The sequence below is a fragment of the Uliginosibacterium gangwonense DSM 18521 genome (assembly GCF_000373965.1).
Taxonomy (GTDB): domain Bacteria; phylum Pseudomonadota; class Gammaproteobacteria; order Burkholderiales; family Rhodocyclaceae; genus Uliginosibacterium; species Uliginosibacterium gangwonense.
In genome coordinates this window covers 230,687-344,469 of record NZ_KB892835.1, presented here as the reverse complement: position 1 = coordinate 344,469, position 113,783 = coordinate 230,687, and the positions used below count along the sequence as shown (strand labels likewise).

The window sequence follows — 113,783 nt, the reverse complement described above, 5'->3', positions numbered from 1 at the left end:
TGGCTGCAAGACCCCGTCACTTCGTTTACCTGAAAATCATGACCGATACTACCGACACCGCCAAAAAAGTCTGTTCATCGCGTCAGGATCAGATCCTGGATGCAGCCACCGGGTGCTTCTGCCAGCAGGGCTTCCACGGCGCCAGCATAGCCTCCATCTCAAAGAGCGCGGGCATGAGCCCTGGACACATCTATCACTATTTTGAAAACAAGGAAGCCATCATCGCGGCCATCGTGGAGCGCGACATGGCCGACATCCTAGACAATATCGCGCGCATCCAGCGCCAGGACGACATCCTGCAAGGTCTGCTGGACTCGATGCTACTGCACCTGACCTGTAAAAACGAACAAAAAAAAGCGGCCCTCAAGATAGAAGTGCTGGCCGAGGCGGCACGAAACCCGAAGGTATCGGAAATGATGCGGCGGGTAGATCAGATCGTATCCGGTACATGCCGCCAATTTTTTGTGGCTGCGCGTGGCGACCGTCCCCCTCTGGATGAAGAAGAGATGACCGCACGGGCCGAAATCATGGGCGCCCTGTTCAGCGGGCTCACGATTCGCAGCCTGTACGGCCGCACGCTCGACCAGGAGGCATTGGTCAAGGTGCTGCGCCATACCATCAAATCACTCATCGTCGATTAGCGCCAGCCTGTGTTCTTGGGCGATTTTGGGGCCACTAAAGGATAGAGCAGTTTTATACTCCCCAAAACCGTGCCAAAAACTACGCCTTTTTGCACTATTTTAGTGCATATTACACAAACGGCCTCCGCCTGATTGCTCGCGCCAGTAGACGGCTGGAGAAAATCCCTATAAAAATGGCGCGCTGAACAAGAAAGCTGCAACTTGTTCGGGCTTAAGACCAAGCGGTCATCAAAAAGTGGTACGGTTTTCGCGTGTAGTGAGGCTTGCGCCCACTCACTCAACAGCCAGACGGGCCAACTTTCTTCGAGGAGCATCTATCCATGTACAAATACCGCGTCCTTTTTGCACTGATCCTGGGCTGTGCCGCGCATGCGGCGGCTGCCGAAACGCTTGATGGCACGCTCAAGAAGGTCAAGGAAACAGGGGCCATCACCCTGGGGATTCGTGAAGCATCTTTCCCGCTGTCTTACCTGGATGCCCAACAGCAACCGATTGGCTACCACATCGATATCTGCAAGCACATCGCTGACGCTGTCAAGGCCAAGCTCGCGCTGCCCAAGTTGGAAGTCAAGACCCAGGCTGTTACCTCACAAAACCGCATCCCCCTGGTCGTCAACGGCACGGTTGATCTGGAGTGCGGCTCCACCACCAACAACCTGGACCGCCAAAAGCAGGTCGCCTTTGCCCCCACCACGTTTGTGACCAACGTGCGCATGGCCGTCAAGAAATCCTCTGGCATCAAGGATCTGGACCAACTCGGCGGCAAGCCTGTGGCCACGACCACCGGTACGACCAGCGTGCAATTGATGCGCAGCCATGAAAAAGGCAAGAACATCGACTTCAAGGAAGTCTACGGCAAGGATCACGCCGACTCCTTCCTGATGCTGGAAACCGACCGCGCTGTGGCTTTTGTGATGGACGACAACCTGATTGCGGGCCTGATCGCCAACTCCAAGACCCCGAATGACTACGCCATCGTCGGCCCGGCCCTGTCGGTCGAACCGATTGCCATCATGCTGCGTCGGGACGATCCACAGTTCAAGGCTGTGGTTGACGAAACCGTCAAGCAGATGGCCAAGAGTGGTGAGCTGACCAAGCTCTACGCCAAGTGGTTCATGGCCCCGATCCCCCCCAAGGGCATCAACATGAACTTCCCGATGAGCGAACCGCTCAAGGCCCTGATTGCCAACCCGAACGACAATCCGGCCGAAAGCTTCAAGAAGTAATTCACCCCATCGCCGTGCGCCTGCCTCGGCAGGCGCACGTATTTCACCCGCTTCGCAAAGCCCCCGCTACGCGAACACGTTTCTCTGCGCGAAATGCATAACTATCACTGGAACTGGGGCATCTTCTTCCAGACCATCCCCTCTGGAGACGTCACCTACCTCACCTGGGTGATACATGGCCTGGGTTGGACTGTGGCCATCGCCCTGAGCGCCTGGGTCATCGCTTTGAGCCTGGGCAGCATCATTGGCACGCTGCGCACGGTTCCACACCGTGGCTTGGCCTTTATCGGACACGCCTGGGTGGAGTTCTTCCGCAATGTGCCCATCCTCATGCAGTTGCTGCTCTGGTACTTCGTGGTACCGGAAATGCTGCCAGCCGAACTTTCCCGCTGGGTCAAGCAGGATATGCCCGCCAAGGAATTCATTACCGCCATCGTGGCGCTGGGCCTATTTACCTCTGCGCGGGTTGCCGAACAGGTGCGCGCCGGGATTCAAAGCCTGTCCCGTGGGCAACGTTTTGCCGGGCTGGCCTTAGGCTTAACCACTTGGCAGACCTATCGCTATGTGCTGCTGCCGATGGCGTTCCGCATCATCATCCCGCCGCTGACTTCCGAATTCATGAATGCGTTTAAGAATTCCGGCGTAGCCTATGCCATAGGCATATGGGAGCTGATTTTCGTCTCCCGCCAGATGGTGGAAGAAACCGGGGGCCAGGTCTTCGAAAGCCTGCTCGTGCCCACCGTGCTCTACATCATCTGCTCATATGCGGCCAACCGGGCCATGGCTTATTTCGAGCGCCGCGCCCATGTGCCTGGCTTCATTGTGGCAAAGTGAGGAGGCATCGCCAAAATGTTCAGCAATTTTGATTATTCGGTCATTCCGGTCAGCCTCCCCTTCATCTGGAAAGGCCTGCTTTTCAGCCTTGAACTGACTGTNATAGCCATGATCGGTGGCGTGGTCATCGGTACGCTGCTCGCCTTGGCGCGCCTGTCTGGCGGCAAATTTCTGGCGCTCGGCGCCAAGATCTATGTTGACCTGATGCGTTCCATTCCGCTGCTGCTGATGATCCTGTGGTTCTTCTTCCTGATCCCGCTCATCATTGGTGAGCCCATCGGGCAGGAGAAATCCGCGCTCATCACCTTCACGCTATTCCAGGCCGCGTTCTACAGCGAAATCATGCGTGCAGGCATCCAGAGTGTGTCGCGTGGCCAGATCAACGCGGGCTACGCCATTGGCATGACCTATTGGCAGACGATGGGCCACGTGGTGCTGCCACAGGCTTTCCGCAACATGGTGCCGGTGCTGCTCACCCAGACCTTCATCCTGTTCCAGGATACTTCCCTGGTGTACGCCATTGGCGCCAAGGATCTGCTCAAGGCGGCTGAAATCACAGGGCAAAACTACGGTCGTTCGGTCGAAATGTATATCTTTGTATCTATTATATATTTCGTGATCTGCTTCTCACTGTCTATGCTTGTGAAGTATTTCAACAAGCGCATCGCAATTATTCGTTGAGCCAACAAGCCATGATCAATATACAAAACGTTTCCAAGTGGTACGGTCAGTTCCAGGTACTCACCGATTGCACCACCCACGTCAACAAGGGCGAAGTAGTGGTCGTCTGTGGCCCCTCGGGTTCGGGCAAATCCACACTCATCAAGTGCGTCAATGGTCTGGAACCGATCCAGAAGGGCGAGATCATCGTCAATGACATCAAGGTCAATGACCCCTCCACCAACCTGCCCAAACTGCGCTCGCATGTCGGCATGGTGTTCCAGCACTTTGAATTGTTCCCGCACATGAGCATTACCGAGAACCTGTGCATCGGCCAGACCAAGGTGCTGGGCCGCAGCCAGGATGAAGCACGCGAGCGCGGCCTCAAGCTGCTCGACCGTGTGGGGTTGAAGGAACAGGCCAACAAGTTTCCTGGCGAACTCTCCGGTGGTCAGCAACAACGTGTGGCCATTGCCCGCGCACTGTCGATGGACCCGATCTGCATGCTCTTCGACGAACCCACCTCGGCGCTTGACCCCGAGATGATCAACGAAGTGTTGGACGTAATGGTGGAACTGGCGCAGGAAGGCATGACCATGATGGTCGTCACCCACGAAATGGGCTTTGCCCGCAAGGTGGCGCACCGCGTAGTGTTCATGGATCACGGCCAGATCGTGGAAGACGCAACGAAGGATGACTTCTTCAACACCCCACGTTCGGATCGTGCCCAGCAGTTCCTCTCCAAGATTCTGAATCACTAATCGAGCCTCGCCCGCCATGCCATTCGGATGGCGGGCATACCTTCAGCCATGCCCCGCCTCGCCCTGATCGCCACTGGTGGCACCATTGCCGGAACCGGTGCGCAAAGCCACTACACCGCAGCCACCTTGCCGGTGGATGCCTTGCTGGATGCAGTGCCGGACCTGCGCAGTCTGGCCCAATGGCATACCGAGCAGCCCTTCGCGCTCGATAGCCGGGACATGCACCCCACACATTGGCTACAGTTGGCAGAGCGCATCCAGACGCTGATCGACACGCCCGACATTGATGGCATCGTCATCACACATGGCACCGATACGTTGGAGGAAACCGCCTTTGCGCTACACCTGTTACTTCCTACCGGGAAACCCGTTGTCATCACTGCCGCCATGCGCCCAGCGGACAGTCTCTCTGCCGATGGGCCGCTGAATCTGCTGCAGGCCGCCCGGGTCGCCCTGGCACCACACAGCTACGGTCGTGGGGTGCTAGTGGTGGTCAATGACCACATATTGCCTGCCCGCCACGTGGTCAAAACCCACACTCACGCCCCTGATGCACTGAGCGCAGGGGCTGCAGGCGAGGAAGGTATCGTTTTCGATCAGGCCGTACGCTATCACCGCCCGGCGCCGATCCCCCGCCCCGCCATCCTGACGCTGAAGCCCACGACGAATTTGCCGCGTGTCGACATCCTAATGGCATACGCAGGACTTTCCGCAGATCACTTCCATGCGCTACAGAATCTGGGTTGCCGGGGCATTGTGCTGGCGCTGGCAGGTCATGGCAGCATCCCCGAAGCATTGCGCCCCGCGATCAGCGAGGCCATCGCTCAGGGCATTGTTATTGTTCGTGCTTCACGAATTGGCGCATCTGTCCTCCCCAACCACAATGAGGATGACAGCAGCCTGGGCACGCTCGCTGCCGAACAACTCAGCCCTTTGCAAGCCCGCATTGCCCTAATGGTGGGATTGGCGGCAGGCGTGGCGCCATCCGGCCTGCAGGCTTGGCTGGCAAGCGTTTAGGTGGCTTTGCTCACTCATGAATGAGACGCCTGTTGTATTTTCGTCTCAAACACACCGCTTAACATAAAAACACATTTCCATACACTCAACCTTTCTGTAGGCTCGTTCGTTATGTAATCAAGAGTGCTTGCAACGCAGCTTCAAACGGAGCCGCATGCACTCCGAGCAGCCGGTTGATGCCCACAAGGCAAGCTTCACAGATGGTGAGAATCATGGATACAACAACGATCAGCAGCACTCAAACAGAGACCGAGCGCTACGGTGACGAAGTGCTCAACGCCAACTGGCTCCCGCAAGATGCGCTGATGTGTGCCGCCGAGGCAGCCCACGCCAGCGAACACCCCCACACCTGTACCGTGGATAACCCGGATGAATTTCTGCGCACACTCTACAGTGCACAGGAATGAGGCAGGCGAGCGGGCCAAAGGGGCGTAGCTGCCCATGCATCACAATGCGTGGGTGCGATCCCCTGTTGCCAGCCCGATCAGGCGGGAGTCCATCTCCCGCCCGATAATCAGCACCTTGAAGAGTTCGCCCATCTCATGCGGGGCGATCAGGCGAAGCGCTGCGCGTGAAGCCCGCACGTAGGGCGCCTCGTCGCTCGCGCCAATTGTCTCCAGCAAGGCCAGCAGACCACAGTTATTGAGGAAACTGGCTTGCGTGGTATAGCCGTACACAGCCAAACCTGCTTCATCGGCGGCTTCGGCCACTGCGGTGAAATCCACGAACGAGGTAATGTCGTTGAGCCCCGGCCAGAGCAGCAAGTCGGTATGCGCCCGATGGCGGTAATAGCACTGCACCGTCCCGGATGTGCGGCTGGGCAGGTAATACTCGGCCTGCGGGTAGCCGTAATCAATCAGGATCAGCGCGCCCTGACTCAGACGGGCGCCCCACTCGGCCACCCAGGCACGGGCAGGCAGACAGACCTCACTCAGATACTCACCTTCCTCCGGGCTTTCGACCCCCAGAGACTCGGCAACACCCAGCAGGCGGCCTGCGGCGGGGCGATCCTGCCAGTCAAACTTCTCCTGCGCAGCATCCCAGATCACGCCACGCTCAAAAATCCCCCCTTGGCGCCACGCTACAAGCTGCACCGGCAGCACATCCAGCAGCTCGTTGGCCACCAAACACCCGGAGAATTGCTCCGGCAGCGCATCCAACCACCGGACCCGATCCGCCAGATGCGGCACCTTGGTCTGCAGGTTTTCAGCCTGCCGCGCACGCAGCTCACCCGAGAGTTCAATGATGTCGTAATGCACTGGCGTACAGCCCAGCGCTTCCAGCTCGGCCAGTAGATCACAAGCCAGAAGCCCCGTTCCCGCGCCAACCTCGATCACGTGGGGCATTGAGGCTGCCAGCACCTGGGCCACCTGCCGAGCCAGGGAGCGCCCGAACAGGGGCGAGATTTCCGGCGAAGTGATGAAATCCCCCTCCGGCCCGAATTTGCGTGCCCCGCCGCTGTAGTAGCCCAACCCTGGCGTGTACAGCGCCATCTCCATAAAACGGGCGAAACTGATCCAGCCCCCGGCAGCGGTTATTTCGGCTGTAATGCGTTGCGACAACAGGGCTGAGTGGGCCAGCGCATCGGCCCCTGGCGGGGGGAGTTCATTTTTCATGCCGTGGATTGTAACCGCAGCGCTGCTTCAATAAATGGCTCGGAAGGTGAATCGATAACAGAATGGGGCGAGTACAATGGCCGCCTATTCAAGGAGCTTTTCCCATGCACCAAGAACCGGAACGCCTGCCCCTCTTCCCGCTCAATGCGGTGCTCTTCCCGCAAAGCCGCATGAACCTCAAGGTGTTCGAAGTCCGGTATCTGGACATGATTGCCCAGTGCATGAAGAACGAGCGCAACTTCGGCATCTGCCTGATTGAGCATGGCAACGAGGTGGGCGCCCCCGCAACCCCCTATACGGTAGGGGTGGAAGCACGCATTGTGGACTGGGACATGAATACCCCAAATCTGCTGGGGCTCACGGTACGCGGGGTGCGGCGCTTTCGCGTGCTGGAACAGGTGACGGATGAAAGCGGGCTGATCACAGGGATTGTGCAGTGGTTTGACGAAGCCCCTGACGAAGCCGTCTCGGAAGCCCATCAAGACCTGCTGCCACTGCTGAGCATAATCATCAAGGATGCCGGGCAACAGATCATCCCCCAGCCTTATCTGCTCGACAATGCTGCCTGGGTAGGCTACCGCTACGCCGAAATTCTGCCGATTCCGCCGCTGGCGCGCCAGCGCCTGCTGGAACTGGAAGACGCCGACCTGCGTCTGGCGATCATCCATGAGTATCTGGTCGAGCATAAACTGCTCGCCGCCAGCGAAGAAGAGTAGTCCCTTACATGCTACATGCCAGCCGGGCTGGCATGTAGGCAACACAATCGGCAATACACAAGCAATCAAGCCAGATCGGCGTGGCTTTCGATCACGCGCGAGACGATGCCGTAGGCAATCGCCTCTTCGGCACTCATCCAGTAATCCCGATCCATGTCCGCCGCCACGGTTTCGTAGGGCTTGCCGGTCTGGCGCGCAACCACGCGGGCGATGCGCTCACGCGTGCGCAGGATTTCCTTGGCCTGGATGGCGATATCGCTGGCCTGCCCACCCATGCCGCCCGCAGGCTGGTGGATCATGAAACGGGTGTTGGGCAGACACAGGCGGCGCTCGGCAGGCGGTGCGAGGAAGATATGCGCCCCGGCACTGGCAACCCAGCCAGTGCCCACGGTTGTGACCGGTGCGGCGATGAAGCGGATCATGTCGTGAATGGCGTCGCCGGACTCCACATGCCCGCCCGGTGAGGAGATCAGCATGGTGATCGGCGCATCAGATTCGGCAGACAGCGCCAGCAGACGCTTGCAGGTGGCCTGCGCCATCTTGTCATCAATCTCGCCAAAGACCAGCACGTAGCGGGACTTGAACAGCAGCTTGTCTTCGCTGGGATTGTCTTTTTCAGCTTGTTGTGGCGCGTCCTGGCCACAACCGGAGAGCGTGAAGGTCATTGTGTTTGTCCTGTTGAAGGGAGTAGGGCGATATTGTGCCTGATAACAGGCCAAAGCAGCTAAGAACCCGCGCCATTGAGCATGACGCATTTTTCCTATCTCCGCATCCCTGTTTGCGCTGCAATGGTGGCATCTTCAGCTTTGCAGAAAAACTCATGGAACGCCGCCTGTTCATCGCCTATGGTCTGTCCTCATGCATGGTGGCCGCATTGGCAGCCTGCCAGAGCCAACCCTTGCCGCCACCGAGCCCTGTTATGCCGGGCAGACAGCTGCCTGCGGCTTGGCGGGCCATGCTGGCCGATGCCGCGCGTGCCCCGTCCAGTCACAACATCCAGCCCTGGCAGTTGCACCTGGACACCCCGACGCATGGGCAACTCTGCTTGTCTCCCTCCCGCAGACAGATGGCAACAGACCCAGCAGGCAGAGAGACCTGGATCAGCCTGGGCGCCTTCACGCTTGCGCTGGAAGTTGCCGCGCTGGCGCTGGGGCGCGCAGCAGAATTCGAATGGATGGAGAAGCCCCCAAACGCAGTACAGATCACGCTTCGCCCCTGTCAGGCAACAGATCAGTGGCTGGCATGCCTGCGCCAGCGCCGCACCTTGCGGCGGAATCTCGCTCCGGCCCGGGTCGATGACAAGCTATGGCCCCTGGTGGACCAGCAGCGTACCAGCGCCTTTTACCTGCCACACGGCACAGCGGGGGCAGCCCGAATCTCTCAGACCACCCTTGAAGCGAGCCTCATCCAAGCTGGCGATGATGCCGTCTGGCAAGAGTTGGCCGACTGGATACGCTGGCGCGAGGAGGATGCCCGACGCAACCCCACCGGCATCACACCTGCCAGCATGGAACTGCCCTGGCTGGCACAACGCTGGGTCGCTGCTTTCTACGGGCGCGAAGACGTGCTGGCTCCGGCCTTTCGCCAGCGCAGTCTGGATCTGACCCGCAGCCAAGTCCAGGAAGGCGCGGGCTGGCTTGTGATTGCAGCCCCTGACGACAGCGTGCAAAGCTATTACGTAGCCGGGCGCCACCTGATGCGCTGCTGGCTTGCCGCCACCGCGCAGGGGCTGGCCCTGCATCCCATGTCACAAGCCCTTGAAGTCGAATCTCTACGCCACAGCCTGGGTAAAGACCTAGGCACCGCGCACCTGCAGATGCTGCTGCGCGTGGGCCGCCCGCCCAGCTACCCTGCCCCGGTGTGCCCAAGGCTGGCCCCGGAAGATTTTGTCACCTGCTCTTTTGCATAACTTTCTTGGATAACACGCCTCATGTCATCTCGCTCCATCCCCCATCGTCTGCTGATACTGGCCAGCGCACTCTGGCTTGCGGCCTGCTCCACCCTCCCCCCGAATCCATCCACCAGTTTGAAAACGGGCTGGCAAGTAATCAGGCAGGATGCCCGGCTCGACGTCCAGGTACGCGCCCATCAGCCGGTTTCCTCACTCAGCCAACCCAAGCTGGGACGTGTTTCAGCGGACGCTTCAGGGCTATCTGACGATGACCAGACCGAGCTGGAAAAAATCAGGGCCTCGCTGGAGCAGTCCTTGCGTCAGAATCTGGCCGCCCAGGCCACGCAGCAGCCCAGCCTGAACATCCGCCTGCGAGACGCAGCCCCCGCCTCCACCGCACTGAACATTGCCAGTGCGCTGCTGGTCATTCTTCCGCTGGATACAGGTGCCATCACGGTAGAAGCGGAACTGCTCGCCCCTGACGGTCAGCGCATTACCCTGTGGCGTGAGCGCGTCAACGGCGGCATGCTGGATCTGGGGGAGAGCTTCTCGCGCTGGGGGCGTATCCGCAATGCATTGGAGGCATGGGCACAGCGCTGTGTTCAGCGCCCGGAATGGCGCCCCACCGCCACCGCATTGGCACCATAAAGCCGGAGCAGATCAGCGTCGTTTGCCGCCATCTGCAGCAATCTGGCCGGGGTTTGCCCGGCCAGCTCATTGAATTCGGCAATCATGTGGGATTGATCGTAGTATCCGGCCTCCACCGCCAGCGCCGCCGCATCCAAACGGTTCAAGGCGGCCAGGGCACGATAGAAGCGCTGGATGCGTGAGAGCTGCTTGGGTGTGAGCCCAAAGTTACGGCGGATCTGGCGCTCAAGCGTGGCGCGGCTCACCCCCAGGCTGTCTGCCACCCCCTCCACCGGCAGCACATCAAAACTTGCCATGGCCTGAGCGCACAACCGAGGTGACCAAGCGGCCGCTGCACGACAGGAAATCGCCTGCCTCAGCTGGCTCCACACATGTTCAAGCTGTCCGGAAAAGTCCTGCACAGGCGCAGGCCGCCAATGTGGCCAGAATGCCTGCAAGGCCAGCACCTGCCCCGCACAGGCTTCTGCCGAGCAGCCCAGCACGGCAGGCGCAACACCCCCGGCGAGCTTGAGCAAGGCACCGCGCGCACCTTGCGGCCCGGCTTCTACTGCAGAGCCCCCGGCAACAGCCCCCCAGCACACGGCCTCTTCAGCCTGCCAGAACTGCTGTGGTACGCCAAACGAAACACTCCCGCTCAATACAAAGCCCAGATGCACACGGGCTCCGGCAAAAACGGGCATCACCTCCCCCGCCCCCAGCTCAAGCAGGCTGATACGCTCAATCCAGGCTTGCAGGTCTTGCGGGATCGGAAAATCAATCAGGCGCATGGGAATGAAACCGACGCAATGGCTGCACCAATTATAGCTGCGGGCCATTGTTTGCCCGGCCCGCCGATCAGCAGCCTTCAAGCCTTCTCAGGTTCAAAACTGCGCTCCACCAGCTTGCGGATGGGCGCGGGCAAACCGATCCCTTCCAACTCCTGCTGCGCAACCCAGCGCAGGTTGGGTGCATTAACCTGAAGCGGGAGTTTGCGCAACTCGGCTTGCCAGGGTGTGAGCGTCAGGCCGAAATGGGTGAAGCTGTGATGCAGGTCTTCGCCCGCCACAAACTTCAGCTTGCTCAGACCAAAACGGCGCAAGGCGCATTCTGCGGCGCTTTCTTCCTCAAGCATTTCCGGCAGGCTGTAGAGCCCGCCCCAGATCCCGGCAGCAGGCCGTTGTTCCAGCAAGATCGTCCCTTGGCAGCGCAAAAGCAGCACGCCACAACTGCGCTCCGGTACCGTTTTACGTGGGCGGGCGGTGGGCAGTTCGTTCTCGCGCCCTTCGGCACGGGCCTGGCAAGTGGCATTGACGGGGCAATGCAGGCAACGTGGTTTGCTGCGGGTGCAGATCATCGCCCCCAGATCCATCTGCGCCTGCGGGTAGATGGAAATATCCTTGGCGGGCAATAACGATTCAGCCAGCGCCCACAGTTTCTGCTCCACGGCACGCTCGCCGGGGTAGCCCTCAATGGCGAAATGGCGGCACAGCACGCGCTTGACGTTGCCATCCAGAATCGCCACCCGCTCACCAAAGCAGAAGGAGGCGACCGCTGCGGCAGTGGATCGCCCAATACCCGGCAACTCTGCCAAGCCAGCGGCAGTGCGGGGGAATTGCCCACCATGCTTTTCCATCACGCTGCGAGCGGCACTGTGCAGGTTGCGGGCGCGGGCGTAGTAGCCCAGGCCACTCCACAAGGCGAGCACATCATCCAGGGGTGCCGCAGCAAGGCTGGCCACATCGGGGCAGCGCGCCAGAAAACGCTGGTAATACGGGATCACCGTATCCACCTGGGTCTGCTGCAGCATGATTTCGGACAGCCATACGCAGTACGGATCCTGTGTTTGCCAGGGCAAGTCGTGGCGGCCATTGCGGCGCTGCCAGGCGATCAGTTTCTTTGCAAATTCACTCATCCGAGCAGTGTAGAGCCTTGTTAGGCAAGATTCATCCATGTTGCCAGCAGGTTTTATTCGCAGCCAAGCCCACGTATACTTATACTCATCAAATTCAACGCCTCCCCCAGGCTGACGCATCAAACATGTCCCAATCCGCCGCACTGTACCCCATCGATCTGCACAGCCATACCATCGCCAGCAGCCACGCCTACAGCACCATTCACGATTACATTGCCGAAGCACAGCGCAAGGGCCTGAAGCTCTTTGCCAATACCGACCACGGCCCCGGCCTGGAAGACGGCGCCCACTACTGGCACTTTGTGAACCTCAAGGTCATCCCCCGCGTGGTGGGTGGCGTAGGCATTCTGCGTGGTATTGAGGCCAATATCCTCAATGTACAAGGGGAAACCGACTGCTACGGCATCACGCGGGACTGGTTGGATGTAGTGCTGGCAGGCTTCCATCGCCCGCTGATCCAGCCCACCACGGTAGCTGAGCACACCCAGGCGATGGTCAACGCCATTAGAAGTGGGAAGGTGGACATCATCACCCACCCCGGCAATCCAGCCTTCCCGATTGACGTGGAAGCGGTGGTCAAGGCTGCAGTGGCGCATAACGTGGCTCTGGAAGTGAATAACTCCTCCTTCACCGTCTCCCGCGTCGGCTGTGAAGCCAACTGCAAGGCGATTGTGGAGGCTGCGCGTGATCTGGGGGCATTTGTCTCTGTCGGGTCGGACGCGCACATTGCCTTCAACCTGGGCGACTTTGCCAAAGCGCACGAGTTGATTGCAGCGGCAGGCTTCCCGCAGGAACGCATCATCAACAGCTCGATACCGTGCCTGCTGGCCTTCCTGAAATTGCGGGGCTACCCGCCGATCCCGGAATTTGCGAATCTGTAAAACCTTGAATAAACACAATAATTTTATCGACGGCGCCGCGTGTGGCATGGATAATCGCGCTGCAGCCTCCCTCTTGGCATATCCAGACGCCCCATTATGAGCACCGAATCCTTGAGTTTTGACGCCACCACCTTCCGCCGCACCCTGGGCATGTTCGCCACCGGCATAGCGGTCATCACCGCACGTGCCCGTGACGGCAAACCCATCGGGCTGACGATCAGTTCCTTCAATTCCGTATCGTTGGAGCCGCCGCTGATCGTCTGGAGCCTGGCCAACAACAGCACGCTGCGCGAAGAGCTGGAAAACTGCTCGCACTATGCCATCAACGTATTAGCGAAAAACCAGCAGGATATTTCCAATCTCTTTGCCAGCAAGGCCGAAGACCGCTTTGCCAAGCTCACCTGGGAAGACGGCCTGGGCGGTGCCCCTGTGCTGGAAGGTTGCTGCGCGGTCTTCGAGGTCCGCAACACTCAGCGTTACCCGGGGGGTGACCATGTCATCTTCATTGGCGAGGTGGAACGCTGCGACAAGGCCGAGCACGAACCACTAGTTTTCTTTGGCGGCAAATACCGGCAGCTCTCAGAGTTGTAAAAACACTTTGATCATACGCCCCTGGCAACACTGCCAAGGGCATATTGATCACGCTGCATTAAGGCTGCTTTGCCTCAAGCAGTACAGTGCCCTGTGCGACCAGTTTGACTTTGCCGTCATGCACTTGTCCTGATTGCCCGCTATAGGCATCCACCACCTTCGCGCCTTCTGCAAACACCTGCCCCACGGGCACATCAACCTCCCCTTTCAGTGCAGGGGCAACCACCACACGGTCCCCGCCTTGTGCCATCACGCGGGAGAACACGTAAGGCTCACCTTGCAGCCGGACATGCGTGCCACGAGCCAGTGCCACATGATGCGCACGAAATTGGCCAAGTTTGCGCCAATGCGCCAGCAAATCCTGGTCAATGCTTGCCCAGTTCATGTCCGAGCGCGTGGCCTGCTGCGCGTCACTTGCAGGCGCTTGGCCGGGCTCACGTCCGCTCTCGTCACCATAGAAAATCTGCACGCCACCGGGCGCAAGCATCAAGGCCGAAGCCGCTTCATGCATCCGTTTGCGGGCGAAGAGCCGGGTGTCGTGCGATGAGAGATAAGAGAGCACGTTATACGCAGTGTTACCAGATAGCGCTTTAGCATAATCCGAGTACACCGATTCCAGCGATGGATTGGCCGTCATGCGCTCCTGGAAATCAAAATTGATCATGGCATCGAAGCCATTTTCATACAGATCGGTATGCTCAACGCCCTGCCCCCAGTACTCACCCACCATCCAGAAAGGCTGATCGTCAATCTTGTCCTGCGGATGCTCGCTCTTCCAGGCTGCCAACGCAGTGGTGGCAGATTGCTTGAGCTGCGCCCAGGCGGCAGGCTCGACGTGTTTGACGGTATCACAACGGAAACCATCCACACCATATTCGCGCACCCATGAGCTAAGCCAACTCACCAGATAATCACGCACGGTCGACTGAGGCAGTTCCACCGCGCGGGTATCCTTTTTGTCATGCAGGAAGGGAGGGAGATGGACGTACTCTGTACTCTCCGTGCGGAAATCCGGCAGATAGGCCAATTGCTTGGTATATTCGCTGCTGCCGCCCGAAGGATAACCGGGCAGGCCACTGCGCACCCAGGCGCCTCCCCACCAATGAGCCCACTTCTTCTTGTCCCGGTTGTAGTCGATGTAGCCGTGATAATCGCGCAGCGTGGCAGCCTCATACCCCTTCCACAGCACATCCATGCCAATGTCTTTGGCAGTCTGGATATCCAGATAGCCGGGGTGATTCATCACCACATCAAACAGAACACGGATGCCCTGCCGGTGCGCGGTGTCGATCATCTCGCGCAACTCGTCGGGCGTACCCATGTTCTTGTCAAGCACAGTGTAGTCCAGCGCGTAGTAGCCATGATAGGCGTAGTGCTTGAATTCCTGGTTGCCGCCCACCACCCAGCCATGGATCTGCTCATAGGGTGCCGTGATCCATATGGCATTGACGCCGAGCGATGAAAACCAGCCTTCGCGCAACTTCTGGGTAATACCCGCCAGATCGCCACCGTGAAAAGTGCCAATCTCCCCGGCCCCGTCACCGCTACGGCCATAGGAATGGTCGTTTTGCGGGTTGCCATTGGCAAAACGGTCGGTGATCACGAAATATACAATCGGATTATCGGCAAAACTGGCCGCCTGTACACCGGCTTGGGCGCCCAAGAGGACAAGCGCTGCCAGGCATGAAGTCAGAAATCTCATTCCGTCTCCCGGAAGACGCGAAAAAACGCCCGTGCACTGCACGGGCCATTCGCAGGATCAATCACAAACAGGATAAAACACAACAGTCCAAAATCAGTACGAGCGCGTCCGTGCAAGGTGAGGAGCAACGCATACTCCACGATCTGCCACTCGCACAAGATTATGCACAGTGTTACTTGGGACGCGCCTTGAGGGCGTCATCCTTGCTGGTGTAGAGCGCGGGGTCTCCCTGATTGACCCAGACCTGGCGGATCTTGGTGCCATCAAAGTTCTGATCCTTGCCGCCCTGCTCCTTGGAGTCGCCCTTGTGGATAATGTAGAAGACTTGGGCCCTCTTGCCAAAATCAGCCAACTTCAAGTGCCAAAATACGCTGCCGTCTTCCTCCTTGCCCATCGGCTTCAGAGGGGTCAGCCAGCCGATGCCATCCAGTGGCGTATCTTGCCCACCCGGAATCCGGGACCAGGCATGCAGCCCCCATCCGGCATAATTGGCGTCCGCCCGGTAGTAGTGGATGGCCACATACCCATCGGCGGGCTCACTGGCGTCTACCGCCAAAGCGGGCAGGCCCCAGGCACAACATGCCACCACCGCCAGGGCTTTCAGAAAGTCACGTTTGCCCATGCAAGCATTCCTCCCATAACAGTTTGGTTGCTCCGCAGAGCCTGGAATACTTCACGTCCAGGCTCCTTGGCACATCATGAACGGTGCTTCCGAAGCCAATCGCCCGCAAAGGCAATCAGCCCCTGGACGCATTCTTACCACCATGCCTCGAATTGCAGGCCGTAGGTGGAGCCGTTGGTAGCGTTGGCAAAACCGTCTGCCAGGGTCTTGCAATCGCGGCCGGTGCAGGTCACGTTCGAACCCTTGAGCGCGTCATTCCACTTGGCATAGGTGTAGTACAGGCGCAGCACCGGGCGGGACCAGTAATCCATCCCTGCGGACAATTGGCCTGCCACTGTAACCTTGTTCAGAATCTGCGTCTTGCCATTGTTTTCTGGCTTGACATTGATATGGCCGACTTCGCCGCCAATCGAGTACAGATCATCAATGTGGTACCAGGGGCGGAACCCAACAGTCATTTCCTTGCGTGTGGTTCCGTTATACCAGGGCACATCCTTCTCGCTCTGGAAACCGACCACGGCAGAGCCATTGAACTTGCCGGAGCTGAATACCAAATGATCCATCACCTGCATGCCGGTGTATTTGTAGGTGTTGTCTGCCCACCACTTGGCACCGTGCGAAAGGGAAGCCCCATCCTTGGCAAAGCTGAAGTGAACACGGTTGAAACCACCCAATACGCCAAGAGTATATTGAGCCGTCAACGCGTAGCCACCCTTGCCCTGTACGCCAGAGCGATTACTGGGCCGCACCAGGTTGGCCATCACATCCACAGAACCTGCGTCCCCACCGGCAATCTGGATGCCTTCCAGGCGGAAATCATGGTTGGTGGAAGACTTGTTGCCGCCATTGGCATAGTCGGGCGAAAAGCCATAGGGCGCAGGAATGGTCACCGTGTCGCCGGTGCTGCTGCCGGAGCTATCCTTGACGACATACTTGGTGCCATCCCAGTTCAGGTCGCCGCCCTGGCGCATGTAGGCGTAGGAGAACTTGGCGAAACCGGCGTCGATATTTTCGATCCCAGCACCCGGCCCAGTCACTTCGTTGTAGAAGTAGTCGAGCATGTGGATGTCCTGACGCTTGTAGTAGCGCTTGCCGACCCAGGCATTGGCGGTGGCAAACGGGCCACGACCGATGTTGGTGGCCTCCACCCAGGCTTGGCGCCAGGCCGGGCTGGTCTGCTCCCAGTCGTTGAGCTGCTGCGTGCCTGCCGCAATCATGGTATGCAGCTTGAATTCCGTGCCGCGCTTCTCAGCCAGATTGGAGTCCAGCGCCAGCTCCAGATAGGTGTCGCACTCATTGCCCAAGCGGTAGTGGCCCATCGAGCCCACATTGCCGTAACACACCATCGAACCGCCCTTGCTGGCAGAGCCAACTCCGCTGCGTGCGTAGCCATGGAAATCAATCGCAGCAGCCGAAGCACCACCCGCCAGGGTTGCAGCCGCCACAGCCACGGTAACCATCTTGATCTGAAACTTCATTGTCGCCTCTCCTTATAGTCATAGACAGCGCAGAGCACCATCAAATCAAACACTTAAGTGGAACAAAAACAATTCAAACCAGCTGTAACCGCTTACAGTTACAGCTCAAAAAAACAGGCGCAAACAACACACCCTGCATCTTCCGATCTACCCGTTTCTCGTTCTATCTCGCTCAATATTGCTCTTCTTCAGACAACTTCACGCAAAATCACGCAACAAGCCCTCATGATCTACAACAGGTGCCCCGGAGGAGACGGTTTCCCTGTTGCACGACCAACAAGATGACGCACAAAGCCTTGGCACAAGCCCGTACTGCAGCTTCGACCTTTGCGCACACGTTGAATCAGATAGATATCTATCTTCTATTCAATCACTTGCCCTTTGCACTGACATGGTTTTGGTGGATTTCATCCGCAGGCCACTCCTCATGTACAAGCTCGTCTCACAAGCATTCCACATGAGGAAGATCGTTAGCAAATGTAACCGGTTACAGACTAGGCAAGCAGACATCCGTAGTCAACACCAGGGCATACCCTGATTCCAATTGACGTGAAGGTAAGTTAATGGCGGTTAATCTTCTATTGGGAATTATTCGGCATCTGCACGGCGGGCGCCCTTGCATCCAAATACGCTTGCAGGTTCTATTTGCAGAAGAAAAAATTCAACTGAACGCTCAGTTAAATACCCAGCTAAACACCTAGTTTTATGTCATGCATCTCACACAATAAACCTACAAAACAAGATACCAATTAATATGCATGCATTTTATTTACACGGCAATTTTATGCATTACGTTTTTTCCATCATGCCATGACGGGTGAAAATCACCGATCCGCGCAAAGATAGGTGTGAGCGGTTGTCGTTATACGCGCCCCAAGGCATCGCCGCCATTGTCTGCGCTTGACCACCGCTCACGCAGCCGGGTTACGGCCAGATTGTTCCAGACTTGAGCCGATACAGGCGAAAAGGCAGGTTCAGCCCTGTTCAAGCAGTTGCTGGAGGCGTTCAGGTGTCACGATCAGGAGCTGATCTCGCAACTCACGCCGTCGCGCCAATTTCAGCACCAGTTTGTCTCGGCTGACCAGAAGCTTGGCCTGCGCACGCACAGCCAGTTCAATGAATTTCTGGTCATCCCGATCCCCGCAGCGTGGCAACTTGGTCAAGGCATCTGCCTGATCGGCCTCTACCTGGGGCTGCAACTGTATGCGTTTTTGGTAATCGGCAAGATGTTCTTCCTGGCGCTCCGGTGGGATGGCGAACTGGCGATAAGCCAAAACCCGCCCTAACTCACCAAGACAGGCGGTGTCAGAAAGGAGACAAACGGCATCACTCTCGGCCCACTGCTTCAACACCAGCAGTTTCGTGTCGCAAAAATGCCACAACGCCATCACAACATTGGTGTCGAGCACTACCCGTATGGGCCGTTCAGGCGGCAATGCGAGCACCTTGGGAACACCGGTCATCATTCAAACCTTTTCTGTTGGCCGCCATCCAGCGCGAGAGCGAGATTGTGACGGAAAACGGCGGCCTCCTCCCGCAGCGCCTGAGCAAAATGCTCAACCAGGGGCGTGGAGGGGCGATACTCGGGACACACCAGGCTGACACGAAAAGGGATCGACACGGCAAAGCGACGCAATTGCACGCCATACCGGGTGTAATCCAAAGCGGTCAGCGGATTGACGATTGCCAGCCCCAGACCTTCGCGTACCAGGCTGCACACCGAGGCTGCACTCTGAGTTTCCAACACCATGCGCCGTATGACGCCATGAGCGCGAAACACATCATCAAGCTGGATACGATACGGATCACTCACCGACAGGCTCACAAAAGCTTGGTCAGCAAAATCAGCAGGCAGCAACTCCTTCTTACTCAACAAAGGATGACTAGCGGGCAGCACGCAGACTTCATCGGCTTCCAGTATCAACTCAAGTTGCGTCCCTACTGGCGGATGGTCGTGCTCAGTCAGGCCGATGTCATGGCGTTGGGCACTGAGCCATTCCTCAAGCAAGGGGGACTCCTGCGGGGTGATGGAGATACTGACCGAAGGGTGCTGCGCCATGAAGCGGCGACAGACCGCAGGCAACAAGGACTGCGAGAACGCAGGGACACAGACAATCGAGATCTGCCCTGCGGCAAATTCACGCAGGCTGCTGGCCGTAGCAAGAATCTGCTCCAGCCCGAGGTAGGAGCGCTGTACTTCTTCATACAGCGCCAAGGCGCGGGCATTGGGCTGCAGGCGGCCCCGGATGCGATCAAACAGCGCAAACCCCAGCAGCTGTTCCAGGCGGGCCAGATCGCGGCTCACCGTGGGCTGCGAGGTATACAGCAGGTTGGCGGCCCCGGTGACGCTGCCGCTGCGCATCACGGCGCGAAAAACCTCAATGTGCCGATGTTCGATACCCATATCAGAATTGAATCAACCTTGCACAAACAAGCATTGTACTGAATTATCTATAAAAGGCATCCTCTCTACCAAGCACTGCCGCCTGATTGGACAGAAACCATGCAAAAGCCCCTCGACCACGCCCGCCTGAACCTGCTTGCCAACGAGTTTGGCACCCCGCTCTGGATCTACGACGCCGCCCTCATCCGCGAACGCATCGCCGCGCTGAAGTCCTTCGATACGATCCGCTTCGCCCAAAAGGCCTGCTCGAACACCCACATCCTGCGCCTGATGCGCGCCCAGGGCGTCGCGGTAGATGCGGTTTCGCATGGCGAGATCGAGCGTGCCCTGCATGCCGGATTCAGCTCACGCAATGGCAAATCGGAAATCGTATTCACGGCAGATCTGATCACCGAAACCACGCTGATGCGGGTGATCGAGGAAGAAATCCCGATGAATGCCGGCTCCATCGACATGCTCCATCAGCTTGGTGCCAAAGCACGCGGGCATCGCGTATGGCTGCGCATCAACCCCGGCTTTGGCCACGGCCACAGCAACAAGACCAATACCGGTGGCGAGCATAGCAAGCATGGCATCTGGCATACCGATCTGCCCGAAGCGCTGGCGGCAATAGCCCAACATGGGCTCAAGCTCGTCGGCCTGCATATGCATATTGGTTCTGGCGTGGATTATCACCATCTGCAGCAGGTCTGCGGGGCCATGGTCAATCTGGTCAAACAGGCGGGGCAGGATATCGAAGCCATCTCTGCGGGCGGGGGGCTCTCCATTCCATACCAAGATGATGACCCGGTCATTGACACGGCTCACTACTTTGGCCTGTGGGATGCTGCCCGACGCGAAATTGCCGCCCACCTGGGCCACCCCGTAAAGCTAGAGATTGAACCAGGGCGCTATTTGGTTGCGGAATCCGGCCTGCTGCTGGCAGAAGTACGCGCCACCAAGCATGCAGGCAGCAATCATTTTGTGCTGGTCGACGCGGGCTTCAGCGATCTGGTGCGGCCTTCCATGTACGGCAGCTTCCACGCCATCAGCATATTTCCGCGCAATGGGGATTCACTTGGCAGCCGCAGCCTTCAGCCCAGTGTGATCGCGGGGCCGCTATGCGAATCGGGTGATGTGTTCACGCTCGGCGAAGGTGGTGTGGTGCTTCCGCGCAATCTGCCCCAGGCCAAGGTGGGCGACCTGCTGGTACTGCATGACACCGGTGCTTACGGCGCGGCCATGTCGTCCAACTACAACAGCCGCCCGCTGATTGCGGAAGTATTGATCGACGGCGCTCACACCCGCCTGATCCGGCGCCGCCAATCGATCACCGATCTGCTGGCACTGGAAGAAGTCTGATCAACCCCGCAGCGTTTCTGTGAGCCTGTTCGCAATCCATCCATAAGATTGAGGGCGGGTTCTCACAAAATCTTGCGCATACCGTCACCTGTTACCGTTATCATCAGCGCTTTACATCTTCACTCGCCTGGAGCGTCCATGTCGATCAAAGCGTTGTGCATTGCTACCCTTGCAGCAGCCTCCATTTCTGCTGCCCATGCCCTACCCGCTTTCCCCGGTGCGGAAGGCTTTGGTGCCAACGCCTCGGGCGGGCGTGGCGGCAAGGTCATTGCCGTCACCAATCTCAATGATTCCGGCCCTGGCAGCCTGCGCTGGGCCTTGATCGGCTGGGGCGCACGCACCATCGTCTTCAAGGTGGGAGGGCAGATCAAGCTAGACTTTCCCTTGAAGATCAGCGGCAGCAACATCACCATCGCGGGGCAAACGGCCCCTGGCGATGGCATCACCCTGAGTGGTGCCCCGCTGCTGATTTCCGGCAACAACATCATCGTGCGCTTCATCCGTTCCCGCCTTGGCTCAAATAGCCATGGCGAAGAGGACGCCATCTCGATTACCGATGGACATGACATTATCCTGGACCACGTTTCGGCAAGCTGGTCGATTGATGAAAGCCTGTCCCCCTCAGGCAATATCAAGGATATCACCATCCAGTGGTGCATGATTGCCGAAAGCCTGAACGCTAGCCACCACCACAAAGGGGCACATGGCTACGGCTCACTGCTCCGTGCGGTGGGTGGGGTAAGCCTGCACCACAACCTGTGGGCGCACCACCGGGGGCGCAATCCACGCTTTGGGGATAATTACGGCAAACTCTTTGCTCCCACGCCAACTTTCGACTTTCGCAACAATGTCATCTACTCGTGGGGAGACTATGCCAGCGGTCTGGTCGATGGTGACATTCGTGTCAATTATATAGCCAATTATCTCAAGCCCGGCCCGGATACCAAGAACATCCAGCCTGTCACCTTCACCCGATTCGCCCAGGAAAAAACCCGCTTCTATACCGCAGGCAATATCGTGGAAAGCCACCCCGAGCTTACGCCGGAAAACGGCCACTTCTTCGGTTATGAAGATGGCACGCCGATCACCGTCATCACGCTCTCAAAAGAAGCCTTCACGGCGCCCCCTGTAACGACCCAGACAGCCGAGCAAGCCTATGCCGAAGTGCTCAAGCATGTCGGGGCCAGCGTGCCGACGCGCGACGCAGTGGATCTGCGGATCATTGAGCAGGTGAAAACCGGCACTGGGCACCTGATCAACTCAGAGACGGAAGTGGGCGGATATCCAGCCCTTGCCTCGGGCGCAGCCGCCGTCGACAGCGATGAAGATGGCATCCCCGATGACTGGGAGATTGCCCACGGCCTAGACCCGAACAATGCCAAAGATGCCGGCACCGAAGCAGCCAGCGGCTACACTTATCTGGAAATCTACCTGAACGAAGTCGCAGAGCAGAAGATCGCCGCGTTACGCGACGGGCAATAGAGCAGCCATGCAGGGGGCATGATCAGCATGTCCCCTTGCCAGACACCATTGCGGACTACAGATCAAACCGCGCCACAATCGCCTCATGGTGGGCCACGTTGCGCTGTGCCGCCTGCGCCAGCACCAGCCAGGAAATCGGTTGTGCCCAATCACGGGTCAGGCGTTCCAGGGTCGCGCAAAGCTTGGCGGGGTCTTCAGTTTTGGGCATGGCTACAAAACAGTAAAAGCCCTGCAATTCTTCATTGGTATGGGTATCCGTCACGCTGTAGTCAGAGCCGGAAGCCACCCATACGCCATAGCCCTCGGCCTGAATGGCTTCGCGGAAAGCATTCCACTCCTCCATGCTCGGCCCGACACCATCCATTGGCCAGGATTGGAAACCACCTTCTCGCAAGGTATGCACATGGCGATAACGTGCCACCCATTCCTTGCGCTCTTCCTCGTCGTCCGGGTAGGGGATCAGGGGTGAGGCGTCAAACACCATCACGTCCTTGTAGCGCTGCTGGGCGGCGGGGTGTTCGACTTCATACACTTCTGCGGCAACCGGACCGATGCGGTAGGCATACTCCGGCACGTCCCGTCCCTGGCTGTCACGATAGACCACCACACACATTCCTGCGCCACCATCTGCCCAGGTGGGGGGCATGCTGCCGGGCACGACGGGCAGTTTCAGATACTCACAGCAGGCGTGTGCCAACTCCACATCCCCCAACACCACAGCCGAGGTCAACAGATCCCAGCGATCATTGGCTTCATCATGATGCAGGATTTCCTTCAGCCGCCCCGCAGCCAAGGCATGATCCCCCAGCCGCTGTGCTGCGGTAGCAAGCAGCCTGCGGGTGTTGACCACCGTATCATCACGGGCAATCACTGCCTCGCAATGGCGGATGCAGTCAGCATAATCCTCGTTCCGGAAAGCATAGCGGGCGCGTGTGAACAGTACAAATTCGGGCGCATGGGGTTCGGCAAACACCAGCAGTTCCTCAACAGCCGCTGCATCTGTACGCCGCGAGCGGATCTGATAGAGAAAGTCCAGCAGTGACTCATCCGCCGGATTGAGCTTCAAGCATGCCATCAGCACTGCATCAGCCTCCAGTTCGGCGCCCTGTTGATAAAGCATGTGTGCCAGGATGCGGTTCAGTTCGACATCCACCGGGCGCTGCGCACAGGCAGCCTGCAGCCAAGGGATGAAGAATTCGTGATTGATGGCCCCGGCATCCAGCGCATCAATATGCTCTTTCAACTGCGCGGCCTCAACCGGAGCAGCAGGCACCGGATTGGCGGCAAGCTGTGCATGCAGTCGAGCGGAGACCTCAGCCAATCGGGCCGGACTTCGCAAGTGCGCACGCATACGCTCGTAGGCAGCCAGGATGCGCCCTGCACTCCACAAAGCCTTACGTTGCAGGGCCAGCTCAAAAGCAATGGCCGCGATGGAGGTGCCATCGTCATAACAACCGCCTTGTTCGAGGCGATCCAGCATCTGGGCGAACTGCGCCCCCAGGTCTGCATCGTTGGCATACAGGCCAGCGTTGACCAGAATCTGCACGGTCTGCGGCCAACGCAGATTGGTGCCACGTGCGCGAAGGAAGTCATCAAAATTGGGCAGCTCTTCACGCGCCGCTTCCAACTGCCCGCCACGCGCCAGTATCCAGGCCTTGTAGAGCGCACGCTCGACCTTGCCTGCGGGGTCGTCTGCATCAACATCCTCGGCCTGCGCCAAGGTACTCAAGGCTTCGGCATGCTGGCCGGACAATGACAAAGCCATTGCCATGTACTCATACCAGTCATCAATCACGTCTTCGCCTGCGCGCTCACGCTTTTCACGCAGATTGCGCAGGCAGGCAATGGCCTCATCGATTTTGCCTTCATCCAGCAATGCTTCGTAGCGCTCGAAATTCAGGCAGTTGAAGCAATGCCAGCTGGGGTCGATACGGGCCAGCGTCTCGTCAATCACCTGCTTGCGTTCCGGCACATAGCCGGGGCCATCCATGCGGCCATAAACGCGCACAAGGTCTTGCGTAGTGCATACCGATTGCGGGCATTCGCGGGTTTCTTCACGGTTGGCAAATTCAAAGAGGGAGATCACTTCCGGTAACGCCTTCTCCCCCTCATCACGCCAGAAATGCACGGCCATGTAGCAATGGCGTGCATAGACTTCCAGCCACGGCAGCTTCATGGCCTTGGCAGCGGCGATGACTTCTGGGTAAGCGGACTCCATCCACTCCACGTCCCCCACATGCATGCGGTATGACAAGCCATAAATCTTCGAGGCCAGCGCAGGGTTGCCCTGCTCGGAGATCTGGTCAGCCAGATCAGAAATCCATTGAAAAACGTCCATGCTGTCTTATCCCAGATTGATTAATGTTCGGAGCCCGTTTGCAGCAGCGCCTCAATGGCCGCAGCCATGCTGCGGAATGCCGCGCCCGCATCGCGCTTGGATGTCTCGAGGTCTGGCGCCATCACCGTTTTGAATGCCGACAGGATCGCCAGTACCGATTCAGCCCGCCGCGCCAGATCAGAACCGGGTGCAGCGGCGTGCGCCGCCGCCAGCGCCTTGACGGCAGGGCAGTTGGCATTCAGATACAGGCGGGCGACAATGCTTCCATCATGCTTGTTGGTGTGCAGACGCGCCAAGCGCAGCGCGGCCTCGGCAAAACGCTTGTTCGCCTCGTCACTTTCCAAGCGGCGTTTGAGTTCGGCCTCGCGGTCCGTCACCAGCACAAAAGGCATGGATTCCGGGGCAAAATTCACCACGACAAGTTCCTCCCCTTCGTCGAGCAGGTGTTCGCCCAGCCAGGCCTGAACCGGCTCGGGCAAGGTGGCGGCTTTGAACAGACTGCTATCGCCCCTTGCCGTGCCAACCTGGATCAGGCGTTGACCACGCTCTTCGCACCAGCGCTTGAGGAAGGGCAGCACGGCATAGCGATCCCCCCGCGCCACTGCGATCTGCTGGGCCCGGAAGAGCATTTCCTCAAAACCACCGGAGCCGAGCGAGACGTAGATGCGTCCAGTGCTGACCAGATCCCCCGCGTAGCGATCCCCCATCGAGCTTGCCACATGCACAGCATCGGCCAGCAGATCAAACAGCCTACGATTGCACAGGGCAGCGCCCATCAGCGCCTCGTTATGACGCCTCAGGATGCGCTGCCAAGCTTCCGGCTGCTGGCGACGCACATGCTGCAAGCCGACGATGACGGCTTCTTCCAGCGCGGCCTGCACGCGCGCATATTGCTCATCCCGTTGCAAATCTTCGCGACTGGCAGTCGGCGTCAGCAGATCGGCCTCTATCACCCCGCCGATAAAACCCGCCCACACCGGGAGCAGATCACGGGCGTCATCGTCAAGCAGCATGCCGCGCACGAAAACCGAGAGATTGCGGTTGTCGGATGTAGCGTAGCTGCCACCATCCTGCACCCACAACATCCCATGTACACCGGCCTGGGCATCGGCCAGTACATCCATTGTGCAGATCGGCTCAAAGGATGGCTCAAAACGACTGGCAAAATCGAGCTTGCGCCGCCGCATGCGTACCACCGGCTCCTCGCCGTGTGGCAGGCGCCAGGGCGGCGGTTCGTGGTTGATCGACTGAGCCTGCCCACCAACATGGATCGGATGCGAAAGCAGCACGCAGTAGCGCGACAAAATGAATTCGAGGTGGGCGTTCTGCGCAAGTTCGCTGAACTGATCGCGCAGGCTCAGGATCACGCGGGTGCCGATGGGGCGTGATTCAGCCGCCTCCACCGTGTAACGCTGCCCGCCGTTGCTGCGGTAGTGCCATGTCTCATGCGGAGTTTGGAACGAGGTGGTGATCACGCTCACCGTATCGGCCAAAACAAAAGCCGAAATGAAGCCCAGGCCAAACATCCCGATCAGCTTGTCGCTGTTGGATTTTTCCCGCAGCAAGCGGGTATAGCCCGCCCCCAGGGTGGCAAGGTAGGCGTGGATTTCCGGCTCGGTCAGCCCGGCACCCTCATCCTCAATGATCACTGTATCGCCGTTTTCCGCCCACACACGGATTGCGCCCCCTGCAAAAGCGGGGTCTTCCATGCGCCGCCGGGTAATCGAATCATGCCCATTCTGGGCCAACTCGCGCAGCGCTACAGCAGGCGTGGAATATAAGTGCTGCCCCAGCACAGTCAGAAGGCCGGAGAGGTCGACTTTGGTAACGTTCAGCGAGGGAGTGCTCATGAATCATGAATATGCAGGCGATGAGAGGCGAATTCTAGCGTGTGGAACGAGAAAAATCTCATGCCAAGCGCTACCACCTGTCCAGACAGCGTGATAGGCCCCATCCTCTGGCTCAGACCCGGCCTACACAATCATCAGAATCCGCCAAATCGTGGGGATTTCCAAATTCGTCAAAAGCACGCCCCAGGCGGCCAAAAGCATGGGCAAGTCCACTCCATACAAGAAGAGCGACGATGCCAGATGCATTTCGTCGCTCCACTTTCCCATCCAAGCTGCAAGCCTGATTGTTTAGTCCCAACTGCTACCACTATCACTACTGAAGCTGTCACTACTCCCGCTATCCCATGAGGATGAGTCGCTGACGCCAAAATCCGTCCCGCCCATATCGTAGGAAGACGTGTCATTGGAGGACGAGCTTGAGCCAGAATCCCAACCCCCTGTTTGTGAGCCCGTGTGATGACTATCCAAGGCCCGATCCACCAACGCCTCTCCCAGTGCCACCCCAGCCCCCACGGCTACGCCGGTCGCCAGGCCACCGAGGACTCCCGAAGCCATGCCACCCCCTGGGGCCTGCGGATAGCCGGATTGTGGATAACCTGGATTCCAGCCCCCGACTGGGCCCGGCATGGCTGGCCGGGCACGTGGCTGCAAGACCAAGGCACGAATAAACATGATCAGCAAAACCACAGCCCCAACCGCCACGACCAGCACAAACATATAACTCAGGATTGAGGCCATCATATTGCTTGGCGGGGGCTCGTTCTGTACAACGGGCGGAGTGAAAGGCGGCGGAGAAAGCTCCACCGCTGCGGGATGCGCCGCAAGCAGGCTGCGCAGCTCGCTCACCGCCCTCGGCTTGGCAAACGACAAGCCTGGGGCAAGATTTTCCGCCGTACCAAGTTCCTGTCGCGCAGCATCAAAATCCTGCTGTTTAGCCAACAACTCAGCTTCCACAAAATGTGCCTTCGCGCTATTGGGGTGGGCGCTGAGCACGGACTTCATCATCTCCTGCGCCTTATCCAACTTTCCAGCTTTGGCGGCTTTATAGACATCATTGATGCCGGGTTCTGCCGCCACAGCAGGCAATACCAGCACCCCCATCCAGAGCAAGCCAAATGCCAGCAGGTACTTTTTGAAGGCCATGTAGACTCCCCTTATGCAGCACAATAATTGGAAACCAGATTCATGCGTGCCGTAGTATGGCCAAACAATCTGTCATTTTCCTGTCAAATCATCGGCTTTTTTGTAAGCACCTGTTTGACAATCTGCAATGGGCGAAATGATGCCGACAAAACATATACTGCGTCACACCCAGTCACGCGGCGGCAGGAATTCTTCGTACAGCCGCGCCTCGGGCGTGCCGGGCTCCGGTTGCCAGGCGTAACGCCATTTGACTTCAGGTGGCATGGACATCAGGATGGATTCCGTGCGCCCCCCCGATTGCAGCCCAAACAAGGTGCCACGGTCCCATACCAGGTTGAACTCCACATAGCGCCCTCGCCGGTAGGCTTGGAAATCACGCTCCCGTTCGCCAAACGGCAAACCACACCTGCGTGCTATGACTGGTAGATAAGCCTCCAAGAAGGCATCCCCCACGCTACGGGTCAGCGCAAAACTCTCGGCAAACCCCAACTCGTTGAAATCGTCAAAGAAGAGCCCCCCCACGCCACGCGGTTCGTTGCGATGCTTGAGGAAGAAATAGCGATCACACCACGCCTTGAAACGCGGGTGCAGCTCTGCCCCGAACGGGCTGAGTGCAGATTTGCATACGGCATGAAAGTGATGCACATCCTCTTCAAACGGATAGTAGGGCGTGAGATCCATGCCCCCGCCGAACCACCATGCAGGCAGCATTCCATCTTCAGCATCAGGCTTATGCGCAATGAAGAAGCGCACATTCATGTGTACTGTGGGGCAATAGGGGTTGCGCGGATGCAGCACCAAGGACACGCCCATCGCCTCAAAACCGGCCCCCGCCAACTCCGGGCGATTCGCACTGGCTGATGGCGGCAGTTTATCACCCATGACATGCGAGAAATTTACCCCGCCACGCTCAAACACCTGCCCACCTTCGATCACCCGGCTGATACCCCCCCCTCCGCCTGGGCGCTCCCAGGTATCGGTCTGGAATGTGCCACCATCGCAATGCTCAAGGGCGGCTACAATTTTGTCCTGCAAGGCAAGCAGGTACTGGCGAACGGCGAGGCTGTTGGCAGAATCCATTGTCTTATTCCAGTCGTTGGGGGAAGCAGCCCCGTGACGAACCTATCCACAAGGCAAACACTAGCACTGGAATTGTACAACCGCCCAAGCTCAATCAGGCCAATAGTCAAAATAACTTGGTCGCATCCACCAAAGCAGCGCGGGCCTGGGCATATTCGCGCTGGATCTGGGCAATAAGCTCAGCGGTGGCAGGGATATCATCAATCCCGCCTACGCCCTGCCCCGCCCCCCAAATATCCTTCCAGGCCTTGGCGCTGGAACTACCCATATTCATGGAATCCTTGCCGCGCTCAGGCAGATGTTCAGGGTCCAGACCCGCAGCCAAAATGCTGGCTTTGAGGTAGTTGCCCGGCACCCCGGTGAAATAAGGCGTATACACCACGTCCGCCGCACGGCTAGCCACCAGGCAATCCTTGTACGCCTGACTGGCCCCGGCCTCCTGTGTGGCAATGAAGCGCGTGCCCATATACGCCAAATCTGCTCCCATCGCCTGCGCCGCAAGGATGGCCCGGCCATTGCCAATCGCCCCGGACAAAACAATCGGCCCATCGTAGAAACGGCGCACCTCGCCAACCAGGGCAAAGGGATTCAAGGTGCCCGCATGCCCACCAGCCCCGGCACATACCAGGATCAGTCCATCAACACCGGCCTCCAGAGCTTTTTCGGCATGGCGCACGCTGATCACATCGTGAAACACCAATCCACCATAAGCGTGTACAGCAGGAACAATATCCTGCGGAGCACTCAGGCTGGTGATGATCAAGGGAACCTGATGACGGACGCACACCTCCATATCATGCGCAAGACGATCATTGGATTTGTGGACAATCTGATTGACAGCAAACGGGCCGATCCGTCGGCCCGGATCAGCCTCACGCGCCTGCGCCAATGCAGTCTTGATATGCACAATCCATTCTTCAAGCACTCCAAGGGGCCGCGCATTCAGTGCTGGAAACGAACCAACCAGCCCCCCTAGACATTGGGCAATCACCAGATCAGGGTTGGAGAGAATGAACATAGGCGCACAGATCACAGGCAGGCTCAAACGCTCGCGCAACAAAGCTGGAATTGCCATTTATGCAGCCTCCTTCAATGCACGGCGCAAAATCTTGCCTACGTTGCTACGTGGCAAATCCCCTCGGAACTCAACCTGATGCGGCACTTTGTAAGCAGTCAATTGAGTACGGCAATGCGCAATGAGCGCCTCTGCAGTAAGATTGGGGTCGCTGCGCACCACAAAAATCTTAACAGCCTCACCGGTACGCGCGTCCGGCACGCCTATGCAGGCCACATCCTGCACCCCTGGATGCAGCGCCACGGCTGCTTCTACCTCGTTCGGATACACATTGAAACCCGACACAAGAATCATGTCCTTCTTGCGATCTACCAGAAAAGCGTAGCCCTGTTCATCAACATAGCCGATGTCACCTGTCTTCAAAAAGCGATCCGGGTAAAACACAAACGCCGTCTCTTCGGCCCGCTTATAGTACCCCGCCATCACCTGCGGGCCGCGAATACAGATTTCCCCGACCTGGCCCTGTGGAACTTCCCGCCCGTTACTATCCCGTATGGATAATTCTGTAGAGGAAATCGGCAATCCAATCGAACCATTGAAAGAGATATCTGTACTGAATGGGTTGATGCACGCAGCGGGTGATGTTTCGGTCAGCCCATAGGCCTGCACCAATGGCGTACCGGTTACATCCTGCCACTTTTTCGCCACCTGCTCCTGCACGGCCATGCCACCGCCCAATGTCAGGCGCAGACTGGAAAAATTGAGTTTGGCAAATTCCGGACTGGCCAGCAAAGCATTGAACAAGGTATTCACCCCGGTAATCGCAGTAAAGGGATACTTGGCAAGCGTCTTGATAAAACCCGGTATGTCGCGTGGATTGGCAATCAAAAGATTGGCGGCCCCCAGGCGCAGAAAAGTCAGGCAGTTGGCCGTGAGCGAAAAGACATGATAGAGCGGTAAAGCCGTCACGATCAGCTCCCGGCCGACGCGAGTCACCGGCTCAATCCAGGCATCCGCCTGTAAAAGATTAGACACAATGTTGCGATGCGTAAGCATTGCCCCCTTGGATATGCCTGTTGTTCCCCCGGTATATTGAAGGAAAGCCAGATCCTGATGCCCCAGGGATACCGGCTTAAACCTAGCACTTTTTCCTGTTGCAAGTGCCTGACGCAGATTAATCGCCCCTGGCAACTCCCAGGCAGGCACTATCTTTTTCACATGTCGAACGGCATAATCCACCACCCGGCCTTTGATGGGGCCAAGCAATTCCCCCATAGAAGTCACCACAGCATGTTGTACATCCGTGCGTGCAATAACCTGCTGCAAGGTATGTGCGAAGTTCTCTACAATCACAATCAGGCGGGCACCGCTATCCTTGAGCTGGTGTTCCAGCTCTGGCGCGGTATACAGCGGATTGCAATTGACCACCGCACAGCCCGCACGTAATGCCCCGAACAGGCAGACCGGGTATTGCAGCACATTCGGCATCATCAGGGCGACACGATCACCTCTTTTCATGCCAACCGATTGCAGCCATGTAGCAAACCTCAGGCTCAAAAGATCAAGCTGGGCGAAACTCAATTTTCGCCCCATGCTGATATAAGCTGTATTGTGGGCGAATTTGGTACAGCTTTCCTCAAACACCTGCACTACAGAAGCATAACGATCAGGGTCTATTTCAGCAGGTACACCGACCGGGTAATTCTTCAACCATATCTTGTCCATGACATGCCCTCATCCTTACACGCCAAGCAATGCCTTCTTCAAAGAGGAATCCACCGGCTTCTCACCCAGCCAGATCTTGAGCATTGCCCGCCCAAATGCCTCATCTGCAACCTGCCCACGCAGCGTGCCATTGATTGCTACAACAAGGCCTTCAGGGCCGATATCCAGCACCACACTGTCTCCAGTCTTGGCCGTTCCCACGCTCTGGAATACCCGCGTCAGCTCACCTAGGCCTGCTTGCAAGGCCTGCATCTGCGCAGTGCTGTGATTATCTCGCAAGCCCTCCTTGAGAGCCCCCAACAAAGTATCGCCGTCCACATCGCGCAACATCTTCAGCACAACCCTGCGCGATCCGGCTTTTCCGATAATGTCTTCGGCAATGCTGCTTCTATGTGGAAGATAAAGCGCCGCAACATATACCTTGAACATCAACCGGGTACGCAAGCCAGCACCATTGAGGACAAGCTCGGCGTTCCCCACATGTACGCGCTCATCCACGTTGACGCCCGCCAACTCCATTGCCTGGACGGGCAGACAAACACCTGCCACCAGTACCCACAGGGAAAAGCACCATAGCCTTTGAATCATCACTTATTGTCTCCTTTGGCAGTTTTCTGCCTATAGTGGTTTTTGTGCGCGATATAAACCATGCGCTCTACCGTGGAATACACGGCACCCGCCTCATCCTTGATCTCAATCGGAAAGCAGCAATCAATTTCAGGTTCTGCGCTCAGGCGTGCCCGGATACTTTCTATTTCCGCTGTAGAAAGCCTGAAATCAGCATACAGCGTGGTACGGCCGGGTTTGCGATAGCGGATGGAAGCGGCCTTGTCCCACACAATATATTCCCCACCCAAAGCCCACATCAACATGGTGGGAAGGGGGCCATCTGTGATCCCAAACAGCGACCCGCCAAACAAAGACCCCAGCATATTCCGGGTATAGCGCGTGAGCGCCAGACGCACCCGGATATGGCTGATGTCCGGTGCCACATACTCAACCCGTCCCCCCATACAACGATACGCGGGATGCCAATTGAATCCCCAGCGCACCAGCGGGGCGTGCCAACGAGGCGGCAAGCTGCGAATGAAATCAGGCTTCATGGCTCATACCCGTTCAAACAGACCTGCAGCCCCCATCCCGGTGCCGATACACATGCTCACCATGCCATAACGCAAACCAGGATCATGCTGCATTGCACTCATCAGCGTAGCCACACGAATGGCGCCGGTGGCCCCCAAAGGGTGCCCCAAGGCAATCGCACCACCCTGAGGATTAACCTTGGCCGCATCCAGCCCCAAAGTACGCATCACCGCCAGGGCCTGTGCGGCAAAAGCCTCATTGAGTTCAATCCAGCCAATATCGCTTTGAGATACACCGGTCTGGCGCAGCAATTTTGGAATGGCTTCGACCGGGCCGATCCCCATCACCTCAGGCGGCACACCCGCTACACTGAAACCACAATAGCGTGCGATGGGCGTAACACCATAACGTTTGATGGCGGCCTCACTCATCAGGAGCACAGCACCCGCCCCATCAGACATCTGCGAACTGTTGCCTGCTGTCACGCTTCCTTGCGCAGCAAACACCGGCTTGAGCTTGGCAAGACCTTCCAATGAACTGTCGGCACGCGGGCCTTCATCCTGCTCAATCCAGCGCTCAACAACGCGAACCGCGTTGCTTTGCAGATCCGGCAGATGTTCCCTTACAAGATAGGGCGAAATCTCGTCACGGAACAACCCGGCAGCTATTGCAGCACAGGCACGCCGATGGGACTCCATCGCAAAAGCATCCTGATCCTGGCGGGAAACCCCATATTTCTGCGCGACCCGCTCGGCAGTCAGGCCCATGCCAAAAGCAATTCCGACATTTTCCGCCTGTGAAAACACTGCAGGGTTCATGGCCACCTTGTTGCCCATCATCTGCGGCATCACACTCATGGATTCGGTACCTGCACCAATCATGACATCCGCCTCGCCAAGCTGGATACGTGCCGCCGCATCCGCCACGGCATTGAGGCCGGATGAGCAAAAACGATTGATGGTGATCCCCGGAACCGTATCGGGAAACCCTGCCAGCAAAGCCCCAATTCGGGCGACATTCATGCCCTGCTCGGCCTCCGGCATCGCGCAGCCGACAATCACATCAGCAATCTCACCGAGTTCCAGGCCAGGCACCTTGGCCGTCACGGCACGCAGCACATGTGCGAGCAGGTCATCTGGCCGAACGTTGCGAAAACCACCCTTGCGCTTGGCAACCGGAGTGCGCGTTGCGGCAACGATGTATGCATCTTGTATTTGTCTGCTCATGATTCAGCCTCCAGTTCAATTGCGCAAGGGTTTGCCAACTTCAAGCATGTGGATCAGGCGCGCCTTGGTTTCTTCGGTACGCAGCAGATCGACAAACAGTGCCCGCTCTACATCCAGCAACCATTGCTCGCTGACGACAGCACCACTTTCAACCTCCCCACCACACAAGGCGGTGGCGACAGCTTTTGATACGCGATAGTCATGTGCCGAAATCATGCCGCCTTCGCGCATATTCACTAGCATCATTTCCAGCGTGGCAATTCCTCCGCGCCCGGCAACGGCAATGCCTGCTGGCGGCAGAGCTGGGCGATATGAGCTGGCGGCCAGACCCAGCGCCGTCTTGCGTGCCACATATAAAAGTTCTGCAGGATTCATGATGACAATATCCTGTTCGCGCAACAATCCCATCTCCCTGGCCTGACGTGCGCTCTTGGAGACATTGGCCATCGCAATGGTCTGGAAGATGTTTTGCAGCCAATTCATAGGATCATTCGTCGCCGTCCGTGCCGCAGCCTGGGCACTGCGCAACGCAAACTCCTTGCAACCTCCACCGGCTGGAATCAGGCCGACTCCTACTTCCACGAGGCCGATATAACTCTCCAGCGCACACACTGCCCGCGTGGCATGCATCACGATTTCACAGCCCCCGCCCAAGGCCATGCCATTCACGGCAGCAATCACCGGCACCTGTGCATATTTCAAGGTTTGCGACATCTGCTGGAATTTGGCGACAATGGCCTCCAGTCCTGCAAAATCGCCAGCCTCCAGCACCGGGCGAATCTGCTTGAGATTGGCTCCTACTGAAAACGGCGCAGCAGGCTGCCAGATCACCAAGCCCTTGTATTCGTGTTCAGCGCGCTTGACTGCCTCAATGATGCCATCCAGCACCACGGGGCCGACTGCGCACATCTTGCTCTTGAATGAGAGTACCGGCACATGCTTGCCATCGTCATCATTCGGCGACCACATCCTGACTTCTTCGTTTTCCCATATCGTATGCCCGGCATCAATCTTCTCGCCCAACACAGGTTCGGGGAAGATTTGCCGTTGATACACCGGAAGCACTGATCGCGCCTGCATGGTGCCATTCCGGGCATCAAAAGAGCCCTGATCTGTATGCACGCCATCGACATCAAATACCCAGGGAGGCAATGGCGCACTGCTCATGCTACGCCCAGCAACAATGTCATCCTGGATAGCGGCGGCAATCGTTTTCCAACCTGCTGCCTGCCATATTTCAAACGGGCCTTGCTGCCAGCCAAACCCCCAACGCATTGCCAAGTCCAGATCACGTGCATTACGTGCGATATGCACAAGTTGATATGCCACGTAGTGGAACACATCGCGGAAAATCGCCCACAGGAATTGGGCATGCGGGTGATCACTCGCACGCAACAGCGCAAAACGCTTGGCCACATCCTTGTTTTTGAGAATCTCAACCAGTTCATCGGGCGCCACCGCACCATTGTCGCGGTACTCCAATGTATGCGGATCAAGTACCTTGATCTGCTTGCCTTCCTTACGATAGAGTCCTGCCCCCGTCTTCTGGCCAAGCGCCCCCTTGGCTACCAGTGCATGCAGCCAGGCAGGTGCTGAAAAGTGCTGTGCCCATGGGTCGTGTGGAAGATTATCCGTCATGGTCTTGATGGCATGGGCCATCGTATCCAGGCCCACGACATCTGCGGTTCGATAGGTAGCACTCTTTGGGCGACCGATCAAGGTACCGGTGATGGCATCCACTTCATCAAAACGCAAGCCCATGCGTTCGGTATGATGCATCACTGCCAGAATTGAAAACACGCCTACACGGTTAGCCAGAAAATTGGGGTTGTCCGGCGCGCGCACCACGCTTTTGCCCAATGTGGTGGTCAAAAATTCTTCCAGCTCATCCAGCAATTTCGCCTGCGTGCCATGGCAGGGAATCAATTCCACCAAGGACATGTAACGCGGAGGATTGAAAAAGTGCACGCCACAGAAACGAGGCCGCAGACTTGCAGGACAGCCTTCCGCGAGACTGTTGATCGACAGGCCCGAAGTATTGGTCGCAAAAATAGCATCCGGGCGAATATACGGGGCAACTTTGCGATACAGATCGAGCTTCCACTCCATCTTCTCGGCAATCGCCTCAATGATGAGGTCACATTCAGAAAGCCTACCGATATGCTGTTCATAATTGGCAGGCTCGATATATTGCACCCGATCAGTTGTCGCCAAAGGAGAAGGCTCAAGTTTTCGCAAGCTATCCAGGGCACGTTTTGCAATGCCGTTGGGATCGCCATCTTTGGCAGGCAAATCGAACAAGATCGAAGCCACATCTGCATTGGCACAATGGGCTGCGATCTGCGCGCCCATCACACCCGCACCCAGAATAGCCACTTTGCGGATGATGAAATTGCTCACGTACTGTCTCCTGTTGAGGGGTGAGGCACTCCCCGGCGTGCCCTATAGGACACGCCGTCTGTTTGTAATGTAGGGAGTTGATTACGCGGTAATCTTGCTAGAACGCCAGGGAATACTGCAGCCCCACCACGCCAATGCTACCGGTATAGTTTCCAACAATATGGCCGCGCCCACTGGCAGACTGATTATTGTCAACCTTGGTATCACGCACAATCAGATAGGCCAATCCAAGATCTACACGCGAGCCTGCACCAAAGCGATATTGCGTACCAATCGAGAGCCAGATGCGGTCATTATCAGGCAAGGAAACAAGGCGGCTATCCGCACCACGCACGGGGGCCTGATCGTAGGCAACACCATACTTCATCTGCCATTGCTCATTGAGCATCTGTCTGGCCCCAAATGACACGCGCCACGTATCACGGAACCTGACATCAAGCGTCTGGGCTGGTGAGGTCTGCCCGGATGCAGTACCGCTGGTGCGCCAGATATCTACTTGGTCTATCTTGCTCCAGCCGGTCCAGGATACATCGCCCAACAAATCCCAATGCGGATTGAGCTTGTGAACAGCACTCAGGATCAGGGTATCCGGAAGCGTGATGTCAACTCTGGCATTCACATCCGGCGAGATTGCCTGGTTGGTGGAAGTCAGCGTGCCATCAAGTTTGTGCTTGATGGCGGAACGATATGACAAACCTACACGGGTTGCATCACTGAGTTTGAACAAGGCGCCGGCGTTCCAGCCAATCGCATCGTTATCCACTGAAAGATGCAGGCGCGTATTCTGCACCAGCGGCCAGAACCCGGAGGGCAGAGAACTACTGGCTACGGCAGCCATGCGTTCATAATCCGCCTTCATGCGCTGCCAGTTCAATCCAACACCCACGGATACCTGATCATCTATGCGCCAAGCTACAGAGGGATTGATATTGACGGTCTTGATATCAAACTTGATGGACTGGAAGCGCCCAACCCAGTCATTGTCATATTCCGTCTTCAGTCCAAACGGAGCACCCAACCCGAGACCAAGATACCAATTCCGATTCAATCCCCAAGACATGTATGCATTGGGAAGAACCGCCGTACTGCCCGCATCTCCACCATTGCCCCCCGTACTCGCAGGCGCCACACTCGATCCGTTGTCGGAAAATTTGTAGCTGGCCTTGATCACAGCCCCACCCAGCGAGACTTCATGGTCACGCAGCTGAGTCATCCCTGCCGGATTGTAGAAAACTGTGCTGGCGTCGTCAGCGACTGCGGCAGAGCCTGCGTAGGCATTCCCCAACCCGCTGGCATTTTGCTCCAGCAGCTGAAAGCCCGAGGCAAAAACCGTGCTACTGCCAAGCATACCACTTGCCAGCGCCACAAAATAAGCGATACGTTTGCATTTCATGTGTTGTCTCCTGTTGTAGGACATCGGGTTGTAATCGGACTCTATGGTCCGTATTCCATATATTTTTAAAAAATTAACGCATGATTCATAGCTGTGGCCCGCTATGCAGATGATGCAGTGGCCCCCCCGTCCAGGGGGAAAAACCTGTTCCAAAAATGATACCCGCATCAGCAAGGTCTTCATCCGCCACAATACCTTGCTCCACACAACGCTCGCTGGCGGCAAGAAGGGGTTGTAGCAGCCGATTCGCCAATCCCGTCGGCCCCGCAACCGGTCTGCCCTTGACAGGTTTACCGTCACGCCAATAGTAAAAGCCCGTACCTGTCTTGCGCCCCAGTTCTCCGGCTGCTACATGCCCGGCAAGTTTGCCTGGAACTTCTGCCGCACCGGTCAGCGCCTTGCCTGCCGCCAGGGCCACGTCGAGGCCCACAGTATCGGCGAGTTCAATCGGGCCCATTGGCATGCCAAAGGCAAGCATCGCAGCATCCACGGTTTCAGGTGCAATACCTTCTTCCACACAGCGCATAGCTTCAAGCATATAGGGACCAAGCACTGCATTGACGAGAAAGCCCGGTGCGCTTTTTACTGGCAACGGCAACTTATCAAGCTGCTGCACAAAAGCCATGGCTCGTGCCAATTCTGGCTCTCCACTTTGCGCGCCCTGTACCACTTCCACAAGGGGCATCATTGCCACAGGGTTGAAGAAGTGGATACCCACCAGACGCTCGGGTTTCTGCAATGCCTGGGCAATATCTTCCAGACGCAGACTGGAAGTATTGGTCGCCAAAATGGCTTCAGGGCGCGCTCGTTGTTCAATCTCGCGGAACAGTGCATGCTTGGCATCAAGGTTTTCAAAGATCGCCTCAATAATGACATCTGCACGGCCAAGGCCATCACCACGAGGATCGGCAATCAGGCGGTCCAGTGCAAAGCGCACTTCCTTGCGATCTCCCCGGTATTTTTTCGCAAAACCCTCTGCTGCACGCTTGATGGCCGGAGCAATGCGTTCAATACTTTGATCCTGCAAAGTCACAGTCATTCCGCGCAGGGTGCACCACGCAGCAATATCGCCCCCCATCACGCCAGCCCCCACTACATGCACATGGCGTACTTTGCTGGAAACCCCCTGCTTGCCCAATGCCTTCAGGCGCTGTTGCAGAAAGAACACCCGCACCAGATTCATGGCGGTGCCCTGTTGCAGCAAGTGTTCAAATGACGCGGGATGACCTGCGGGAACAGCCAGGGAATTGCCTCCAAAATTCTGCCATGTATCAATGATGGCGTAGGGTGCGGGGTATTGCGCTTGGCGGGCCTTTTTGACGAGCGCTTTACGCGCCTGGGCCGCCACCAATGCCTTGAGCGGACCATTGAGCAATCTTTGAGGCAAACTGGGTCGATGTGCTGGGGCTCCAGACAATACCATAATGCGTGCAGCGTTATCCATTACTCTGGGTGGCACGCAGTCGTCTGCCAGACCAAGTTTACGCGCCTGTTTGGCATCAATCTGTTTGCCGGTCAGCATCATATCCAGCGCCATCGCCGGGCCGATCAGGCGCGGCAGACGCAGCATGCCACCCCATCCGGGCACAATCCCCAACATGACTTCAGGCAATGCCAGACGGGTTCCTGGTTCATCGACCACCAGACGATAGCGGCAAGCCAGTGCCAACTCCAGGCCGCCGCCCATGCAGTGCCCACGGATCAGTGCCAACGTTGGGAACGGCAGCGCCTCAATGCGAGCGAAAAGCTTCCAGCTACGTTCCACCATCGTACGTGCGGCCGCCCCATCTGCAAGGCGCGAAAACTCTTCCACATCCGCGCCGGCAATGAATCCAGCCTCTTTTCCAGAACGGATGATCAGCGCCTTGGGGCGTTCAGCCTCCAGCAGATCAATGGCCTGCCCCAGCTCGGCGATCACCGCACCACCCAGCGTATTGGTGGAGCTGTTGGCACAGTTGAGCGTCAGCCATACAATGCCCTGAGCATCACGCGAAATTTGCCAATGCTGCCATAACAATTCATTCATGATCATCACTGGGTCTCCACCAACATGGCGCCACCCTGGCCGCCGCCAATACAGATGCTCGCCACGCCTCGCTTACCTCCGGTGCGGTGCAATACATGCAGCAGATGCAGCACAATGCGTGCACCACTTGCGCCAACGGGGTGGCCCATCGCAACAGCGCCACCATCCATATTGAGGCGGGTTTCATCTACCATGCCTAAAGCATCATCAAGGCCCAATTGCTCGGTGCAATACGCTTTATCATTCCAGGCTCGCAAACAGCCAAGCACCTGCGCGGCAAAGGCTTCATTGATCTCCCAGGCATCCACATCGTTCAGGTGTAGCCCATGACGCTGCAAAATTGGCGTGGTGGCATGCACCGGCCCCAGGCCCATCTGTTCAGGCGCCAATCCTGCCCATTGGCTATCGCTGATCTTGCCCAGCGGCTGTAAGCCGAATTTATCCACGGCCTCTTCCGAGGCCAGGATCAGCCAACTGGCTCCATCACTGATCTGGGAGCTGTTGCCTGCGGTCACTCTGCCATACTTGCGATCAAAAAATGGCTTCAGTTTGGCTAGATTCGGAAGTGAAGAGTCCCTGCGCAAACCATCATCAGAAGCATAGACGTTACCCCTTTCATCCACCAGGGCTTGCATCTCTGCCACAAAGTGCCCTGCATCCTGCGCTGCCGCCAGGCGTTGGTGGCTGCGCACGGAATATGCATCCATATCTTCACGGCTGATGCCAAAACGCCAGGCAAGATTTTCAGCAGTTTGCCCCATGAGGAGGCCAACCACCGGGTCGGTAAGCCCCTTTACGATGCCAATGACAGGTGCGAGATTTGCCAACCGGAACCGACGCAAAGCTTGCATCCTTGACCCTGCGCCTTTGGCTGCATACCACCCTGCCAACCAGCGCACCATGGCTTCGCTGAAAAACAGCGGTGCACGCGAGAGCGCATCCACGCCACCGGCCAGCACCAACTGCGAGCGACCTGCCTGGATGTTGGTGATCGCGGAATCCAGCGCCTGCATACCCGAGGCACAGTTACGCATCACCGTCCAACCGGGCACCTTCTGCCCACAGCCCATACGCAGGGCCACCACACGCCCGATGTTGACTTCGTCAGGGGAAGGCGAAGCGCAACCAAGTATGACTTCGTCAAGCTCATCGGGTGCGAAAACCTGGCGTGCCAACAAGGCTCGCCCTGCTATCGTGGCCAGATCAGCCGCAGCAAACGGGCCGGGCATATTCCTGGATTTGAGGAACGGCGTCCGCGTGCCATCTACAACATAGACCGGTTTGAATGCCATTAAGATATCCTCACGCAGCCTTACCCAATGGGTCTAAGGCCTGTGCCTGCTGGCCGAAATCGAAGGGGAAGTCGTCTACACGGACCACGATGTCACGCAGTTGATTACGCCGAGCCAGAACCTCGTATTCAGCCTGGGTCACAACCCCTGCATCCAGTGCAACGCGGGCAATGTCGCGCACATTAGCAAGCGGATTGCCTGAGAAGTGCCCCGCCTTTTCTGCGTCACGAATCCGCGCTTCGAGTGGTTCGGCCTCCAAGGTAGCGTGCAGCGCCAACTCGGCCGCCCCTACCGCATCCTCTGCTGTGGGTGCCACATAGCAATTGCGGGTTAGGCGATCACGCGTTGCAGAGGGGGCAATCAGCAGCTTGGCAACTTCGTGGCCGACCTTGTCAGAAGGCACAACATAGGGATGACCAAAGGGGAAGATGATCCGCTGGACCAGCGCCGCAATCGCCCGGCTGGGGAAATTGGCCAACACCCCGTCAAATGCCTGCTGGGTTTTGTACATAGCGTCCCAGATAGACCAATCCATCAGAGGCGCATCAGCCGCTTGTCTGCCTTCTGCCTCATAGCGCTTGAGTGTGGCGCTGATCAGATACATCTGGGCCAGGATGTCACCCAGCCGTGCGGAAATTTTCTCGCGCCGCTTCAGACCGCCACCGAGCACCAGCATCGATACATCGGAAAGGAATGCAAACGCCGATGCAAATCGGGTAACCTGTTGATAATAGCGGCGTGCTTCGGGCGCCACGTTTGCAGGCACCTTCACGAAGTGTGAACCTGTCAGCCCAGTCCAGAGTGCCCGCAAACCGTTACCCATGGTATGGGCAATGTGGCCAAACAAGGCACGATCAAACTCTGCCAGCCCACGTGCGACATCTACATCTGATGCAGCCTGCATTTCACGTAACACATAGGGGTGGCAACGAATCGCCCCTTGGCCAAAGATGATCAAGCTGCGGGTGAGAATGTTGGCCCCTTCCACGGTGATACCAACCGGAATCTGCTGATAAGCGCGCCCCAGGAAATTCGACGGTCCCAGACAAATGCCCTTGCCACCGATGATGTCCATGCCATCATTGACCACTTGACGGGCACGCTCGGTGATATGGTATTTGACGATCGCAGAGACGACGGAGGGTTTCTCGCCCAGATCAATTGCCCCGGCGGTCATCACACGGGCGGCATCCATCATGTAGGTGTGGGCGCCGATACGGGTGAGTGCTTCTTCCACGCCTTCAAAGCGTCCCACCGCCATCTTGAACTGGCTACGCACGCGGGCATATGCGCCCACGGCACGAGCGGTCAGCTTGGACATACCCGTGTTGGATGCAGGCAGGGATATCGAACGGCCCGCCGCCAGACATTCCATCAACATTCTCCACCCCTGGCCGACCATGGCCTGCCCGCCAATGACAAAGTCCATCGGGATGAATACACCTTTTCCACGTGTTGGCCCGTTCATGAACATGGCATTGAGCGGGAAATGCCTGCGGCCAATTTCCACACCGGAGTGATCGTGCGGCACCAATGCGCAGGTAATCCCAAGATCCCGCTTGTTGCCCAGCAGCCCTTCCGGGTCGTAGAGGCGGAAAGCCAGGCCCAATACAGTGCACACAGGGGCCAGGGTAATATAGCGTTTGTCCCATGTCACCCGCATTCCCAGCACTTCCTGCCCTTGCCACATGCCTTTGCAGACTACGCCATAATCTGGAATCGAGGCAGCATCCGACCCCGCCCAGGGGCTGGTCAGCGCGAATGCGGGCACATCAATCCCCTTGGCCAAACGAGGCAGATAGTAGTTCTTTTGTGCCTCAGTGCCGTAGTGCAGCAGCAGTTCGGCTGGCCCGAGGGAATTGGGCACCATCACCGTCACCGACAGCGCCGAGGAGCGTGTAGAGAGTTTTGAGACCACCTCGGAATGGGCATAGGCAGAGAATTCCAGGCCGCCATAGCGTTTGGGGATGATCATGCCAAAGAAGCCTTTATCCTTGAGGAATTGCCAGGCTTGCGGGGTGATGTCATAGCGATTCTGTGTCACATCCCAATCCTGTACCATGGCACAGGCTTGGCTGACCTCATTATCGAGGAACGCCTGTTCCTCAGCACTGAGTTTGGGCACGGGATATGCCATCAGCTTGCTCCAGTTCGGGCGCCCGCCAAACAATTCGCCTTCCCACCATACGGTACCGGCTTCCAGTGCCTCCCGCTCGGTATCCGACATTTGCGGCAGGATCTTTTTGTATGCAGAAAAAACGGGGCGGCTGATCATGGCACGCCGCAATGGGCGAACCATGATCAAGCCAACCCCTATAACGACAACACTCAAAACACATAAGCTCAACACAATGGTAGTGGACATGGCGCGACTCTCTGTTTGGTGAATATTTATATGTTATGCAGCTACTACGTCTCCTCCGTCGCTTTTCAACTTTTGTCTGGCGGAGGTGGCAACGGGGCACGCAATCCGCCTATCAGAAACGACATCAATCGGGGCAGCAGGCGCTCGGAACTATGTATTTTGTCGTCCTCAGTCAATTGCCAATCAGTGACCAGATCCAGCGCATCGGTACCTGCTATGGCATAGGAAGTCGCCCCAAGCATGAAATGCAGACGCCATACGATTTCAGCTTTCGGCACTTCTGGCAGGGCACGGAAAAGCGCCGTCTTGTAGCGCTCCAACACGTCACTGTATTCCGCCGCAAATAGGGTTTTGATGAGCCCACTGGGGTCGGTATGGGTGCGCCCCAGCAGGCGCAGAAAGGTTTCGCCACCTTGAGTGGGATGAGCCCCCATACGTAACAGCGTGCCAAAAAATGCATCCACAATCTGCGAAGGCTTGAGGGGCTGCCCACCGGCCTGCGTCTCCATTTCATCCAGCACCCGCAGGCGCTCTTTATTCAGCCATTCCAGGCGACGCTTGAACACCTCTTGCAGCAAAGCCTCCTTGCTGCCGAAGTGGTAATTCGCTGCCGCCAGATTCACCCCCGCCTCGCCGGTGATCTGGCGCATCGAGGTGCCCTCGTAGCCGCTATCCATGAACAGGCGTTCTGCCACATCCAGGATGCGGGTTCGGGTATCGATCAACTTGGTGTCATTCATTGAGATAGATCAACATTCAAACGTTTGTTTGAATCCTAATCCTAGAAATCAGGAATTGCAAGATTCTTTTTCCAAGGCAGAGACCCTATTAAAAACAAAGCATTAGGTGCAATAAGCGTGTATTACGCCCCGAATACGGGTGAAGACCTGCCCATTCAGGCAGCGTGACAGCTCACCTTGGGTGAGCACGGAACATAGAATTTCACTTGCCAGAACGGGGCACGAAATCTGATGCGGACGGCTTCATGCATTTCACCAAACATTGCGTCAGGTGAATGGGTAGCATGAAATACATTGGCAATCCGGGGGCCGCGCATTTAGCATTACGGCAAGCGGCACTGTGGTCTGAGAAGCCACACATACCAAGCCTTGCCATACCCATTTTGGAGCAGCCCCTTTGAGTGACCTCACCTCAACCGAAACAAAGACAGATCCGCAATTCCGCCGTCTGCAGCGGCTGGCGCACTGGATGTATGGCTTGCAAGCCTTTGGCCTGGGGCTTGCCATGCTGTTTGCGTGGACGAAAATCGGCATGGCGCTGATTGGCTGGCCCGCACTATTGGCTATGCTGATCTATCGTCGTGAGCACAAGTCAGCCTTGGCCTATCCACTGTTGGCCTCGCATTTTGACTGGCTCAATCGCAGTTTCTGGACCTGCGCCATCTGGTTGGGCACCTTGCTGCTGCTGTACTTCATCCTGGTCGGGGCATTTTTCAACGGCGCATTGATTGCGGTGGGCCTGTTTGGCACGCTACGCACAGGCTGGGGCTGGCTGATGCTGGGGTATGGGCGGCAAATCCACCGTCGTCGTATCGTCCCTGCCAAGTCTGACGCCTCATCGCAAGACATCTAGTCGCTTGTCAGCCCATTGCATTCTTGAGTGCAGGGCTGAGTACGTTATCCAGAAACCGCAAAAAGGCTCTCACCGGGGCAGAATTCTGCCGCCCGGTCGGGTAGAGCGCTAGCACGGCCGGACCGGGGCGTTTCCAGTCAGGCAGTACGCGCACCAGCTTGCCCTCCTGCAAATGAGGGTGGAGCAGGAAGTCAAAGTCTTCATAGATGCCCAACCCGGCCAGCGCACAGGTCAGCCCTGCCCGCGCGTTGTCGACCGCAAGGTCGCCATCGGCCACCACCTTGATCTTCTCGCGCCCTTTGACCAGCACATAATCAATGGCTCGCCCCGCATCAGCATCAAAGAAGTCGATGGTCTGATGGCGTAACAAGTCGTTGGGATGCCGGGGCACCCCAAATCGCGCCAGATAGGCCGGGCTGGCGGCCATCACGAAGTTCACCTGTCCAAAGCGTTTGTAGCGGTAGGCCGAGTCTTTTTTGTCTGAGAGGCGCAGGGCTACGTCGATCCCCTCCTCGGCCAAATCCGGCGCACGCTCGGAGAGTGAGATCCGCAAGGCCAGATCAGGATAGGGACGCAGGAATTCATCCATGCGTGGCAGCACCAGCGTGTTGGCGATGGATTCAGTCATCTGCACATGCAACCGCCCGGCCACCCGCCCGGCGCGCTGCGAGAATTCTGCGGTCAAATCGGCCAAGCCGCCCACCAGCACCCCGGCACGTTCGGCAAAGCGCTCGCCATCTGCCGTTAAGGACACATGGCGGGTGGTGCGGTGAAACAAGGGCAAGCCCAGCGCACGCTCCAGTGCCTGGATCTGCATGCTCACCGTGGAGCGTGCCAGCCCAAGCCGTTTGGCAGCGGCGGAAAATGAACCCAACTCGGCGACGACAAGGAAGGTTTGCAGTTCGGAAAAATAATCCATTGAGGGCATTGTTCAATTTCCTTGAACAGTGAATTGAGCCAATTCGACCAGAAAACCACCTATAGTTCAAGCATGAGGATTGAATTGAAGATCGCGGCAAAACCTTAATACAGTCAGCCACTTGCAAGCGCTGTATTGGCAACCTGCCGGTCTTGCAAAGCAGACTCGCTCACAACCCTTAACCAATAGGTGTCCCATGTCCAACCGCAATATCGGCGGGGCAAACGCAAGGCACCTGGCGGCAGTCAGCCATCTCCTTGCGTGTATGCCCAGAGAGCTGTCCTTTGACGACAGCCCCATGTGCCCAGAGCCATCGCGCTGAAGTCACACATTTGAGCCTTGTCGGCTCCTGGTCACGCATTCCGCACATTAAACAAAGGAGATCATCATGAGAACTGCCGTACACGCGCATCACCACACGATCCATCTGCCCACCGTGCATCTGAGCAAAAAAGCGCAGCTGTGGCTCAACGCACTACTGAGCGCCGTCGTTCCCTACCTGCTGGCTGCTTTGTTTTTGTTCGCATACCACGAACAATGGTTCCAGTAACCCGCCCTTATGGGTGGTAGTAGCTTCTACCACCCCGCCACAAGGGTAAACACCTGCTGCCACGCAGGTTTTAAAGCACCATGGGCGCCCTAGCCTTTAGGGCATAGCCCCTTGTGCCCAATCCACCACAAATGCAGGTGCAAGAACACGCGTCCGAGGTGAGCATGGCCTCCACACATCGGCGCCCCACATAAACTTCTGACTGTTACGGAGTTGCTTTGGCTAGAATCCCATTACGTATCGTCTTGGAGAGTCTGTGCTCGTGGAAAAACAATGGTTTCTGGAATCCGTCGCTGCGGATGGCTCGCATGTCACCACCCAGATCAAAGGCTTTCCATTCCGAATTGGTCGTGACGCAGATAACGATCTGGTCGTCACGGCCGTAGGCTTGAGCCGCCGCCATGCGGTCATCACCCTGGACATCAGCACGCGCATGCGGCTGACGGACCTGAACAGCACCAACGGCACCTTTGTGAATCGGGAGCGTATCGAAGGCTCTTGCCTGCTTGGCGAAGGTGACATCATCCACTTTGGCACCGCAGAATTCCGCCTGCAACTCCACGACGACGAACAGGGGGATGCATTTATTGACTCCTCAATGCACACCATCGTCATCTCGCCGGACGCAGAACTATCAGAGTTCTTTGTGCCGCATGAGGAAGAATTTTACGCCCTGCTGGGGGGCAAGGGGCTGGCTGGCGCGGCGCAACCCATTGTCCGCGCCCAGGATGGTTCGCTATTTGCCTATGAATTATTGGGACGGGCCAAGATGCCCCCGCTGCCCACCTCCCCCTTGCGCCTGTTCGAGTTGGCCAGCGCCTTGGGGCGAGAAGTAGAACTCAGCGTGGCCTTCCGAGAATATGGTTTGCGCAGCATCGCCCCACATATTGAAGGCACACCGATTTTCGTCAACACCCACCCCAAGGAAACCTTTACCGACACGTTCTACTATTCGCTGCGCAACATTCTGTCCCAATTCCCCAAACTGGAACTGGTGGTGGAGGTGCATGAAACAGCGGTCACCGAAACCGTGCAGATGAAGGCACTCGCCGAGCGCCTCAAAGAGATTGGGGTGCGCTTCGCGTATGACGATTTTGGCGCCGGGCAAGCCCGGCTGAATGAGTTGGGAGACACCCCTGCACACTTCATCAAGTTCGACATGGGGCTGATCCACGACATCCATCACGCCAGCGAACGCAAACGCCACGTGGTACGCGATCTGGTACGCCTGGTACTGGATCTGGGTTCAATCCCCCTGGCCGAAGGGGTGGAGACCGAGGAAGAAGCCGAGGTCTGCCGGGAGATGGGCTTCATGTTGATCCAGGGGTTCCTGACCGGCAAACCCATCCCGGTGGAAGACTTCACCAAGTAGCCCGCTCCATTGCCTGCTGACACCACGCTGTCAGCAGGCCCCACGCATCATGACGGCTCCTGTCACCCACACTGTAAGGAAGCACACATGAATGCAATCAACTGGTTTGAAATTCCTGCTGCCAATTTTGAGCGTGCTGTCGCCTTTTACGAAACCATTCTGGCTGCAAAGCTGAAGATTGACACGAGCTTTCCCGATATCCAGATGGCCGTCTTCTCATATGAATGCCCTGGCGTAGGCGGCGGCATCATCGCCATGGAAGGGCTGCGCCCCAATCCGGATGGTGTGCGCATCTACCTGAATGGCGGAGACGACCTTGCTACCATTTTGTCTCGCGTTGCAGCAGCGGGGGGGCAAGTCTTGCTGCCCAAAACACTGCTATCGGAGCACATCGGTTACATCGCCACCTTCCGCGACAGCGAAGGTAACGTCATCGGCCTGCATTCCCAACACTGAACCAAACGAAAGGGAGCATCAACATGATTGACCACATGGGCATCAACGTAACGGACCTGCAAGGTTCCAAGACGTTCTACGAGACTGCGCTGGCTCCGCTCGGCTACAGAACATGCATGCATATCGAAAACATTGCCACCGGTTTTGGCGCGGATCGGGACGCAGTCCCTCAGGATGATCCGGGCGGAGACTTCTGGATCGCCCTGGGCACTCCGCAAACCCCACGCGTGCACGTTGCCTTTCATGCTGCCAATCAGGCCGAAGTGCGTGCCTTCTATGCCGCTGCGCTAGCCGCCGGGGGCAAAGATAATGGCGCGCCAGGGCTGCGCCCCCATTATCACGCCAATTATTACGCCGCCTTCATCTTTGATCCAGATGGTTACAACATAGAAGCGGTTTGCCATAAACCGGAATAGGCTCAGCACAAAGAGGTTACACTTTCATCATGCGTCGTGCTGATCGTCTTTTCCGTCTGGTAGAGCTGCTGCGCAGCCGTGGCATCGTTACCGGCGCCTGGCTGGCAGAGCAATTGCAGGTGTCATTACGCACCCTGTACCGGGATATTCAGGATCTCACCCTCTCTGGTGTCCCGATTGAAGGTGAGGCGGGCGTTGGCTACCGCCTGCGCTACCGGATGGATGTGCCGCCGCTGCTGTTTGACCCTGCCGAACTGGAGGCTTTGCTGGTCGGCTCGCGCATGGTGCAGGCCTGGGGAGATGCTGATCTGGCTCAGGCGGCTACCGCCGCACTCGCTAAAATCCACAACGTACTGCCTGAACTGCTGCGCCGCGAAGCGCAGCAGGCGCAGCTGTTCATCCCCTCTTACCCGGACAACCGCCCGCCCTTCCTGACCGAACTGCGGCGCAGCATACGCCAAAAGCATGTTGTGCACATGGCCTATGTTCGGGAAGACGGCACCCCCTCAGAGCGCGACCTCTGGCCGCTGGGTCTGTTCTTCTGGGGACATGCCTGGACACTCATCGGCTGGTGTCAGCTACGCGACACCTTTCGCCACTTCCGGGTTGATCGCATCCAGCAAATGGAAGTGCTCATTGAGCGCTATCCAGATCAACCGGGGCAACGCCTGAATGATTATTTTGACGAACTGGAACGTCAAAATCATATCAAGATCACCCAGCGCTAGACTCCGGCAAAGGTGCTTGTCCGCCAAACCCGGAGAAAGCAACTTCCAGGGATTTGCGCGGCAGATCGCAGACGATGAATACCAAACGAGTATCCCGATCTGCATCCGGCCATGCGGCCAATGAAGTCTCAGGATAAGATTCGTGCTGCACCGCATGGAAAACGCGTGGGGCATCCTCCCCCTGCACGGCCACCAAGCCCTTGATGCGCAGCAGGCGCTCACCCACCATGGATTGCAGCATCTCGATCGCCCGGGAGAAATTCGCCCAAGCAAAAGGCTGGGAAAATCTCAGCACATGCGTGGTGATGCGTTCATCATGAATATTTGGCACGGTTTGGGCATGCCCAAACACACCTTGTTTCTGCTGCAGACGCTGCTGTTCGCGTGATGCGGCCTCCCCCAGCCAGCGCTCAACGGCCTCTGGCTTGCCTGCCGCTGAGTACAGGCTCATCCCTTCGAGCAGGCCCGCAGGCATCTTTCCCGGTTCGCTTTGCCAACAGGCGGCGACTGGATTTAAGGTGCTGACGCGCTCTTCGGCCTCGGCAATCATCAGGCTATCGGCCAGATCACATTTGGTGAGTACCACGCGATCAGCCATGGCCAGTTGCTTGATGGCCTCTTCATGCTGGCTGAGTTGCCAGTGCACATTGCGCACGTCAACCGTGCACACCACGCCTTCCAGACGGAAACGCTCGGCAATGAAGAAATCGCGCATCAAGGTGTGGATCACCGGGGCGGGATCAGCCAGACCGGTGGTTTCAATCACCACCCGATCCAGCGCATCAATCTCACGACGCAGGCGGCGCATGAACAGCTCGCGCAGACTGCGGGTCAAATCCCCCCGCACGGCGCAGCACAGACAGCCAGATTCCAGCAGGGTAATCTCTTCCGAGACCTCTTCGACCAAGAGGTGATCCAGCCCCACCGCCCCTACTTCGTTGATCAAGACTGCGCAGCCACGCATGGAGGCATCGCGTAGCATGGTATTGAGCAGACTCGTCTTGCCACTACCCAGAAAACCGGTGAGCAAGGTGACGGGAATCCGCCGATCTTCAGTGGTGACCATGCAAACCCACCCCAACAGCCACCGCGACAACCCCGAGAATCATGGCAACCGTCTGCCACATCGAAGTATGCCGATGAGATTCACGGCGCAGCATCGGCAACAGATCAGAAATCGAAATATAGAGGAAGCTTGCCGCAGAAACACACAGGATGTAAGGCAAGGCCCCTTGCAGATGCACCAGCGCCAGACAGCCAACGATCCCACCGAAAATGGACATGACACAAGAGGCTGCATTCAGGCTCAAGGCACGCAGCTTGGACAAACCTGCCGTGCGCATAATCACAAAATCGCCCGCTTCTTGCGGAATTTCATGGGCAACGATGGCAAACGCGGTACTCCAGCCCAAGGCCGGATTGACGAGGAAAGACGCCGCCACCAATACGCCATCGACAAAATTATGGAAACCATCCCCCAGCATCACCGACAGCACGGTCGGTTTGCCCAGGCGGTCACTCATGCCATGCGAGTGGGAGTCGGTCGGGCAATAATGATCATGCCCATGCTCATCAACGTGGGCATGCCGCCACAATGCAGCACGCTCAAGGCCATAGAAGGCGAGCAGCCCCACCAGCAAGGTCATGAAAAGCTGATGCGGCTCAACGCCAGACTCAAATGCTTCCGGCAATACTTCAAGCAATGCCACCGCCAGCAACACCCCGGCTGCAAACCCCACGAGACGCGGCAACCAGCGCTGGGGGAAACCGGTAATCAACAGCATGGAACCCAAAAGGCTCAACACGCCACCTGTAAAAGTGGCGAGCACAACATAAGCCAATGTCATTTTTTATCCTTATGGCTATCATCGCACCGTGCGCATTGCCCGGTGATACAGAAGTCCACTGTCTTGCCGGAAAAGCCCAATGGCAGGGGCGGCGGCTGGATGGGGATGTCTTCCAGGCAAAAAACCTTGCCGCAGCCTTCACAACGGAAGTGGGCATGGTCACGATGTGCCTGGGTCTGCACAGAGGCCAGACTGAAGCGGGAGACACGGTCGGCATCAATATTTTTGTGCGCCAGCCCCATCTCGACGAGCCAATCGAGCACGCGATAGAGGGTGACGCGGTCGAAACCTTCGGCAGCCAGCGCATGCTCCACGTCGTGATGACTCAAGGCGCGCTCAGCCAGCTGAAGCTCACGCAGCACGGCAATCCGGGCGGGCGTCACGCGGGCGCCCAGCGCCCGGATGCGCTCTGCCAGAGAGGAAGTATCGCTTGGAATCTCAGACATGGCTTCATTTCATCACAAGCCAGACGCTAATGCAACCCTGTTGCAAATAAGCTTTATCACCGTGCGCCTTGTACTGCCGGAAATTGGTGGTACGCTGACGGTTACAAGGATCACAATGAAGGAGACACCCATGCCCTATACCACCGACCTGGCCCAGGAACTGAACACGCTGTTGCGCTACGACCTGACCACCAATCAGCAAGGACTCAAGATCCACAAGAATGCGGACGCCGAGGTCATCGCCGCCACTCAGCGCCTATACGCCAAAGGGCTGGTCAGTCAGGCGGACGGTGGCTACCTCACGCCGCTGGGGCGCGAAGCGGCTGCCCACGCGCAGACCCTGCTGAGTATTCTGGTCTCAGAACCCAAGCGCAACCTGCCTGCACAAGGCGAAGCTGCGGCGGTATAAAGCCAGAGGCCTTGCATGCTGCGCAGGTTCATCTGCATGGTGTTGGGCAGCATAGCCTGCGCGTGCAGCACATTCCCCATGACCCCTGGGCACTTTGACGACGCCGCGTCGCAGGCGCAACTTGGCGCCAGCCTGCGCACCCATCACCTGATCCTGCTGGGCGAAGTGCATGACAACGCCCGGCAGCACGCCCTGCGGGCCAAGGCGCTGGCGGATTATCTGCAAGAGGGCGCACGCCCGGCCCTCCTGATGGAGCAGTTCGACCGCGACACCCAGCCCGCCATTGATTCAGCCATGGCGCGTGCGGATGTGACTGCCGACCAGATCATTGCCATCGGCCAAAGCACGGGATGGGACTGGCAGCTCTACCGCCCCTATATTGAGTTGGCCATCCGGTATCACCTCCCGCTGATTGCCGCCAATGTCTCAAGAGCCGAGACACGCACCATCATCAGCCAAGGGCTCGGCCCTTCGGGTTTCGCCGCTGAGATCCCGGATGACATCCTGCGCCAGCAAACAGATGAGATCATCGCTGCGCATTGCGGCCTGCTTGGCACAGCCCAGGCTGCACGCATGGTCCCTGCGCAAATCGCCCGGGATCAATTCATGGCGCAAATGATCCAGGCTCATCGCGAGCACGGCGTCATCCTGCTCGCTGGCAATGGCCACGTCCGCAAGGATATTGGGGTGCCCCGCTGGCTGGATACGACAAATCAAGCGGAGGCGTATTCCATTGGTTTGCTGGAATCCGGCACAGAATCCATGCGCAACCACTTTAATCTCGCCCTGCTCACCCCTGCACAGGAACGGCCCGATCCGTGTGCAGAATTGACTGAACGGATGCCAAGGCCTTCCAGATGAATTCCAGACCCAATCAGAACATCGCTGCACTCCTCGGCTTTTTTATTGCCCCACTTGGATTCCTTTATGTAGCCCGCCTTTGGCAGGCTGTCGTCTACATCATTCTTGCGCTAGGGGTTACAGGCACCTACATATACTATCTGCATCACCCACCTTATTGGGACGCCATCCTGGTACTCTGCTCGGCCTTCGTGTGCTCAACCTATATCTACCGCCTAGCCAAACATTATCCGGATGATAAACCACGCCCCCACTACAGCCGCTGGTATGGTTTGCTGGGCTGCGCCCTAGGGTATGCCCTCATCGCCTTGCTGATCCGCAGCTTTGGGCTGGAGCCATATCACATTCCATCTGGCTCAATGCAGCCCACCCTCCCTGTAGGTTCATATATTGTCACCAGCAAGTGGGGCTATGGGCACTATGGCAGTTACGGCATCACATTGGCGAGAAGGCCGCTTTCACAATCACCGAACAGAGGGGATATTGTCGTCTATGAAAGGCCATCTACCCCTGATTTACGTTTTGTCTCACGCATCATTGGCCTGCCCGGCGACAGGATCAGCTATCGTGACTATACGCTCACCCTCAATGGCCAGACCGTAGCACTTGAAGACAAAGGAACGCTGGCGGTCGACTGGAGCCAGGCGTTTTCACACAAGCTGGAAAAGCTGCCCGGGCAATATCATGACATTCAGTTTTCATCTGAAATTCCCACCGTCCAGACAACTCTGTCCGCCGCAACAGTGCAAGGCTGCACCATCGCCAATAACGGCATCGACTGCACAATCCCTTCAGGAAACTATTTCGTGATGGGCGACAACCGTAGCCAGTCAGCAGATAGCCGTATCTGGGGATTCTTGCCAGCAGACAACATCGTTGCCAAGGTCATCCACATCATTCCTTGACAACGCCGCCACCAGCGCAAATGTAGTATTGACACCTGCACTGATGTGACTAACACCGGAGCATGTCCGACTAGACTCGCCCAAGCCCTTTGCGCTTCTGGCGTTTGGCGCCCTGCTCCATTTCCCGCAGCAAACTCTGAAAATCAAACGGATGCTGCGCCTCCAGCGTGCGCGCCACATTCACAAGGCTTTTCCAGGCAGGCGGGTATTCTGGATCATTGAATGCAAAAACAATACGATTACCATCCGCAGGCACATCCACCGTGAAACTGCGCCCGGCAAACGTCTCACTGATCAGGTCGATATGTGCGTTGGCAACAAGGCTATGGCCGGAGATGTTGACCACCAGTATGCCTTTAGGCTTGAGGTGGCGACGCAAATTGTCGTAAAACCCTTGCTTGCCGGTTTGTGGTGCCAAGCCCTCCTCGTCGTAGGCGTCCAGCAAGATGACATCGGCTTTCCCTCCCGCCGCAGGCTCGGTGGCAAAGTAGGCACCAGCCTCCGCACACATAACCTGCATCCGCGCGTCGTCGCGCGGCACCATGAACCAGTCCCGACAGGCGATCACGCCTGCATCGATCTCAAGAGTGGTAACCTTGCTGCGGCCAAGCTGCCGATAGCAATATTTGCTCAGCGATCCGCCTCCCAGGCCTACGATCAGCACATGCTTGGGCCTGGGGTTGAAAAGCAGGAAACCCATCATGCATTGGGTATAGGCTACCTGCAAGGCATCTGGCGCAGCAATCTGCATCTCGCTCTGGATCAGGTGGAAATTGAAATACAGGCGGCGGATCTTGCCATCATCCAGCACAAAGGGCTTGGGATAGATGCCCTCGCGCAATTCGTGAATCAGGCGTTTGCGGTCTTTATCCTCGGGCTCATGCAGGCGTACCACACCACTTTCATCAAAAAGATTGGCGGGCAGGCTGATCCAGCCTTCACGCATGTATTCATCGAGCAAAGCGGTTACGGGCATCTTGACTGAAAAATTGCAACAAAATGGAATGCAATGGCTCTGGCAAGACGGCTTAACGACGCCAGAACCATTCTTATAAGCTTATTGAAGCGGCGAATACTCCACCCCTACGCCATCAAGGTCAAGCCACACAGACCAAAAAGGCCAGGAATCTGCCCACCCTCGCAATCAATCCTGGCGAACAAAGATTTATTGCTTCGCTTAAGTCTGCTCTAAGTATGCGCGCATAGACTTCATTTCACCGGCAGACATTACTGCCACCCAACTGAACAGGAGTCCATCATGAAAACACGTTCCATTGTAGCTTCCGCCATCATCGCCCTGAGCCTTGCCGGTCTGGCTGCACCAGGCGTTGCCAGCGCTTCCCTGCTGTCCAGCCGCCTTGTGAGCCAACAGCAGTTGGACAAGCTCCACGCTGGCGAATCGCTGCAGGAAGTTGTCAGCAATCTGGGCAAGCCCAACAACATTACCAAGTGGGCAGATGGCTCCCGCTCTGCTGTCTATGACACAGGTGACAGCCAGGTTGGCCCCCAAAAGGTCTATATCGATCTGGATGCACAAGACAAGGTTGTTACCGTTGAAGTGCTGGCACTGTAATCGCTCATCACTGACGTATCCCCCAACACAACAGGAGTTCATATCATGAAAACACGCTCAATCCTCTCGTCTCTCGTCTTCGCTCTGGGTATCGCAGGCTTTGCCGCACCGGGCATCGCCAGTGCATCTTTGCTCACCGGGCATATGCTGACACAAGATCAGATTCAATCGATCCATGTCGGCGATTCACTCAGCAGCATCATCAAGAACCTGCATGACCCCGAGAACATTACCACCTGGGCCGATGGCAGCCGTTCTGCGGTCTATGACACAACGGACACCCTGGTGGGACGTCAGACCGTCTATATCGATCTGGATGCACAGAATAATGTGAAGAGCGTTGAAGTGCTGGAAAAGTGAGCCGTGAAATCTGCGAATATCCCAAGGCAACTGGGAACAAGGTTTCTACCGGGCAGTATGCTGCACCGGTAGAAACCCCAAGCAGGCGATACCTTAAAACAGGTATCGCCTCACGCATTTCAGCGCCCTTCCAGACGCGCCTGAAGGAAATCCCCCAACGCCCTTACCCGTGCGCTCAGGTGTGCGCCCCTTGCCAACGCCAACACCAGTGGATAGGCCCCGGCATTCACTGCAGGCAACACATGGCACAGGCGCCCGCTTACCAGATCCGCCAGCACATCCAGCCGCGATTTGACGGCAATCCCCTGCCCGGCCACCGCCCACAGGTGAGCCGCCATGCCGTTGTCCGTGCTGCGACGCAGCCGAGGACGCACCTGCACGACACGCCCTGCCTCATGCAATTCCCATAAATCGGCCGGTCGTCCGGCGATGCGCAAGCCAATGGCATCATGCAGCGCCAGATCCTCTATGGATACAGGCACGCCTTTGCGTGCAAGGTATGCTGGCGCTGCGACAAGGATGCGTTCATTGTCTTTCAACTTGCGCACAATCAGGCCGGGTTGTTCCGGGCGCCCATAGCGAATAGCGGCATCCACCGGCTCACGCCCCAAGTCACTGAGCCGATCGCTCATGAAAAGCTCCAGTTGCACCTGTGGATAAAGTGCCAGAAATTCATCCAGCAAGGGCAGCAGGCTTTGCACGCCCAAATCAACCGGCACTGACAGACGCAACAAGCCGCTGACCTCTGAAATCGGGGCACGCAAGGCGCCCATGCCATCGTCAAGCATCGCCAAAGCGTCCCGCGCCCGCAGCAAAAAGGCCTCACCCTCTGGCGTAGTACGCAGGGCGCGATTGTTCCGGGTGAACAAAGCGCTGCCCAACTGTTGCTCCAGGCGGCGAATGGCAGCGGTAGCCGTCGCGGGTAGCATGTCGAGCTCACGCGCCACGGCAGCCACGCTACCCAACTCCACCGCCCGCAGCGCAAGGCGCAGGGCAGATAGATCCAGATTGGAAGAAAGGGGTTCAGATGTTTTCAATTGACAAACCATATTTGCGATAAGCGCAGTTTCGCACATATCGTTTGTTTTTCAAGACTCTGGCACAGTGACGCCATCACACTTCAACCGGAGTCTTTACATGAAAGCAATCGGATACCGCCAGAACGAAGCCTTCGCCAGCTTTGACCTCCCCACCCCCACACCCGGCCCACATGATCTCTTGGTCAAGGTGCAAGCCGTCTCAGTCAACCCGGTCGACCTCAAGGTGCGCGCCAATACCGTGGTGCCTGCAGGTGAGATCAAGGTGCTGGGCTGGGACGCCGTGGGTGTCGTCGAAGCGCTGGGCGCAGAGGTCAAAGGCTTTGCCGTAGGTGAGCGGGTCTGGTACGCGGGGTCGATTGCCCGTCCGGGCAGCGATAGCGAACTGCATCTGGTGGATGCACGCATCGCCAGCTACGCCCCCAAGACGCTTGACCTGGCCCACGCGGCCGCGCTTCCGCTGACCACCATCACCGCCTGGGAACTATTGTTTGAGCGCCTGGGTATTGCCCGCAACGGTGGCGCAGGCAAACGCCTGCTGGTTGTGGGCGGTGCGGGTGGGGTCGGCTCAATCCTCATCCAGCTCGCCCGCAAACTGACCCAGTTGGAAGTGATTACCACCGCCTCCCGCCCGGAAACCCAGGATTGGGTACGCAAGATGGGCGCCCACGAAGTGATCGACCACAGCAAGAATATCGCAGAGGAACTCACCCGCATCGGCCGCCCCCAGGTGGACTATGCCATTTGCCTGACGCACACCAGCCAGCACTATGAAGCCTTGGTCAGCGCGATTGCGCCACAAGGCAAATTTGCGCTGATTGATGACCCGGAGACCAGCATTGATGTGCGCCTGCTCAAGCGCAAGAGCATCTCACTGCACTGGGAATTGATGTTCACCCGCCCTATCTTCAACACGCCAGACTTGGCCGAGCAAGGCAAACTGCTGGCCGAGGTGGCTGCGCTGGTGGATGCGGGCGAGCTACACAGTACCCTGACACGTAACTTCGGCCCGCTCACCCCGGCCAACCTCACCGCCGCCCATGACTGGGTTGCCAGCGGGCAGGCAATTGGCAAAGGGGTGTTGGTCGGGTTTTAAGATTTGTAGGCTTGGCCTTCGGCTACCGCAACGGTAGCCAGGGCCGCCAGCGATTCATCCAGCAAAGGGTTGTTCTCGCGGGGAACAGCCCTGGATTTACCCTGAGCGTCAACGGCCACATAAGTATAGGTGGCTTCAGTCACGCAATAACGCTCGCCGACACTGCCGGTAATCACCTTCTTGACCCACACCTCCATCTTCACCTTGATGGAGCTGCGCCCCACATGGCTGCAGTGGCCATAGCAGCACACCACGTCCCCCACCGCCACCGGGCGCAGAAAAGTGATGGCGTCCACCGCCACCGTAACCACGCGGCCCTCAGCCAATTCATAGGCATGGATCGCCCCGGCCATGTCCATCTGTGACATCAGCCAGCCACCAAAGATATCACCACTGGGGTTGGTATCCGCCGGCATGGCCAGGGTGCGCAGAAGCAGCGTGCCAACGGGCTCACGGGTAGTCTCAGGGGTCATGGTCATATCCTCTGTCGGGGTGCAAAAACGCGCCTATTATCCAGCATAGCGATTGCAATACGCAGAATACGCTGACGAGCATACAATTCCCGTCTCCATTCTTGCAGATATAGATGATGATTACCGCAGCCACTTTGATCTACTGGACCATGCTGGCAGGTGTTGCCCTTGCGGCCATCACCGGGGTGCTGGATGCAGGGCGCAAGGGCATGGATGTGGTGGGCGCCTGCGCCGCAGGGCTGGCAACAGCGGCAGGCGGCGGTACGGTGCGCGATCTGCTGCTCGGTCGCCCGGTATTCTGGATCACTGATCAAAGCTACCTCTTCGTGGCGCTCATCGCAGCGCTGGCCGCCTTCTTCCTGGTGCGTGCAGTGCGCCTGCCAGTGCGCCTGTTCCTGATCCCGGATGCCATCGGACTGGCACTTTTCACGGTTTCCGGTACCCAGATCGCGCTGGACGCGGGCGTGCCCTGGCTGGTGGCGGGTTTGATGGGCGTGATCACCGGTGTTGTGGGTGGGGTGCTGCGCGATATTCTGTGCAACGACATCCCGCTGATCTTTCTGCCCGGCGAACTCTACGCCATGGCCGCAGCAGGAGGTGCCACCGCCGTGGTGGGCCTGCACTCGGCAGGCGTTCATCATGAAATCGCCGCCATCGTGGGATTCGTTGTTGCGGCAGGCTTGCGGCTCGCGGCTATGGCCTTCCGGCTGCGTTCGGCAGAGTGGGAACCGCTGGAATAATCAGGCTTCGATGCTGCACCTCACGCCAAACCTGCCATCAACCACTACAATGCAACATTAGCCTTTGAGGAGTCCGCTATGAGCGTGCCCGACCGTTTTGTAGCATTGTTTATCGACGCCGACAACGCGCCCGCCAGCCACATCGAGGTCATCCTCAATGAACTGGCGGGGTTTGGCACGGTGAGCATCCGGCGTGCCTATGGCAACTGGAAAGGGGAGCGCCTGTCCTCCTGGGAGCGCATTCTGCATGAATATGCCATCCAGCCCATCCACCAGCTGGATCTAACCAAGGGGAAGAATGCCACGGACATGGCCTTGATCGTGGATGCGATGGATGCGCTCTACACCCGCAAGGTGGATGTATTCGCAATCGCCTCATCGGATTCGGACTTCACCCCGCTGGCAACCCGCCTGCAGGCCGATGGCAAGATGGTGATCGGCTTTGGCGAACGCAAGACGCCGACGCCCTTCGTCAACGCCTGTTCCAAGTTTCTCTATCTCGACATGGAAGAGGCCACCGTTGAATCCGGCCCCAGCGCCACCGTGCGCAAACGCAGCAGCAAGGAACTCAAGGGCGATGCGCGCCTGGTCAACCTGCTGCGCAATGCCGTGCAGGCCGCAGAAGGCGACGACGGCTGGGCGCCTTTGAGTTACGTGGGCAGCCACATTGCCAATCAGGCCTCATTCGATGCCCGCAACTACGGCTTCAAGAAACTGGTGGATCTGTTCAAGGCGATTGATCTGTTCGACCTCGAATTACGGGACGACCGCATCACCTATCTGCGTGACCGCCGCAAGGCCAAGGCAGGCGCATGACTCAGCCCCAAGCCAACAATCCGCTGCACGGACTGACGCTGGAATTCATCCTGACCCGTCTGGTCGACTACTACGGCTGGGAGCAGTTGGGGCGACACATTGAGGTACGCTGCTTCATGTTCGACCCCAGCATCAAATCCAGCCTGAAATTCCTGCGGCATACTCCCTGGGCGCGCGCCAAGGTGGAAGAACTCTATCTGGATACCCGCTGGCCGGAGTAACGGGTTAAAAACGGCAAAAAAAACGGGACAAATCACCTAACGTGATTGCCCCATAATCCTCAGAACCTGTTTATGATCTTACTACGAGGACGTGATCGGGGTTTCTGCGCTGCTCCGCACCCCGCTGACGCCCTCTCGCTACAGAACCTAAACGGGTTCTCTGTGAGCACTGCTCACTTGAGGAGAAGAGTCATTTCAGTAGTTCCAGCATGCGCTGGGCTACCAGTTCGGAGGAGGCCGGGTTCTGACCCGTAATCAGATTGCCCTCGACCACTGCATACGGCAGCCAGTCTTGCCCCTTGGAATACAGGCCGCCATTGGCCTTGAGCATATCTTCCACGAGGAAAGGTACCACGTCGGTCAGTTGCACCCCATCCTCTTCCGTATTGGTAAAGCCTGTCACTCGCTTGCCCTTGACCAGGGGAGCGCCATCCTTACCACGCGTATGGCGAAAAATGCCTGGAGCATGACACACGGCACCCAGCGGTTTGCCTGAGGCATGCACCGTTTCAATCAGCGCGATCGAATTCTTGTCTTCCGCCAAATCCCACAAGGGGCCATGGCCGCCGGGGTAGAACACTGCGTCATAACCCTCGGCCTTCACATTGGCAAGCTTGATCGTGCTCGCCAAAGCTGCGATTGCTGCAGGGTCAGCCTTGAAGCGCGCTGTGGCTGCGGTCTGGAAATCAGGCTCATCGCTCTTAGGGTCGAGCGGGGGCTGGCCGCCCAGCGGAGACGCCAGGGTGATGTCTGCACCAGCATCCTTGAAAACATAGTAAGGAGCAGCAAACTCCTCAAGCCAGAAGCCAGTTTTCTTGCCCGTGTTGCCCAGCTGGTCGTGCGAGGTCAAAACCATCAATACTTTCATTTGTCATTTCCTTTTTCTATTTTCAAACTGAAGGGAAAGGGAGTGTCACTTGTTCAGTTGTATAACCAGCTTGCCGAAATTCTTTCCTTTGAGCAGGCCGATAAAGGCTTGTGGCGCGTTCTCAAGACCTTCGACGATATCTTCACGGAATTTGATCTTGCCTTCTGCCAGCCATGCGTTCATCGTATCAAAGAATTCGCCATAACGATGGCCGTAGTCATCAAACACGATAAAACCCTGCATCCGGATACGCCGCTTGAGCAATTGCACCATCAGGTGCGGCATGCGATCCTCGCCCACCGGTAGGCCGGTGGCATTGTATTGCGAGATCAGACCACACAGTGGCACACGGGCTTTAGTATTGAGTAGCGGAAGCACCGCATCAAATACTGCGCCGCCTACGTTTTCAAAGTACACATCGATACCATTTGGGCATGCAGCCGCCAGTTGCTCAGCCAGATCAGGAGCACGGTGGTCTATGCAGGCGTCAAACCCTAGTTCTTCCACCACATAACGACACTTCTCGGGCCCACCGGCAATACCTACCACACGGCAGCCCTTGATCTTGGCCACCTGCCCCACCACAGACCCCACGGCACCACTGGCCGCGGCCACCACCACCGTCTCGCCTGCCTTGGGCTCACCGATATCCAGCAGACCCATATAACCTGTCAGCCCCGGCATGCCCAGCACCCCAAGGGCCGCAGAGGGATGTGCCAACTGCCCCAGCTTCCGCATGCCACGTTCATCAGCCAGGGCATAATCCTGCCAGCCGGTATAGGCCAATACGAGTTCGCCCTCTGCATAATCAGCGTGGCGCGATTCAACCACCCGGCATACCGTTGCACCGACCATCACGGCATTGAGTTCAACCGGTGCTGCGTAAGACTTGGCATCACTCATCCGCCCCCGCATATAGGGGTCCAGAGACAGATACAACGCTTGCAATAACACCTGCCCTTCGGCCGGGCTGGGCACCGGCACCGTTTCCAGGCGAAAATTCTCGGCAGTCGGTTCGCCCACCGGGCGGGAAGCCAGCACGATACGGCGATTCTGTTGTGGTGCGCTCATGGGTATTTCTCCTTGTAGTGATCTGTAGCCTGGAACCGGGTTCATAACAGACCGGTCGTCTAGTGCGTAACCAAATTAATATGTATCGATGTTGGGCGACTGGTATGGGAAGCCTAGCCCTGTTTCAAGCCAAGCAGGTTCTGGGTGTGCTTCAGGGCTGCATCGAACACGCTGCGGTCTCGACGCAGCTTGGTCAGCAGGCTGGCACCCAACCACGCCTCATACAGCCACGTAGCGCAATCAGCGGGAGCCAGAGCGCTCTTGATGGAGCCTTCCGCCACGCCTTCGCTAATGCACTCCGTCAGGCGGCCAAGGATGCGTTCGGTGCCCTTCATCATGATGGTGCGCATGGCCTCTGACAAATCAGACACCTCTGCCGCCAGCTTCACAATCAAGCAGCGCTCGGCATAGTCCTCCGAAAACTGAGTCTCAATCCAGCGCTGGAAATACAACTCCATGCGTTGCCCCGCAGTCAGACCGGGGCGGGCAAACAAGCCATCCAGGCGCGCCATATAAGAATCAAAATACGTCTCCAGCAACGCGCAGCCAAACACTTCCTTTGACGCAAAGTAATGGTAGAAGGAGCCCTTGGGCACCCCTGCGCTACTGAGAATTTCGCTCAAACCCACCCCCACAAAGCCTTTGCTGGCAACCAGCAATTGGCCACAGTCGAGGATGTGTTGGCGGGTATCAGGGCGTTCGGAGTTCATGAGAAACATCATAACCACAACTAGACCGGTCGTCTAGTGTTATTTTCAAATAATCCGTTACTTCAAAATCCTGCGCCGCAGACAAGCCGCAGCAAAACAAGTCCCCTGGCCTCGCGAAAACTCCACTGGACGGAGATAACGAAGGATCAACCACCATCGATCCACGCCCTCCCCAAGCATATCCTCTCCTTTGCAAGCGTTGATGCTATTGGACTAGAATGACAGCAAGCAGCTATGAGCGAACGATCAGGCTTGCCGTTTCAAAGCAGCCGTTCGGTGCTCCGAAACAAGAATCTGTAGAGTGAGGTTTTTGTCGATTCTGTTAATGCTGTTCATATTTACAGCTAAATCGTGCAAAGCCATTCTGGAAGACAGTCTTCGCGGGTCGGTCGTGCCATGTAGGGGGCACGACCGATGTTATGTATCAATACTGAAACCTATAACACATTAGCCGAAATCAGGTTAGGCCATGCAAGCGAGCGCGGATGTCGAGTATCAGAAAGCTTTGGCAAAATACGATGCGTCCTTCATGAGTGATGCGAAGTGGCTTCGCCTGTTTCGGGCGGTCGTCAGTGCAGGGCTAGTGATTGATCGAGCGAGCTGGAAGTTCGTTGATTCCGAACACTCGATTTGGCAGTCTTTTCCTTCCGATCGGGATCTGATGCCTACAAGATTTGCGGATGGGAAGTTTCAACCGTTCGAATACAAATGGATTGAGTCCGTTTTCATCCCGGCACGGTATAGGCCAATTGAGGATGTCGGATATGAGAAAACACAAGACACCCAGGGCATCGTTGCCGCACTGGAGAGTGAAGGGAAATTTCAGATCACTAAATCGGAAACAGGTATAACCATTCATGCATATCAGCGCCGAACTTTCGGCTAACCCCTCCGTCGAGAGGGACCGCCCTCAAATAAACATGCACCAACGCACACCGAATCTGTCGGTCAGATCTGTCATGCACTCGCTGTAGAAGCACTTTCCCAGGGGGTGATTGATCCTTGCGCCCTCCTCTAGTGCCTGATAGGCGCGCTTGATGGTTGCGGCTTCATCTGGCTGAAACTGGATGCAGAATTGCATGGTATTTCCCGTGATCTGCTGCCCTTGGGGTAGATCAGATTCGCTGAGTGCGAGGACATGGCCGAATATGTCTATCTCTGCGTGAACGATCAGCCCTTCTGCGCTTCTCATCTCGTTGAGCAGTGCTGCATCAAAGGCCTGTAGATACAGTGCAATGGCCGCATCAGCGTTCTTCACATAAACCTGATAAAACATCCTCTTCATGCTTGCCCCCTGCAGATGCCGTGATGGCATCGATTTAGTTCAAAGTCATAAAGCGAGTTCTTTACGTCACGCTGCTTCTACCAGGCGGGTAGCCAGAGTACCCAAACGCCGCACCGCATCTTCCTGCACGGGCGACCACGGGCAACCGCTGCTCAGGCGCAGGCAATTGCGGTAGCGGCCGCTGGCGGAGAACAGTTCGCCGGGGAAGAATGCAATCCCCTCGGCCAGTGCGGCTTCGTAGAGCTGATTGGCGTTGGCGGGCTCCGGCAACTCCACCCACAGCACAAAGCCCCCTTGCGGTTGGGATAGACAAGTCCCTGGCGGGAAGTGGCGCATCACGGCCTCTGCCATGGCGAGTACCTGTTTTTCATATGCCCGGCGCAATCCGCGCAGATGGCGTTCGTACGCACCGGATTCCATGAATGCGGCCACCACCGCCTGGGTGATGGGGTTGGTGGCTCCGGCGGTCAATGTCTTCTGTGCCAGCACCTGAGCATGGTAGCGCCCGGCGGCTACGTAGCCCAGGCGCAAGGTAGGGCTGATGGTTTTGGAGACAGATGCGCAGAGCATTACATTGCCCGCAGTGTCGAAAGATTTGATCGGCCAGGGGCGATGGGCGCCGAAATTGAGGTCGCCAAAAATGTCATCCTCAATCACCGGGATATTGCGCTCAGCCATCATTTGCGCCAGGCGCTGCTTCTCATGGTCGGGCACCACGCAGCCCAGCGGATTGGAGAAGTTGCTCACCAGCAGGCATGCGGCCACCCGGCGTTCCCGTGTGGCAATGTCCAGTGCATCCACAGACATGCCGTGCTGGGGATGGGTTGGGATTTCCAAAGCCTTCAACCCCAGGTTTTCAAGCAACTGCAGCATCAGGGGATAAGCCGGTGACTCAACTGCGACCGTATCCCCCATCCGCGTGACGGCACGCAGGCATAGCGACAAGGATTCGGTACAGGAGTTGGTCACAATCAGTTCATCTGCGGCCAGCGGCTGCCCCCAGGCAAGGGAGCGGCGTACAAATTGCCGTACCAGTTCGGGGTGGTTGATAGAGGTATGGCTGGCGGTGGCCAGCAACCTATCGGCACGGCGCCCGACCTGGCTATACAAACGTTGCAGACTGGCAATCGGCAAGACCTCGGCAGAGGGCAATGCGGCGCCAAAGGGGATGAGGTCGGCCTGATGATTCAAGGCCAGCACCTCCATCATGCGGCTGCTGACATCGACCTTGACCGCGCGTGCAGGCGGTGTGGCACGTGGTGCCTGCAATGGCACTCCACAGCCCGGGCGCACAAAATAGCCCGATTGCGGGCGCGCTTCCACACAGCCACGCTCTTCCAGCAGACGCAGAGCATGGACCACAGTAGAGATGGAGAGGCGTTTTTCCTGTGCCAAACGCCGCACGGAAGGCAGGCGTTCGCCCACCCGCAGCACGCGGGTGGCGATCAAACCGGCCAGTTCCTCGGCCAATTGCTCATAGCGCAGTGTCTGTTGATCCATTCCCTTGCCTCCCGCATTGACCGGATTATGGGCAGCACCAGAGCATTTGGACAGGTACAGTCACCCCACAATTGGAGCAGTACAGTTTATCGGTTTTCAAACTGTACCGATCACAATTCATTTTTTTTGTATCTGTACCGCCCCAAGCGAATTCCCTAGACTGTGATCACAGTGTCGCCACTACGTAGGAGGATCGGAAAATGTGGATTTCATTCGGGAAAAGCATCGTTACACTCGACACAGGCCACACACTGGCCCTGAAGCATGCCCGTGGAATGGAGATCAACTGCCTGGCAGGCAATATCTGGTTGAGCATCGAAGGAGATGCCCGTGACATCCTGCTCCATCCGGGTCACAGCTATACCCTCACCACAGGCGGACTGGCGGTGATGGAAGGGTTGCCACATGCCACTATCCGCCTGGAACGCCAAGCAAGCTGGCCGCAGAGCTTGGCCAGCAGGCTGAGCCACGCAGTCCAGGCACTCTGGCCGATTCGCCTACCCACCCTGGGGCCGGTCAAGACGCCACATGCAAGCGTCGGTTCTCCATGACTTGCCGGATCATCTGCGCATAGCCGTGCTCAGGCACCAGCAAGGGGAGGCGGCTCACGGCCTGGATGCGCTGGCGCAGATCGGCAGCGGGCAGATCTTGCCAGCTAGTCTCACCCAGCAAATGGGCCAGAACGATCTCCTGCCCCCAGAAGTACACGCTGTCTGCCTGCACATTGGCCTGCATCTGTTGCACTTGCTGCAGCGTGCCGGGTTCGTCGAAAGTACGCCAGATATCGGCATAGAGCACATCCACCGCCAAATCTGGTCGCCATTCCAGGGCATCAGCCTTGACGATGCGGATCTTGGTACGCACCCAAAGAGGGATATCTGAGAGCGTCGAGCAGACATCCAGCAACTGGATGACTTCCATATCCCTTTCCACCACAGTCACACGGGTCACGGCACGCTGAAAGGCCATGTTGATCGCTACCCATGCCAAACCCAGGCCCATTACCACCATATGCCCGTGAGCATGCGTGCAGGCAAGTTCCTGGCTTTCGATTTCCTGTGGGGAAAATGACATCCAGGTCTGCCATGTGGCTTGGTCATGGGCTGCACGCCGCATCAGGATCGGTAACGCACCGACGGCCCAAGTGCCGCTGTGGTAACCACGCTCAAGGTGGAAAGGGCATTCTGTCACCCTCCACTGAGAGCCTTCCATAGGGCGATATTTTGGCACATACCATCGGGTTGAAAACAGGGGGACGCCCAACAGCGAAGCCATTGTTTCTTCAGAAGTCCCCAACAGATTTTCCTGCACCATCGCCTCTGCCCCCTATGCTGTTATTTGGAAGCATAACGGTAGGACATTATCATCAAAAACACTATTGCCCAGACAGGCGGCCCCACCTTGCCACATTTGCCCCACACCAAAGCAAGTGGTTTTTAGCTACCATGTCGGCCCGGATGCCGGATTCCGGCGCCCCTGTTTCAACAAGAGTTCCATGCGTATCCACACCATTGAAGAACGCCTGCATGCACTGGGCGCCAAAGACTGCCACATCCAACGCATCCTGCGTGCCTGGGTACGCGCCCAGCCCCTGGATGCGGGGCCACGCGCTGCCGAGCACGCCCTGCCCCTGGCGGTACGCAAGGATCTACCCGCGCTGGCCGACACATTGCAGGCATTGACCACGTTACGCAGCCAGCACCCTGGCGAAGATGGTTCGGCCCGCCTGCTGGTCGGCCTCAACGACGGCCAGACGGTGGAAAGCGTGCTCCTGCCGCGCGACGGCTTGTGCGTTTCCACGCAGGTGGGGTGCGCGGTGGGATGCGTGTTCTGCATGACCGGGCGCGATGGCCTGATCCGCCAGGTGGGTAGCGCAGAGATCGTGGCCCAGGTAGTCCTCGCACGCCAGCAAAGACATGTGAAGAAAGTCGTCTTCATGGGAATGGGGGAACCCGTCCACAATCTGGACAACGTACTCCAAGCCATTGACGTGCTGGGGAGTCTTGGTGATATCGGCCACAAGAATCTGGTGTTTTCCACCGTGGGCGATTACCGCGTGTTCGAGCGCCTGCCGCAAGGGCGAGTCAAGCCAGCGCTGGCACTCTCGCTGCACACCACCAATGCAGCCTTGCGCGAGAAGCTCCTGCCGCGCGCGCCGCGTATCGACCCCGCCGAACTCGTGGAACTGGCCGAGGCCTACGCCCGCAGCACAGGCTACCCGATCCAGTACCAATGGACGCTGCTGGAGGGCATCAATGACAGCGAAGAGGAACTCGATGCTATCGTGCGGCTGCTCAAAGGCAAGTACGCCATCATGAACATGATCCCCTACAACACCAATGAGGGGCTGGAATTTCGCCGCCCGGCACCAGAGCGTGCCGCCGAAATCGCCCGGAGCCTGCACCGGCGCGGCATCCTGACCAAACTGCGCAACTCGGCCGGGCAGGATATTGACGGGGGCTGTGGGCAGCTACGGGCGCGGGAAAGCCTGGGGAAAATCCGGGTTTTGCAGCGCGGAGCGCCCATCCAAGATCAATCCGAGCACAGCAAGGTATAGATTTTTGCAAAAAACTGTGTCACGGCTATTCATCATGCAGGGAGATGCGTAGCATCCATTTCGTCTGGTGAAAATCAGACACATTTTTTTGCTCAAAATGTAAGCGCTTTCTTTTTCAAGGAGAAACCCAATACACAAATAATTTTCATATTTATCTTGTGGTTAATACATGCCTGTAGCGCAATCTTGGCGGAGATTGGAGCTTGGAAGTGCAGCATGGTTTGAAAGAGCTTTCACACAGAAGCGTCATCACAAAAAATGCAGTCAGCGCCCCTTTGGCGCCAGAACTGCAAAACAAGGATGGCCCGCCCGTCGGCGGGCTCTGTATGGCGGAGCACTTTGCAAGATATCGCTATCATTCGGCCAGCCTGTACGTGAGCGGAGGTTGCGAGGTCTTCCAGGGGCTCCGCGCCCATCACCAAAGGAAGACAGATGAAGACAATCGTTCGCAACACCCTGGCCGCGCTGGCCGCCGTTGCAGCCACATCGGCCGCCAGTTCGGTAGGCGCGGCCACCACGGCACAGATATCCACAGCCGTCACCAACGCCTATGGCTGGCTCGACAGCCAATACGGGCTGGGCTGCATCGCCTCTTTCCGCAACGACTACAACGACAATTACACCCTGGTCAATGGCGTCTATAAACTCGTCACACCAAGGGCGGTCGACAACTACGGTTATACCTATGATCAGGCACTTGCCGTCATGGCCTACCTGCAAGACACGCGTTCGGGCAACACCTCGGTCGCCAAGGCGCAAGCTATCCTCAACAAGTTCAAAAGCCTGCAAAAATCCGAGGGCTCCTGGGCGACTGCCTATACCTGCACCGGCAACAGCGCCACTTCTGGCGCGGAAGCAGAGCCCTACACAGATGTCGGCCCCAGTGTCTGGGTAGGGCTTGCCGCGCTGGCCTACAGAACCAAATACCCCAGCGATACAAGCTATGATGACATGATCATCAACGTGGCCCGTTACGTTTCCACCATCCAGTGGAAAACCCAATGGGGCGGCGATGGCGGCGTCAACTTCGCCTCCAATCGACTGCAGTCGGTCGGCTCCACCGAACATAATCTGGATGTATACGCCCTGCTGACCGGCATCAAGAACAACGCCACCCTGTATGCCAAGGCCAACCAGACACTCACCGGGGACTATTCCATCGACAGCGCCCGGGCCAGCGTCACGAGTTTCCTCACCAATACAGTCTGGAATGCAGGCGAGCTGCGCTTCAACGGTGGCCGCAACGACAGCAAGTTCCCCACCGATATGCTCAATTGGGGGAGTGCTGCCATGGGGGATGACTACAACAACGCCTATTATTCACTTGTCAAATGGGCAGTAGAAACCTCGCCCAGCCCATTTGAATACAATAGCGGTGTCGATTTCGTGAACAGCCGCGAACGCGCAAACCAAGGCACCTATTTCAATAGCTGGTGGGACTATTTTTCGGCCAGTGCCTACACCAATGGCGATCTGGCCATCGTGAACGACAAGATCCAGGATACATGGTATGAAGGCACCGGGCAGATGGTCGTCGCCCTCAAGATGGCCAAGGCGTTCTATGCCGCAAAAGCATGGGGCACCACTGCCATCCAGAGCAAGATCGACACCTATCTTGGCACCCTGGTTGCACGCCAGCAAAGCGATGGGGGTCTGCGCTACTCCGACCGTGGCACAAGCAACACCTACTTCCGCATGAAGACCGCCACGAGCGCAGCAGGCACCGCCTGGCTGATCTTTGGCGCCAAGGGCTTCAACCCCTTCTATCCCTTCGCCAAATCCTACTGACAGGCGCGAGGCAAACAGCCGCACCACAAAAGAGGGCGAAAGCCCTCTTTTTTCGCCGCGCCACATCGCGCAACGCGTTTGGTAGAAGAGAAGGACCAACTTGTCCCCTGTTCGTGTTGGCAGGCCTGTGGACAAGGTGTGGGGGAAGCCCTTAGAGCCTTGAAAAGATGACACAATTTCGCATTGCTCAATCATTGCCCAGCACAAACAATATCAGCCCACGGGTTTTCCGCAGCCACGCTGCCTCTTGGAGAGCACCATGCTGCGCAGTATTTTGTCCCCTAATAATGTTGGCAGCCTTGTGGACAAGGTGTGGGGCACCGATTCAAGCCGTTGATAGATCAGGAAAATTCGTTTTTGATTCATTTCTGCTCAATCCGGTGTTTTCACTATGACAAACAAGAATTAAAGATTTTTCCCATAAAAATCAGTGCCAAGCTGCATTTTGTCCCCCGATAATGTTGGCAGCCTTGTGGACAAGGTGTGGGGCAAGCACTCAAGTCATTGATAGATCTTAAAAATCCCCTTCTGATTCATTATTGACCAATCCAGGGTTTCTGCCATGACAAACAGGAATTTCAGTTTTTGACCCAATAAAAACAGAGCCAAGCTGAATTTTGTCCCCTGATAGTGTTGGCAGCCTTGTGGACAAGGTGTGAGGCATCCACTCAAACCATTGATAAATCAACAAAAATCCGCATTGATCAATAATTGAGCAAGTGCCATGACCGCCAGAATCACTCGAAATCATGCTTGAATCAAAGGGGAAAACCCGATTTTGTCCCCTGTTACTGTTGGCAGGCTTGTGGACAAGGTGTGGGTGAGACACTCAAGCTGTTGATTGAGATGGGGAAAAGAGGTCTGCTCAATCATTGAGCAGCACGGGGAGATCAGGGAAGGGGAAGGGAATGCAAGCCCCGATCATGCAGCAACGCGTGATCGGGGAGAAAGAGAAAACAGATCAGGCGATGATCCCACCGCCAAGGCACACCTTGCTTTCATACAGCACGACCGATTGCCCAGGCGTCACCGCCCATTGTGGCGTGGCAAAGGCGATCTCGGCACGTTCGGCACTGACCGAGTCGACCTCGCAGGGCTGATCCGGTGTACGGTAACGCGGCTTGGCGGCATACACCCAATTAGCATGCGGCTCACGCCCCGCAATCCAGTTCAGGTCAATGGCCGTCAGGCGCTCGCGCAGCAAGGCAGGGTGGTCATGCCCCTGCACGATGTAGAGCACGTTGTTCGGGATATCCTTGGCTGCCACATACCAGGCTTCATGGTCGCCCGCTACATCGTTGCCCTTGATACCGCCAATCATCAGCCCCTTGCGCTGGCCGATGGTGTGATACATCAAGCCCTGGTGCTCTCCAAGTACCCGCCCGTCATCCAGACAACGAATTTCGCCCGGTTTTGTAGGCAGATAACGCATCAGGAATTCGCGGAATGGGCGCTCACCGATAAAGCAGATGCCGGTGGAATCCTTCTTGTTGAACACATGCAGCCCGGCCTCAGAAGCCAAAGCACGCACGTCCCGCTTATACACGCCAGCAAGGGGGAAGATCACCCGGGAGAGTTGGGCCTGATTGAGGCGGTAGAGGAAATAGCTCTGGTCCTTGGTGCCATCTTCTGCCTTGAGGAGCTGATACTCAATGCGTCCATCATTATTCCACTCACGCACCCCGGCGTAATGCCCGGTAGCGATCTTCTCTGCGCCCAATGCCATGGCGTGATCGAGAAAGGCCTTGAACTTGATCTCGCTGTTGCACAGCACATCCGGGTTGGGCGTACGGCCCGCTTCGTATTCACGCAGGAAGTCGGCAAAGACCCGATCCTTGTATTCCTTGCTGAAGTTAACCACTTCAAGCTCGATCCCCAGCACGTCGCAGACCGAGGCCACATCGACCAGATCCTGGCGCGTGGAGCAATATTCGCCGTCGTCGTCATCTTCCCAGTTCTTCATGAACAGGCCGGTCACGTCGTATCCCTGGCGTTTGAGCAGCAGCGCCGCCACGGCGGAATCCACGCCGCCAGACATCCCCACCACCACCTTCATGCCTTGACCATCCATCTGCTTCTCTTCTTTCATTCGTAGTGATGAATCACATCCAGGGGGTAACGCGCCCCCTTGAGGTAATCCTGTAGACAACGCAATACCATCGGGCTGCGATGGCGTTCGGATTGGGCTGCAAACTCCTCGGGAGTGAGCCACACCGCGCGGATGATGCCCGTATCCAGCGCCCGCCCGGTTTCCTCGCCCAGATCGCGGCAAGCGAAGGCGAAACGCACATAGGTGATATCCCCTGCAGGCCTGCGCCAATGATAGACCCCCACGAGAGACTCTACCGCGACACGATGGGCAGTTTCCTCCAGCGCCTCGCGGGCACACGCGGCGATCAGGGTTTCACCCTCGTCCAGGTGCCCGGCGGGCTGATTCAGGCGAACGCCATCAACGGTGTGTTCTTCCACGAACAGAAAACGCCCGTCGCGCTCAACCAGCGCTGCCACCGTCACATCGGGTTTCCAGATCATCGCAGCCTCCGCAAAAGAAGTATTCTAGCGCGATGCATCACAAGCCGCTGCCCGGCTCACGGACAAGAGGTTCAGGAACCCGACGATAAACCCCATCCGTAGCAAGCCCGGTTGCGCTAAAATTCACCCTTTACAAGTTTGTATACGAGGAGTGGAACTCATGTCGATGGCCGACCGCGATGGCTTTATCTGGATGGATGGCAAACTGGTGCCCTGGCGCGAAGCCACCATCCACGTACTCACCCATTCCTTGCACTATGGCCTGTCGGTCTTTGAAGGGGTGCGTGCCTATAACACCAACCGTGGCACGGCCATCTTCCGCCTCAAGGAACACACCGACCGCCTGTTCAACTCTGCCCACATCTACATGATGAAGATTCCTTTCGACAAGGAAACCATCAACGAAGCCCAAAAGGAAGTGGTGCGCGCCAACAAGCTGGAAAGCTGTTACCTGCGCCCGATCGCCTTCTACGGCTCGGAGAAGATGGGCATCTCCACCCGTGGCTCCACCGTGCATGTGGCCATCGCCGCCTGGCCCTGGGGCGCCTACCTGGGCGCCGAAGGTCTGGAAAAGGGTATCCGCATCAAGACTTCGTCCTTTGCCCGTCACCACGTCAACGTGACCATGCCGCGCGCCAAGCTCGCCTCCACCTACGCCAACTCCATCCTGGCCAACCTGGAAGCCACGCAGGATGGCTACGATGAAGCCATGCTGCTCGATACAGAAGGCTTTGTGGCCGAAGGCGCCGGGGAAAACCTCTTCATCGTCAAGAATGGCGTGATCTACGAGCCGGAAATCGCCTCCGCACTCACCGGCATCACCCGTGACACAGTGCACACCCTGGCCCGCGAACTGGGCGTGGAAGTGCGTACCCGCCGCCTGACCCGTGACGACATCTACATCGCCGACGAAGCCTTCTTCACCGGCACAGCCGCCGAAGTCACCCCGATCCGCGAACTGGACAACCGCCAGATTGGCGAAGGCCGCCGTGGCCCGATCACCGCCAAGATCCAGGCCCGCTTCTTCGACCTGGTAGGTGGCCGCCTGCCTGAGCACGACGACTGGCTGCACTTCGTGTAATCGACCGCATCGGGTCACCTGCCCGCAGGTGACCCGCCCGCTTTACGCTCACCCCAAGGAGAATCTCATGGCCGAAAACAAAGACAAGAATCAGCCTATCGCCGTTACCGCCCACGATCTGCCGCTGCACTGCCCGATGCCCGATGCCCCGTTGTGGGCCCGCCATCCGCGCGTGTTCCTGGATGTCGCCCAAACAGGGGAAGCCAAATGCCCCTACTGTGGCGCCCAATACACGCTGCATGGTGAGGCGCCAAAAGGGCACTGAGGGACGCGTATCGCGGCAAATACGCGGCACCTGATGGGCATGCAGGAAAACGATTTGTAGCAATTCAGGTCGCTTCTCCCGCAACCTCTGCCACTACAATAGGCGCCCGTCTGCCTGCCCACCAACGCCTATACTGCCGCCCGCCCATGGCCCAGAACATTGAAATCAAAGCAGCCGTTGCCGATCTGGCGGCACTTGAGCACAAGGTCCGCGCAATCGCCACCCAAGGCCCGGAACAGATTGCGCAGGATGATTGCTTTTTCCCTTGTCCCAATGGCAGGCTCAAGCTGCGGATGTTTGCTGCCGGCGCAGGCGAGCTGATTTTCTACCAGCGCCCGGATCAGGCTGGCCCCAAAACCTCGTTCTACCTGCGCACTCCCACGCAAGACCCTAGCGGGCTGCTGGCCACACTGACCCATGCCTATGGCCTGAGCGGTCGTGTCATCAAGCAGCGCACCCTTTACATGGTGGGGCGCACCCGTGTGCACCTGGATCGGGTGGAAGGTTTGGGCAGCTTCATGGAACTGGAAGTGGTGCTGGCCGAGAATGAAGCACAACAAGCCGGTGTTGAAGAAGCGACTCACCTGCTCGCCACACTTGGTATTACAGAAGAAAATCTGATTGAAGACGCCTACGTCGACCTCTTGGCACGCCAATGAATACCCTCAAGCGCATCCTCATCATTGCCCCGTCGTGGATCGGCGACACCGTAGCCGCCCAGCCGCTGTTCATGCGTCTGCGCCAGTATCATCCCGAAGCGGTCATCGACGCCCTGGCCCCTCCTTGGGTAGCTGCCGTGTTACATGCCATGCCACAGATCAACGGCGAGGTGCTGGACAACCCCTTTGCCCACGGCCAGTTGCGTCTGCGGGACCGCTGGGCGCTGGCTCGCCAGATCAAGGCGCGTGCTTACGATGCGGCCTACGTGCTGCCCAACTCCCTCAAATCGGCACTGATTCCGTTCCTTGCGGGCATCCCGCTACGCGTGGGCTTCACTGGCGAATCGCGCTATGGCCTCATCAACCTGCGCCACACGCTGGACCAGACAGCCACCCCTTTGCAGGTCGAGCGTTACGCGATTCTGGCCGAACAGCCCGGCACAGCGCTGCCACGCCCCCTGCCCTACCCACAATTGGATGTGGACGCTGCAGCGGTTCAGGAGACCTTACAAAACCTGGGGCTGAAGATATCTCCCGCCCCAGTGATCTTTTGTCCTGGCGCTGAATTCGGCCCGGCCAAGCGTTGGCCGGAAAAGCATTTTGCCGCCCTGGCCCGCACCCTTGTGGATCAGGGAACCCCGGTGTGGCTACTGGGATCGAAGAAAGATGCCCCGGTCGGGGAAGAAATCGTGCGTCTCTCCGAAGGGGCGGCACGCAATCTCTGTGGCGTCACCAATCTGGCCCAGGCGGTCCATCTGCTGGCCATGGCCCGCCACGTGGTCACCAACGATTCCGGGCTGATGCATGTAACCGCCGCGCTCGGCACCCCTCTCACAGCACTGTTCGGCTCATCCAGCCCAGGCTACACCCCGCCCTTGTCAGACAAGGCGCAGGTGATCAGCCTCAAGCTTGAGTGCAGCCCCTGCTTCAAGCGCGAGTGCCCGCTGGGCCACCTGAACTGCCTGAACAAGATTGAACCGGCGCAGGTTGCCGCCAGCATTACCCCATAACAACCCATGTTTCACTACCAATCCAAGTTATATCCTGCATTGAGCATTGCCTGCGCCTTGGGCTTCGTGCTGATCGTGGCATGGCTCCAGCATATTCAACCAGGATACAACCCCTATCACCAGCTCATGAGTGAGCTGTATTTTGGCCACCAGGGCGAGACCATGCATATCGCATTCTGCCTGTTGGCCTTATCTGTTGCCGCCTTGGGTGTGGCACTGGCGGGCCAGCACGTCTGGCAAATGTTGCTCGGGCCCATCTTCATCGCCTCTCTCTGTTTTCTGGCCATCGGCGCCATCCAGATCGATTGGGCCAAATCGACTCACCTTACCCTGATCGGCGTAGCACTCATCTGTAGCCTGATGAGCATGGTGCTGCTCCCCCATTCCTTGAGCAGACCCATACTGCGGTATCCGCGCACCATATCCTGGAGCGCAGGCGCCCTGATGCTGGCCAGTTCGGTACAAGGCATATTGCCAACCGGGCTCGGCATCCGCCTGACCGTGGGGGCTCTGCTAATATGGGTGTGCTGCATTTCCATCCAACTGCTGCTGAGAAAGCCTGAAGCATGAACATTGAGGCGCTGAGAAGCTACCTGCACACCCACATCCCGCTAGCAGCCGCCATGCAGGTCGAAGTTCTGCAGGCATCCCCCGAGTTCATCGCCCTGTCTGCCCCGCTGGCCCCCAATATCAACCACCGTGGTACAGCCTTCGGCGGCAGCATTGCCACGCTTGCCACCCTGGCAGGCTGGAGTCTGTTGCGTGTGCGCCTGGATGAGTTCAAGCCCCTGCCGCATCTGGTGATCCAGCGCAGCAGCATCAATTACCTCCGCCCCATCAACGACAGTTTTACCGCCCAGGTCGCCTACCCGCCTGAAACAGACTGGGACGAATTCCTCCTCCGCCTGCACGAGAAAGGCAAAGCCCGCCTGCCCCTGAGCATCGAAGTCCGCACGGGCGAACAGCTTGCCGCGCGGATGGAAGGAGTGTTTGTCGCGCTCAAGGTGTAGGATTGCAGGTTTGGAACACCACGCAGTCTCGTTTCCAAACCCATCCATTCCCCATTTGGCACAGCAGAGTGGATCAATTTGGCAATGGAATCAATCATGGACAAACCACCTTTCCCTACCCCTGAAGATGCCGAGCGCGCCTTTTATGACGCCTTTTCGCGTAGCGACCTCGATGCCATGATGTCCGTCTGGGCCGAAGACGAAGAAGCCGTCTGCGTCCACCCGGGCGGCTCCCGCTTTACCGGGTTGGCTGCCATCCGCGAATCATGGAAGCAACTGTTTGAAACCGGGATGAAGTTCAATGTGCGCATCAGCCACCCCGTATGTACCCAAGCCATGCTGATGGCCGTGCACTGCGTGCTGCAACACATCACGGTAGAGGGGGAAGACACCATCGCCCCACCGCTGATCACCACCAATGTCTACACCCGTGGCCCACAGGGCTGGCAGTTGCTGATCCATCACACCTCTCCCTCGCCTGATACCGACGGTCTGCTCCTGCAGGACTCCCCCCGCACCGTGCACTAGACTGGGGAATTATACCCCCCACCTCTACTGCCCATGCACTACGAAGCCCCCTCCTGGCTCAAAGGGCCGCACGCCCAGACAATCTGGCCGCTGCTCATCAAAGGCTCGCGGCCCAAGTTGCGACGCAAACGCTGGGCCACCCCAGACGGGGACTTCATCGACCTGGATTTCCTGCCCACCCAAGACAAGAAGCCCCTGCTGATCCTCTTTCACGGCCTGGAAGGCTCCAGCCGCAGCCACTACGCACGCTCCCTGATGCGGGCCGCCTACGCACGCGGCTGGAATGGCGTAGTCGTACACTTCCGGGGCTGCTCGGGCGAACCCAATAAACTGCCCCGCGCCTACCACTCCGGGGACGCAGACGAACTGGACTGGATTCTGCGCAAGCTCGCCCAGCGTTACCCCGGCGTCCCCCGCTATGCCGCAGGCGTATCGCTGGGTGGCAACGCCTTGTTATGCTGGCTGGGCACACGCGGCCCCAAAGCCTACAAATACATCCAGAAAGCAGCCGCCATTTCCGCACCGATGGATCTGAGCATCTCCGGCCATGTACTGGGGCAAGGCTTCAACCGCGTCTACACCCAATACTTCCTGAGCACCCTGCAAAAGGCAGTACGCCACAAAGCCAAACGCTTCCCCGGCCTCTTCAATGCCGAGCACGCACAAAAAGCCCGCACGCTACGCGAGTTCGACGACGCCTACACCGCCCCCATGCATGGCTTCAGGAATGCAGAAGACTACTGGCGGCGCGCCTCGGCCAAACCCCTGCTGCAACACATCCAGCTCCCCACCCTGGTACTCAACGCCCGCAACGACCCCTTCCTCCCCGCCCAAGCCCTCCCCACCCGCTTCGACGTATCACCCATGGTCGTACTCGACCAACCGGAAGAAGGCGGACACGTCGGCTTCGTAAGCGGCACCTTCCCCGGCAACCTCGACTGGATGCCCAATCGCGTGCTGCGCTACTTCGAATCGAACGATGCCTAGCACTAAACGCTGCAGCCTTGACGGGCTGATGGGTATTGATGCAGCATGGAAAGACTGGGTTCGGCCACACAGCCGCTGCGAACAATTTGGCCTCAGTTGCCTTCCAGTCGTTCCTAGCTAGACGGCAGGGGTAAAAAAGGATCAGAGGATGTCGCCCTGCTCTCTGGCTATCTTCCACGCTTGTGACATTCGGACAGTCACTTACCTCCAGCGTTAGTGCTCAAGAGATCGAAGGAGTTCATGGCATGAGCAAAGGAAGCATACTTGTGATGCTTGCAATCACAGCAGGAGTTGCGTGGTGGTGGCAGTCACACGTGGAAGACGTCCAACTAAAAGAGAGGAAAATACAGGAAAGAAAGGAATTTGAGTTACGTCGAGTTTCCACGGACGATCCTCTATTAGATTTAGGCGGCTGCATGGCTAATCATGCGACCGATCTCGCTCAAATGGTTGTCGCACAAGCTATTTACAGCACTGACAGACATCTTCATATGTCGCAAGAAGAAATAGACAACTACAACGACACACGAGATGTCCTGTATGAGCAATGCTCAAATGAGTACCGCAAAAAAATTATAGATAAATACGGGGTTTTTACCGATGGGAACCTGAACTACTATTTCGTAAAAACAATGCGGGAAGACCCACAAGTTATGAATTATGTGGCTATGTTTTCGAGTTCGCATGAAGCCAGGAAGAGCATTTACGTCAAATGATTTTTTGCACAATACATCGCACAAGACCAAATACGCAATCCAGCTCGTAGATACCGTCTTTTATCGGCCATGAGGCATTCACTTTATTATTGATTAAACAATTTCTCACACGCTCGTTAGGCCTTCTGCATGACTACGTACTACAACCCAAACATTCCACCTGATCTTAACACTTGGGTGAAACTATCTCTTGATGAGCAAACGAGGCTTGCCAAGAACTTTCACGATTCGGCTCGCATCAAGGCGTCAAAGCAGCACGCCTACCTTCACGTATATGTCGAAAATCAAATTGCTTCTGGTTTTCGGCCCGCTATTCGAGCATTGGACCGCCTTCAAGGTGAGGGCCTGGGGCGCCATGATGCAATACACATGATCGCGACAGTCTTCGCTGCTTACTATCAACAGCGGCCCGCCACTCCAAGTAGAAAAGAACAATCGGACGCACAAATTGCTCTCAATGCAGAGCTTGACGCCTTAACGGTCAGTGACTGTACAAGCACATAAACATGGTTCAATTTATCACCAAATAGATTCTTGGCAAAAACAAAGGCTCCAATCAAGGAGCCTTTCTGTTGGCACAACGCAGAAGCCTTTATCACGCGTAGGTATTGATCACCCCACCGGCCTGCCCTGGCGTCGGTACAGATTGCAGCAGTTGTTGCACCTGCTGGGCTTGCATGTCCATGGCTTGCTTGAGCACGTCCACCTGGACTGCACTTTGCACAGTGCCAAGTTGGGCATTCGATGCGGCGGAACTCAAAGCGGAAACATCCATGGGAACACTCCCTAAAGAAATTATGCCCTACCAGCATAGCCGATCCCATGCATGGTTTGCAGCCTGCTACACAAAATAACGGGGCACCAATCAGGGCGGGAAGAACAGATAGGCAATACCAATCGCGGCGACTGCGCCGGTGACATCAGCAATCAGACAGCAGGGAATGGTGTGGCGGGTGTATTTCACCCCCACCGCGCCGAAGTACACGGCCACGATGTAGAAGGTGGTATCTGCCGCGCCTTGGAACATGCAGGACAGGCGGCCAATGAAGCTGTCCGCCCCGTAGGTTTTCATCGCGTCAATCATCATGCCGCGTGCGCCACTGCCGGAAAGTGGCTTCATCAAGGCAGTCGGCAGGGCGGGCACCACATCCGCAGGCACGCCAAATACCGCCAGTGCCGCACTCACCCCCTTCATGAGCAAATCCATACCTCCGCTGGCGCGGAATACGGCGATGCCGACCAAGATGGCCACCAGATAGGGCAACACGGCTATCGAAGTCTGAAACCCTTCCTTGGCACCTTCTACAAACACATCAAATGCCCGTACCCGCCGCCACGTTGCCAGGGCGAGAAAGGCGACGATGATGGCAAACAGGGTAAAGCCGCTGACGAAGGCGCTGGTCGTCGCCAGTTGCGCGGCACTCAGGCGGGCGAAGTACCAGAGTGTGCCGAATACCGCCGTACACATGCCCAGCAGCCACGCCAGCACCACGGGATGATGCAGGCGGATCTTCTGCACAAAGCTCACCGCAAGCAAGCCCGCAAGCGTGCTGAAAAAGGTCGCCAGCAGAATGGGCAGAAACACGTCCGCCGGATTGGCCGCGCCAAGCTGGGCGCGGTAAGTCATGATGCTGACGGGGATCAGCGTCAGCCCGCTGGCGTTGAGCGTGAGGAACAGGATCTGCGCGTCACTGGCGCGCTCCTTGTCCGGGTTGAGTTCCTGCATCGCCCGCATGGCCTGGATGCCCATCGGCGTCGCCGCATTGTCCAGCCCCAGCATGTTGGCGCCGATGTTCAAGAGCATCGCACCCGAGGCCGGATGGCCTGCAGGAATACCAGGGAACAGGCGGCGGAACAGCGGATCAACCAAGCGGGCCAACAAAGCCACCGCCCCCGCCTTCTCGCCCACCTTCATGATCCCGAGCCAGAAGCTCAACACCCCGGTGAGCCCCAGGGCGATCTCAAAAGCCGTCTTCGCCATGGCGAAGGCTTCCTGCAGCACATGGTTGAAAACCGTGGCATCCCCCAACACCAGCCATTGCACCAGGCAGGCGAGGAAGGCGGCGAAAAAGAAAAACAACCAGACAAAGTTCAGAATCATGGCTCAGGAGTTTGCCGCAATAGAGGAATGCTACGCGATTCTGCCATGCAAAGCATCTGGCCCAAGGCGCACTGGCAATTCACGTTACCCGTTTCGACGTGCTATAACCTTACTCAGCAGGCAGTACCCTACTCACAGCGACACATGCCACAGACAAAAAGCATGGAGAGAACGTGGGCCAAGCTCAACTGACAAGCAACAATCACTATGTTCCACGCAGCTACCTCAAACGCTGGGGGGATCATGAGAATAAAATTTCTGTTTATCGCACTCTTGTTAAACATGAGAATACCGAACTCTGGAAGCGTTTTTCGGTCAAGAGCGTAGCATTCCAAAAGCACCTTTACACACGCTTAATTGCAGGCAGCGAAAGTGACGACATTGAAAACTGGTTCGAAAGTACATTTGAAACCCCTGCAACTGAATCAGTAGACAAGGCTATTTCAGGCTCCTATCTTGAAAAGAGCGATTGGCATAATCTTATATGCCTACTCGCAGCCCAAGACCTCAGAACTCCTACCCGATTTTTTCAATATCTAACTTGGTGTAGCAAGGAACTACCAGACTTCATAACAGAGTCTCTGCCTAAACTGCTCGAAGGCCTTGAGAAACCACACAACAACGACAAATACGCAACAAGAAACGATCAATTCCTTAATGAGCTATTCCCAGACCGGCTTACTATCACGCCCGATAAGGTTATTTACGAAATACAATGTGGGCGCCAACACTGGTTATTGTGTATGAAGCGCTTACTAGATGAGACTGCCAGTGTGTTGCTCCAGCATAAATGGACCATCTTGCTTAGCCCATCAGGCGTTGATTGGCTAACCAGCGATGATCCTGTAATCCGTCTTAATTATCAAAGCCCAGAAAAATATAACTTCGATGGAGGATGGGCAAATCCAGGCACTGAAATATTTATGCCGATTAGCCCAAAACACCTTATGTATACAAAGGTTGGGCATAGACCTCCTTCAAAAGGCACTGTTCTTACTATGAATTCCGCATTGGCGTTTCAAAAGCTCATTGTGCAACATGCACACCGCTGCGTCTTTGGCCGTGCCGAACGCCCAGAGGTTACCGCTTGGAAGCCGAGAATTGTTGATAATTTTGCGTGCAAAAAGGAAAAGGAATATTGGGAAAAATGGCATCAAATCCAGAGCACTGCTGAAAATGATTTTCTAATAAACAACGATTGAACAACGAAATAGCCATGTAGGCTAGGTTACCGCGTCAGGCGTAAATCGCTATCGCCGAAAAAGTAGGGCGCACCCGACCACGCAATCAGCATTGATTGAATGGCCGGGTATCCGTTGACTGGCGTAATTTTAAGTCTATTGAACGTAGGTGGTAATACTGTTGGCAGGCAGCGTCGCCGTAAAGCTGCCACTCCCCACCGAGATGGGGCTCAACTGGGCAAAACTGCTGGCTGATGTGGTCTGGTACGGAGTCAATGTAGTCACAGCCTGATTGCTGAGTTGAATCGGCAGACTCACTGAACTGGCATTGGAATTGATCAACACCAGCACATAGTGCCCGCTTCCCGCGTAGGCAGACAGATACACGCCATTGGTGGGGTTGGCTGTGGCGTCATATCGCACATATCCCGGACGAATGTAGCGGGAGAAGTGCTTCATCGCGATCCCGAAATAGGTGGGATTGTTGTTGCCATCAATCAACCCGGTGGGCTTGTTATCGTTGGAGCTGACCATCCACCACCATACGTAGGCGTTATATTGGCCGACAGCCATTGAGGTGTGAATCTCCTTAGCTGCGGCCAGGGCATCCGCCATGTTGGTCGCCCATGAGGTGGCAGTGTCGGACTTTGCGGTTGAATCCAGGAAATGCTCGGTCATCCAGACTTCCTTGCCCATTTGCTTGGCCAGCGTGGGATAGGTCGGGTCGGAGCCATACAGATGCCCACCGATGATGGAGACGGCTGCAGCCGCTTTGCTGTCTTTCAATGCCATATCCGACATGGCAGGAGCGAAGTAGAAGGACTCCGGCATCATCAGTTTGACGCTCGAACTACCGATCGCCGCAGCGCCGTAATTTGCAGCCCAGGTATCCATCTGATCTGCCGACCACAGGCAGGACTCATAGTCCTGAGGGTCCCAGTCCGGCTCATTCTGCATTGAAATGGCATACAAGTTGACGCCAGAGGATGTCGCGTAGTTGATATATGCATTCAGATACTTTGCATAATCTGCGTAGCTGGAAGTATTGAGGTTGCCGCTGTATAGCTTGTTGCTGCGGCTATTGTTGTTGGTTTTCATGCTTGCCGGCGGCGTCCAGGGCGTAGCAAAGATTGTTGCCCCCAGGTCCTGTGCAGCTTTTGCATTGGTCAGCTCCGCACTCCATGCGCTGGTATCTGCGGTCTGATTGGTACTGTTCCATGTGCTGGGCGCAATGCGTACGCGCATGATGCTCAGACCCAGGCTGGCTGAATCAGTACCATAGAGCGCTTTGATTTTTGCAGCAGGCATGATCCACGACCAAGCCTCCGATCCACCAAACCCACGAATCGTCTGCCCCGCGCTGGACCAATTTACGTATGCCGTATCACTGGCAGGCAGCACGCTTAAAACAGTGGAGACGGTTGCCGTGTTGTAATGCGCGGTATCCGTTGGCGTAAAGGTTGCGGTAAGAATCGCAGAGCCTGCCGTGTTGATACTGGTGCCGGCTGCGGGTGTATAGCTGAATTTGCCGGGCAAGCTGTACACGTTCTTAGCGTTCAGTTGTGCCGCGCTCAAACTGGCGCCCTGCACGATTGCGGTGGGCGTGGGCCAGGACAAACTAGGCACACCCTTATTCACCGTGAGGGTTTGGGTTGCCGTTGTGCTTGCGTAGTTATTAGTATCCTTAGGGGTAAAGCTTGCCGTCAGGGTCATGCTTCCAAGCGTTTGAATCGCTGTGCCTGAGGTGGGGGAATAAGTAAAGCTGCCGTCTGTACTGGCCGTTGCACTCAGTGCCGACGCGTTCAGCCAGGAACCATAGGTAACGGGTTGCGGGGTATCCCAGGTGATCACCGGGACTGCCTTATTCACCGTGAGAGATACCGTGTTTGTGACGGCAGAGTACTTGCTGGTATCAGTCGGGGTAAAGGTAACCGAGAGGGTGTGCGCACCCGCAGTCAGAACAGTGCCTGCAGCCGGGGAGTAGGTAAATGTACCTGCCGCATTGGCGGTAGCATTGAGCTGCGCGACACCCAGCGCAGTGCCATAGGTAATCGCTGCAGGCGCTTGCCACGTTACCGTGGTGGAGGCGCTGGTGCTTGTGCTCGTGCCTGTGCTGCTTGTGGAGCCTGTGCTGCTTGCGCTGCTGTCCGCCCCGCCACCACTTCCCCCACCGCCACCTCCGCAACCCAGCAAGATTGCCAGCGCCACGCATGGCACAACCCACCGCAGCCGCTTTGCTATACCGTACATTTCTGCCCCCACTAAAAATTCGACCAAATAGGAGGCACTAAACTAAATCATTTTGTTTTACATGTTGATACCGCTCACACTGTTAAATATGTCACACTGACAGACGGCTTGCCAAAAAGAATGAGTGGCGCACTTGCCGACCAGCACAACGGAAGGGAGAGATGTCTTACGACTACTCTTGGCAAAAGCGGTCTTGCAATGGCGTCACAATCCACCGGTTCACCTGCCAAAAAATGTAATGCCCCCCGGCGAAGACAGCTTATACAATCATATTGGTCACGAATACACGCCAAGTCTCACTCGGCACTGAAACGGGGAGTCGGCAAACACCACAGACCTGCCGAAGAATGCAATACGCATATTGCATTCTTGGCGGGATGAGGTTGAGGCGGGGCCGGGGTGGCATATGTGGTGCGCAGATGCACCATGCCAGGCGGATCGAACGCATCACCCAACCCGGCACAATCAGCACCAGGTAGGGCAGACATAGCAGGCCCGGGGTTAATCCCGGAAATTGCCGAATTGCAGGGGGAAATCGTCAATGGATTTGCGCAGCAGGGCAATGGCTTCCTGCAGGATATCGCGCTTGGCACCGGTGATGCGCACGGTGTCACCCTGGATGGAGGCCTGTACCTTAAGTTTGCTGTCTTTGACGAGGCGCACGATTTTCTTGGCCAGATCGGAGTCGATCCCAGCCTTGATGATGACGCTGCGTTTGACCTTGTTACCGCTGACTTTTTCGACATCCTTCTTTTCCATGCAGCGGATATCAACGCCGCGCTTGGCGAATTTGGCGATCAGCACATCCCATACCTGATCAAGCTGGAATTCGCTATCGGCATGCAATGTCAGGGTCTTGTTCTTCTCGTCGAGTTCGACCCGGGCGTCTGAGCCCTTGAAGTCGTATCGCGTGGAGATTTCCTTGTTGGCTTGGTCGAGGGCATTGTTCACTTCGACCCAGTTGATTTCGTTGGTAACGTCAAATGAAGGCATGATGATCTCGATCGGGCAGGCTCTATCAAGCCTGCCCCTTGGCAGAACAATTAAGCGAAATGACAGATGTAGTGGTAGGGCTCGCCCACCACTTCGATTTCGAAACTGGAATTTCCCGGCACGTTGAAGCGCTGGCCTTCACCGTAGGTCTTCCACTCGGTTTCACCCTTAAGCAGCACGCGGCAGGCGCCGACGACGGTTTCCATGATCTCGGGGGCGCCGGTGTTGAAGGTGAGCTTGGCAGGCATGATCACCCCGACCGACTTTTTGGTGCCATCGGCCAGCACGATGCTGTGGCTGACGCACTTGCCGTCAAAGTAGACATTGGCCTTGGTGACGACCGAGACGCCGTCGAACTGGTTTTGACTCATTCCAAATCCTCAGAATTGTTGATGTCAGGGTTGTGACGACTGTGATTATAACGATGCAGTGCTTCAGTGAATGCCCAGCATCTTGGCAATCAAGGACTTGGAGATAAAACCAAACATCCCCAGCCCGAGCGCCAAAAACAACCAGATCGTGCCCGTCTTGCCTGCCTTGGATTCGTAGGCAAGATTGGCGATGATGAAAACCATGTAGGTGATCAGGCCGGTGACGAAGATTTTGAGGCATAAATCTTCAAATTCACTGACGCTGAGACCAAAGATAACTGTCTCTACCATGTTGGGGTTCCTTGCGGCGATATAGTGCCCCACCCGGCTGCCGCTCGCCGGGTGGGGTGGGTACTACGGTATTTCACGATACACGCACTTCGAGCGGATCACCAAAGATCACTTAGCGGTGCTGGCGGGGAAGCCTTCCAGATACTCGCTGAGCTTGTACATTTCCTGATCGAAGGGGCGCTTCATGGTTTCAATACACTCGATGATGTCATGGTGCACCAGCTGGTTATTCAGCAGCCCCACGCAGCGCCCACCATGCCCGGCAATGAGCAGGTCGACAGCGTAGGCGCCCATACGGCTGGCCAGAATGCGGTCTCGCGCAGTAGGTGAGCCGCCGCGCTGGATGTGCCCCAGGATGGTGGCGCGGGTTTCCAGGCCGGTGCGCCCTTCAATCTGGTTGGCCAGCGCATTCACATCCGTCACATGTTCGCAGATCACCACCAGGGCGTGGCGCTTGCCACGGGCAATGCCGTCATCAATCTTGCGGAACAGCGCATGCTTGTCAAAATCCTGCTCAGGCACCACCACCGCTTCGGCGCCACCGGCCACAGCGGCCCACATGGCGAGGTCACCACAGTGGCGGCCCATCACTTCGACCACGGAAATCCGCTTGTGCGAAGAGGAGGTGTCACGCAGACGGTCGATGGCATCCAGCGCCACGTTGACCGCTGTATCAAAACCGATGGTGAAATCTGTACCGGCAATATCGTTGTCGATGGTGCCCGGCAGACCGATACAGGGGTAGCCCATTTCGGTGAGCTTCTTGGCGCCCATGTAGGAGCCGTCCCCGCCGATCACCACGAGCGCATCGATACCATGCTTTTGCAGGTTGGCGATGGCTTCCTGGCGCACGGATTCCTCTTTGAAATCCGGGAAGCGGGCAGAACCCAGAATGGTGCCGCCCCGGCTGAGTACGTCGGAGACGCTCTTGCGCTCCAGCTTTTCAATGCGCCCCTTGTGTAGCCCCATGTAACCATCGTGGATACCAAACACTTCCAGGCCATTGGACAAACCTGCCCGCACCACCGCGCGGATGGCCGCGTTCATGCCTGGCGAATCGCCACCACTGGTTAGAACCCCAATCTTGCTGATCATCTGCAGACCTCTTCAATAAGCAAAGAAAATTCTATGTTGCCGAGTCTTGGTTTCCAGGTTGCGACAAGAAAAAGGGCCACCTTGCTGGCGGCCCTCTTGCACTGATCCTGGATCAGCCTCCGCGTTTCAACCAAGCATTCTCGGTGAATCGCATCCACAAAGCATTGAGCTTGGTGAAACCTCCTGCATCGGCTTGATTATAGGCGCCATTCTTGCAGGTCACGGTCATCAGGGGCGCCTGCCCGCTAAGAAAGCTTTCAGCATCCAGCTTGGAGCCCCACCCAGCGCTCAACACACGCGTTGATCAGTTGTCCACACGCCCAAGCACCAGGAACTCCAGCAGCGCTTTTTGGGCGTGCAGACGGTTTTCCGCCTCTTCCCACACCACGCTTTGCGGCCCATCGATAACTTCAGCCGTCACCTCTTCGCCACGGTGCGCAGGCAGGCAATGCATGAACAGGGCGTCCTTATCGGCCACCCCCATCATGTCTGCATCCACCTGATAGTCAGCAAAATCACGCAGTCGTGCTTCATTCTCGGCTTCAAACCCCATCGACGTCCACACATCGGTGGTGATGATATGGGCGCCACGTGCCGCGTCCATCGGGTCGGCAAACTGCTCGTAGTGTGAAGTGCCCTGGATGTTGGCCTTGGAAGGATCAACCTCGTAGCCCTTGGGCGAGCTGACGTGCACCTTGAAGTCCAAGAGTTCAGCCGCTTGCAGCCAGGTATTGCACATATTGTTGGTGTCCCCGATCCAGGCCACAGTCTTACCCTGGATGGAGCCATTACGCTCAATCCAGGTATAGATGTCGGTCAGAATCTGGCAGGGATGGAACTCGTTGGTCAGGCCGTTGATGACCGGTACACGCGAGTTGGCAGCAAAGCGCTCAATGATGGTCTGCTCAAAGGTCCGGATCATCACCACGTCTGACATGCGGGAGATCACCTGGGCGGCATCTTCAACCGGCTCACCGCGCCCCAGTTGGGAATCACGGGTATTCAGATACACCGCAGCACCGCCCAACTGGAACATGCCTGCTTCGAACGACAGACGCGTGCGCGTGCTGGCCTTTTCGAAGATCATGACCAAGGTGCGGTCAAACAGTGGGTGATAGGTTTCGTAGCGCTTGAATTTATCCTTGATCCAGCGCGCACGCTTGAACACGTAGTCGAGTTCTTCACGTGAGAGATCTTTGAACTGCAGAAAGTGTCTGGGCGCTATGGTCATAGCCGTCTTTCACCAACGCGAGCGAGGTTGCAATACAAAACATAACGGCGGCAAAAGCCGCCGTTAAACCAATGGGAACCAAGATCTTAGTCCAAATCCCCAGGCTTGCCTAGGCAAGCCGAATACAAAAAAAGGCGCACAAGGCGCCTTTTTTCAATCCAGCAGAAACGGTGCTCAGGCGGCTGCACCCATCGCCTTGATGGCGGCGGACAGACGGCTCTTGTGTCGAGCAGCAGCGTTCTTGTGGACGATGTTCTTGTCGGCAATCGAGTCGATGGTGCTGACGGACTGTTGGAACACTTGTTGAGCAGCGGCTTTGTCGCCAGCTTCGACCGCCTTGCGCACGGACTTGATCGCGGTACGCAGACGGGAACGCAGGCTGGCGTTGTGAGCGCGCGCCACGAGTGCCTGACGGGCGCGCTTGCGGGCTTGTGCGGAGTTGGCCATTTGTTCTGTCTTCGGTAGAAGTTACACGGAAACGACGATTCTAATCATTTTTTCAACCTTGTACAAGACCAATCGTGCATTCTTGCCTTTCAAACGCTTCCCGTTCGCCTCCCGGCCCGATAAGATTGCCCCTCTTGGCGCCACAGTGGCGCAGGCTTTGCCAACTCCGATTGCCCCTGATGAATTTGCTTAAAGCGCTGGCCAAGGTCAGCAGTTTCACCCTGCTCTCCCGCATCCTGGGTCTGGTCAGAGAAATCCTGATCGCCAATGTATTGGGCGCAGGCATGATGACCGATGCCTTCAACGTGGCCTTCCGCCTACCCAACCTGCTGCGCCGCCTGTTTGCCGAAGGCGCCTTCTCACAGGCATTTGTACCGATCCTGGGAGAATACAAGAACAAACAGGACGAAGCCTCCACTCGCTCACTGGTGAATCATGTCACCACCTTGCTGGGGCTTGCCGTCTTCATCGTCTCCGCAATCGGCATCCTGTGCGCACCCTGGGTGATCCACCTTACAGCAAACGGCTTCAGCAAGGATGCCGATAAGTTCCAGCTCGCCGTGGAACTCACCCGCGTCACTTTCCCCTATATCTTCTTCCAGGCCATGGTGGCCCTGTCGGCCGCCGTACTCAACACCTGGGGGCGCTTCTCGCTGCCCGCCTTCACGCCGGTGATGTTCAACCTCACGGCCATCGTCATGCTGTTATTCATGGCGCCACATTTCTCCAACCCGGCCAAAGTGCTGGCCTGGAGCGCCTTTATCGGCGGCGTGCTGCAGATGGTCGTGCAGATCCCGGCGCTGATGGGCATCAAGATGATGCCGCGCTTCTCGCTCTCGCTCAAAGACCCCGGCGTGATGCGTATCCTCAAGACCATGGCACCGGCCACCCTGGGCGTATCCGTCGCGCAGATCAGCCTGGTCATCAACACAAACTTCGCTTCCAGCCTCCCCACGGGCAGCATTTCGTGGCTGAACTACGCAGATCGGATCATGGAGTTCCCGGTCGGGCTGCTCGGTGCTGCACTGGGGACCATCCTGCTCCCCAGCCTCTCCAAGATGAGGGCCCAGTCGGATAACGCTGGTTTTTCCGCCACGCTGGATTGGGGGCTGCGCATGGCCCTGCTGCTAACCGCACCTGCGGCAGTCGGGATGATGCTGCTGGCAGTGCCACTCGCTTCCACACTCTTCCAGCACGGCGCCTTCTCGTACTTAGATTCTCAACGTACCCATGATGCACTGCTGGCCTACAGCGTCGGGCTGATCGGCCTGATTCTGGTGAAGATTCTCGCCCCTGCCTTCTATTCCCGGCAGGATGTTCGCACGCCGCTCAAATATGCGCTCATCTCCCTGGTGGCCACACAACTCATGAACCTGGCATTTGTGGTCTACGGCCCGCTCGCGCATGCGGGGCTGGCGCTGTCCATCGGGCTGGCTGCCACGCTCAATGCCAGCCTGCTCTACTATGGACTGCGCAAGGTCGGGGCATATACGCCACATGCCGGATGGGTTCGCTTCACGGGCAAGCTCATCATCGGGCTCGTCGTAATGGGTGTGGTGCTCTGGCTGGTCCGTGGCGCTGAGAACGATTGGCTCCACAACCACCACACCGCATGGCGCGTCACCCACCTGTTTGGCATTATCGCCGTCGGTGCGGCCGCCTACTTCGCCACACTATATGCCCTGGGATTCCGGATGCAGGATTTCAGGCGCAGGATATAGCGTGCTCTCAGGTAACCCACTTCGGGGGATTGCCGGGCATCGGCCATCCCCAAGCAAGTGCGCTTACATCCCCTGCAAAATAGCCGCCCGTTTATTGCGGTATTCCTCTTCACTGAGCAAACCCTGCTCTTTCAGAAGCTGTAGAGCCTTCAGGCGTACTGCCAGCTTGCTGGCAAGATCTTCGGCCGCATCTTTTCCTGGCGCCACCATCGGCCCATTGCTGGGTGGGGTTTCTATGGTTGGACGTGCAGGTTCTTTCTCTGCCCGCTTGGCTGGCATTGGCAATGCAATCCAATCCTGACGCACAAGATGCACATCCCCAGACACCGAACTCGCTATGCTGATGTACTCGGCAGGATGTTGCTGCGAGCCGTAATCAAATTTCGGTACGCGTCGTGAACCGTGGAGATAATCAGAAATGAAATCCTTGTGCACCATCCCTAAGATGATGTTCAGACGCCCGCCCGTCACAAATATGCGTCCGGCGTTTCCGACAACCGGCGCAACAATACCGATCATGCCATGCTGCCCGGTACTGAGAAACTCTACATCCTGATCAGGGCGTGCCACAGCCAAGGCCGATGCAATGGGTTTGGACAAGCGTTTCAGTTCATCCTCAGCAAATAGCGCAATCACCTCACCATCAGCTTTGAGCTGCAGCGTTTTCAGCATATCTGCCACTTGCTCGGCCGTAATGGTCAGTGGATGCTGATTGGGGTGCTCCGAATAACTCGGGGCGAGCCGTATTCTGTCCCATTCGCCGAGTTTGAGATTTTGCGTAGGCGAATGCAACCATGTCTGGAGCTGTTTTTCCGCATCATCTCCCGACGGGGCCAAGAAATTCAGAATCCCAGCATGGCAAACAGGAACCAAGGCAACCCAGGCACTAAAAAACAAGCAAACTGTCTTTGAAAAAATACAACGAGCATTCATGCACATGATTTGTGGGCTCCATGACATCATCCATAAGCAAGGCGCACCACCCAAGCCAATCATGTGTGCCAGGAGCCACAACCACGCTCGCGGCCGTCCGCTGCCCTGCGGTTAACGCGGGAACAGCGCGCACATCGTCAGAATCTTGAGAAACTGCACCCGCTGCTCAAACTCACCATCCCCTGCAACTGGGCTGCGCTCCGGGCCATCCACCAACTCACCCCAGGCATAGCCGGAGGCAAGCAATACATCTAGACTCTTGGCATTTTCAATATTGACCATGACACTTCTCCTTGGCGTATCAACATGCACGTTTTCATGCTATACAAGGCACTGGTCAATATCCAATTTACCTTTCTGATCAAACCATAAGCACTGCCACGCCCCCCTTTGTCATACTCCGCACAGCACCCGAGATACTATTGCTCGGTTCCAGAAGGATTCTGGGCGATATAGCGATCAATAGTCTGCGCCGCAGTGTCAAGCGATCTCTTGACATCCGCACCATACACGATGCGACCCACCGCTCTTGAAAATGCTGCGGTAATCGCCGGGTATGCGGCAGTCTCCGGCCTGACTTCGGCAACCCCCTCGGAGAGTTGCTGATAGTAGATATGCAATGGCCCGCCATAATCAAAGGCGTGGTTACGCATCAATGCGGTGAAAGTACCGGGAATCGCGCCATTGATTGCGGTTACCCTGGTAATTTCCTCTGGCTTCATAAGGTGTGTCAAAAGCTTGGCAGCCCCACGACGGTTCTGGCAATTTGCAGAAATGCCAAAATTCCATGAGCCTGCACCCGTGACCTGTCTGTGGCCAAAACGGGGCATGGGAATCAAAACCAAATCATTGCCCAGTGCCTTTTTATATTCCCTATAGGTCCAATGCCCGACATACGAAAGTGCAGACCGGCCTTTGATGAAATCATCATCCCCCTTGGGGGTAGGATTGACGTAGCCTGCCTTGACCCATCTCTGCACCGCCGTCAGCGCCGCCACGGCGGCCGGACCATTGATGGCCCCCTGAGCGCTGACAAACCCATTCCGGTTGATCAAGTCCCCACCCATACTCTGCACAATGGGAGAAATACCATAGGTCATCCACTCCCCCAGCCCATAGTTGAACTTCATATCCAGTGGATACGGGACACCGCTGTCCTTGAGCTTTCTGAGCACCTCTTCAAACTCACTCAAAGACCAGGCTTCAGTCAGCCGTACAGGTATCCTGACCCCAGCACTATTGAGCAATTTCCGATTGGCCCAGATTGCCAGCCCCGAATCATATTGACCAACGCTATAGAGCTGCTTCTTGTAGGTTCCCTGACGCAATAGGGATGGAAGCATATCAACCCCCAAGGCCACCGAGTCCGGAATGTCATCCAGCGGAACGATCTTTTTGGTTGCGATATAGTTGTATACAAACGGACCATCAAAATCCAACACACACGGCAATTGATTGGATTTTGCGGCTTCTTCCACTCGATTTTCATACTGCCCTTCAGGCTGTGTGATCAACTCTGCCTTATAGATGGTTTGTGATTCATTGAATGCCTTGATGGAAGCCACGTAGGCCTCGCGTTCCGATCCGGGCCCAGAATGCACCCACATGGTGATGACATCCTGTGCGTATGCATATGGCACAACACCGCACACCAGCAACACACCCCCTAGCGCCCAACTCCTCGTGGTCAACATCTGTACGCCCCTTGTTATTGTCAGAATGTTCGCAGCACAAACTCGACGATCAACTCTTGACCTGTCGCCATCCAAAGCGCTTTTAACATAATCAAAGCGCTTTGGATTCTCTATTCGGGAAAACCTTAGCGCGTCGACGACACCCGCTTCAAGGCGACCCAGAACAGGGTCCCACTGAAAAATCCTCTCTTTGGTTCGAAGCAAATACTTTCAACCCGTCTTTTCAATGAATCGGCGACACCATCCTCGCTGTTGCAAGCAGACCACTACAGGTAATACCGGATCAAAACGGGGTTTGATGCATCAAAATCAGGTTCTCTCGATTTTCCATACGTCATATATTTTGGAGTTCTATCCAGCCAGAGGGCGGTTCCGGCTTAAATCGTCTTCTTTTTGACCCCTCGATTTTCAGAGTGTCTGGCAGACGCCACGTCACACAATCGCGTCCCCTCTGCACTTGTAACTTATCGGCTAAAGGTTTTCCCTTATAGTGACCCAAAGCGCTTTGACCTACGCTAAAAGCGCTTTGGAAGATATAAAAGCACGTAAATAATTTTTCAATGCCGTTGCATGCGCAGCCAAGTCCCACCAAAACTTGCTCTCTGCCGCATGTCACCATGATCTGTGCAAAAGGAGACAGCAACACAGACGACGCATAACAAAAACCAAGCATTGCGCCGCTGAAACGGGGATACACCTGGCGGAATAACGCCACAAGCCAATCAGCACAACACGCCAAGATCATTCCTTTGGAATGCTCTAAGGGGGAATCTTTTTTCAAAAAACGCAATGCACTTTGAGTGTGAGCACATTTTCATGAGGGATCGACTTCCTTCCCAAAAAGTGCGATGGGGTCCCTTTGTTTTAACTAGAGGAGAGAGAAGACAATGAACACAAAGAGTCGTATTTTTCTGGCCGTCATGGCCACAATTGCCGCTGTACCCGTCTGCCATGCCGATGCCGACGAGGGATTTCATGGTTATTTCCGCACAGGGGGCGGTTCTGCTACCAAGGGCGGCAAAGAGGTCTGTTACAGGGTCAAAGGAGCCAATAATGACAACCAGCAAACCATGGGCTTTTTCCGCTTAGGCAATGAATGCGACACCTACGCAACTCTCAGCTATGGCGCCAAGCTCGGTGAAGTCCATGGTGTGAAGTTCACTGCAATCACCAACGTTGCCTATGGCACCCAGCAACTGACGAACTGGGAACAAAGCACCCCTGCCTGGCGCCAATTGTTTGTACAGGCCGATCACGTTGGCGACGGCGCCTTCAAGGATGCGAACGTCTGGCTGGGCAAGCGCTTCTACAAAAACCCTGACATTCATATCCTGGACTACACGTGGTGGGAACCTGCTCTTGGCCCAGGCGTTGGGCTGGACATGGTAGATCTGGGCCGTGCAGGGAAACTCTCCTATGCCATTTTCCGTACCGGTGCGCAGGACTGGGATGGCCAAAGCAGCACGAGTTCGGGGGGCGCACTGGGTAGTTTCCGCCCCGGCATCGTCAATGGCGGCGTCATGCAGGTTCAAAACCACGATATCCGCCTGCAACAAATTCCGCTCTGGCAAGGTGGCCAACTGGAAGTGGGCGCCAACCTCATTTTCAAAGACAACAACAATGATGCCAAGGATGCCAGTGGCAATACTCTGGCCAAGGGGAAAGGTGGCTACACCCTGACCGCGCACTACACTCAGGATGTCTTGGGCGGCGCCAATAACGTCATTACCCAATTTGCAAAAGATGCGGGCAACCTGAACGGTAGCGGCACGCCTGGCTTTACCGGCACACACCGTGGCTGGCGAGTGATTGATTCGATTGTGATCGAACCACAAGGAACACCCATCACCGCAGGCTTCGTGGTGGGGTATCAGAACAACCGTAACAACGGCGTGACGGACAAGACTTTCATCATCGGCGGTCGCCCGCAGTATCACTTCAATGACATCTATAGCGTGGCATTTGAAGGCGGTTATCAATCCTTGAAACCCGGTGACGGAAGCGCCACCCGCAAGCTGGTCAAGGCGACCCTGGCCGGGCAGATGTCGATGGGCCGCAGCTTCTGGTCGCGTCCGGCATTGCGTGCTTACTATACCTACGCCCACTGGAACAATGCGGCCAAGGATGCTGGCGGCGTAACCTGCACGGGGCGTGACTGCACCACTGCAGTGGGTGGCTTTGAAAGTACCAACCACGGCGGCACCTATGGCTTCCAGGTAGAAGCCTGGTTCTAAAATGCCAATCAGGTAATGCACTGGGGCAATCGTGGCGCACAGCAATACCGCGACACGATTGCCCTGAGGCGTACCCTCAAGACTGCATTGCAATTGTTCAAAGTCACTTTCACCGGTGGGTGATGTATGGATGCACTTGAGGCGGACATTTTCGCCAGGATAGATGCCTTCTTCAAACGCGGTACGGTCTATACACCTCAGCAGATTCTCAACGCCTTGAAGCACTTACTGGAAGACTGTGCGCTGGACTCACCACAACTGGCCAGTGCTGTCTGGTGGGAATTGGGGCTGCGCCTGGGGGTTGCCGATGACATTGTGACCTACTTCTCTCACCGAGCCCATCTGCGGCAACGTGACATCAGGGCGCTGGAACTCCCGGCGCACGCAGAAAATGCCTTAAGGTCACAAGGCATCCATACCATTGATGATTTACGCGCGCTCAACACGCAGGATTTGATGAGGATTCCCAGAATCGGTGAGAAAACTGTACACAGAATCCACGCATATATGGAAAAAACATTGTGATGCCCAATCAATAGGCATCACAACATTTTTCCCCGCGCAAAAGCCTAGCGGCGAGACTGGGGGCCGACCGGGCCGTCGGAATGCCCGGCGCGGATGCTTGGCTTCCACAAGACCTGCAGCTCAGACAGGGGCTTGCCCTGCATCACCCCCTGTATCAACTCTGCCAGCTTTTTGCCTGCCTCATAGGGCGTAGCCTGCTCGACAGAAGTCAATTCCGAATGATTGGTGAACACGGTTTGCGGGACACCGTCATACACAATCACCGAACAATCCTCCCCTACTTTGAGTCCTGCCTCGTACAGCGCCTGCAACACGCCTACGCCCGCCAGATTGTTATCGACAACAATTGCTGTCGGACGCGTCTCTGCAGCCAGCAGGGCACGCATGGCGTCATAGCCACTCCGAGGCGCAAAGCCCGCGTCCTTTACCCAATCCGGGTTCACCGGCAATGCCGCCTCACGCATCTCTGCCATGAAACCTTCATAGCGCTGACGGGCAAAATTCATATTCAAGGACGCATGGATGTAGGCGATATGCTGATGCCCAAAACCAACCAGACGGCGCACCGCCAGACGGCACCCCAATTCATTGTCGAAATCGAACCATGAAAATGCAGATGGGTCCTGGGTACGCCCATAAGAAACAAACGGGAATTTTGCCTGCCGCAAATACTGGATGCGCGGGTCTTTGATCAGGGTGCGGGCAACAATCAAACCATCCACACGGTGACCACGAATCAGCCGCTCATAGGTTTTAAGCTCGTTGGCCTTTCCCGCAGAGGCAATCAAGACATCAATATCGTTGGCATTGAGTGCATCAGTCAGCCCCTCAATCACTTCAAGGAAGCGGGGGTCTCCCATATCAAGCGCGTCAAGCGGGTAGACCAACCCCACCGCATCGGCCTTGCCCATCGCCAGGCGCCGCGCCATGGCGTTCGGTTTATAGCCCAGGCGCTTGGCGGTTTCCACCACCCGCTCACGGGTGGCTTCGTTAACGTCAGAGTAACCGTTCAGCGCACGGCTGACAGTGGTTTGCGACAGGCCCAGGCTTTCAGATAATTGTTTGAGATTCACGACACCAAGTTCCTATAATGCAGCTTGCATCCACATATCGGGCAAGCACTTCGGAGTCGTCCTGGTCTTCACATGCTGCCGCATTGCGTTATGCATGCATCACCCTGCCTAGGCACCGCGTATCCCAACAGAATTGGCGGAGAAAAGAACCTCCGCCGTCATCCTTCAATTAACGCGCTGTCCACTCCTGGCAAAAAGCAAGGCAGCTTTTTCTCGTGGCCGCAAACCCACTACGGCACCACGGGACCACTGATTTCCGTCCTCCGGCAGTTTGACTGCCACATGAGAGTCCAGCCCAGCAATCTTTACGTAAAGCAACACGGTGTCACCAAGACGTTCCACAACTTCGAGCTTTGCGCCAATTGTACCCGTCTCGGAGGCATCCGAGAGGACATCTATATGTTCCGGGCGAATCCCCAGCAGCAAATCATCGCGCACAGCTTCAATAGGGCCCGCACCATCCCCATTCCAAGGTATTTTACAGCCTCCAACCTCCAGCATGGCACCATTTCCCTGCTTTGCCCATTTGGCCGGTAACAAATTCATCTTCGGGGCACCTAAAAACTCTGCCACAAAGGTGTTGACGGGATCGCGGTAGAGTTCCATGGGCGGTCCGACTTGTTCGACCACGCCCTGGTTGAATACCGCGATACGGTCTCCCATGGTCATCGCCTCCGTCTGATCATGAGTCACGTAAATCATGGTACTGCCAAGCTCCTTGTGAAGCTTGGTCAGCTCCACCCGCATCTGCACACGCAACCCGGCATCAAGGTTGGAAAGCGGCTCGTCAAACAAAAACACGCCTGGCTTGCGCACAATCGCCCGGCCAATGGCCACCCTCTGACGCTGACCACCGGAGAGCGCCTTGGGGCGACGCTCCAGGAGGTGGGAGATCCGCAAGATCTCGGCGGCCTTACCGACGATCTCCTTGACCTCAGCCTTTGGCGTGCCTGCCAATTTGAGCCCGAAACCCATGTTCTCTGCCACCGTCATATGTGGATACAGAGCGTAACTTTGGAATACCATCGCCACCTTGCGATCGACTGGTGGCAGGTCATTCGCCAGACGCTCACCAATGTGCAGCTCCCCGTCGCTGATTTCCTCAAGGCCCGCAATCATGCGCATCATGGTTGATTTTCCGCAGCCGGACGGGCCGACGAAAACCATGAATTCCCCATCTTTTACCTCAAGGTCAACCCCCTTGATCACCTCGACACTATTGTCATATGTCTTACGTATTTTCCGCATCTTCACACTGGCCATGACCTGCTCCTCATCCATTATCTGCCGGGCTTTTGCCCCACCCGGCTCTATTCTGTTTCCCCTGCCCACCGCGCTTGTGGCACAGCAGGGACTCACCGGATTCTCACCCCTTCACGCCACTGGAAATCGCGCTACGCACAAACCAGCGTTGGAACACAATAAACAAGCTCAATGTTGGCAAGGTCGCCATCGCAGCAAACGCCATGACCTCACCCCAATGCCGTGGGTATTGTCCGAAAAATGTCTGCATGGCCAAAGGCAGCGTGGCATAGTTGTCGCCACGTACCACCATCACGGGCCAGAGCAAATCCCCCCAGCGCGACAGGAACTGCAGCACGGCCACCGTGGCAATCACCGGCTTGGACAGGGGCATGACAATGCTCCAGTAAATACGCAGGCGGCTTGCGCCATCCATCATCGCGGCTTCTTCCAGATCTTTCGGCAAGGCGATGAAGAACTGGTAGAACAGGTAGATGGAAAACGCGTGCGCAACAAATGGAATGATCTGTACCTGATAGGAATCCAACCACCCCCGTGTGCCGCTGAACCACGGCAATTCATTGACGAGCATCAGCAATGGCACTGCAATGGCCTCGAATGGAATAATGATTAAGGCAATGATGGCCGTCAAAATCAACGTCCGCCCACGGAAGCGGAAACGCGCCAGGGCATAGGCCAACATGCTGTTGACCAGGATACCCAGGATCACCGTGATGCTGACCGTAAATGTCGAATTGAAAAACGCCTGCCTGAAACTGCTTGATGAAAAAACACTGGCAAAATTCTTCCCCGAGACATCTCCATGCGGCACAAAAGCCATCATGCTGCCCATGTCTTTGAGCAACTGTAGTTCATCACCCTTGAATGCAGAGACGAACATGAATACCAAGGGAAATAGGAAGAACAAGACCAGTGCGATGTGCAAGGCATATTGCAGCACACGCGCAATCATTTTGCTGCGCCCCAGCGAGGGTTGGAACGGAACGGCACTCATCACACGGCCCTCTCTTCTTTGAGCAGTAGGCGTTGAACAAGGGAAATGGCCAGTACGATAAGGAAGAACACCACGGATATGGCTGATGCATAGCCAATCTTCCCATTGCTGAAACCTTCTTGTACCATCAACATGACCATCGTCCGGAACGAGTCAACCGGTGCAGGCGTGCCGCTGTTTGCGATGATCTGCACCTGCGTGAAGAGCTGGAAGGCGTAGATCGTGGTGGTGATCAGCACGAAAATCGTCGTATTTTTCAGCATCGGCAGCGTCACATACAGGAATTGCTGCCGTGCGGTCGCTCCATCCAGTTTTGCGGCTTCATAAAGGTCAAGTGGAATTGACTGTAAACCGGCCAGGAAAACCAGCATCTGGAAGCCCACGCCTTGCCAGATTGATAACAGCATGACGGCGGGCATCACCAGGGTGGGGTTACGCAGCCAGTCCTGCGGCCCAACCATACCAAAGCTCAACACGCCTACCAGCCGGTTGATCACCCCTTGATCCGGTGCGTAGAGCAGCGACCACACAACGGCCACCACCGCCATGGTAGTTGCCACCGGCATGAAATAGATGGTGCGGAAAATCCGCGCCCCAGCCAACTTTTGATTGACCAGAAGCGCAAGAAGCAAAGCAAGCGCCGACTGGATCGGGGTCACAATCACCACAAAGAAGAAATTGTTGCGTAATGCGGCCCAGAAAGAGTCGTCGTCAAACAGGCGGATGTAATTGCGCAGCCCCACAAAATGTGTGCCAATCTCTTCATTGGTCACCAGGCGCTGATCGGTGAATGACAATACCAGCGCCAGAAGAAAGGGCAGCACCAAAAACAACAGGAGGAGGGTAAGACCTGGTGCGGCGAAAAACCAAGGGGTCAATCGGCCTTTGCGCTTGGCCGACGACGGAATACTCGGCGCAGAGGCGCCTGATGTCAAAGCAGGATTCGAAGTCATGATGCGATACGGTTCGCTAGTTTTTAATGCTTTATGCATTACATGCCAAGTCTATACCATACTTGGCGTAAGCCTTCGCGTTGGCCCCAGAGCCTTGGGGCCAACGTATTCAAGCAGGCTTACTTGACCGGATAACCGTTGTTATCCTCAATGTTCTGGTCAATTTTCTTGGCCGCCTTATCCAGTTCCTTCTTGACGTCTGAGCCTGCGACAATGTTTTTCACCGCTTCAGCGAATGCCGAGGTGATCGCCGGGTAGGCTGGCGTTTCCGGACGAACAAGCGAAACATGCTCAGTCGCCTGCTCGGCGTAAATCGCCAGCGGGCCTCCGGCTGCATAATTCTTGCTGGCCTTCAGCGCCGTCATCGTGCCCGGTATAGCACCGTTAACATCAGTCAGTTGAAGGATTTGCGCAGAGCTCATCAGGTGCCCAATTACCTTTGCGGCAGCACGCGGGTCTTTGCAATCAGCAGTAATCCCAAAATTCCATGAGCCCGCGCCAGTCACGGCCTTCTTGCCGAACTTGGGCATCGGGATCAGTACCAGATCATTACCCAGCGCTTTTTTGTAGTCGCTGTAGGTCCAGTGGCCGACGTAGGAGAGCGCGGCCGTCCCCTTGACGAAATCGCCATCGTCATGTGTGGAGGCATTTACGTAGCCGTTTTTGGTCCAGTTTTGCAGGGTCGTCATGGCCCTGACAGCTTCCGGGCCATTGATTGCACCCTGGGCGGTTTTGAAGCCATTGCGGTTGATCAGATCGCCACCAAAACTTTGTACAATCGGTGAGAAGCCATAGGTGAACCACTCGCCGAAACCATAGTTGAATTTCATGTCAAGCGGATAGGCCACTCCGGCTGCCTTGAGCTTTTTGAGTGCATCCTCGAATTCGGCAAACGTCCACGCCTCGCTTACTTTGGCCGGAATGCGGATGCCAGCCTTGGTCAGGAGCTTTTTGTTGCCCCAGATGGCCAGACCGGAATCATACTGACCGACGCTGTAGAGCTTCTTGTTGAAGGTTCCCTGCCGCAGCAAAGAGGGCAGCAGATCGGCCTTGATCGGCTTGAGTTCGGCAAAGTCATCCAGGGGAATGATTTTCTTGGTCCACGCGTAGTTATATACATTGGGGCCGTCAAAATCGAGAATACAGGGCAGCTTTCTGGCCAAGGCTGCGGCGTTGATCTGGTCGCTATAGCTGCCTTCGGGCAGCGCCACCAGTTCAAGCTTGATATCCTTTTGCGAATCGTTGAAGGATTTGACTGCTGCTGCATAGACTTCGCGCTCTGGCCCAGGGCCGGAATGGACCCACATTGAGACCGGTGTTTCGGCCAAGGCAGCACCGCTTGCGACCCCCAAGCCCACAAAGCCTACCACCTTGACGAACCAATTCTTGTTCACATGCATTGCTTGTCTCCTTGATTTTATTTCAGCCGGAAAACGGCTTTCAACCCCGAATCTGCCCATCACGCTGCCCGATACATGCACAGTTATCGTGTTTGCTCTCAAAGCGATTTGAAAATTAGTCCAAAGCGCTTTGGACTACTATCAGGGAAAACCTTCAGTGCAATCCAAAGCGCTTTGGAGTAACAATTGAAACCCCATGGCGACAGTCCTGATGATCAGACTGTGCCAGCACGAACACACCCTATTTGCTGGAAAGAATAAAACATGAAAAACCAAGTACAACTGATCACCTATGTGGACAGGCTTGGCGGAGGCGGACTCGCAGGACTTCAATCCTTGCTGGCAGGCCCTTTACGCGATTTGTTTGGCGGGGTTCACTTACTGCCCTTCTTCACGCCTATTGATGGCAGCGATGCAGGTTTTGATCCCATTGATCACGCGACTGTTGATCCGCGTCTGGGCGACTGGACGGATGTGCGGCAACTGGGCAAAGACTACGAGATCATGGCCGACCTGATCGTCAATCACATGTCCGCCCAATCCGCGCAATTCCTGGACTATTCAGCCAAAGGAGGCAAGTCTGAGTACAACGGCCTCTTCCTGCGCCTATCCAAGGTATTTCCCCAAGGCGCCACAGAAGAAGACCTGCTGAAAATCTATCGCCCCCGCCCCGGCCTGCCCTTTACCTACACAACGCTGGCGAACGGGCAAAAAGCCATCTTGTGGACCAGCTTTACCAGCAACCAGATCGACATTGACGTTACCCATGCCAGTGGTCAGCGTTATCTGACGCGGATTCTTGATGCCTTCGCCGAGGCAGGAATCCAGTCGATCCGCCTGGATGCGGCGGGCTATGCGATCAAAAAGCCGGGGACCAACTGCTTCATGATCCCCGAAACCTTCGCCTTCATCGGTGAGTTGGCGGCTGCGGCCCGCACCCGTGGCATGGAAGTGCTCGTCGAAATTCACTCCTACTACCGCAAGCAGATCGAGATTGCCCAACGCGTTGACCGCGTCTATGACTTTGCCCTCCCCCCACTGGTACTGCATGCGCTGATCAACAAGACTGGCCGCTATCTGAAGCAATGGCTGGCAATCAGCCCGCGCAACGCCATCACCGTACTCGATACGCATGATGGCATCGGCGTGATTGATGTGGGGGCCGATGCTGGCAGCCCGAATTCGCCCGGCCTGATCCCCCCGGAAGAACTGAGCCAACTGGTGGAGCAAATGCATGCCAACAGCGCCAATCAAAGCCGAAGGGCCACGGGGGCTGCGGCCAGCAATCTCGATCTCTATCAGGTCAATTGCACCTATTACGATGCCTTGGGCCGCAACGACCGCGATTACATCCTTGCCCGCGCCATCCAGTTCTTCTCGCCTGGGATTCCCCAGGTGTATTACGTCGGCCTTCTGGCAGGCTGTAATGACATGGGGCTATTGGAAAAAACCCAGGTCGGGCGCGACATCAATCGCCACTACTACACGCCCGCAGAAGTCGCCGAACATGTCGAACGCCCGGTAGTGAAAGATCTGTTCCGCCTGATCCATTTCAGAAACACTCATTCAGCATTTGGCGGCACCTTCAGCCTGCCGGCCTGCCCGGATACGCAATTTTATGCGCGCTGGACTCATGAGGATGCGTGGGCGGAGCTGCAAATCGATTTTGCCAATAGTCGGGCCACCATTCTGCACAATGGAGATACTGGCCACGCCGTGTTTGACTTATTCCAGCATTTGGATATGATGCAATAGTCATTTATCAACGTATCACGCCGGATGTGGCCCACAGCGCTTGTGGGCCACTGGTCTCAACACCGCAAAAGTGTTACCTTGATCGGGCCAAGAGTCTGGCAGCGCTCAAAGTGAGCCCTCTGGAGTGGGCTCTCCAGGCGGCTGACCAGCACGCCTTCCCCTGCCAAACTCCGTTCGCCTGCCGGATCAACCGCTTAAATTCCCATACCGCCGTTCCGGATATAGCCCCACAAAGCGGCTGAATCCTCGCACACACTTCCTCTCAAGCAGTGGTCGATCTGGATGATCACAGCTCATCAAAAGGAGGAAGTAGACATGTCCACAAGTACAAGTAAAACCATGGATGGCGTACTGAGCCGTCCTACAGCCGGATCATCCTTAAACGGCCACGATCGAACCTGGGTACTCGGCCTGTTTGCCACCGCCATTGGCGCAGGCACCCTGTTCTTGCCGATCAATGCCGGGCTGGGCGGCATCTGGCCGCTGCTGGTGATGGCCGTTCTGGCCTTTCCCATGACCTATCTGGCCCACCGTGGCCTGATCCGTTTTATTCTTTCGTCATCCAAGCCGGGCAGCGATATCACCGAAGTCGTGGGTGAGCACTTCGGCGCCACAGCAGGCAAACTCATCACGCTGCTGTATTTCTTCACCATCCTGCCGATTCTGCTGCTCTATGGCGTGGGCCTGACCAATACGGTTGAGAACTTCATGACCCACCAGCTGCACATGGTCGCACCGCCACGCGCGCTGCTCTCCTTTGTGCTGACAGCCGGGCTGCTCGGCATTGTCGCCTCCAGCGAACAGATGGTAGTACGCGTCATGAGCTGGCTGGTCTATCCGTTCATCGCCGTGCTGATCGGCCTTGGCATGTTCCTGGTGCCGCAATGGAATGGTGCTGCGCTGCAAGGCATGCCCTCTGCAGGGCAATTCAGCATCACGCTGTGGCTGAGCATCCCGGTGCTGGTGTTCTCGTTCAACCATTCCCCCGTCATTTCCCGCTTCGCGGTTGCACAACAGCAGCAATATGGTGAAGAAGCCGTTGAAAAGGGTGAGAAGATCGAGAAGTATGCAGTGATGATGATGGTTGCCGTTGTCATGTTCTTTGTCTTCAGTTGCATCTTCGCCCTCTCCCCAGTAGAGTTGGCAGCCGCCAAATCGCAGAACATCTCGATCCTGTCGTTCATCGGTAACAAGTTCAACAATCCGCTGGTGGTATGGTTAGCACCGGCAGTGGCCTTCGTGGCCATGTCCAAATCTTTCCTGGGCCACTACCTGGGTGCCCGTGAAGGCTTGAATGGCCTGATCGCCCAGCAGTTGGACGGCAGCGGCAAGCAGGTCAACACCAAGGTGCTCAACCGTGTCAGTGCCGTGTTCATGTTCCTGGCGATCTGGATCGTTGCCACGCTGAACCCGAGCATCCTGGGCATGATCGAATCCCTGTGTGGCCCGATCATTGCTGCTCTGCTGTTCGTGATGCCGATGTATGCTATGCGCAAGGTTCCCGCCATGCGCAAGTACGCCGGGCGGCCCAGCAACGTGTTTGTGCTGTTTGTTGGCGCGGTCGCCATGTCGGCAATTTTCTATTCACTGCTGGGGCACTAAGTTCTGGCAGATACCCTGCCTTCGGCGTATATCGCGCTGAAGGCAGGCGGTAAGTAAAAGCGCTGTTTTAAGAGGGATTCAAATCATGATCAGCATGTTCCATCTGTACAAGGTCGGGATCGGGCCTTCAAGCTCTCATACCCTGGGGCCGATGAATGCGGCCAGGCGCTTCATTGATACCCTGCGCGAACAAGCTCTGCTGGCGCAGACGACCTCAGTCGTGGTCGATGTCTACGGCTCACTGGCGCTGACCGGGCGCGGACACAAAACCGACGTGGCCCTCCTGCTGGGCCTGATGGGCGAATTGCCCGATACCGTCAACGTTGATGCAATCCCCGGTCTGGTGCAGAAGGTGCGCAATTCGCACCGTATTCGCCTCGGCCAGGATGGCCCGGAGATCGATTTCCCGGATGCGGCAATGACTTTTCACCGCTCCAATCTCCCGCGCCACGAAAACGGCTTGACCATGAAGGCCTACGCGGGCGAGCAACTGTTGATCGACAAAAACTACTATTCGATTGGCGGTGGTTTTGTGATTGAAGACGGCGATGCAGGCAACGCCGAAGAAGGCCAGAGCACTGTTCCCTACCCCTATGCCAGTGCGGGCGAACTGCTTGCTCACTGCCGCAACACGGGGCTTTCCCTGTCCGGGCTGGTGCTGAAAAATGAACTCCACCTGCACACGCGGGACGAGATCTACGAATATTTCGGCAACGTCTGGACCAAAATGCGCCAATGCATGGAGCGCGGCCTAAAGACCGAAGGCGTGCTGCCCGGTCCCTTCCGCGTGCCGCGTCGTGCTGCTGCGCTGCATAGACGGCTGGCCTCTTCCGAAGCCCTGTCACGCGACCCAATGAACATCATCGACTGGATCAATATGTTCGCGCTTGCGGTCTCGGAAGAAAACGCCGCCGGTGGCCGCGTGGTCACCGCCCCTACCAATGGTGCCTGCGGCATCGTGCCCGCAGTATTGGCTTATTACAACCACTTCATCAGCACCGTGGATGAAGAGTCCTGCGTCCGCTTCTTCCTGGCGTCGGCGGCCATTGGTGCGCTGTTCAAAACCAATGCCTCCATCTCCGGCGCCGAAGTCGGTTGCCAGGGCGAAGTCGGCGTGGCCTGCTCGATGGCAGCCGCCGGCCTTGCCGAGCTGCTCGGCGGCACCCCACAGCAGGTCTGCATTGCCGCTGAAATTGCCATGGAACATAACCTGGGCCTGACCTGTGACCCGGTTGGCGGGCAGGTGCAGATTCCCTGCATTGAGCGTAACGCCATGGGTGCGGTCAAAGCCATCAACGCGGCACGGATGGCGCTGTGCCGCGCCAGCGAGCCCATCATCCCCCTCGACAAGGTGATTGAGGTGATGTTTGAAGTAGGCAAGGACATGAGCCCGAAGTACCGCGAAACATCCTGCGGTGGCCTCGCACTGAAAATGTCGGCTCCCATCAGCTTTGTTGCGGAACCCGACGCCGATTGCATCCGCTGGGCGCCCTGATTGATGCATCAAACCGGCGCAGCCTGAACCTGCCCCCACCCCAACACCGGAGCGCCAGCCGCTCCGGTTTCATTTTCAACAAAGCGCTGCGCTGCATATATACTGAAAATCGCATGCATAGCGATTCCGGTCAAGGTTTGGAAGGTTTTCCACGATGGATATGCACTCAGTAAGTGCCCTGTCAGTGCTGCTGCTCCAGCAGATGTGCGTCTATCTGGTGGTGGCATATGTGCTGAGCCGCACCCGGCTCTTCATCCCGCTGACCCGTGCCAGCATCCGCTGGCCGCATCGGATTACGTGCTACCTGATTTTTTCTGCCTTTTGCATCATGGGTACGCTGCTGGGGCTGCCCGTTGTCAAAGGCAATGCGATAGCCAACACCCCTGCCATCGGCGCCGTGCTGGGGGGGCTGCTGGGTGGCCCCATCGTCGGGCTTGCCGTTGGCATTACAGGAGGCATCCATCGCTACAGCCTGGGAGGCTCGTTCGGGCTGGCAGCATCTATTGACATTGTCATGCAGGGCCTGATTGGCGGGCTAGTTCATCGCTACCTGATCAAACATGGCAAGACCCGGCTGCTCTTCAGCCCCCTCTTGGCCGGGGGGCTGACCGCCATCACAATTGTCATTGAGCTCGGCATTGATCTGACACTGTCACGCCCCTTTAGCGAAGCGCTCTACATTGTTTCCCTGATCGCCCTGCCGGAACTGATCGCCAACTCTGCCGGGGCCGCCGTTTTCGTGGAAATCCTGCTGGACCGGAGGGATGGCATTGAGCGGCAGTCCCGTGCGTTTTCCGCCAAGGCGCTGGAGATTGCCGCACATGTGGACGGCGTGTTGCGCGAGGGCTTCGATCAGGAAAACAGCATGCGCGTGGCACGCATCATCTACGATCAAACCGGGGTAGGTGCCGTAGCCATTACGGATAGGGAGAAAATCCTCGCCTTCATCGGCATGGGAGACGATCATCACCTGCCCAACACACCGATCACCTCGCCACACACCCTGCATGCCATCAATCACAACGAGGTGATCTTCGCCGATGGTTACGAGGTGCCCTACCAATGCTCCATCAGCCCAAGCTGCAAGTTGGGCTCCTCGCTGGTCATCCCCTTGGTGGGGGAAAACAAGCGAGTGATCGGCACGATCAAACTCTACGAGCCGAAGACCAAGATATTCTCGACCATCAACCGCACCTTGGGCGAAGGGATCGCCAAGCTGCTGTCCAGCCAGATTCTGGATGGCCGCTATGAGCAGCAAAAGAACCTGCTGCTGCAATCGGAGCTCAAGCTCCTGCATGCGCAGGTCAATCCACACTTTCTGTTCAATACGCTGAACATCATCATCTCGGTCACCCACGACGACCCGGCCAAGGCACGCAAGCTCCTCACCGATCTGGCCGTTTTTCTGCGCAAAAATCTCAAACGCCCGATTGCCGATGTGATGCTCTCGGACGAGATCGAGCACATCAAAGCCTATCTGGGTATCCAGCTCGCCCGCTTTGCCGACCGCCTGACCGTGGAATTCGATATCCCCGAGCACCTACTGAGCGTTCATGTACCCGCCTTCACTCTGCAACCGCTGGTGGAAAACGCCATCAAACACGGCACCTCGCAAATGATCCGTACCGGGCGCATCAGCATCCGCGCCCACCAGGACGAGCATGCAATCTTCCTTGAAGTGGAGGACAATGCCGGGCTTTACAACCCCGAACCCAAGGGAGACGGGCTGGGAATGAACATCGTGGACCGCCGCATCAAGAACCGCTACGGCGAATCCAGTGGTGTCACCGTGAGCTGCGAGCCAGACGTTTTCACCCGGATCAGCGTGCGTATCCCTTTGGAGGCCAAGACCTGACATGATCACCGCCCTGATCGTCGATGACGAACCCCTTGCCCGCCAGGAGCTTCGGCGTGCCCTGGAGCCTGCCAAAGACATCCAGATCGTGGGGGAGTGTGGCAACGCCATTGAGGCGCTGGGACGCATCCATATCGACAAGCCGGACGTGGTCTTTCTCGACATCCAGATGCCGCAGATCACCGGCATCGAGATGCTGGGCATGCTGGACCCGAACAACATGCCGGACATTGTCTTTCTCACCGCCTACGACGAATACGCGGTCAAGGCTTTTGAGAAAAACGCCTTTGATTACCTGCTCAAACCCGTCACCCCCGAGCGTCTGGAGCTGACCCTGCAACGTCTGCGCAATGGCGTACCCCAGCACGACTACGATGCACTGCCAGAGGCGAGCCGCCTGCGCCAGATTCCCTGCTTTGGGCAAAACGTGGTTTTGTTCCTCAAGATCGACGAGGTGGAATGCGTTGAGTCACGTGCCTCCGGCATCTATGTATCGGACATCGAAGGCAAGGAACGCCCAACGGATCTGCGCCTGAACATCCTCCAACAACGCACCCCTTTGTTGCGCTGCCACCGGCAATTTCTGGTTAATATCGACCTGGTGCAGAAGATGCACTACCTGGAGAGCGGGCTCGCCGAATTCGTCACCCGCAGTGGCCGCGTGATCCCCATCAGCCGCCGTCTGCTGCCTGAAATCAAGGCCCGGCTCGGGATTCTGTAATTCTTCAACACGCCTCAACCGCCCAGCCTTGAATTTGCAATTCATGACAAGGCGACAATCTCGTCACGCCCCCTGATCTGGCGTATCCTTCCTGTAAGAAGCTGTAACAAAATGGAGTGCAACGGTTCTGGCCAGGCGAGCCGACGCAGACAGTACAGCGAGTACGGCAAAGCGGCATAACAACGCCAGAACCATTTTGTTACGGCTTCTAAACGCCTGAGCACGCATGCATCCATGTGTGCTCATTCCCACGGCAAAAACAAGGATGCCCCCGACACGAGAACCACAGATCATGCGTATCGCATTTGATAATACCTATGCGCACGAGTTACAGGGCCTCTACGCCCCCTGCCAACCCTATCAGGTCGCAGCACCCAGCCTCGTATTCTGGAATCAGGCGCTTGCCAATGAGCTGGGTCTGGCGGTGGAGGACGCGGATATACCATCACTTCCAGCAGTGTTTTCAGGCAATGTTTTACCGCAAGGTGCCACCCCTATCGCCCAAGCTTATGCAGGCCATCAGTTTGGGCAACTTTCCCCCAGCCTGGGGGATGGGCGAGCATTACTGATCGGGGAAGTGCTGGACTGCCAGCATCGCCGCCGCGACATTGCATTCAAAGGCTCAGGGCGCACCCCGTTTTCGCGCAATGGCGACGGCAAGGCTGCACTCGGCCCGATGCTGCGGGAAGTGCTGCTGGGTGAGGCTATGCATGCTTTGAGCATTCCCACCACGCGTGCACTGGCCGTGGTCAGCACCGGGGAAGTCGTCTACCGTGATCAGGTCTTGCCCGGTGCAGTGCTCACCCGCGTGGCCGCGAGCCACATCCGTGTGGGCACCTTTGAGTATTTCGCTGCCCGAGGCGAGCTTGAATCCCTCAAGCGACTGGCGGCCTACACAATTACCCGCCATACACCCCAATTGCAGGCGCCCCAACTGCATTGGTTGGATTTTCTGCGCGAGGTCTCGCAACGGCAGGCCGCCCTCATTGCCCAATGGATGAGTATCGGCTTCATCCATGGCGTGATGAATACCGACAACATGACTATCTCAGGGGAGACCATCGACTATGGTCCCTGTGCCTTCATGGAAGCCTACGATCCACACACCGTATTCAGCTCAATCGACCACCAGGGAAGATATGCCTTTGGCAATCAACCCCATATCGCGCAGTGGAATCTTGCCCGCCTTGCAGAGGCCCTTCTGCCCCTGTCGGAAATGCCGCCGGAACAAACTCTTGCAGAAGCGGAGGCTGTCATCAACAGTTTCCCGAATATGTACCATCAGCAGTGGCTGAAAAACATGCGGGCCAAACTGGGGTTGAGTTCGGCAAACGACGAAGCAGATAGCGCCGATGAGATGTTGGCGCAGGACTGGCTCGAACTCCTACAGGTCAACAAGGTAGATTTCACCCTGGGCTGGCGCTACCTGGCCGATGCGGCAGAAGGTGATGAATCCCGCCTGAGAAACCTGTTTGCCGACCAGTCCGCCCTTTCTATCTGGCTCGCACGCTGGCACGCCCGTCTGCATGCAGAGGAAACGCCCTCTGCCACCCGCGCAAATTCAATGCGCCAACACAACCCATGGCTGATCCCACGCAACCACCGCGTTGAAGAAGCTTTGGCTGCAGCAATAAACGGCGAATTGGCGCCGTTTGAAAAATTGCTCGCGGCCTTGAAGTCCCCCTATCAGGAAACAGCCCTCTACGCAGACTATGCTGAACCCGCACCAGAGGAAATGACAATGAATTACCAGACGTTTTGCGGAACCTAAGAGCCTGACCAAACACCGCTCTATATTCGTAACGAGCTTGCCCGCACGATCAATTCCACAGGCAATAACTCTTCTCCCTGCGAAGCATAACCGCTGATCAGTTGCTGAGCTGCATGCCGACCGAGTTGCTCCTTATTCACACGAATGGAACTCAGCGCCGGGCTGTGGCTGGCAGAGGCTACCGCATCGTCATACCCCACAAAGGCGATATCTTCAGGGACACGCAAACCACGTCTAATGCACACCTGCATGGCACAAAGCGCCACCGCATCGCTACATGCTACGACGCCATCGGGTGGCTCTGGCAGATCAAGCAGCTTGTGCATGGCCGTTTCCACTGCTTGCGCAAAGGGCCGTGTGATATCCACGCTTGCCTCCAGATCGGGGTCAGCTAGGCGACGCGCATCATACAAAGCCTGACGATAGCCCCGCACACGCAAGACAAATGGATACATGGCGAGCGGGCCACCTATCATCGCCACCCGCTGGCAGCCTTGCTCAAACAAATGACGTGTTGCCTGCAAGGCTCCGCTGATGTGATCGTCATGTACGCAGAAGCGGTCTGTTATAAAATGGTCCGCCAACACCATGCGTAGCTCGGTACGTTTGATCTCGGCAAGCATATTCTCGTCAAAGAATCCTGCCAGTAGCAACACATCCGGATCGCATCGCCGGATACAGACGCGAATCGAGTCGCCTTCCCCCAGCAACAGCAAGCCCAACGGAACCTCTTGCTGACGGCACACCTGTTCCACCCCCTGCAGGATGCGGACATAAGCGGGCGTATCACTCAAGGCAGCATGGGTCGCATGGGTCAAAAACAGCATACGACGTGGTTTTTCCAGCCTCAATTTAGATGCGTCGTAACCGAGCATCTGAGCTTGCAAGAGAACTGACGTACGCGTTTGCTCAGACATTCCAGGTTGATTCTTGAGCGCCCGGGAAACCGTACCGATTGAGACCCCTGCCGCAGCAGCCAGATCACGAAGTGTGGTGTTGCGTTTTTTGATCATACCTTGAAAACGTTTTCTTACAAACTTTCGATATGTTACATAAAGCGCAGGGCTTTGCATCACTTTCTGTAGAGAAAATCATACCGCCATACAAGCACAAGAGCCTACTTGTACCCATCAGCCAACCAGAAAACACCGTCATCAAGACACCCGAAGAAGCGCTGTGAAAACATGGCGGGCACAAATCACGCTCAGCGCACAATGGGTGTAAAAGGCAGCATAAAGAGGCAAGATACCGACAAATCACCGCAAAACATCTTTTCCCATGTTGTGCAAACAAGCCGACTTGGGGCACATAACAGTTTATCGGTAGGGGCTCTTTGCCTTAATCTTTAGTGAGAAGACACGGACTCCGGGCTACGCGTTGTGTCGGTTTCATTGAAATAGATTTTTAAACGAAGTTATAGCGATGATAACGTTATCAAAAAGATTTTTTAACTCATTTTCACAAATGACGGGGCTTGGCGCCACATCGGCGCCCTAAAAAGGCAGATCCAGTCCATCCCAATGACGGGTGATGGCATCACGGAACAAGCCCTGGATACGCGCCAAGGCCTCTGCGTTGTCGGCCTCAAAACGAAGCACCGCCACAGGCGTGGTATTCGATGCCCGTATCAGGCCAAAACCATCCTTGAACTCAACGCGCAGGCCATCCAGGGTGATGCGATCGATTTCTCCCGCAAACCGCAGGTGTTGGAGCTTTTCAAGCAATAGGGGCGCCTCCCCCTCTTTCATTGCAATATTGAGTTCAGGAGTGCTGACAGCCGTGGGCAAAGCCTTGAGCACAGCATTGGCGTCCGGGCTGCGTGACAGAATCTCAAGCAGGCGCGCACCGGCATACAGGCCATCGTCAAAGCCATACCAGCGATCCTTGAAGAAGATATGCCCACTCATCTCGCCTGCGAGTGGCGCCCCTGTTTCGCGTAACTTGGCCTTGAGCAGAGCATGGCCGGTTTTCCACATCAATGGCTGACCACCGTGCGCACGAATCCAAGGTGCCAGCTTGCCACTGCACTTGATGTCGTAAATGATCTGCGCTCCCGGTTGGCGGCTCAACAGCTCGGCCGCAAACAGCATGAGCTGGCGATCCGGATAAATGATTTCCCCATCCTGGGTAACCACCCCAAGGCGATCCCCGTCCCCGTCAAAAGCCAGGCCGATTTCAGCATCGCCCTGCCACAGCGCATGGATCACGTCTTGTAGATTCTCTGCCTTGGAAGGGTCAGGATGATGGTGAGGAAAAGTACCATCCACCTCGGAGAACAGCTCGGTCAACTCACAACCAAGCCGCCGGAAGAGTTCGGGCGCGGTATTGCCCGCCACACCATTACCGGAATCCAGCACAATCTTCATCGGCCGAGCAAGCCGGACATCACCCAGAATGCGCTCAATATAGGCGGGGCGCACGTCGGTGCGGGTCACACGCCCTACGCCTGCAACAAAATCCCCTTCTACAATGCGGCGGCGCAGATCCTGGATCAACTCTCCATGTAAAGTCTGATCCTGCAACACCATTTTCAGGCCGTTATAGTCAGGCGGATTGTGACTGCCGGTAATCGAGACGCAGGAATGTGCCCCCAGGTGATAAGCCGCAAAGTAGGTGACGGGGGTCGCCACGCAACCAATATCGATGACATCAACACCTGTGCGGGTAATACCATCGGTGAGCGCCTCGGCAAATGCGGGGCCAGATAAACGCCCATCCCGCCCGACCACGATTGTCTTCTGCGCCTGGGCGATTGCAGCCGATCCCAAAGCTCGCCCGATTGCACACACAGCGTCAACAGTCAGACTGGAGCCAACAATACCTCGAATGTCATACGTCTTGAAAATTTCCGGAGCCAGTGTCTGCATGGATGCGTCTTTGAAAGATATGTGTCGTCAAGAATTCTAGCACCATCAACCCGCCAAGCCGCCCAAGAGCCCACCGCGAGCCGGCCTCTGGCATGCTATACAACAAATGCCTTCGACATTTTTCAAAAAGATACATTTCTACCCTTTTGACCGGGCATCCAAACAGCCCACAAAATTACACACATATTACATAGGCATTATTTATAAACATTCATATACCCTAACGGGCAAGTTGTTTCTCATT

Annotated in this window: 114 protein-coding genes (1 of these 114 cut by a window edge); 54 read left to right on the top strand and 60 right to left on the bottom strand. The window is 56.8% G+C overall.

Annotation, left to right across the window (positions count from 1 at the left end):
* The 8 genes from B145_RS0104450 to B145_RS24405 all read left to right on the top strand — a co-directional run.
* Window positions 1-33, top strand: the end of a protein-coding gene (locus B145_RS0104450; protein WP_018605460.1) for an acyl-CoA thioesterase. 459 nt of this gene lie to the left of the window's left edge; only the last 33 of its 492 coding nucleotides appear in the window; its start codon lies off the left edge, out of view; it ends in the stop codon at window positions 31-33.
* Window positions 34-38: 5 nt separating this feature from the next.
* Complete coding sequence (locus tag B145_RS0104445) at window positions 39-641, top strand: TetR/AcrR family transcriptional regulator (protein WP_018605459.1); 603 nt, start codon at window positions 39-41, stop codon at window positions 639-641.
* 320 nt (window positions 642-961) lie between these two features.
* A complete protein-coding gene (locus B145_RS0104435; protein WP_018605457.1) occupies window positions 962-1,867 on the top strand; it encodes a transporter substrate-binding domain-containing protein in 906 nt (301 codons plus the stop codon).
* A gap of 93 nt (window positions 1,868-1,960) precedes the next feature.
* Window positions 1,961-2,701, top strand: coding sequence for an amino acid ABC transporter permease (locus B145_RS0104430; protein WP_018605456.1), 741 nt, complete (start codon window positions 1,961-1,963; stop codon window positions 2,699-2,701).
* A gap of 15 nt (window positions 2,702-2,716) precedes the next feature.
* Window positions 2,717-3,382 (top strand): amino acid ABC transporter permease, encoded by a 666-nt coding sequence (locus tag B145_RS0104425; RefSeq protein ID WP_018605455.1) that lies wholly within the window; start codon window positions 2,717-2,719, stop codon window positions 3,380-3,382.
* An 11-nt stretch (window positions 3,383-3,393) separates the two neighbouring features.
* Window positions 3,394-4,122: an amino acid ABC transporter ATP-binding protein gene (locus B145_RS0104420; protein WP_018605454.1), complete on the top strand. Its 729-nt coding sequence runs from the start codon at window positions 3,394-3,396 to the stop codon at window positions 4,120-4,122.
* A 48-nt stretch (window positions 4,123-4,170) separates the two neighbouring features.
* Entirely contained in the window at window positions 4,171-5,139 is a 969-nt protein-coding gene (locus B145_RS0104415; RefSeq protein WP_157288269.1) for an asparaginase, read from the top strand.
* A 212-nt stretch (window positions 5,140-5,351) separates the two neighbouring features.
* The gene (locus tag B145_RS24405) at window positions 5,352-5,546 is read left to right on the top strand and encodes a hypothetical protein (RefSeq protein WP_018605451.1); all 195 of its coding nucleotides are present in this window, start codon (window positions 5,352-5,354) and stop codon (window positions 5,544-5,546) included.
* A 39-nt stretch (window positions 5,547-5,585) separates the two neighbouring features.
* Here the strand turns inward: B145_RS24405 and B145_RS0104400 are convergent, their stop codons facing one another.
* On the bottom strand, window positions 5,586-6,755 hold the full coding sequence (locus B145_RS0104400) for a class I SAM-dependent methyltransferase (protein WP_018605450.1): 1,170 nt from the start codon (window positions 6,753-6,755) through the stop codon (window positions 5,586-5,588).
* Between the two features lie 104 nt (window positions 6,756-6,859).
* Here B145_RS0104400 and B145_RS0104395 point away from each other — a divergent pair, with 104 nt between their 5' ends.
* Window positions 6,860-7,471 (top strand): LON peptidase substrate-binding domain-containing protein, encoded by a 612-nt coding sequence (locus B145_RS0104395; protein WP_018605449.1) that lies wholly within the window; start codon window positions 6,860-6,862, stop codon window positions 7,469-7,471.
* A gap of 65 nt (window positions 7,472-7,536) precedes the next feature.
* Here the strand turns inward: B145_RS0104395 and B145_RS0104390 are convergent, their stop codons facing one another.
* A complete protein-coding gene (locus B145_RS0104390; protein ID WP_018605448.1) occupies window positions 7,537-8,136 on the bottom strand; it encodes an ATP-dependent Clp protease proteolytic subunit in 600 nt (199 codons plus the stop codon).
* Between the two features lie 155 nt (window positions 8,137-8,291).
* Between B145_RS0104390 and B145_RS0104385 the strand changes: the two genes are divergently transcribed.
* Window positions 8,292-9,380: a nitroreductase family protein gene (locus B145_RS0104385; protein WP_157288268.1), complete on the top strand. Its 1,089-nt coding sequence runs from the start codon at window positions 8,292-8,294 to the stop codon at window positions 9,378-9,380.
* A 21-nt stretch (window positions 9,381-9,401) separates the two neighbouring features.
* Entirely contained in the window at window positions 9,402-10,010 is a 609-nt protein-coding gene (locus B145_RS0104380) for a DUF3313 domain-containing protein (RefSeq protein WP_018605446.1), read from the top strand.
* Here the strand turns inward: B145_RS0104380 and B145_RS27220 are convergent.
* Both B145_RS27220 and mutY read right to left on the bottom strand, forming a co-directional pair.
* Window positions 9,965-10,777, bottom strand: coding sequence for a helix-turn-helix domain-containing protein (locus B145_RS27220; RefSeq protein WP_157288267.1), 813 nt, complete (start codon window positions 10,775-10,777; stop codon window positions 9,965-9,967). The two genes, B145_RS0104380 and B145_RS27220, sit on opposite strands and share 46 nt — an antisense overlap.
* Window positions 10,778-10,854: 77 nt before the next feature.
* Complete coding sequence (mutY, locus tag B145_RS0104370) at window positions 10,855-11,901, bottom strand: A/G-specific adenine glycosylase (RefSeq protein WP_018605444.1); 1,047 nt, start codon at window positions 11,899-11,901, stop codon at window positions 10,855-10,857.
* Between the two features lie 125 nt (window positions 11,902-12,026).
* Here mutY and B145_RS0104365 point away from each other — a divergent pair, with 125 nt between their 5' ends.
* Window positions 12,027-12,782: a phosphatase gene (locus B145_RS0104365; RefSeq protein WP_018605443.1), complete on the top strand. Its 756-nt coding sequence runs from the start codon at window positions 12,027-12,029 to the stop codon at window positions 12,780-12,782.
* Between the two features lie 96 nt (window positions 12,783-12,878).
* Window positions 12,879-13,373 (top strand): flavin reductase family protein, encoded by a 495-nt coding sequence (locus B145_RS0104360; RefSeq protein WP_018605442.1) that lies wholly within the window; start codon window positions 12,879-12,881, stop codon window positions 13,371-13,373.
* 58 nt (window positions 13,374-13,431) lie between these two features.
* Here B145_RS0104360 and B145_RS0104355 read toward each other — a convergent pair whose 3' ends face one another.
* From B145_RS0104355 to B145_RS0104335, 5 genes are all read right to left on the bottom strand, one after another.
* Window positions 13,432-15,075, bottom strand: coding sequence for an alpha-amylase family glycosyl hydrolase (locus tag B145_RS0104355; RefSeq protein ID WP_018605441.1), 1,644 nt, complete (start codon window positions 15,073-15,075; stop codon window positions 13,432-13,434).
* 172 nt (window positions 15,076-15,247) lie between these two features.
* A complete protein-coding gene (locus B145_RS0104350) occupies window positions 15,248-15,697 on the bottom strand; it encodes a pullulanase-associated domain-containing protein (RefSeq protein ID WP_018605440.1) in 450 nt (149 codons plus the stop codon).
* A 134-nt stretch (window positions 15,698-15,831) separates the two neighbouring features.
* The gene (locus B145_RS0104345; RefSeq protein ID WP_018605439.1) at window positions 15,832-17,175 is read right to left on the bottom strand and encodes a maltoporin; all 1,344 of its coding nucleotides are present in this window, start codon (window positions 17,173-17,175) and stop codon (window positions 15,832-15,834) included.
* A 974-nt stretch (window positions 17,176-18,149) separates the two neighbouring features.
* Window positions 18,150-18,641, bottom strand: coding sequence for a putative toxin-antitoxin system toxin component, PIN family (locus B145_RS0104340; protein WP_245541823.1), 492 nt, complete (start codon window positions 18,639-18,641; stop codon window positions 18,150-18,152).
* Window positions 18,638-19,579 carry a LysR family transcriptional regulator gene (locus B145_RS0104335; RefSeq protein WP_018605436.1) on the bottom strand — a complete coding sequence of 314 codons (942 nt, stop codon included), beginning with the start codon at window positions 19,577-19,579 and terminating at the stop codon, window positions 18,638-18,640. Before B145_RS0104335 ends, B145_RS0104340 begins: the two co-directional genes overlap by 4 nt.
* Before the next feature lie 99 nt (window positions 19,580-19,678).
* Between B145_RS0104335 and lysA the strand changes: the two genes are divergently transcribed.
* Window positions 19,679-20,920: a diaminopimelate decarboxylase gene (gene lysA / locus B145_RS0104330; RefSeq protein ID WP_018605434.1), complete on the top strand. Its 1,242-nt coding sequence runs from the start codon at window positions 19,679-19,681 to the stop codon at window positions 20,918-20,920.
* A gap of 138 nt (window positions 20,921-21,058) precedes the next feature.
* On the top strand, window positions 21,059-22,402 hold the full coding sequence (locus B145_RS24395; protein ID WP_018605433.1) for a hypothetical protein: 1,344 nt from the start codon (window positions 21,059-21,061) through the stop codon (window positions 22,400-22,402).
* A 55-nt stretch (window positions 22,403-22,457) separates the two neighbouring features.
* On the opposite strand, the gene B145_RS0104320 is transcribed toward B145_RS24395, so the two are convergent.
* From B145_RS0104320 to B145_RS0104245, 15 genes are all read right to left on the bottom strand, one after another.
* Window positions 22,458-24,740, bottom strand: a complete 2,283-nt coding sequence (locus tag B145_RS0104320) for a tetratricopeptide repeat protein (protein ID WP_018605432.1) — start codon at window positions 24,738-24,740, stop codon at window positions 22,458-22,460.
* Between the two features lie 20 nt (window positions 24,741-24,760).
* The gene (locus tag B145_RS0104315; protein ID WP_018605431.1) at window positions 24,761-26,590 is read right to left on the bottom strand and encodes an ATP-binding protein; all 1,830 of its coding nucleotides are present in this window, start codon (window positions 26,588-26,590) and stop codon (window positions 24,761-24,763) included.
* A 288-nt stretch (window positions 26,591-26,878) separates the two neighbouring features.
* Window positions 26,879-27,733: a tetratricopeptide repeat protein gene (locus B145_RS24390; RefSeq protein WP_018605427.1), complete on the bottom strand. Its 855-nt coding sequence runs from the start codon at window positions 27,731-27,733 to the stop codon at window positions 26,879-26,881.
* A gap of 162 nt (window positions 27,734-27,895) precedes the next feature.
* The gene (gene hemF, locus B145_RS0104300) at window positions 27,896-28,813 is read right to left on the bottom strand and encodes an oxygen-dependent coproporphyrinogen oxidase (protein ID WP_018605425.1); all 918 of its coding nucleotides are present in this window, start codon (window positions 28,811-28,813) and stop codon (window positions 27,896-27,898) included.
* 106 nt (window positions 28,814-28,919) lie between these two features.
* Window positions 28,920-29,888 (bottom strand): NAD(P)H-dependent flavin oxidoreductase, encoded by a 969-nt coding sequence (locus B145_RS0104295; RefSeq protein WP_018605423.1) that lies wholly within the window; start codon window positions 29,886-29,888, stop codon window positions 28,920-28,922.
* Entirely contained in the window at window positions 29,889-31,553 is a 1,665-nt protein-coding gene (locus tag B145_RS0104290) for a long-chain-fatty-acid--CoA ligase (protein ID WP_018605422.1), read from the bottom strand. It abuts the gene before it with no gap.
* A gap of 15 nt (window positions 31,554-31,568) precedes the next feature.
* Entirely contained in the window at window positions 31,569-32,141 is a 573-nt protein-coding gene (locus B145_RS0104285; protein WP_018605420.1) for a chalcone isomerase family protein, read from the bottom strand.
* Window positions 32,141-32,656, bottom strand: a complete 516-nt coding sequence (locus B145_RS0104280) for a DUF4442 domain-containing protein (protein ID WP_018605418.1) — start codon at window positions 32,654-32,656, stop codon at window positions 32,141-32,143. Before B145_RS0104280 ends, B145_RS0104285 begins: the two co-directional genes overlap by 1 nt.
* A 3-nt stretch (window positions 32,657-32,659) precedes the next feature.
* Entirely contained in the window at window positions 32,660-33,862 is a 1,203-nt protein-coding gene (locus B145_RS0104275; RefSeq protein WP_018605416.1) for an acetyl-CoA C-acyltransferase, read from the bottom strand.
* Between the two features lie 15 nt (window positions 33,863-33,877).
* Window positions 33,878-36,262 carry a 3-hydroxyacyl-CoA dehydrogenase/enoyl-CoA hydratase family protein gene (locus B145_RS0104270; protein ID WP_018605413.1) on the bottom strand — a complete coding sequence of 795 codons (2,385 nt, stop codon included), beginning with the start codon at window positions 36,260-36,262 and terminating at the stop codon, window positions 33,878-33,880.
* Between the two features lie 97 nt (window positions 36,263-36,359).
* On the bottom strand, window positions 36,360-37,655 hold the full coding sequence (locus B145_RS0104265; protein WP_018605411.1) for an OmpP1/FadL family transporter: 1,296 nt from the start codon (window positions 37,653-37,655) through the stop codon (window positions 36,360-36,362).
* 85 nt (window positions 37,656-37,740) lie between these two features.
* The gene (locus B145_RS0104260) at window positions 37,741-39,687 is read right to left on the bottom strand and encodes a 3-hydroxyacyl-CoA dehydrogenase NAD-binding domain-containing protein (protein ID WP_018605409.1); all 1,947 of its coding nucleotides are present in this window, start codon (window positions 39,685-39,687) and stop codon (window positions 37,741-37,743) included.
* Window positions 39,687-40,973, bottom strand: a complete 1,287-nt coding sequence (locus B145_RS0104255; RefSeq protein WP_018605407.1) for an acetyl-CoA C-acetyltransferase — start codon at window positions 40,971-40,973, stop codon at window positions 39,687-39,689. Before B145_RS0104255 ends, B145_RS0104260 begins: the two co-directional genes overlap by 1 nt.
* A 10-nt stretch (window positions 40,974-40,983) precedes the next feature.
* Window positions 40,984-43,338 carry an acyl-CoA dehydrogenase gene (locus tag B145_RS0104250; protein WP_026258815.1) on the bottom strand — a complete coding sequence of 785 codons (2,355 nt, stop codon included), beginning with the start codon at window positions 43,336-43,338 and terminating at the stop codon, window positions 40,984-40,986.
* Window positions 43,339-43,403: 65 nt separating this feature from the next.
* Entirely contained in the window at window positions 43,404-44,078 is a 675-nt protein-coding gene (locus B145_RS0104245) for a TetR/AcrR family transcriptional regulator (protein ID WP_018605404.1), read from the bottom strand.
* A 397-nt stretch (window positions 44,079-44,475) separates the two neighbouring features.
* Between B145_RS0104245 and B145_RS0104240 the strand changes: the two genes are divergently transcribed.
* On the top strand, window positions 44,476-44,931 hold the full coding sequence (locus B145_RS0104240; RefSeq protein ID WP_018605402.1) for a hypothetical protein: 456 nt from the start codon (window positions 44,476-44,478) through the stop codon (window positions 44,929-44,931).
* A gap of 7 nt (window positions 44,932-44,938) precedes the next feature.
* On the opposite strand, the gene B145_RS24385 is transcribed toward B145_RS0104240, so the two are convergent.
* Window positions 44,939-45,859 carry a LysR family transcriptional regulator gene (locus B145_RS24385; protein ID WP_018605400.1) on the bottom strand — a complete coding sequence of 307 codons (921 nt, stop codon included), beginning with the start codon at window positions 45,857-45,859 and terminating at the stop codon, window positions 44,939-44,941.
* A gap of 379 nt (window positions 45,860-46,238) precedes the next feature.
* Between B145_RS24385 and B145_RS28530 the strand changes: the two genes are divergently transcribed.
* The 5 genes from B145_RS28530 to B145_RS0104210 all read left to right on the top strand — a co-directional run bounded on the left by B145_RS28530 (window position 46,239) and on the right by B145_RS0104210 (window position 49,372).
* Complete coding sequence (locus B145_RS28530; RefSeq protein WP_018605398.1) at window positions 46,239-46,400, top strand: hypothetical protein; 162 nt, start codon at window positions 46,239-46,241, stop codon at window positions 46,398-46,400.
* A 262-nt stretch (window positions 46,401-46,662) separates the two neighbouring features.
* On the top strand, window positions 46,663-47,772 hold the full coding sequence (locus B145_RS0104225) for an EAL domain-containing protein (protein ID WP_157288265.1): 1,110 nt from the start codon (window positions 46,663-46,665) through the stop codon (window positions 47,770-47,772).
* Window positions 47,773-47,859: 87 nt separating this feature from the next.
* Window positions 47,860-48,228: a VOC family protein gene (locus tag B145_RS0104220; RefSeq protein WP_018605395.1), complete on the top strand. Its 369-nt coding sequence runs from the start codon at window positions 47,860-47,862 to the stop codon at window positions 48,226-48,228.
* A 23-nt stretch (window positions 48,229-48,251) separates the two neighbouring features.
* Entirely contained in the window at window positions 48,252-48,644 is a 393-nt protein-coding gene (locus B145_RS0104215) for a VOC family protein (RefSeq protein WP_018605393.1), read from the top strand.
* Window positions 48,645-48,673: 29 nt separating this feature from the next.
* Window positions 48,674-49,372 (top strand): helix-turn-helix transcriptional regulator, encoded by a 699-nt coding sequence (locus tag B145_RS0104210; RefSeq protein ID WP_018605392.1) that lies wholly within the window; start codon window positions 48,674-48,676, stop codon window positions 49,370-49,372.
* On the opposite strand, the gene B145_RS24380 is transcribed toward B145_RS0104210, so the two are convergent.
* From B145_RS24380 to B145_RS0104195, 3 genes are read right to left on the bottom strand one after another with little or no spacing between them, the layout of a single operon-like run.
* Complete coding sequence (locus tag B145_RS24380) at window positions 49,359-50,438, bottom strand: CobW family GTP-binding protein (protein WP_018605391.1); 1,080 nt, start codon at window positions 50,436-50,438, stop codon at window positions 49,359-49,361. The two genes, B145_RS0104210 and B145_RS24380, sit on opposite strands and share 14 nt — an antisense overlap.
* Window positions 50,425-51,219: a ZIP family metal transporter gene (locus tag B145_RS0104200; protein ID WP_018605390.1), complete on the bottom strand. Its 795-nt coding sequence runs from the start codon at window positions 51,217-51,219 to the stop codon at window positions 50,425-50,427. Before B145_RS0104200 ends, B145_RS24380 begins: the two co-directional genes overlap by 14 nt.
* Window positions 51,216-51,665: a Fur family transcriptional regulator gene (locus tag B145_RS0104195; protein ID WP_018605389.1), complete on the bottom strand. Its 450-nt coding sequence runs from the start codon at window positions 51,663-51,665 to the stop codon at window positions 51,216-51,218. Before B145_RS0104195 ends, B145_RS0104200 begins: the two co-directional genes overlap by 4 nt.
* Between B145_RS0104195 and B145_RS24375 the strand changes: the two genes are divergently transcribed.
* From B145_RS24375 to lepB, 3 genes are all read left to right on the top strand, one after another.
* Window positions 51,664-52,074, top strand: coding sequence for a TIGR02647 family protein (locus tag B145_RS24375; RefSeq protein ID WP_018605388.1), 411 nt, complete (start codon window positions 51,664-51,666; stop codon window positions 52,072-52,074). The two genes, B145_RS0104195 and B145_RS24375, sit on opposite strands and share 2 nt — an antisense overlap.
* A 78-nt stretch (window positions 52,075-52,152) precedes the next feature.
* Window positions 52,153-52,935: a ChaN family lipoprotein gene (locus B145_RS24370; RefSeq protein ID WP_169558534.1), complete on the top strand. Its 783-nt coding sequence runs from the start codon at window positions 52,153-52,155 to the stop codon at window positions 52,933-52,935.
* Complete coding sequence (gene lepB, locus B145_RS27215; protein WP_018605385.1) at window positions 52,932-53,840, top strand: signal peptidase I; 909 nt, start codon at window positions 52,932-52,934, stop codon at window positions 53,838-53,840. Before B145_RS24370 ends, lepB begins: the two co-directional genes overlap by 4 nt.
* A gap of 70 nt (window positions 53,841-53,910) precedes the next feature.
* Here the strand turns inward: lepB and B145_RS0104175 are convergent, their stop codons facing one another.
* The gene (locus B145_RS0104175; RefSeq protein WP_018605384.1) at window positions 53,911-54,816 is read right to left on the bottom strand and encodes a spermine/spermidine synthase domain-containing protein; all 906 of its coding nucleotides are present in this window, start codon (window positions 54,814-54,816) and stop codon (window positions 53,911-53,913) included.
* Between the two features lie 282 nt (window positions 54,817-55,098).
* Between B145_RS0104175 and B145_RS0104170 the strand changes: the two genes are divergently transcribed.
* Both B145_RS0104170 and B145_RS0104165 read left to right on the top strand, forming a co-directional pair.
* The gene (locus B145_RS0104170; protein WP_018605383.1) at window positions 55,099-55,413 is read left to right on the top strand and encodes a hypothetical protein; all 315 of its coding nucleotides are present in this window, start codon (window positions 55,099-55,101) and stop codon (window positions 55,411-55,413) included.
* A gap of 45 nt (window positions 55,414-55,458) precedes the next feature.
* Complete coding sequence (locus B145_RS0104165) at window positions 55,459-55,773, top strand: hypothetical protein (protein ID WP_018605382.1); 315 nt, start codon at window positions 55,459-55,461, stop codon at window positions 55,771-55,773.
* A gap of 119 nt (window positions 55,774-55,892) precedes the next feature.
* Here B145_RS0104165 and B145_RS0104160 read toward each other — a convergent pair whose 3' ends face one another.
* Window positions 55,893-56,810, bottom strand: a complete 918-nt coding sequence (locus B145_RS0104160; RefSeq protein ID WP_211209751.1) for a LysR family transcriptional regulator — start codon at window positions 56,808-56,810, stop codon at window positions 55,893-55,895.
* Between the two features lie 100 nt (window positions 56,811-56,910).
* Between B145_RS0104160 and B145_RS0104155 the strand changes: the two genes are divergently transcribed.
* Complete coding sequence (locus tag B145_RS0104155) at window positions 56,911-57,906, top strand: zinc-binding alcohol dehydrogenase family protein (RefSeq protein ID WP_018605380.1); 996 nt, start codon at window positions 56,911-56,913, stop codon at window positions 57,904-57,906.
* On the opposite strand, the gene yciA is transcribed toward B145_RS0104155, so the two are convergent.
* Window positions 57,903-58,379, bottom strand: a complete 477-nt coding sequence (gene yciA, locus B145_RS0104150) for an acyl-CoA thioester hydrolase YciA (RefSeq protein ID WP_211209750.1) — start codon at window positions 58,377-58,379, stop codon at window positions 57,903-57,905. The two genes, B145_RS0104155 and yciA, sit on opposite strands and share 4 nt — an antisense overlap.
* A 113-nt stretch (window positions 58,380-58,492) precedes the next feature.
* Between yciA and B145_RS0104145 the strand changes: the two genes are divergently transcribed.
* The 3 genes from B145_RS0104145 to B145_RS0104135 all read left to right on the top strand — a co-directional run bounded on the left by B145_RS0104145 (window position 58,493) and on the right by B145_RS0104135 (window position 60,156).
* A complete protein-coding gene (locus B145_RS0104145) occupies window positions 58,493-59,119 on the top strand; it encodes a trimeric intracellular cation channel family protein (protein WP_018605378.1) in 627 nt (208 codons plus the stop codon).
* Window positions 59,120-59,197: 78 nt separating this feature from the next.
* Window positions 59,198-59,935: an NYN domain-containing protein gene (locus tag B145_RS0104140; protein WP_018605377.1), complete on the top strand. Its 738-nt coding sequence runs from the start codon at window positions 59,198-59,200 to the stop codon at window positions 59,933-59,935.
* Window positions 59,932-60,156, top strand: a complete 225-nt coding sequence (locus tag B145_RS0104135) for a VF530 family protein (RefSeq protein WP_018605376.1) — start codon at window positions 59,932-59,934, stop codon at window positions 60,154-60,156. Before B145_RS0104140 ends, B145_RS0104135 begins: the two co-directional genes overlap by 4 nt.
* A 190-nt stretch (window positions 60,157-60,346) precedes the next feature.
* Here the strand turns inward: B145_RS0104135 and B145_RS0104130 are convergent, their stop codons facing one another.
* The 3 genes from B145_RS0104130 to B145_RS0104120 form a co-directional block, all read right to left on the bottom strand.
* Entirely contained in the window at window positions 60,347-61,024 is a 678-nt protein-coding gene (locus B145_RS0104130; protein ID WP_018605375.1) for a type 1 glutamine amidotransferase domain-containing protein, read from the bottom strand.
* 45 nt (window positions 61,025-61,069) lie between these two features.
* Window positions 61,070-62,095 (bottom strand): NADP-dependent oxidoreductase, encoded by a 1,026-nt coding sequence (locus tag B145_RS0104125; RefSeq protein ID WP_018605374.1) that lies wholly within the window; start codon window positions 62,093-62,095, stop codon window positions 61,070-61,072.
* 113 nt (window positions 62,096-62,208) lie between these two features.
* Window positions 62,209-62,805 carry a TetR/AcrR family transcriptional regulator gene (locus tag B145_RS0104120; RefSeq protein ID WP_026258812.1) on the bottom strand — a complete coding sequence of 199 codons (597 nt, stop codon included), beginning with the start codon at window positions 62,803-62,805 and terminating at the stop codon, window positions 62,209-62,211.
* Between the two features lie 469 nt (window positions 62,806-63,274).
* Between B145_RS0104120 and B145_RS27210 the strand changes: the two genes are divergently transcribed.
* Window positions 63,275-63,691 carry a hypothetical protein gene (locus tag B145_RS27210; protein WP_018605372.1) on the top strand — a complete coding sequence of 139 codons (417 nt, stop codon included), beginning with the start codon at window positions 63,275-63,277 and terminating at the stop codon, window positions 63,689-63,691.
* Window positions 63,692-63,715: 24 nt separating this feature from the next.
* Here the strand turns inward: B145_RS27210 and B145_RS0104110 are convergent, their stop codons facing one another.
* Window positions 63,716-64,090 carry a VOC family protein gene (locus tag B145_RS0104110; RefSeq protein WP_026258811.1) on the bottom strand — a complete coding sequence of 125 codons (375 nt, stop codon included), beginning with the start codon at window positions 64,088-64,090 and terminating at the stop codon, window positions 63,716-63,718.
* Window positions 64,091-64,156: 66 nt separating this feature from the next.
* Window positions 64,157-65,590, bottom strand: coding sequence for an aminotransferase-like domain-containing protein (locus tag B145_RS0104105; RefSeq protein WP_018605370.1), 1,434 nt, complete (start codon window positions 65,588-65,590; stop codon window positions 64,157-64,159).
* Window positions 65,591-65,790: 200 nt separating this feature from the next.
* Between B145_RS0104105 and B145_RS24355 the strand changes: the two genes are divergently transcribed.
* Window positions 65,791-66,141, top strand: a complete 351-nt coding sequence (locus B145_RS24355; RefSeq protein ID WP_018605369.1) for a DUF2917 domain-containing protein — start codon at window positions 65,791-65,793, stop codon at window positions 66,139-66,141.
* On the opposite strand, the gene B145_RS24350 is transcribed toward B145_RS24355, so the two are convergent.
* Complete coding sequence (locus B145_RS24350; protein ID WP_018605368.1) at window positions 66,107-66,904, bottom strand: hypothetical protein; 798 nt, start codon at window positions 66,902-66,904, stop codon at window positions 66,107-66,109. The two genes, B145_RS24355 and B145_RS24350, sit on opposite strands and share 35 nt — an antisense overlap.
* 181 nt (window positions 66,905-67,085) lie before the next feature.
* On the opposite strand from B145_RS24350, the gene B145_RS0104090 reads away from it, so the two are divergent.
* Both B145_RS0104090 and B145_RS0104080 read left to right on the top strand, forming a co-directional pair.
* Window positions 67,086-68,147: an RNA methyltransferase gene (locus B145_RS0104090; protein WP_018605367.1), complete on the top strand. Its 1,062-nt coding sequence runs from the start codon at window positions 67,086-67,088 to the stop codon at window positions 68,145-68,147.
* A gap of 432 nt (window positions 68,148-68,579) precedes the next feature.
* Complete coding sequence (locus tag B145_RS0104080; RefSeq protein ID WP_018605365.1) at window positions 68,580-69,935, top strand: hypothetical protein; 1,356 nt, start codon at window positions 68,580-68,582, stop codon at window positions 69,933-69,935.
* Window positions 69,936-70,449: 514 nt separating this feature from the next.
* Here B145_RS0104080 and B145_RS28525 read toward each other — a convergent pair.
* The 3 genes from B145_RS28525 to B145_RS0104070 form a co-directional block, all read right to left on the bottom strand.
* A complete protein-coding gene (locus tag B145_RS28525) occupies window positions 70,450-70,686 on the bottom strand; it encodes a hypothetical protein (RefSeq protein ID WP_157288263.1) in 237 nt (78 codons plus the stop codon).
* Between the two features lie 210 nt (window positions 70,687-70,896).
* The gene (gene mnmA, locus B145_RS0104075; protein WP_026258810.1) at window positions 70,897-71,991 is read right to left on the bottom strand and encodes a tRNA 2-thiouridine(34) synthase MnmA; all 1,095 of its coding nucleotides are present in this window, start codon (window positions 71,989-71,991) and stop codon (window positions 70,897-70,899) included.
* Window positions 71,992-72,020: 29 nt separating this feature from the next.
* Window positions 72,021-72,467 carry an NUDIX hydrolase gene (locus B145_RS0104070; protein WP_018605363.1) on the bottom strand — a complete coding sequence of 149 codons (447 nt, stop codon included), beginning with the start codon at window positions 72,465-72,467 and terminating at the stop codon, window positions 72,021-72,023.
* A 160-nt stretch (window positions 72,468-72,627) separates the two neighbouring features.
* On the opposite strand from B145_RS0104070, the gene B145_RS0104065 reads away from it, so the two are divergent.
* The 10 genes from B145_RS0104065 (at window position 72,628) to B145_RS24345 (ending at window position 79,227) form a co-directional block, all read left to right on the top strand.
* Window positions 72,628-73,548, top strand: a complete 921-nt coding sequence (locus B145_RS0104065) for a branched-chain amino acid transaminase (RefSeq protein WP_018605362.1) — start codon at window positions 72,628-72,630, stop codon at window positions 73,546-73,548.
* A 67-nt stretch (window positions 73,549-73,615) separates the two neighbouring features.
* Window positions 73,616-73,813, top strand: coding sequence for a zinc-finger domain-containing protein (locus tag B145_RS0104060; RefSeq protein WP_018605361.1), 198 nt, complete (start codon window positions 73,616-73,618; stop codon window positions 73,811-73,813).
* A gap of 146 nt (window positions 73,814-73,959) precedes the next feature.
* Window positions 73,960-74,472 carry a class IV adenylate cyclase gene (locus B145_RS0104055; RefSeq protein WP_018605360.1) on the top strand — a complete coding sequence of 171 codons (513 nt, stop codon included), beginning with the start codon at window positions 73,960-73,962 and terminating at the stop codon, window positions 74,470-74,472.
* Window positions 74,469-75,482 (top strand): lipopolysaccharide heptosyltransferase II, encoded by a 1,014-nt coding sequence (waaF, locus tag B145_RS0104050; protein ID WP_018605359.1) that lies wholly within the window; start codon window positions 74,469-74,471, stop codon window positions 75,480-75,482. The genes B145_RS0104055 and waaF overlap by 4 nt, the downstream gene beginning before the upstream one ends.
* Window positions 75,483-75,488: 6 nt before the next feature.
* The gene (locus tag B145_RS0104045) at window positions 75,489-76,052 is read left to right on the top strand and encodes a DUF998 domain-containing protein (RefSeq protein ID WP_018605358.1); all 564 of its coding nucleotides are present in this window, start codon (window positions 75,489-75,491) and stop codon (window positions 76,050-76,052) included.
* Window positions 76,049-76,492 carry a YiiD C-terminal domain-containing protein gene (locus B145_RS0104040; protein WP_018605357.1) on the top strand — a complete coding sequence of 148 codons (444 nt, stop codon included), beginning with the start codon at window positions 76,049-76,051 and terminating at the stop codon, window positions 76,490-76,492. The genes B145_RS0104045 and B145_RS0104040 overlap by 4 nt, the downstream gene beginning before the upstream one ends.
* 96 nt (window positions 76,493-76,588) lie before the next feature.
* The gene (locus B145_RS0104035; RefSeq protein WP_018605356.1) at window positions 76,589-77,020 is read left to right on the top strand and encodes a YybH family protein; all 432 of its coding nucleotides are present in this window, start codon (window positions 76,589-76,591) and stop codon (window positions 77,018-77,020) included.
* Between the two features lie 33 nt (window positions 77,021-77,053).
* A complete protein-coding gene (locus B145_RS0104030; protein ID WP_018605355.1) occupies window positions 77,054-78,007 on the top strand; it encodes a hydrolase in 954 nt (317 codons plus the stop codon).
* Window positions 78,008-78,252: 245 nt separating this feature from the next.
* Entirely contained in the window at window positions 78,253-78,723 is a 471-nt protein-coding gene (locus B145_RS0104025) for a hypothetical protein (protein ID WP_018605353.1), read from the top strand.
* 129 nt (window positions 78,724-78,852) lie between these two features.
* A complete protein-coding gene (locus B145_RS24345; protein ID WP_018605351.1) occupies window positions 78,853-79,227 on the top strand; it encodes a hypothetical protein in 375 nt (124 codons plus the stop codon).
* A 91-nt stretch (window positions 79,228-79,318) separates the two neighbouring features.
* Here B145_RS24345 and B145_RS0104015 read toward each other — a convergent pair whose 3' ends face one another.
* Window positions 79,319-79,498, bottom strand: a complete 180-nt coding sequence (locus tag B145_RS0104015; RefSeq protein WP_018605349.1) for a putative motility protein — start codon at window positions 79,496-79,498, stop codon at window positions 79,319-79,321.
* A 90-nt stretch (window positions 79,499-79,588) separates the two neighbouring features.
* On the bottom strand, window positions 79,589-80,824 hold the full coding sequence (locus B145_RS0104010; protein ID WP_018605347.1) for a nucleoside recognition domain-containing protein: 1,236 nt from the start codon (window positions 80,822-80,824) through the stop codon (window positions 79,589-79,591).
* A 173-nt stretch (window positions 80,825-80,997) separates the two neighbouring features.
* Between B145_RS0104010 and B145_RS0104005 the strand changes: the two genes are divergently transcribed.
* Window positions 80,998-82,026, top strand: coding sequence for a DUF4238 domain-containing protein (locus B145_RS0104005; RefSeq protein ID WP_018605346.1), 1,029 nt, complete (start codon window positions 80,998-81,000; stop codon window positions 82,024-82,026).
* A gap of 135 nt (window positions 82,027-82,161) precedes the next feature.
* On the opposite strand, the gene B145_RS27205 is transcribed toward B145_RS0104005, so the two are convergent.
* From B145_RS27205 to rpsT, 7 genes are all read right to left on the bottom strand, one after another.
* A complete protein-coding gene (locus B145_RS27205) occupies window positions 82,162-84,255 on the bottom strand; it encodes a glycoside hydrolase (protein ID WP_083917603.1) in 2,094 nt (697 codons plus the stop codon).
* Between the two features lie 501 nt (window positions 84,256-84,756).
* Window positions 84,757-85,248, bottom strand: coding sequence for a YajQ family cyclic di-GMP-binding protein (locus tag B145_RS0103995; RefSeq protein WP_018605344.1), 492 nt, complete (start codon window positions 85,246-85,248; stop codon window positions 84,757-84,759).
* Between the two features lie 50 nt (window positions 85,249-85,298).
* On the bottom strand, window positions 85,299-85,619 hold the full coding sequence (gene ppnP / locus B145_RS0103990) for a pyrimidine/purine nucleoside phosphorylase (protein WP_018605342.1): 321 nt from the start codon (window positions 85,617-85,619) through the stop codon (window positions 85,299-85,301).
* Between the two features lie 63 nt (window positions 85,620-85,682).
* A complete protein-coding gene (locus tag B145_RS0103985) occupies window positions 85,683-85,910 on the bottom strand; it encodes a DUF2788 domain-containing protein (protein WP_018605340.1) in 228 nt (75 codons plus the stop codon).
* Window positions 85,911-86,018: 108 nt separating this feature from the next.
* A complete protein-coding gene (gene pfkA, locus B145_RS0103980) occupies window positions 86,019-87,005 on the bottom strand; it encodes a 6-phosphofructokinase (RefSeq protein WP_018605338.1) in 987 nt (328 codons plus the stop codon).
* A gap of 304 nt (window positions 87,006-87,309) precedes the next feature.
* On the bottom strand, window positions 87,310-88,236 hold the full coding sequence (gene argF / locus B145_RS0103970) for an ornithine carbamoyltransferase (RefSeq protein ID WP_018605333.1): 927 nt from the start codon (window positions 88,234-88,236) through the stop codon (window positions 87,310-87,312).
* A 174-nt stretch (window positions 88,237-88,410) separates the two neighbouring features.
* A complete protein-coding gene (gene rpsT, locus B145_RS0103965; RefSeq protein ID WP_018605331.1) occupies window positions 88,411-88,683 on the bottom strand; it encodes a 30S ribosomal protein S20 in 273 nt (90 codons plus the stop codon).
* A 179-nt stretch (window positions 88,684-88,862) separates the two neighbouring features.
* Between rpsT and murJ the strand changes: the two genes are divergently transcribed.
* Entirely contained in the window at window positions 88,863-90,404 is a 1,542-nt protein-coding gene (murJ, locus tag B145_RS0103955; RefSeq protein ID WP_018605328.1) for a murein biosynthesis integral membrane protein MurJ, read from the top strand.
* Between the two features lie 63 nt (window positions 90,405-90,467).
* Here murJ and B145_RS0103950 read toward each other — a convergent pair whose 3' ends face one another.
* From B145_RS0103950 to B145_RS28515, 4 genes are all read right to left on the bottom strand, one after another.
* A complete protein-coding gene (locus B145_RS0103950) occupies window positions 90,468-91,400 on the bottom strand; it encodes an SHOCT domain-containing protein (protein WP_157288262.1) in 933 nt (310 codons plus the stop codon).
* Window positions 91,401-91,448: 48 nt separating this feature from the next.
* Complete coding sequence (locus tag B145_RS28520) at window positions 91,449-91,619, bottom strand: hypothetical protein (RefSeq protein WP_018605324.1); 171 nt, start codon at window positions 91,617-91,619, stop codon at window positions 91,449-91,451.
* Window positions 91,620-91,756: 137 nt separating this feature from the next.
* Window positions 91,757-93,235 carry an ABC transporter substrate-binding protein gene (locus tag B145_RS0103940; RefSeq protein ID WP_245541822.1) on the bottom strand — a complete coding sequence of 493 codons (1,479 nt, stop codon included), beginning with the start codon at window positions 93,233-93,235 and terminating at the stop codon, window positions 91,757-91,759.
* A gap of 130 nt (window positions 93,236-93,365) precedes the next feature.
* The gene (locus tag B145_RS28515; protein WP_157288261.1) at window positions 93,366-93,812 is read right to left on the bottom strand and encodes a hypothetical protein; all 447 of its coding nucleotides are present in this window, start codon (window positions 93,810-93,812) and stop codon (window positions 93,366-93,368) included.
* A 106-nt stretch (window positions 93,813-93,918) separates the two neighbouring features.
* Here B145_RS28515 and B145_RS0103935 point away from each other — a divergent pair, with 106 nt between their 5' ends.
* The gene (locus B145_RS0103935; RefSeq protein ID WP_018605320.1) at window positions 93,919-95,265 is read left to right on the top strand and encodes a maltoporin; all 1,347 of its coding nucleotides are present in this window, start codon (window positions 93,919-93,921) and stop codon (window positions 95,263-95,265) included.
* A 126-nt stretch (window positions 95,266-95,391) separates the two neighbouring features.
* Window positions 95,392-95,790: a DNA-directed RNA polymerase subunit alpha C-terminal domain-containing protein gene (locus B145_RS0103925; RefSeq protein ID WP_018605316.1), complete on the top strand. Its 399-nt coding sequence runs from the start codon at window positions 95,392-95,394 to the stop codon at window positions 95,788-95,790.
* Window positions 95,791-95,834: 44 nt separating this feature from the next.
* Here B145_RS0103925 and B145_RS0103920 read toward each other — a convergent pair whose 3' ends face one another.
* The 5 genes from B145_RS0103920 to B145_RS0103900 form a co-directional block, all read right to left on the bottom strand.
* A complete protein-coding gene (locus B145_RS0103920; protein WP_018605315.1) occupies window positions 95,835-96,863 on the bottom strand; it encodes a LacI family DNA-binding transcriptional regulator in 1,029 nt (342 codons plus the stop codon).
* A gap of 165 nt (window positions 96,864-97,028) precedes the next feature.
* Window positions 97,029-98,144 (bottom strand): ABC transporter ATP-binding protein, encoded by a 1,116-nt coding sequence (locus B145_RS0103915; protein WP_281167655.1) that lies wholly within the window; start codon window positions 98,142-98,144, stop codon window positions 97,029-97,031.
* 85 nt (window positions 98,145-98,229) lie between these two features.
* The gene (locus B145_RS0103910) at window positions 98,230-99,120 is read right to left on the bottom strand and encodes a carbohydrate ABC transporter permease (RefSeq protein WP_018605313.1); all 891 of its coding nucleotides are present in this window, start codon (window positions 99,118-99,120) and stop codon (window positions 98,230-98,232) included.
* A complete protein-coding gene (locus B145_RS0103905; protein ID WP_018605312.1) occupies window positions 99,120-100,073 on the bottom strand; it encodes a carbohydrate ABC transporter permease in 954 nt (317 codons plus the stop codon). Before B145_RS0103905 ends, B145_RS0103910 begins: the two co-directional genes overlap by 1 nt.
* A gap of 119 nt (window positions 100,074-100,192) precedes the next feature.
* On the bottom strand, window positions 100,193-101,473 hold the full coding sequence (locus tag B145_RS0103900) for an ABC transporter substrate-binding protein (protein ID WP_018605311.1): 1,281 nt from the start codon (window positions 101,471-101,473) through the stop codon (window positions 100,193-100,195).
* A 264-nt stretch (window positions 101,474-101,737) separates the two neighbouring features.
* Between B145_RS0103900 and gtfA the strand changes: the two genes are divergently transcribed.
* From gtfA to B145_RS0103865, 6 genes are all read left to right on the top strand, one after another.
* Entirely contained in the window at window positions 101,738-103,228 is a 1,491-nt protein-coding gene (gtfA, locus tag B145_RS0103895; RefSeq protein ID WP_018605310.1) for a sucrose phosphorylase, read from the top strand.
* A gap of 315 nt (window positions 103,229-103,543) precedes the next feature.
* Window positions 103,544-104,830, top strand: coding sequence for an SLC5/6 family protein (locus B145_RS0103890; protein WP_026258807.1), 1,287 nt, complete (start codon window positions 103,544-103,546; stop codon window positions 104,828-104,830).
* A gap of 82 nt (window positions 104,831-104,912) precedes the next feature.
* On the top strand, window positions 104,913-106,325 hold the full coding sequence (locus tag B145_RS0103885; RefSeq protein ID WP_281167656.1) for an L-serine ammonia-lyase: 1,413 nt from the start codon (window positions 104,913-104,915) through the stop codon (window positions 106,323-106,325).
* A gap of 154 nt (window positions 106,326-106,479) precedes the next feature.
* Window positions 106,480-108,180: a sensor histidine kinase gene (locus B145_RS0103875; protein WP_018605306.1), complete on the top strand. Its 1,701-nt coding sequence runs from the start codon at window positions 106,480-106,482 to the stop codon at window positions 108,178-108,180.
* Between the two features lies 1 nt (window position 108,181).
* Window positions 108,182-108,901 (top strand): two-component system response regulator BtsR, encoded by a 720-nt coding sequence (gene btsR / locus B145_RS0103870; RefSeq protein ID WP_018605305.1) that lies wholly within the window; start codon window positions 108,182-108,184, stop codon window positions 108,899-108,901.
* 292 nt (window positions 108,902-109,193) lie between these two features.
* Window positions 109,194-110,672: a protein adenylyltransferase SelO gene (locus B145_RS0103865; RefSeq protein WP_018605304.1), complete on the top strand. Its 1,479-nt coding sequence runs from the start codon at window positions 109,194-109,196 to the stop codon at window positions 110,670-110,672.
* 20 nt (window positions 110,673-110,692) lie between these two features.
* Here B145_RS0103865 and B145_RS0103860 read toward each other — a convergent pair whose 3' ends face one another.
* Together B145_RS0103860 and B145_RS0103850 are read right to left on the bottom strand one after the other, a co-directional pair.
* Window positions 110,693-111,685, bottom strand: a complete 993-nt coding sequence (locus B145_RS0103860) for a LacI family DNA-binding transcriptional regulator (protein WP_026258805.1) — start codon at window positions 111,683-111,685, stop codon at window positions 110,693-110,695.
* A gap of 480 nt (window positions 111,686-112,165) precedes the next feature.
* The gene (locus tag B145_RS0103850; protein WP_018605301.1) at window positions 112,166-113,539 is read right to left on the bottom strand and encodes a phosphomannomutase/phosphoglucomutase; all 1,374 of its coding nucleotides are present in this window, start codon (window positions 113,537-113,539) and stop codon (window positions 112,166-112,168) included.
* Between the last annotated feature and the right edge of the window lie 244 nt (window positions 113,540-113,783).

What these genes read in the sequence shown, in the direction of transcription:
- B145_RS0104445 (WP_018605459.1), top strand. Translation starts at nt 39, where the DNA reads ATGACCGATACTACCGACACCGCCAAAAAAGTCTGTTCATCGCGTCAG.
- B145_RS0104435 (WP_018605457.1), top strand. Translation starts at nt 962, where the DNA reads ATGTACAAATACCGCGTCCTTTTTGCACTGATCCTGGGCTGTGCCGCG.
- B145_RS0104430 (WP_018605456.1), top strand. Translation starts at nt 1,961, where the DNA reads ATGCATAACTATCACTGGAACTGGGGCATCTTCTTCCAGACCATCCCC.
- B145_RS0104420 (WP_018605454.1), top strand. Translation starts at nt 3,394, where the DNA reads ATGATCAATATACAAAACGTTTCCAAGTGGTACGGTCAGTTCCAGGTA.
- B145_RS0104415 (WP_157288269.1), top strand. Translation starts at nt 4,171, where the DNA reads ATGCCCCGCCTCGCCCTGATCGCCACTGGTGGCACCATTGCCGGAACC.
- B145_RS24405 (WP_018605451.1), top strand. Translation starts at nt 5,352, where the DNA reads ATGGATACAACAACGATCAGCAGCACTCAAACAGAGACCGAGCGCTAC.
- B145_RS0104400 (WP_018605450.1), bottom strand. Translation starts at nt 6,755, where the DNA reads ATGAAAAATGAACTCCCCCCGCCAGGGGCCGATGCGCTGGCCCACTCA.
- B145_RS0104395 (WP_018605449.1), top strand. Translation starts at nt 6,860, where the DNA reads ATGCACCAAGAACCGGAACGCCTGCCCCTCTTCCCGCTCAATGCGGTG.
- B145_RS0104390 (WP_018605448.1), bottom strand. Translation starts at nt 8,136, where the DNA reads ATGACCTTCACGCTCTCCGGTTGTGGCCAGGACGCGCCACAACAAGCT.
- B145_RS0104385 (WP_157288268.1), top strand. Translation starts at nt 8,292, where the DNA reads ATGGAACGCCGCCTGTTCATCGCCTATGGTCTGTCCTCATGCATGGTG.
- B145_RS0104380 (WP_018605446.1), top strand. Translation starts at nt 9,402, where the DNA reads ATGTCATCTCGCTCCATCCCCCATCGTCTGCTGATACTGGCCAGCGCA.
- B145_RS27220 (WP_157288267.1), bottom strand. Translation starts at nt 10,777, where the DNA reads ATGCGCCTGATTGATTTTCCGATCCCGCAAGACCTGCAAGCCTGGATT.
- mutY (WP_018605444.1), bottom strand. Translation starts at nt 11,901, where the DNA reads ATGAGTGAATTTGCAAAGAAACTGATCGCCTGGCAGCGCCGCAATGGC.
- B145_RS0104365 (WP_018605443.1), top strand. Translation starts at nt 12,027, where the DNA reads ATGTCCCAATCCGCCGCACTGTACCCCATCGATCTGCACAGCCATACC.
- B145_RS0104360 (WP_018605442.1), top strand. Translation starts at nt 12,879, where the DNA reads ATGAGCACCGAATCCTTGAGTTTTGACGCCACCACCTTCCGCCGCACC.
- B145_RS0104355 (WP_018605441.1), bottom strand. Translation starts at nt 15,075, where the DNA reads ATGAGATTTCTGACTTCATGCCTGGCAGCGCTTGTCCTCTTGGGCGCC.
- B145_RS0104350 (WP_018605440.1), bottom strand. Translation starts at nt 15,697, where the DNA reads ATGGGCAAACGTGACTTTCTGAAAGCCCTGGCGGTGGTGGCATGTTGT.
- B145_RS0104345 (WP_018605439.1), bottom strand. Translation starts at nt 17,175, where the DNA reads ATGAAGTTTCAGATCAAGATGGTTACCGTGGCTGTGGCGGCTGCAACC.
- B145_RS0104340 (WP_245541823.1), bottom strand. Translation starts at nt 18,641, where the DNA reads ATGATGACCGGTGTTCCCAAGGTGCTCGCATTGCCGCCTGAACGGCCC.
- B145_RS0104335 (WP_018605436.1), bottom strand. Translation starts at nt 19,579, where the DNA reads ATGGGTATCGAACATCGGCACATTGAGGTTTTTCGCGCCGTGATGCGC.
- lysA (WP_018605434.1), top strand. Translation starts at nt 19,679, where the DNA reads ATGCAAAAGCCCCTCGACCACGCCCGCCTGAACCTGCTTGCCAACGAG.
- B145_RS24395 (WP_018605433.1), top strand. Translation starts at nt 21,059, where the DNA reads ATGTCGATCAAAGCGTTGTGCATTGCTACCCTTGCAGCAGCCTCCATT.
- B145_RS0104320 (WP_018605432.1), bottom strand. Translation starts at nt 24,740, where the DNA reads ATGGACGTTTTTCAATGGATTTCTGATCTGGCTGACCAGATCTCCGAG.
- B145_RS0104315 (WP_018605431.1), bottom strand. Translation starts at nt 26,590, where the DNA reads ATGAGCACTCCCTCGCTGAACGTTACCAAAGTCGACCTCTCCGGCCTT.
- B145_RS24390 (WP_018605427.1), bottom strand. Translation starts at nt 27,733, where the DNA reads ATGGCCTTCAAAAAGTACCTGCTGGCATTTGGCTTGCTCTGGATGGGG.
- hemF (WP_018605425.1), bottom strand. Translation starts at nt 28,813, where the DNA reads ATGGATTCTGCCAACAGCCTCGCCGTTCGCCAGTACCTGCTTGCCTTG.
- B145_RS0104295 (WP_018605423.1), bottom strand. Translation starts at nt 29,888, where the DNA reads ATGGCAATTCCAGCTTTGTTGCGCGAGCGTTTGAGCCTGCCTGTGATC.
- B145_RS0104290 (WP_018605422.1), bottom strand. Translation starts at nt 31,553, where the DNA reads ATGGACAAGATATGGTTGAAGAATTACCCGGTCGGTGTACCTGCTGAA.
- B145_RS0104285 (WP_018605420.1), bottom strand. Translation starts at nt 32,141, where the DNA reads ATGATTCAAAGGCTATGGTGCTTTTCCCTGTGGGTACTGGTGGCAGGT.
- B145_RS0104280 (WP_018605418.1), bottom strand. Translation starts at nt 32,656, where the DNA reads ATGAAGCCTGATTTCATTCGCAGCTTGCCGCCTCGTTGGCACGCCCCG.
- B145_RS0104275 (WP_018605416.1), bottom strand. Translation starts at nt 33,862, where the DNA reads ATGAGCAGACAAATACAAGATGCATACATCGTTGCCGCAACGCGCACT.
- B145_RS0104265 (WP_018605411.1), bottom strand. Translation starts at nt 37,655, where the DNA reads ATGAAATGCAAACGTATCGCTTATTTTGTGGCGCTGGCAAGTGGTATG.
- B145_RS0104260 (WP_018605409.1), bottom strand. Translation starts at nt 39,687, where the DNA reads ATGATCATGAATGAATTGTTATGGCAGCATTGGCAAATTTCGCGTGAT.
- B145_RS0104255 (WP_018605407.1), bottom strand. Translation starts at nt 40,973, where the DNA reads ATGGCATTCAAACCGGTCTATGTTGTAGATGGCACGCGGACGCCGTTC.
- B145_RS0104250 (WP_026258815.1), bottom strand. Translation starts at nt 43,338, where the DNA reads ATGTCCACTACCATTGTGTTGAGCTTATGTGTTTTGAGTGTTGTCGTT.
- B145_RS0104245 (WP_018605404.1), bottom strand. Translation starts at nt 44,078, where the DNA reads ATGAATGACACCAAGTTGATCGATACCCGAACCCGCATCCTGGATGTG.
- B145_RS24385 (WP_018605400.1), bottom strand. Translation starts at nt 45,859, where the DNA reads ATGCCCTCAATGGATTATTTTTCCGAACTGCAAACCTTCCTTGTCGTC.
- B145_RS28530 (WP_018605398.1), top strand. Translation starts at nt 46,239, where the DNA reads ATGAGAACTGCCGTACACGCGCATCACCACACGATCCATCTGCCCACC.
- B145_RS0104220 (WP_018605395.1), top strand. Translation starts at nt 47,860, where the DNA reads ATGAATGCAATCAACTGGTTTGAAATTCCTGCTGCCAATTTTGAGCGT.
- B145_RS0104215 (WP_018605393.1), top strand. Translation starts at nt 48,252, where the DNA reads ATGATTGACCACATGGGCATCAACGTAACGGACCTGCAAGGTTCCAAG.
- B145_RS0104210 (WP_018605392.1), top strand. Translation starts at nt 48,674, where the DNA reads ATGCGTCGTGCTGATCGTCTTTTCCGTCTGGTAGAGCTGCTGCGCAGC.
- B145_RS24380 (WP_018605391.1), bottom strand. Translation starts at nt 50,438, where the DNA reads ATGGTCACCACTGAAGATCGGCGGATTCCCGTCACCTTGCTCACCGGT.
- B145_RS0104200 (WP_018605390.1), bottom strand. Translation starts at nt 51,219, where the DNA reads ATGACATTGGCTTATGTTGTGCTCGCCACTTTTACAGGTGGCGTGTTG.
- B145_RS24375 (WP_018605388.1), top strand. Translation starts at nt 51,664, where the DNA reads ATGGCTTCATTTCATCACAAGCCAGACGCTAATGCAACCCTGTTGCAA.
- B145_RS0104195 (WP_018605389.1), bottom strand. Translation starts at nt 51,665, where the DNA reads ATGTCTGAGATTCCAAGCGATACTTCCTCTCTGGCAGAGCGCATCCGG.
- B145_RS24370 (WP_169558534.1), top strand. Translation starts at nt 52,153, where the DNA reads ATGACCCCTGGGCACTTTGACGACGCCGCGTCGCAGGCGCAACTTGGC.
- lepB (WP_018605385.1), top strand. Translation starts at nt 52,932, where the DNA reads ATGAATTCCAGACCCAATCAGAACATCGCTGCACTCCTCGGCTTTTTT.
- B145_RS0104175 (WP_018605384.1), bottom strand. Translation starts at nt 54,816, where the DNA reads ATGCCCGTAACCGCTTTGCTCGATGAATACATGCGTGAAGGCTGGATC.
- B145_RS0104170 (WP_018605383.1), top strand. Translation starts at nt 55,099, where the DNA reads ATGAAAACACGTTCCATTGTAGCTTCCGCCATCATCGCCCTGAGCCTT.
- B145_RS0104165 (WP_018605382.1), top strand. Translation starts at nt 55,459, where the DNA reads ATGAAAACACGCTCAATCCTCTCGTCTCTCGTCTTCGCTCTGGGTATC.
- B145_RS0104155 (WP_018605380.1), top strand. Translation starts at nt 56,911, where the DNA reads ATGAAAGCAATCGGATACCGCCAGAACGAAGCCTTCGCCAGCTTTGAC.
- yciA (WP_211209750.1), bottom strand. Translation starts at nt 58,379, where the DNA reads ATGACCCCTGAGACTACCCGTGAGCCCGTTGGCACGCTGCTTCTGCGC.
- B145_RS0104145 (WP_018605378.1), top strand. Translation starts at nt 58,493, where the DNA reads ATGATGATTACCGCAGCCACTTTGATCTACTGGACCATGCTGGCAGGT.
- B145_RS0104140 (WP_018605377.1), top strand. Translation starts at nt 59,198, where the DNA reads ATGAGCGTGCCCGACCGTTTTGTAGCATTGTTTATCGACGCCGACAAC.
- B145_RS0104135 (WP_018605376.1), top strand. Translation starts at nt 59,932, where the DNA reads ATGACTCAGCCCCAAGCCAACAATCCGCTGCACGGACTGACGCTGGAA.
- B145_RS0104130 (WP_018605375.1), bottom strand. Translation starts at nt 61,024, where the DNA reads ATGAAAGTATTGATGGTTTTGACCTCGCACGACCAGCTGGGCAACACG.
- B145_RS0104125 (WP_018605374.1), bottom strand. Translation starts at nt 62,095, where the DNA reads ATGAGCGCACCACAACAGAATCGCCGTATCGTGCTGGCTTCCCGCCCG.
- B145_RS0104120 (WP_026258812.1), bottom strand. Translation starts at nt 62,805, where the DNA reads ATGAACTCCGAACGCCCTGATACCCGCCAACACATCCTCGACTGTGGC.
- B145_RS27210 (WP_018605372.1), top strand. Translation starts at nt 63,275, where the DNA reads ATGCAAGCGAGCGCGGATGTCGAGTATCAGAAAGCTTTGGCAAAATAC.
- B145_RS0104110 (WP_026258811.1), bottom strand. Translation starts at nt 64,090, where the DNA reads ATGAAGAGGATGTTTTATCAGGTTTATGTGAAGAACGCTGATGCGGCC.
- B145_RS0104105 (WP_018605370.1), bottom strand. Translation starts at nt 65,590, where the DNA reads ATGGATCAACAGACACTGCGCTATGAGCAATTGGCCGAGGAACTGGCC.
- B145_RS24355 (WP_018605369.1), top strand. Translation starts at nt 65,791, where the DNA reads ATGTGGATTTCATTCGGGAAAAGCATCGTTACACTCGACACAGGCCAC.
- B145_RS24350 (WP_018605368.1), bottom strand. Translation starts at nt 66,904, where the DNA reads ATGGTGCAGGAAAATCTGTTGGGGACTTCTGAAGAAACAATGGCTTCG.
- B145_RS0104090 (WP_018605367.1), top strand. Translation starts at nt 67,086, where the DNA reads ATGCGTATCCACACCATTGAAGAACGCCTGCATGCACTGGGCGCCAAA.
- B145_RS0104080 (WP_018605365.1), top strand. Translation starts at nt 68,580, where the DNA reads ATGAAGACAATCGTTCGCAACACCCTGGCCGCGCTGGCCGCCGTTGCA.
- B145_RS28525 (WP_157288263.1), bottom strand. Translation starts at nt 70,686, where the DNA reads ATGATTTCGAGTGATTCTGGCGGTCATGGCACTTGCTCAATTATTGAT.
- mnmA (WP_026258810.1), bottom strand. Translation starts at nt 71,991, where the DNA reads ATGAAGGTGGTGGTGGGGATGTCTGGCGGCGTGGATTCCGCCGTGGCG.
- B145_RS0104070 (WP_018605363.1), bottom strand. Translation starts at nt 72,467, where the DNA reads ATGATCTGGAAACCCGATGTGACGGTGGCAGCGCTGGTTGAGCGCGAC.
- B145_RS0104065 (WP_018605362.1), top strand. Translation starts at nt 72,628, where the DNA reads ATGTCGATGGCCGACCGCGATGGCTTTATCTGGATGGATGGCAAACTG.
- B145_RS0104060 (WP_018605361.1), top strand. Translation starts at nt 73,616, where the DNA reads ATGGCCGAAAACAAAGACAAGAATCAGCCTATCGCCGTTACCGCCCAC.
- B145_RS0104055 (WP_018605360.1), top strand. Translation starts at nt 73,960, where the DNA reads ATGGCCCAGAACATTGAAATCAAAGCAGCCGTTGCCGATCTGGCGGCA.
- waaF (WP_018605359.1), top strand. Translation starts at nt 74,469, where the DNA reads ATGAATACCCTCAAGCGCATCCTCATCATTGCCCCGTCGTGGATCGGC.
- B145_RS0104045 (WP_018605358.1), top strand. Translation starts at nt 75,489, where the DNA reads ATGTTTCACTACCAATCCAAGTTATATCCTGCATTGAGCATTGCCTGC.
- B145_RS0104040 (WP_018605357.1), top strand. Translation starts at nt 76,049, where the DNA reads ATGAACATTGAGGCGCTGAGAAGCTACCTGCACACCCACATCCCGCTA.
- B145_RS0104035 (WP_018605356.1), top strand. Translation starts at nt 76,589, where the DNA reads ATGGACAAACCACCTTTCCCTACCCCTGAAGATGCCGAGCGCGCCTTT.
- B145_RS0104030 (WP_018605355.1), top strand. Translation starts at nt 77,054, where the DNA reads ATGCACTACGAAGCCCCCTCCTGGCTCAAAGGGCCGCACGCCCAGACA.
- B145_RS0104025 (WP_018605353.1), top strand. Translation starts at nt 78,253, where the DNA reads ATGAGCAAAGGAAGCATACTTGTGATGCTTGCAATCACAGCAGGAGTT.
- B145_RS24345 (WP_018605351.1), top strand. Translation starts at nt 78,853, where the DNA reads ATGACTACGTACTACAACCCAAACATTCCACCTGATCTTAACACTTGG.
- B145_RS0104015 (WP_018605349.1), bottom strand. Translation starts at nt 79,498, where the DNA reads ATGGATGTTTCCGCTTTGAGTTCCGCCGCATCGAATGCCCAACTTGGC.
- B145_RS0104010 (WP_018605347.1), bottom strand. Translation starts at nt 80,824, where the DNA reads ATGATTCTGAACTTTGTCTGGTTGTTTTTCTTTTTCGCCGCCTTCCTC.
- B145_RS27205 (WP_083917603.1), bottom strand. Translation starts at nt 84,255, where the DNA reads ATGTACGGTATAGCAAAGCGGCTGCGGTGGGTTGTGCCATGCGTGGCG.
- B145_RS0103995 (WP_018605344.1), bottom strand. Translation starts at nt 85,248, where the DNA reads ATGCCTTCATTTGACGTTACCAACGAAATCAACTGGGTCGAAGTGAAC.
- ppnP (WP_018605342.1), bottom strand. Translation starts at nt 85,619, where the DNA reads ATGAGTCAAAACCAGTTCGACGGCGTCTCGGTCGTCACCAAGGCCAAT.
- B145_RS0103985 (WP_018605340.1), bottom strand. Translation starts at nt 85,910, where the DNA reads ATGGTAGAGACAGTTATCTTTGGTCTCAGCGTCAGTGAATTTGAAGAT.
- pfkA (WP_018605338.1), bottom strand. Translation starts at nt 87,005, where the DNA reads ATGATCAGCAAGATTGGGGTTCTAACCAGTGGTGGCGATTCGCCAGGC.
- argF (WP_018605333.1), bottom strand. Translation starts at nt 88,236, where the DNA reads ATGACCATAGCGCCCAGACACTTTCTGCAGTTCAAAGATCTCTCACGT.
- rpsT (WP_018605331.1), bottom strand. Translation starts at nt 88,683, where the DNA reads ATGGCCAACTCCGCACAAGCCCGCAAGCGCGCCCGTCAGGCACTCGTG.
- murJ (WP_018605328.1), top strand. Translation starts at nt 88,863, where the DNA reads ATGAATTTGCTTAAAGCGCTGGCCAAGGTCAGCAGTTTCACCCTGCTC.
- B145_RS0103950 (WP_157288262.1), bottom strand. Translation starts at nt 91,400, where the DNA reads ATGATTGGCTTGGGTGGTGCGCCTTGCTTATGGATGATGTCATGGAGC.
- B145_RS28520 (WP_018605324.1), bottom strand. Translation starts at nt 91,619, where the DNA reads ATGGTCAATATTGAAAATGCCAAGAGTCTAGATGTATTGCTTGCCTCC.
- B145_RS0103935 (WP_018605320.1), top strand. Translation starts at nt 93,919, where the DNA reads ATGAACACAAAGAGTCGTATTTTTCTGGCCGTCATGGCCACAATTGCC.
- B145_RS0103925 (WP_018605316.1), top strand. Translation starts at nt 95,392, where the DNA reads ATGGATGCACTTGAGGCGGACATTTTCGCCAGGATAGATGCCTTCTTC.
- B145_RS0103915 (WP_281167655.1), bottom strand. Translation starts at nt 98,144, where the DNA reads ATGGATGAGGAGCAGGTCATGGCCAGTGTGAAGATGCGGAAAATACGT.
- B145_RS0103910 (WP_018605313.1), bottom strand. Translation starts at nt 99,120, where the DNA reads ATGAGTGCCGTTCCGTTCCAACCCTCGCTGGGGCGCAGCAAAATGATT.
- B145_RS0103905 (WP_018605312.1), bottom strand. Translation starts at nt 100,073, where the DNA reads ATGACTTCGAATCCTGCTTTGACATCAGGCGCCTCTGCGCCGAGTATT.
- B145_RS0103900 (WP_018605311.1), bottom strand. Translation starts at nt 101,473, where the DNA reads ATGCATGTGAACAAGAATTGGTTCGTCAAGGTGGTAGGCTTTGTGGGC.
- gtfA (WP_018605310.1), top strand. Translation starts at nt 101,738, where the DNA reads ATGAAAAACCAAGTACAACTGATCACCTATGTGGACAGGCTTGGCGGA.
- B145_RS0103890 (WP_026258807.1), top strand. Translation starts at nt 103,544, where the DNA reads ATGTCCACAAGTACAAGTAAAACCATGGATGGCGTACTGAGCCGTCCT.
- B145_RS0103875 (WP_018605306.1), top strand. Translation starts at nt 106,480, where the DNA reads ATGGATATGCACTCAGTAAGTGCCCTGTCAGTGCTGCTGCTCCAGCAG.
- btsR (WP_018605305.1), top strand. Translation starts at nt 108,182, where the DNA reads ATGATCACCGCCCTGATCGTCGATGACGAACCCCTTGCCCGCCAGGAG.
- B145_RS0103865 (WP_018605304.1), top strand. Translation starts at nt 109,194, where the DNA reads ATGCGTATCGCATTTGATAATACCTATGCGCACGAGTTACAGGGCCTC.
- B145_RS0103860 (WP_026258805.1), bottom strand. Translation starts at nt 111,685, where the DNA reads ATGATCAAAAAACGCAACACCACACTTCGTGATCTGGCTGCTGCGGCA.
- B145_RS0103850 (WP_018605301.1), bottom strand. Translation starts at nt 113,539, where the DNA reads ATGCAGACACTGGCTCCGGAAATTTTCAAGACGTATGACATTCGAGGT.